We start from the raw sequence: 114,256 nt of genomic DNA on the forward strand, positions 1-114,256 counted from the left end.
GCCTTGGCCCTGATCGCCCTGCGGGTGCCAATCGGCATTGCCCTTGGCCTAGTATCGATTATCGGTATAGGCGAAATGACCAGTATGCGCGTGGCATGGGGGATGATTTCTGCCACTCCTTTCGATTTTGCAGGCACTTGGGAATTAACCGCCGCGCCTATGTTTTTATTCATGGGCTATTTGTGTACCACTACCAATATGACGCAAGGCTTATTTCAGGCCATGCGTCTTTACCTAGCGCGTCTTCCGGGAGGCTTGGCCGTTTCCAGCGTGATGGCCTCTGCCTTTTTTGCGGCTGCGTCTGGCTCTAGTGTAGCAACATCCGCGGCCATGTCGCGCATCGCTGTACCCGAAATGCTCAAACACAACTACGACAAGGGGCTTGCCACCGGCACCGTAGCTGCTTCTGGGACACTGGGTTCACTGATTCCACCAAGCGTATTGCTGGTGCTTTATGGTGTTTATGCCCAAGTGTCAGTCGGCCAGCTGTTTATGGCAGGCTTCATCCCAGGCGTAGTTTCTGCGCTGTTATATATCGGCATGATTATGGTGAGGACCAAGCTGAATCCGAAGCTCGCGGGTGATACTGATATTCACTCGACGTGGAATGAACAATGGGAGGCGTTCAAACATATTTGGCCACTGCCATTGCTCATTGGCTCCGTGCTTGGGGGGATCTTCCTGGGAGTCTTTTCACCTACCGAAGCTGGAGCGGTAGGAACTACCATTGCCGCATTAATTGCCTTGGCTCGACGTACCCTGACCCTTGAAGCTGTTCGTGAAGCCGTTACGCAAACCGCAGTCAGCACGGCGAGCATTTTCATTATCTTGATTGGGTCGCTCTTTTTTACCCGTTTCTTGGCCATGAGCGGTGTACCTGCTGCATTCGCTGAGTTGATTCTGGGTGTCAGTACTGAAACATGGTGGATCATTCTGGCGGTAGCGCTGATCTATCTTGTGCTCGGAATGTTTATCGACTCAATTGGTCTGCTGCTTCTAACGCTGCCGCTGATACTCCCTTTGGTCGAAGGTGCAGACCTTAATTTGATTTGGTTTGGCATTATCGTGGTTAAGCTCCTGGAAATCGGGTTAGTGACTCCGCCCATCGGCCTTAACGTTTATGTCATCAAGGGTGCCCTGGGCAACAGCGTTACGCTTAGCGAAGTTTTTAAGGGCGTGAGCTGGTTTATCGTCATGGACATCGTCGCACTATTACTCATCGTATTGATTCCCGCGCTTTCGCTTTATCTTCCGCAGAAAATGTTCTGACGCTTTCTCAATAAGGAACACACATGACAGCAATTCGTTTTATCAACGCCAACGTTATCGATTCACGCAACGGTAAAGTGCTCCCTAATCATCAGGTGCGTATTAAAGATGGCCGCATCGACGCGGTAAGCGCAACGCCGCTTGAAGGCGACGACGATCAGGTGATCGATGTCAAAGGTCGCTATTTGATGCCGGGCTTGGTGGACTCCCACGTACACGTAACCGCTATCACGCCCAACTTTGCGCTCCTAGGCACGCTTTCGCCGTTTTACGTGGGCGCCAAGTCTAGTGAGCTGCTTGAAGCCATGCTGATGCGCGGCTTTACCACTGTGCGTGATGCAGGTGGCGCGGATTACGGCCTTGCCAAAGCGGTAGACGAAGGGACGCTGGCCGGGCCACGCATCATGTACGCTGGGCGAGCTCTCTCGCAAACCGGTGGCCACGGGGATATGCGTGGGCCAGGCCAGCAAACCTTTGAAGGCTGCTTCTGCTGCGCAGGTCTGGGCCGTGTATGTGACGGTGTCAGTGAAGTACGACATGCCGCACGCGATGAGATTCGCAAGGGCGCTACTCAGATTAAGATCATGGCGTCAGGTGGCGTATCATCGCCAACGGATCGTATCGATAGCACGCAGTTCTCACTTGAAGAAATTGATGCCATTGTAGAAGAGGCGATTGCTGCCAATATTCATACCATGGCACATGCTTATACTGCGCGTGCTATTAATCGACTGCTGCCTCGCGGCGTTAAAACCATCGAGCACGGTAACCTTATGGACGAAGAGAGCTGCCGCCTGTTCCTCGAACATGATGCTTATTTGACGCCGACGCTGTGTACTTACGATGCGCTAGCGAAAGAAGGCGTTGAAGCAGGGATGGCCGAAGAGCTGCAGCGAAAAGTATTTGAAGTGCTTGAGGCCGGCGGCAAAGCCCTTGAAATGGCCCAGCGCTTTGGGGTGAAAATGCTCTACGGTTCTGACCTTTTGGGTCGTATGCAGCGCCATCAGCTCAATGAGTTCCACCTTCGCAAAGCGGTGGTACCTGCCGATGAGCTGATCCGTGCGGCCACCAGTCACGCGGCCGATGCCTACGGCCATACGGGCGATTTTGGTGAAATCATTCCTGGCGCCCGTGGTGACGTGATTATCCTTAAAGATAACCCCCTGGACGATATCACTGTGCTTACTGAGCCGGATGAGCAACTGATGCTTATCATGAAAGGGGGCGTGGCGTATAAAAATACGCTTTAAGCATTAGGCTTAAACATCCAGTAGTAATTTTTATCTGACTGCACCGGCGCCGGAACTCTATAGTTCCGGCGTCTGCGTCTCTGGACATGGCTAAATTAAACGCTTATATGAGTACCGGCAATCACCGAGTGGTCCTGCTCGCGTCAACCAGTGGCGCTTGGCTAAGCAAAGCATTGTAATAACCCAACGTGTAAATGCCGACCGCCATGACCAATTCTTCGTGTTATTAATAGGCATTATCGACTATTTCGAATCTTATTTTAGTAATATCGACTAATTGCTGTTTTTCGACTGCCAAATATAAGAGGCGTGTGGATAGATATGACTTACGTAAGCGCTGTCACCCTTAACGCGCACGGTGTAAAGCTTGAGCCATTAGCGCACGATCACGAAGCTGGCCTGCGCGCCGCTGCCGCCGATGGCGAGTTGTGGAATCTACGCGTCACATCGGTGCCTTCGCCCGATGAAACAAGCGCCTTTATTGAAACCGCCTTGAAAGACCGTGAGGCAGGCCACCGCTTTGCTTTTGCTGTCATGGATGAGGCCAGCGGTACTGTGCTGGGCACGACGAGCTATCACGACATCTTACCTGAGGTAAAACGGATAGAGATTGGCCACACCTGGTATGCCAAACGCGCGCAGCGTACCCATATTAATACCACCTGCAAGCTGCTGGTGTTAACACATGCTTTCGATACGTTGGGTTGTAAAGTGGTTGGCTGGCGCACCGACAACTTCAACTACGCAAGCCAACGTGCCATTGAGCGCCTGGGGGCTAAAAAGGATGGTGTCATACGCGGCCACAAGCTGCGCCGAGATGGCACTATTCGCGACACCGTGATGTATAGCCTGCACAGGGGAGAGTGGCCAGAAGTGCAGGCACATCTCAACTATTTGTTAAGCCGGCCACGTAGCTAATCAATAGGGCTCTGGCTCGACTGCTCCTACATGGAGGTAGGACGCTGATCGCAGCCCTTAATCGCATGAGCTGCAGGCAAAGCGAGAAAGCACACGAATTTTGGATAGGCAGCCAGAATTTGCTTTGCTAGCAATAGAATCAATGAGGTAGATTTGATCTAAGCGGCTAGATAACCTCAATCAACGCGACAGCACGTTCATTGAGGTTATGCAGCCGGGTATATAATCACTGTTATGCAATACGAGGTAAGAAATGAACAAAGGAGTATTGAATCGCCCCGGATATTCTAGACACCCGTTAGGCTCTTGAAGTAACGCCTTTCATACTCAACCGGTGACAAGTTATCACTTGTGCCGTGTCGGCGCTTTGGGTTGTAAAACATTTCAATGTAATTGAACACGTCACATCTAGCCGCTTCGCGTGTTGAATAAATCTGTCGCTTGATTCGCTCTCGCTTGAGAAGTTGAAAGAAGCTTTCAGCAACGGCGTTGTCATGACAGTTACCACGTCGGCTCATGCTGCCTACCAAGTGATTCGCTTTCAGAAAGCTTTGCCAGTCTCCACTGCTAAACTGGCTTCCTTGATCCGAATGCACCATCACCGTTCCTTGTGGCTTGCGTCGCCAGACTGCTGATAACAAAGCATCCAGTACCAACTCCGTGGTCATGCGAGACTTCATCGACCAGCCAACCACTTGACGAGAAAACAGGTCGATAACTACCGCTAAGTAAAGCCAGCCTTCGTAAGTGCGGATGTACGTGATGTCCGTCACCCAAGCAATATTTGGCGCTGTTACTTCAAACTGACGGGCTAAATGGTTAGGGGATACAACAGCCGCTTTTCCACCGCCATAGCCGCCAGGGCGTCGTCGATAGCCCGTCTGAGAGCGTAAACCTTCCCTACTCATAAGACGCGCCACACGGTGCTTCCCGCAAGTTTCGCCAGCTTCACGCAAGTCCTGGTAGACCTTGCGATAGCCATATACACCGCCACTTTCAAGCCAGGAGTGCTTGATCAATCCCAGTAGGCGCTCATCTTCCCGAGCTCGATTAGAGAGCGCTTTTTTACACCATGCGTAGTAACCGCTGGGATGCACGGCCATCATCTGACACAAGCGACGTACCGCGTATTGGCTCGCATAATTTTGAATAAACGCGTACCTCAGTCGGACTCCCTGGCGAAGTACGCGGTGGCCTTTTTTAATATGTCTCGCTCTTCTGATACGCGTTTGAGTTCGGCCTTCAAACGACGGTTTTCAGCTTGGAGATCATCATCTTCTTGCCGTTGTTCTACCGGCTTATCGTAGCGCTTGATCCAGTTGTACAAGCTGTGCCCTGACACGCCTAGCCGCTCAGCGACCTCGGCCACGCGATGGCCGCGCTCTACCACCTGTTTGACGGCTTCGATTTTGAATTCTTCAGTGTAGCGGGGATGGCTCATGGTTCCTCCTAGATACCTTTAGTATAAGGCCTGGAGGTGTCTACGAAACCTGGGGCGATTCATTCTTCTTATTTATCTTCTTACCACTTTCAGCTTGGGCATTCTCCTCGGAACCGCCACCCGGAAAATGCGCCCGCACCAACTCCAATAATCCTTGCGTAGAAGCATCAAAATCCGCAGCGTTAGTATCGATACGTTCGCTGATTTCACCGGCGATGCGCTTACCCAGCTGAACACCCCACTGATCGAACGAGTTGATGTTCCAGATCACGCCTTGCACGAACACTTTGTGCTCGTAAAGCGCAATCAGTGCGCCCAGGTTGCGGGGCGTGAGTTCGTCCAGCAGCAGCGTGCTGGAAGGGCGGTTGCCGGGGCAGCTGAACGGATCTTGCTGGCTGCCACCCTGGCTGCCTTCCATGAACGCGTTGGCCTGGGCGAGCATGTTGGTTAGTAGGGCGAAGTGGTGGTCTTCCATGCCCGGCTCAGGTTTGAGCGAAGCGATGAAATCAATCGGCACATAGCGCGTGCCCTGGTGCAGCAGTTGGAAGAACGCATGCTGGCCGTTTGAGCCGGTTTGACCCCAAACAATTGGGCCGGTTTTGTAGTTGACCGGGTGGCCGAATATATCCACAGACTTGCCGTTTGACTCCATATCCAGCTGCTGCAAAAAAGAGGGCAGCTGATTTAGCGCCTGGTCGTAGGGCACTATGGCTTGGGTTTCAGCACCAATAAAGTTGATGTACCAAATACCGATCAGTGCCATCAATACCGGCATATTTTCCGAGAGGGGCGCATGGATAAAGTGATTATCCATCTCGTGAGCGCCTTCCAATAGCTCGATAAAACCCTCGAAACCGATGGAAAGCGCAATCGGTAGCCCAATCGACGACCACATGGAGTAACGCCCGCCGACCCAGGCCCAGAATTCGAATACGTTCTCTTCGCGAATGCCGAATTCCATGGCCGCTTTGCGGTTGGTGGAAGCAGCCACAAAGTGGGCGCCTATATCGGCATCATCACCGGCGTTTTCCAGGAACCAGCGCCGTGCGGTTTTGGCATTGAGCAGCGTTTCCTGGGTTGAGAAGGTCTTGGTGGAAACAATGAACAGCGTTGTGGCAGGGTCAAGCCGTGAAAGCACCTTCTGTATATGAGTGCCGTCCACGTTAGAGACAAAGTGAAAGTGCATTTCGGGGTGGCGATATTTAAGCAGCGCGCGCACGGCCATATTAGGGCCAAGGTCCGAGCCGCCAATCCCGATATTAACCACGTCCTTGATCGGTTTGCCGCTGTAGCCTTTCCATTCGCCGCTACGGACCGTTTCTGAGAATTGCTTGATCTGCTCGCGAGTCCGCGTGATCTCCGGCATTACGTCTTCGCCATCGACATACACCGGGTCATCGCTGAGATTACGCAGCGCGGTATGCAGTACCGGGCGATTTTCGGTGACGTTGATAATGTCACCAGAGAACATCTGCGCGCGGCGTTGAACTAGCGCGGAGTGGTCTGCCAGTTCAATCAGCTTAGCGAGTACTTCATCAGAGACGTGATTTTTGGAGTAATCAAGAAATAGGCCGCCCACGCGTAAACTCATTTTCTCAAAACGCTGGGGGTCATGGGTGAAGTAGTCACGAATGCGGTCGTTCGTTGTTTTGTCGCGTAGGCGATCTAGCGCCTGCCAGGTAACACTGCGAGTCAGCTGAAACATTGAGCGATCCGTTTGTTATAAGAGGCTGTTAAAAGCGGAATGGCTTATATCGACGTTATGTAAAAATACTACATAAAAAAGCGCATAAAGGGGAGCGTGTTGAAGCTTTTAAAGCAATTATCTGCGTAAAAGTACGTGTTTTTAGCGATAGGCAGGTTTACTTGCCTGCCTATCGTCTATTGTTTCGGAGCGCTTAGCTGGCGACAGCGACCTGGGCGGCGCCGCGTTTGATAAACGCATAGCTTAAACCTGTCACCAGCGAGCCCGCGACAATGGCGCCAAGGTAAAGCAGTGCAGGGGTGATGGCATTGGGAATGAGCAGTACAAAGATACCGCCGTGAGGCGCCATTAACTTTGCGCCCACTAGCATCGAAAGGGCACCGGTTAACGCGCCCCCTGCAATACAGGCGGGGATGACCCGCAGCGGATCTTTCGCCGCAAACGGAATGGCCCCCTCACTGATAAAGCAAAGGCCAAGCACGAATGATGCTTTGCCCGCTTCGCGTTCCGGCGCAGAAAACTTGTTACGTGCCACAAAGCTGGCAATACCCATACCAATGGCTGGCACCATACCCGCCGCCATAATCGCCGCCATAGGGCCGTACGTTTCGGAGGCGAGCAAACCCACGCCAAAGGTGTAGGCGGCTTTGTTAACTGGGCCGCCCAGGTCGAAGCACATCATCGCGCCCAACAGAATACCCAGCAGTACTGCGTTGGTGGAGCCCATGGACTCCAGGAAACTGGTCAGGGCATTGAGCAGCGCAGCAACCGGCTCGCCAATCACGTAGATCATGGTCAGACCAGTGACCAAACTGGCCACTAGCGGAATAATCAGAATCGGCTTCAAAGATTCAACGCTAGAAGGCAGTTTGACGTAGCGAGTAACCGCCAGCGCCACATAGCCCGCCAGGAAACCTGCCAAAATACCGCCGATAAAGCCGGAGCCGATATTGGCCGCCAGCATGCCGCCAATCATACCCGGGGCGATGCCGGGGCGGTCGGCGATGGAGTAGGCGATATAGCCTGCCAGAACGGGAATCATCAGTGCAAAGGCGGTACCGCCACCGATCTGCATGAGCGCGGCAGCCAGCGTGCCTTCCTGCTCAAAGGCCTCAATGCCAAATACAAAGGAGAGCGCAATCAGCAGGCCGCCTGCCACCACCATCGGCAGCATAAAGGAAACGCCGGTGAGCAGGTGCTTGTAAACGCCTTTCTCTTTGACGCTCTTATTGGCTGTGCCCGCATTGCTGTTGTCGCTCTCTATGGCGGCCTCGCTGAGCGCGGCTTCAAGGGTGGGGCGCGGCTTTTTAAGCGCATTGCCGGTCGACGTGCGGTAGATGCGTTTGCCTGCAAACCGAGAAGGATCAACGTCAATGTCACAGGCCAGTACGACGATGTCGGCGCCAGCAATATCATCTTCAGTTAATTTATCTTGTGCACCTACCGAGCCTTGGGTTTCAACGCGAATGGCGTGGCCCATGGCTTTGCCCGCCTCTGCTAGCGCTTCAGCGGCCATAAAGGTATGGGCAACGCCGGTCGGGCAGGCGGTAACGGCAACGATTCTCTTGCCGCCGTCGCTACTTGCAGCAGCCGGTGCGCTAGACGTTACGGGGGCGCTATAAATAGGCGCTTCCCGCTTCGCTTGAGCAAGAAAGCCGCTAGGGTCGGGTAGGGCGCTCGCAATCGGTGCCTGAAATAGGCGCTTGCCCTCGAAACGCTCTGGTCCGGGTACGTGATCGGCGGCCACCACAATTAAATCAGCGTTGGCGATCTGCTCTGCGCTAGCAGCGTGCAGGGGCGCTACTTCACCGTACATTTCCACGTGAGCCGACCAGCCTTGGCGCTGGGCGGCTTGCTCCAGGCGCTTCGCGGCGAGGAAGGTCGTCGCCATGCCGCTGGGGCAGGCGGTAATCAGAATGACATTCATAGCGTGGCTCTCTCGGTAATGGCGTCGTCAAGACGCCGTATCCGGGTATGTTGTTGGAGTGAGTCGAAATCAGCAGCGTGGGGGTCGCCCACGCCTACGTGGCGCACGGCTTCAGCAGAAAGCGCGGTGGCGAAGCGCAGTGTCTGTTCCGCGTCGTGCTGGCTGAGCAGGCCATGCAGCATGCCAGCTACAAACGTATCGCCGGCACACACCGTGTTGATGGCGGTGACGTTGGGCGGTGTAGCGTGCCAGCTACCTTGAGCGCTGACCCACAGCACTCCTTCGCTGCCCGCCGAAATGAGCGCGTGGGCGATGCCACTTTCGTGCAGTCGTCGGGCGGCACCTAGGCGTGCCTGGGTACCATCGATGCTTTCACCGGCCCATTCAGCGAGTTCTGTTTCATTCGGTTTGACGCCTGCGGGAGCTGACGCAATCGCTTTATTCAGGGCGGGCCCGCTGGTGTCCACCCAGAGCGGAATGCCGCTGGCGTTTAGGTGGTCGAGCAGTTGGCTGAAATCGTCCAGTGAACACCCTGGGGGCAGGCTGCCCGCCATCACGACCGCGTGTGGCGGCGTGGTGCTGGTCAGCTCGGTATCCAGCGCTGCGATCAGCGCGTTCAATTGAGCGGTGTCAATCGGCATGCCAGGGCCGTTAATGTCGGTGACGCGGCCGCTGTGTTCGGCCAGTTTGGCATTAATGCGAGTGCTGCCGGGAACGCGCACAAAGGCATCAACCAACCCCGCCTGCTGAAAAGCGAGCGTAAAGGGGGCATCGTTTTCACTGCCTAAAAAGCCACTGACCGTTACCTGGTGGCCAAGACCGGCCAGCACTCGCGCGACGTTGACGCCTTTTCCTGCCGCTTCTAACTGCGCACTGGAGGGGCGATTCACGCTGCCCAGTACTAAGGCGTCAAGGTTAAACGCCAAATCCAGCGCCGGGTTTAGGGTGATGCACAGCACACGGGCCATTAACGCGCCCCCAGGGCGTCGCGCACCTCATCACTGGTTGCTTTGCTCAGCGCAAGTTGAGCGCTGGCCTGGGCATCGGCAAGGTCAAACTCACGCAGGCGTGCCTTCACCAAGGGGATTTGTCGCGCACTTACCGACAGCTCGTCCACGCCCAAACCGACCAAGACCGGAATAGCCGCGGCATCTGAGGCCAGCTCGCCGCAGACGCCCACCCATTTGCCCTGGGTATGTGCGGCCGCCACTGTCATTTGGATCAGGCGCAGTACCGCAGGATGCAGGCCATCGGCCTGTGCCGAGAGCTCTGGATGGCCACGGTCAATTGCCAGGGTGTACTGGGTTAAGTCGTTGGTACCTATCGAGAAGAAGTCCACCTCGGTGGCCAGACTAGGCGCCAAAAGCGCACTGGAGGGAACTTCGATCATCACCCCAAGCTGCACGTCGGTGGCGCGCTGAGCGGAGGGAATCTCTTGCAGTAGTCGGTCATAAACGATCTTAACGGCACGGAACTCGGCAATGTCTTTGACCATTGGCAGCATGATGCGCAGCGGATGATTTTTATCTTTCGAGCCTACCGCTGGCGCTGCTGCCATTAGTAACGCACGTAGCTGGGTTTCGAGCACCTCGGGCTGGGTGAGCGCTAAACGAATACCACGAAGACCCAGAAACGGGTTGTCCTCTTGAGGCACCGGCCAGTAGGGCAGGGGCTTGTCGCCTCCCACATCCAAAGTGCGCGCTACCAGCGGGCGCTCGCCCAGCGCTTCAACCGCCTGGCGATACTCGCCAATTTGCGTCGCTAAATCCGGTGCGCTGGCGTGGGCCATAAACAAAAATTCGGTACGCAGCAGGCCAACGCCTTCGGCACCGCGCTCTACTGCATCGGCGGCGTGGGCGGTATTGCCAAGGTTCGCGGCAACTTCGACACGGTGGCCATCCCGGGTTTGGCCAAGGTCAAAGCGGGTTTCCCAGGCATCGGCTTCCCGCTGCTGATGATCGAGCAGCTGTTGTTCGGCGCGCTGTAAACGCTCCTCAGATGGCTGTGAGGTTACACGGCCACGCTCGCCGTCCAGGATCATCATGCTAGCGTTGTTAAGTGCCATCACCGCTTGTCCGGCGCCGACCACCGCTGGAATGCCCAGCGCGCGTGCCAAAATAGCGCTATGCGCCGTGGCGCCGCCACGCACGGTCAGCAGGCCACGCACGCGGGAAGTATCTAAGCGAGCGACATCGGACGGGCCAATATCGTCCATCACTAGAATGTAAGGATGATTAGGGGGCTCAGGGAGTTGCACGTCGCAGAGTACGCCAAGCACCCGACGGCCAACGTCGCGCAGATCAGCAGCGCGTTCGGCAAGCAGGCGGTCAGCGAGCATTTCCTGCGCGTGGGCAGCGGTTTCAATCGCCTCCCACCAGCCTGCTTGCGCAGAGCGGCCTTCACGAATGGCATCCGTCGCCGCGTGATGAAGTTCGGGGTCGTCGAGCATCTCTTCGTGCATTGAGAGAATGTCCGCTACCTCGCCCCCCTGTGCATTACGCACCAGTGTCTGTAGCTGCGCGGTGCCTTCTTGAATGGCGCTGTTTAACCGGGTGATCTGCTGCTCTGAGTCGTCCGCATGCTGAGGGTAATCAAACTGCAGCGGGCGGATAACAAACACAGGGGCGATGGCTAAGCCGGGCGAGGCCGCCACTCCTGCATGAGGCGTATCCGCACTCAGCGGAACCACGTTTGCCGTTGCTACCTTGGGCATTTGGGCGCTATCGCGGCCACCCTCAAGGAGCGTCACTTTTTCGCCCAGACCTGCTTCAATCGTTTCGGCCAAGTGCTCAAGCGCCTGCTGCGCAGTGTCGCCTTCGGCAGACAGAACCAACCACTGGCCGCGCCGGGCCCCTAAGCCAATCACTTTGGTTAGGCTTGCTGCGGAAACCGGCGTGGCGCTGCCTTCTTCCAAGCGCACATTAATCGGCATGGACTGAGCGCGAGCCACCTGCACCAACTGCTTCGCGGGGCGGGCGTGTAAGCCGTGAGGATTAAGCACCCGCACGCGGCGGGTGTGTGTATTGGCGGTTTCCCCGGCCAGCAGTGCCAGCAACTGATCACTGGTACGTGTGAGGAGGATGTCGCTGACGCCGCTGTCGACAAGTGCCATTAATTGCTCTAGCAGTGGGCGGTGGGCATCGCCATGTGCCGCTAAACAGAACAGCGCATGCACGGGGTGACCCGCGCTTTTCAGGGTGTGCTCAGCCGGTGTGGCGATACCGAGGGCAGGCTGGTTGACGCCGTGTGAACTGCTGGACAGCCATAAACCCTTGCCTAACCAGATAGGCTGAGCGTCCGCGACGGCGGCGATAAAGGTATTATCAACACAGCCACTTTGGCGCAAGCGAGCGGCAGCAGCCAAGGCGAGTTCTTGTGGGTCGCGAGTGGGAAAATTGACACATAGCGTGTCAGCATCAAGCCGCGGTTCAAGCGCTGGCTTTGAAAGCAATTGTGCAATATCCGCGGCAGAGGTAGCGCTGGCAAGCTGCTCAGCCACGCCTTCGCGGTCGAGTACATGGGTTAGCTGTCGCAGAATATCCAGATGCTCGTCGTTGTGTGCCGAGATAGCGACCAGCACATGCACGTTCTGGCCGTCGTGCCACTCAATGCCCTGGGGAAACTGCAGTACGCGAACGCCGGTGCGTTTTACATGCTGGCGGCTTTCTGGCGTACCGTGGGGTATCGCAATCGCATTGCCCAGAAACGTTGATGACTGTGCTTCACGAGCATGCAGGCCGTCGCGGTACTCAGCCTCAACGAATCCGGCGTCTACCAGCGCTTCAGCGGCGCTGTCCAAGGCGGTTTGCCAGCTATCCGCGTGGCGGCCTAGCAAGATGTCATCGGGGCCGAGTGTCAACATAGTATTCTCCTGTAAACGTGCCCTGGCTGCCCTGAATACTGCAGGCTAGCACTGCCCATGAGCGCAGAGACGTGTACATAAACTGATCGTTATCGTGGCATGTCGCCTAGCTGGATTAACCGTGTCATGCCTGTCGTTTCATCGAAGTATAGTGCTATGCTGAATCGATTCACTTAATGACACAAGGTTTGATCTTCTAGACTTTGGTCTTGCATGCGCTAACTTACTGATAAACTGCCCGGTCACGCCAAGGGGAACCCTCATGACACTCGCCGATATTGCTCGACTAGCTGGCGTTTCACGCACTACCGCTAGCTATGTGGTGAATGGCCAGGCCGAGCAGCGACGTATCAGTGCCGCCACGATTGAAAAAGTGATGGCGGTGGTGCGTCATCATCGCTACCACATTGACCCTCAGGCGGCAGCGCTGCGCCGAGGCGCGAGCCGCTTGCTGGGGCTTATCGTTCCGGATTTGGAGAACATCAGTTATGCCCGCCTCGCCAAGCGCTTAGAGCGTGGTGCACGGGAGAAGGGCTATCAGCTGTTGATCGTCAGTTCAGATGATTGTGCCAAGAGTGAGCGAACGCTGGCACTGTCACTGCGTGCCCAGCGCTGTGAGGTATTGATAACCGCTAGCTGCTTGCCTAGTGATGACACCTTCTACACCGACCTGATGGAAGAGGGCTGGTGCGTAGTGGGCATGGACCGGGGTTTAAATCCAGCGCTGTTTGCCAGCGTCGTGAGCAATGATCAGGAAGCAGCGACGTTACTGACTCGCTCAGTGATCAGCAAAGTAACCAAGCGCGTGGCGTGGCTTGACGCGATGCCTGATTTATCCATCAGCAGTGAGCGGCGCTCAGGCTTTCAGGATGCTCTGGCGGGCACTGGCATTGAGTCGATTGTGCTGAGTGGTACGAGTTACGAGCGTAGCGAAGGCGCGCACTTAGCCACACAGCTGCTGGATCAGCATGGCAGTGTGGATGCGTTGGTGACGGCGTCCTATGCTTTACTGGAGGGAGTGTTTGATGTGTTCTTGGAGCGCGGTGGATTGCCGGAAGATATTCATTTAGCCACTTTTGGCGACCACCGGCTGCTGGATTTTCTCCCTCAGCCGGTCAACTCGGCGCTGCAGGACTATGACCGCATTGCCGAGTTGACCCTCACCTGTGCGTTATCGGCGGCTAGTGGCGACTATCTCAGCGGACGGCAAGTGGTGGCGCGTCACCTGCGTACCCGCTCTGTATAGTGTTGCGCTACGCATAGTGCTTAAACGGTTCTCGCTTGAGCCCAGGCGTTGGCATCCGGAATCGACATATCGTAGCTTTCGTTCAAGTAAGGCGAGGAAAGCAAAAAGTCTGCGGTGGCTGCGTTGCAGGCGACCGGCACATTCCATAATGCGGCCAAACGCAGCAACGCTTTGACATCCGGGTCGTGTGGTTGCGGCGAGAAGGGATCCCAAAAAAAGATCAGTATATCCAGGCGCTGTTCCGCGATACGCGCACCAATCTGCTGGTCGCCGCCCAGCGGCCCACTCATGAGTCCTTCTACGCTTAATCCTAAAGCTGTCTTTAAGCGCCCGGCAGTGGTGCCGGTGCCCAAAAGGGTGTGCTGGCTAAGCGTGTCTTTCCAGCGAGTCGCCCATTCGAGCATTTCACCTTTCTTACCATCGTGAGCAATCAGGGCAATTCGTTTACGCGCTTGTAGTGTACGAATAGTCTGGCGGGGCGGCTGCGCATCACTCATGGCATCACTCTCTTTTGAATTTTTAGTATTGGACTACAATAGTGTTTATATAGTAATTTTACTACATATCGAGTTTACATAAGCCTTTTAAGGCAATTAAGTAGCTGTTGGCAGCTTTTTTGAGGTTTAAATACGTATTTTTGGTAATTTTTTTACATCATGCCTTACTTTTCACCACCGATTTATTGAGGAGCTATCATGACAATAAGAGTTGCGATTAATGGATTTGGCCGTATCGGCCGCAATGTACTGCGCGCCCTTTACGAAAATAGCTACCGCGATCGCATTCAGGTTGTCGCCATTAATGATCTTGGCGATCCGTCGTTAAATTCACACCTGTTGCGTCACGATACCGTTCATGGTCACTTTCCTTTTAAAGTAGAGCATGATGCCGAGAGCATCACTGTCGATGGTGATCGTATCGCGATCTCCTCTGAGCGTGACCCGGCGAATCTGCCATGGGAAGCCATGAAAATTGATTTAGTCATGGAGTGTACGGGATTATTTGCCAAGCGTGAGGCGGCGGCCAAGCATATTACCGCCGGCGCCAAGCGAGTACTGATTTCCTCGCCCAGCCCCGATGCCGACGCGACCATCGTGTATGGCGTGAACGACCATGTTTTAACGGCTGATCACAAAGTGGTCTCCAACGCTTCCTGCACGACTAACTGCCTAGCGCCGGTTGCGAAAGCATTGAACGATGCCGTGGGGATTGAGAACGGTTTGATGACCACGGTTCATGCCTACACTAATGATCAGAATTTGTCGGATGTTTATCACACCGACCCCTACCGGGCTCGTAGCGCAACCCATTCAATGATCCCAACCAAAACCGGTGCAGCGGCGGCGGTAGGGTTGGTGCTGCCAGAGCTGGCAGGCAAATTGGATGGCCTAGCGGTGCGCGTGCCGGTCATTAACGTTTCGCTGGTAGATCTCACGTTCACCGCGAGCCGCGATACGACGAAGGAAGAGATCAACGCCATTGTTGAGAAAGCCGCCGCTAACTCGCCGGTATTGGCCGTGAACGCTGAGCCGCTGGTCTCTATCGATTTCAACCATGATGCCAACTCCTCGACCTTTGATGCCAATCACACTCGCGTGAATGGCCGCTTGGTCAAAGTGATGGCTTGGTATGACAACGAGTGGGGCTTTTCTAACCGGATGTTGGATACCACGCTTGCGATGCAGGCAACGGCCTAATCGTTATTGTTAGGCTTTGAATGCTTACGTATTACCCCTAAATAATGCCCTGAGAATCTGCTCAGGGTTTTTTTTTACATTTTTTTAACATCACTGCATCCAAAAGAGGGTCTCGCGGGTATTCCCTATACAGCCGCTATTTGAGGTGGTTGATAACAACCCTTTTTGGAGACTGAAATGACCATTCAAAACCTGACGCGTACTACACTGGCCGCAGCCCTGATTGCATCCTTCAGTCACGCCGCTTTGGCTGAAACGCCAGCGGACGTACAAGTACCAGACGGCAACACCGTAGCGCTTGAAACCGTTGGCGTTGGCGCTATCACTTATATGTGTGAAACCAATGACTCTGGCGACATGGCTTGGGTTTTCAAAGGCCCACACGCTGCACTTAATGACACCGACGGCACTCAAGTAGGTAGCTATTATGGTCCCCCAGCTACTTGGGAAGCGCTGGATGGTTCTAAAATCACCGGTACTCAGCTAGCCACCGCTGCCAACGGTGATGGCAACATTCCTCTTCAGTTAGTAGAAGCCAACCCAGCTGAAGGCGAAGGCGCGATGATGGACGTTAGCTACATTCAGCGCTTGAACACCGAAGGCGGCGTGGCACCTGACGTCACTTGTGATGCAGATCACGACGGCGCAACTGCAGTAGTTACTTATCAAGCCGATTACATCTTCTGGACTGCTAACTAAGTTTAGCAAAGCTAGAGTTCAGTAAGGCTAAGGGGTCGTATCGCGACCCCTTAGCCGCTATGCTGTCTGGACGTGCGACGAGTGGGATCGACGCGTCATCAGGGAGCGAAGGTGTGTCCGATATAGCTAATGAATTTGATCATGATGCCGCATTAATTAAGTGTGCTCGCGGCGATCATGACGCTTTGCATCAACTCTATGCTCATGAAGGTGCAAGACTTTTAGGAGTAGTTTTTAGAATCGTCAAAGATCGCGGCATGGCTGAAGATATTGTCCACGATGCCTGTCTTAATATTTGGCAGCGCGCCGGAAGTTATGATCCTGATAAAGGATCCGCGCGAGCATGGATATTTAGCGTAGCGCGTCACCTGGCATTAAATGCCATCCGCTATCGTGATCGTGAAATTACCTTTGATAGCAACGATCCGACCGAATTAGCCCACGATGAGCATTTCCAGCACGCCTCTGTTGCAGAAGAAGCCTTTGATTGGCAGACCGGTCAACAAATGGATCACTGTTTAAAACAACTTGAGCCGGAGCGACGTAACTGCGTACTCCATGCCTATGTTGATGGCCTCAGTCACGCTGAAATTTCCGCCCATACGGGTGCGCCGCTTGGTACCGTGAAAGCTTGGATTAAACGCAGCTTGCTGCGTCTAAGGGAGTGTATGGCATGACTCGCCCCAGCCAAAATGAATACGAAGACGACTATGCCTTGGCGGGTGAATACGTGCTGGGCACGCTGTCGTTAGCGCAACGCCAAGCATTTGAAGCGCGGCTACCCAATGAGCCTGAATTGCAAAAAGCCGTTATGGTATGGGAAGAGCGTTTCTTGCCCTATACCGCTATTACGACGCCAGTAACGCCTTCTGACTATTTGTGGCCTCGCATTGAGCGCAGCATGACGGCATCAAAAAAACCGTCAATCGCTGCTCGTCCGCTAGCTTCTTCACCACGGCGTCCTTTTTTACGCAGCCTGCCACTGTGGCGCGGCGCTGCAGGGCTTGGGTTAGCTGCTGCACTGGTTATGGGCGTGCTGCTGACAAACCAAGTCAATTCGCCAACTACCCCCGAGTACATGGTGGTGCTGCTAGCCCCGCAAACTCAGTCGGCTGGCTGGGTGGTGCAGGCGTCATCACGCCAGGAAATAGAGCTAATTCCTCTCGGTACCTTTACAGTGCCTGAAGGCAAAGCGCTTCAGTTCTGGACCAAGGCAGATGAATGGCAAGCACCGGTCTCGCTTGGTTTAGTCGAGCCCGGCAAGCCGATTCGGCTACGTCTGGATGAGCTGCCACCACTGCAAGATAATCAGCTGTTTGAGCTAACGCTTGAAGATGAGGCGGGCTCATCTACCGGACTTCCGACCGGGCCTATTGAATTTATCGGCCGCTCGGTCGAGATTTAATCTGTATCTATGCGCCTGTTAAAAGAATGTTAAGTCGATTTTTAACAGGCGCATGATAGTTATCCGGTAACCAGCAGCTAAGAGTAAATATATGTGAACGGCTAACGTCGCCAAAACATCGGGGTCATTAGTACCACTACGGTGAGTATTTCTAATCGGCCCATCAGCATGCCAATGCACAGCAGCCATTTTGCGGCGTCAGGCAGCGGGGCAAAGTTACCTGCAGGGCCAATGATGTCACCAAGCCCGGGGCCCACGTTGGTTACCGCCGTGGCGGCACCTGAAAGGGCGGTTACTAAGTCCAGCCCCAGCGCGGATAAGCAAAGTGCCAACACGGCAATGGTAATGAAAAAGAAGAATGAGAAAGCCACCACACTGCGCGAAATATCGTTCGTCACCGGCTGTTGATTATAGCGAGTGGTAAAGATCCCGTTAGCATGGATTAAGTAGCGTAGCTGATTGCGCAGCATCAAAGTGGCAATTTGAAAGCGGAAGATTTTCATCCCTCCGCTGGTCGAGCCGCTACAGCCACCGATAAACGTAAGATAGAAGAAGGCTACCACCGGTAGGGCGCCCCAAAGAGTGTAGTCATCTGAGGCGTAGCCGGTGGTGGTCACTACTGACACAATATTAAATGTCACGTGAGTGACCGCTTCAAAAGGGGCGCTGCCGTGAGTCACGCGCCATGCGCTCAAAATAACGATCGCCACCAGCAGTAGTTTAAGCAGACCACGCACCTGCTGATCTTGCCATAAGGCACTGCCTGAACCGCGTATGAAGCGTATATAGAGCACAAAGGGCAGCGCACCGCTGAGCATAAATAAACTGGCCATCCACAGCAGCCACGGCCGGTCGGCGTAGGCGCCAAAAGAAGCATCAGAATTAGCAAACCCGCCAGTCGAAAGCGATGACATGCCGTGCACGATGGCGTCCAGCGGCGTCATTCCGCCAAACCAATAGCTAACGCTAGCGATAAGGGTGAGGCTGACATAAATCGTTAGCGTCGCTTTGGCAATTCCACCCGTGCGGGGCATCACTTTATCGGACCAGTCGGATGACTCGGTATGAAAAAGGCGCATACCGCCTACCTTCAAAAACGGTAAAATCGCAATGCCCATCACAATAATGCCGATGCCCCCTATCCACTGCATCAGGCCGCGCCAAAGCTTCAAGCCATCGGAAAAATGTTCAATGCCGACCAGAATGGTCGACCCGGTGGTAGTGATTGCCGAAACTGATTCAAACACTGCATTTGTGAGCGTTAATTGAGGCGCGCCAAGCACTAGCGGTAGGCTGGCAAAGCCGCTAATACTGACCCAGCTGGCGGCAGTGAGAATAAACATCTGCCACGGCTTTAGCTCCAACGATACGCGGTACGTCAATAGCCAAATCAGCGCCGCAGCGCCTAGTATGATCAGTACCGAAATACCAAAGGCCATGGCATCGGGATCATTCTCTATGAGCAATAAGACAAGCGGCACCAGCATAAACAGCGCTAGCACCACCCACAGAATCGAAATGATTTTAAAAACAGGTGCCCAGTGCCGGTACACATCCCTGCTACGATAAAACCACGGTGTCATCGATGTCATATACCCAGCTCGCCATTTAGTACCCTTAAGCATGCGCTAAGAGATCATGGCCTTCCATAAAAAGTCTGTAAAAATGTAAGGCTATTAACAGATAACGTGGGGCTGGCAGGTGTTGATTGTCAGTCACTGTGTTTTTTGTAGTAAAATTACATGAATTATTGCGTACAATGCCTGCTTTACGGTAAATTTTAGGTAATCTAACTACAAGTAGCTGTTTAGATATTAATAGGAGCAACGATGAGCCAGTCTAGTGCTTCACAAAGTATTCCCCTCGGTGACCCCGATCACGCCATTGATCTGGCGCTGTTCGGGGCGCTGGGCGACCTTGCCATGCGCAAGCTGTTCCCTGCCTTATACCATCTAGACCGCGAAGGCTTGATGCCTGAAAGCACCCGCATTATGGGGCTGGCTCGCCAGGAGCACGATGTTGCTGAGTTTCGCGAGCTGGTTAACCTCGCGCTACAGAAGCGACTTAAAAAAGATGAGCAGGATGCAGAGAGCCTAAAGCGTTTTCTTAATCGCCTGGATTATCGGCAGCTGGATTTCACCAAGGTTGATGGTTTTGAAGCAATCCGTCAGTGGCGGGAGGGTTCGTCGCAGCCGATGGTGGTTTATCTTTCGGTAGCGGCGCGTATTTACGGCGATATCTGTCGCAATCTTCAGGCCAGTAACAGTGTGAGCGAAAACTCACGGATCATCGTTGAAAAGCCTATTGGATACGATCTGCAGTCGTCGATTGAGATTAACGACGCCATTGGCGACGTTTTTCCCGAGTCGCGGATTTACCGCATCGATCACTATTTAGGTAAAGAAACCGTACAGAATCTGATTGCACTTCGCTTTGCCAATCCTCTGTTTGGCACCCAGTGGAATCAGAATAATATCTCTCACGTCGAGATTACGGTGGCAGAAAAAGTCGGCATTGAGGGGCGCTGGGGCTACTTTGATGAGGCAGGGCAGCTGCGCGATATGGTGCAAAACCATTTGCTGCAGCTGCTGTGCTTAATCGCCATGGACCCGCCGTCCAATTTGGATGCCGATGCGATTCGGGATGAGAAGGTGAAGGTGCTGAAAGCGCTTAAACCCTTTGTTGGCGAAGCGCTTGGGCGTGACGTTGTGCGCGGCCAATATATCGCCGGTAACACCGACGGCAAGTCAGTGCCCGGATATTTGGAAGAAGAGGATGCCAATACACAAAGCCAGACAGAAACCTTTGTAGCCATGAAAACGGAAGTGGCTAATTGGCGTTGGGCTGGGGTGCCTTTCTATCTGCGTACGGGTAAGCGTATGCCGGAGAAACTCTCACAAATTGTCATTCACTTTCGCCAGCAGCCGCACTATATCTTTGATCCAGACCAGCGCGGTATCGCATCAAACAAGCTCATTATTCGTCTGCAGCCCGAAGAAGGCATCGCTCTGCAAGTGCTGACCAAAGACAGTGGCCTAGATAAGGGCATGCGCCTACGTCCCGGGCCTTTGCATCTTGATTTCAATAGCGCCTTTCCCAAATCGCGGATTCCTGACGCCTACGAGCGTCTACTATTAGAAGTCATGAAAGGGCAGCAATATCTGTTTGTGCGTCGCGATGAGATTGAACATTCGTGGCGTTGGTGTGATCAGCTCATCGACGGTTGGAAAAAACGTGAAACACCGCCTCGCCGCTACCCTGCGGGTTCGTGGGGGCCAGTCGCTTCTATTGCGATGATTACCCAAGACGGCCGCAGCTGGTACGAGGATTATTGATATGAGTCAAGCACGCCAACAGCTGGCTGAGCAGCTTGCAGAGGCCGTTTCTCAAGCCCTGCACGAAGACTTAACGCATCACGAGCGGGCCTTGCTGGTGGTGTCGGGTGGCTCCACGCCGTTGCCTTTTTTCACGGCACTGGCGGCGAAGCCACTGCCGTGGGCGCGCGTAGACATCACGCTTGCCGACGAGCGCTGGGTAGACGAACACAGCAGCGACAGCAACGCCAAGTTAGTGCGTGAGCACTTGTTGCAAGGCAACGCCGCGGCCGCCACTTTTTTACCGTTAACCTGTGATGCAGAGACCCCAGAGGAGGGCGTGGAGCATGTTGCTAAGCAGGCTGCTTTGCTTGCTTGGCCAGCTAGCGCGGTGATTTTAGGCATGGGCGGCGATGGCCATACGGCCTCGCTATTCCCCGACAGCCCTGAGCTTACGCTAGCGTTGGCTACAGGCGAGCCGCTGGTGGCGGTAAGAACGCCAAGCCAGTTACAGCCACGAATTACCTTTTCAGCGGATCGCTTACATCAAGCGCGCCGTCATTTTTTGCACATTACCGGTGAGGATAAGCGAGCCGTGCTGGCGAAGGCATTAAATGGCGATGATGTTCGCCAACTGCCTATCCGGGCCTTTTTATCTTGCCCACTAGCGATTTACTGGGCGCCTTAACGCTTCGCGCTTAGCCACCTATCGGCCGGGCAATAATAGATTTTTGGAGACTCGCACATGACCATTGAAAAACAATTACCGTCTACCCGCACCGCTGAGCTTGATAGCATCTGCCTAAAAGCCGAAGTTATTCCGGTGATTACCGTTGAGCGCTTGGAAGATGCCGTGCCGCTTGGACGTGCTTTGGTCGAAGGCGGTTTGACCGTACTTGAAGTCACTTTACGTACCGACTGCGCGCTAGAAGCGGTTAAACGCATGCGCGAAGCATTGCCTGGCGCCAGCATTGGCGTTGGCACGGTGCTAACACCGGCGCAGTATCGCCAAGCCGAGCAGGTGGGGGCTGACTTTATCGTGACGCCGGGCGCGACAGAAGCGCTGTATCGTTATGGCATTGAAAGCGCAGTGCCAATGTTGCCGGGTGTGTCGACAGTGTCTGAACTAATGACCGGCTGGCAGTACGGCTATCGCCGGTTTAAATTCTTCCCGGCAGAATCTAGCGGTGGAGCGAAAGCGATCAAAGCGTTTGGCGCCCCTATTCCCGAAGCACGTTTTTGTCCCACCGGTGGTATCACGGTAGATAACGCCGATGACTACCTGTCGCTGCCCAACGTAATGTGTGTCGGTGGCTCCTGGCTAACGCCGAAAGCCATGGTAGAGGCGGAAGACTGGGATGGTATTCGTGAGCTGGCCCGTCAAGCGGCCGAGCGTTTTCACCACTAATCAGGCTGCCTCGGCGGGTAGCCGCTAGCGAAGCAACACGCGCCCTAACTGTTTTAAATAACTGTTAGGGTTTTTTTATGGCTTCGTGACGCCTGTTGATCGCTTTGACGCGGATTTAAGACCAAAGACTTATTACTAAGTTATATTTAGCTCGTCTAAAATGATAGCCGATATGTCTGACATTTTGAGTGCGCATCGATTGTGACGTGCGCATCACTGATAACGATGATGAGGTGAGCCCTATGCACGCGTTGACCCTGGCGTCTTTTCTGTTCTTTACAGGATTTGTCGCCTTTATCACTTGGCGAATCACCCGCCGAGATGACCACTCGAGTACCAACGGCTACTTTCTAGCGGGGCGTACCCTAACGTTTCCACTGATCGCCGGTTCATTGCTGATGACCAACCTCTCTACCGAGCAAATGGTAGGGCTCAACGGTGCGGCCTTCACCGATGGCTTGAGCGTCATGGCTTGGGAAGTCGTGGCGGTTATCGCGCTGGTGGCATTAGCACTGTTTTTCCTGCCACGCTTTTTGAAAAGCGGTATAGCAACGCTGCCGCAGCTGCTTGAAATTCGTTTTGATAAAGATACACAGCTGATTACCAACATTATTTTCCTGCTTGCTTATGCTGTTATTCTACTGCCAATCATCCTTTATTCGGGGGCGATAGGGCTGCAGGGCATGCTTGATCTGCAGGGGTTAACCGGCATTGAGTCTTCCACGACGCTGCTTTGGTTAACGGTCTGGATCGTCGGCATCATCGGGGCCGTGTATGCACTGTTTGGCGGGCTGCGCACAGTCGCAGTCTCTGACACTCTTAACGGGGTCGGTCTATTAATTGGTGGTTTTGTCATCGTCTATTACGGTCTGCAGGCCGTGAGCGGTGGCACAGGCATTATGGAAGGCTGGAGCATTCTTAAACAGAGTGACCCTGACAAGCTTAATTCGATTGGCGGCGGTGATCAGCAGGTGCCGTTCTTCACGCTGTTTACCGGCGTATTCCTGATTAACTTGTTCTATTGGAGCACCAACCAGCAGATTATTCAGCGTACCTTTGCCGCGAAAAACCTGGCTGAAGGCCAGAAAGGCGTTTTGCTCACCGGCTTATTTAAGCTTCTAGGTCCGCTTTATCTGGTACTTCCAGGGATTATTGCTTATCACCTTTATGCCGATCAGGGCGTGCGTGCTGATGAAGCCTATGGGCACTTGGTGTTTAACGTATTGCCGCCTTACTTAACCGGCTTTTTCGCCGCGGTAATGGTAGGGGCGATTTTGTCATCGTTTAACTCGGCACTTAACAGCACGACGACTATTTTCAGCTTAGGCATCTATAAAGGTGTGTTTAACAAAGAGGCCACTGAAGCGCAGATCGTAAAATCGGGCAAGGTGTTTGGTTGGATCATGGCGGTTCTTACCATGATCATTGCACCGCTGCTTGCAGGTCAAGAGAGTCTGTTTGGCTATCTGCAGAAGATGAATGCGATCTATTTTATTCCCATTCTGGCCGTCGTGCTGGTGGGGCTACTGACGAAACGCGTTCCTCCCATGGCGGCTAAAATCGCGCTGGTGGGTGGCTGCTTGCTGATTGCTGCCGGCTACTTTGTACCGCCCTTTAACTTGCTGCCACAGGTCATGAACGAGTTCCACTTTGTGGCGTTGGTGTTTGTGCTATTGGTGGTGACGATGCTAATTATTGGTAAGCTGCGTCCCCGTGAGACTGACTGGGTACAGGAGCATACCGGTGATGTTGACCTAACGCCGTGGAAAGGCGCGGTACCCGCTGGTATCGTTTTGGTGGTGTTAGTGATCGTGATGTATATAAGCTTTGCGGGTTAATGGTGGTATCGAGTAACTAGAAAATCAGATACTTCAGCCGCAACATCAAGGCCCCGCTAGCATATGCTGGCGGGGCCTTCGCGTTATATCAGGCGTAGCGGCAGCTCAGCCAAACCGGCAATGCCGGTGTCTACCGCGTAAAGTGAACCAGCGGTCGGTTCCTGGGCAAGCTGTGCGGCACTAAAGCCTTCCTGGGCCGTGGTGATGTATAGCGTTGTAAGGTTAGGACCTGCAAACGCGGGGCAGGAGGGCTGGCTGACGGGAAGCTCAACGCGACTAATGATCTGACCCTCATGATCAAGGCGAACCACCTGGCCTGCCCCCCAAAGCGCGAGCCACAGGCAGCCTTCGCTGTCCATTACGGCGCCGTCTGGGTTGCCCAGTACAGATGAGAAATCAGCCCAGGGCACTGGCTCACCCGTTGGCCATCCATCGCGATCTAGCGCCCAGCGCATCACTATGCCGGCAGCGGTGTCGGTAAACCAGGCGAACTCGCCGTTTTCAGAGAAGCAAATGGCGTTGGGAACTGTCAGGTTCGAGCGTAAAAGTGTGAGCTGGCCGCGATGCAGGCGATAAAGACTGCCTGCGCCTTTTTCGGCAGCCTTACCCATGCTGGAAAGCCACAGGCTGCCATGTCGATCAACCCGGGCATCGTTGCTGCGGGTAAGTGGGTTATCGGCTTCGAAGTCACAAAATGTTTCTACGCTGCCGCTGCTAGGGTCGAAGCGGCTTAAGCGATTTTCACCCACTAACAGCAGTCCGCCTTCTTCAAGGGGAGTGGCTAGCGATACCCTATGATCAAGCGGATAATAGCCGCTTTCTCCGCTGCTAGGGGATAGCCAGTGCAGCTGTTTTCCAAGAATATCGCACCAATAAAGGCGCTTATTTTTAGCGTCCCACTGCGGACCTTCACCTAATGTGCAGCGGCAATCAACCGCTAACTCTGCCTGCCACGTTGCAACATGCATGCCTGCGTCCATTGTTGTTAGCTCCCCTTATTGTTCTCCTGCCAACCACGCATCAACAAGGGCTTGCGCCTGTTGCCCCACCTGGGAAGCGCTTTGGCCAGGTTTGTATAGCGCGCTGCCCAGGCCTGCACCGTCAACGCCAGCGGCGCGCCATTGGGCAAAATTATCGATGCCTACTCCGCCCACCGCATATAGCAGAGTGCCTGCCGGTAGCACGGCGCGAACGGCTTTCATGCCCTCTAAACCTACCTGAACGGCGGGGAATAGCTTAAGCCCCGTGGCGCCTGCTTCTAACGCATCGAAGGCTTCGGAGGGCGTGACAATGCCCGGCCAGCTTGCCATGCCAAGCCTATGGGTTTCTTCGATGACCGCTGGCTGGCAGTTAGGCGATACAATCAAGCGCCCCCCAGCGGCGTGGACGTCGCGCACTTGTGCCGGCATCAGCACCGTGCCTGCGCCAATCACCGCGCGATCGCCAAATGCATCGACCAATCGGCGGATGCTTTCCAGCGGGCTGGGGGAGTTGAGCGGCACTTCGATTTGCGTAATGCCCGCCGCCAGCACCGCTGCCGCGATATCAACGACTTCATCGGGCGCTACACCGCGTAAAATACCAATCAGAGGCAGCGTCATAGCCAATCTCTCCTTACGTTAATTGTTGCAACCTTAAGTATGCCGATAGTGGTCCAAGCGATTCGCGCGCGCATCAAGTCTTCAGCGCTTGATGCGCAAGGCGTAAACCTGCGAGTACGGCCGTATCGCCATCCACATACTGTGTTTGGTAGCCGATAGCATTCAGGGCCAGCGTATAGCGCTGACAAAGCACCTGATTGCCAATCAGAGTAATGGGCTCAGACGCCGGACATGCGTGACAAGCGCCTGAAAGCTCCAGTCCGATAGTCAGTCCTGAAAGCCTTGCCGCGAGTATTGCCGAGCGCGCCTTGCCTGGTGGTAAGGTGCCGTCGAGTAAGTCTTGCGCGCGTAGGCCAAAAAGGCGGCTGCTAAAGGTGGCTGGCGCTTTATGGATCTCGCTGACTGCCGCTATAAACGCGTCGCGGCAAGCCGAATCGTTTAAATCGTCGCTACCAATAGAGTGCTGTAGAACCGATTGGCGTGCCAGCAGCTGATACGTTTCGCCGGTTAAATAGGTAGTAAATTGCGTGACGGCACCGGATGCCAGCATCGCCCATTTGGCGTGAGTACCGGGCAGGCATGCAAGGCCCGAAAAGCTGGCGTTATCGGCCACCAGGCCCGCCAGTTGGGTTTCTTCGCCGCGCATGACATCAAAATGAGCGGATGCGCTGCGAGTTTGACTCAAGCCAGGCAGCAGATGCACGCGCAGCCGGTCGTTAGACAGCGTAGGGATCACAGCGCCCTGGCTAAGCTGATCAAGGCGCGTGGGCACCGGCAAATAAGCGGCTTCCCGCCACCCTTGTCGAGCCCCGGCCATACCGCACACCATTACGTTGATCTGGCCGCTGTCGGGCAGCCAGTCAGCTACCAGTCGGTGCAGCTCTGCTTCGTACTCATCGGCCTTTAACGACAGCATGCCTTTTTCACTACTGGCATGGGCAATCACGTGGTCGTGCTTATCCAGCCCCCAGGCGCGCAGGTTACTGGAGCCCCAGTCCACGGCAATCCAAGCTAACTGAGGCGCTATTTCTGCAGCGGTTGTTTTCATTTAATTAACCTCATGCTCACCACTCTGCAATAGAGCCGTCTTCGTGCGTCCACACCGGGTTGCGCCAGCGATGGCCAACCTTGGAGCGCTCCTCAACGAACTCTTCGTTGATTTCCACGCCAAGCCCTGGACCTTGGGGAATCGCGCAGAAACCGTCTTCAATGGCGAGAGCTGATTTATCAACCAGGTAGTCGAGTACATCGTTGCCCTGGTTGTAATGAATGCCCATGCTTTGTTCTTGAATAAAAGCGTTGTGGCTCACCGCGTCCAGCTGGAGCGAGGCGGCTAATGTCAGCGGGCCAAGCGGGCAGTGCGGCGCTAGCGCCACATCGTAGGCGGATGCCAGGGCGGCAATTTTAAGACCTTCGCTGATGCCACCACAGTGCGAGATATCGGGCTGAATGATATCAATCATGCCATCAGCGAGCAGGTCGCGAAACTGAAAACGGGTGTGCAGGCGCTCACCCGTCGCCAGCGGATAACCCAAGCCTCCTGCAATATCTTTCAAGCAGGGCAGGTGTTCCGGGGCAACCGGTTCTTCCACAAACATCGGGTGGAAGGGCTCTAATTCGCGTAGCAGCGCTTTGGCCATTGGCCGATGTACGCGGCCGTGAAAGTCGATACCAATGCCGACATCAGGGCCCACGGCATTGCGGGCTTCTGCGACCCGGGCCACGGCTTCGTCGACCTTGCGGTGCGAGTCAACAATCTGCATCTCTGGTGTGCCGTTCATTTTGAACGCGGTAAAGCCTTTTTCGACCAGCGCTTTAGCACCCGCACCTACATCGCTTGGGCGATCGCCACCTGTCCAGGCGTACATGCGCATCTTGTCGCGCACGGCACCGCCGAGTAGCTGGTGAACCGGCACACCCAGATCACGACCTTTAAGATCCCATAGTGCCTGATCGATCCCCGCGATCGCGCTCATTAAAATCGGGCCGCCGCGATAAAAACCAGCGCGATACATCATGTTCCAGAGATGTTCGATGCGGTGCGGGTCTTGGCCAATCAGATAGTCAGAAAGCTCATGCACGGCGGCTTCAACCGTGGCGGCGCGACCTTCTACGACGGGTTCGCCCCACCCGTAGCAGCCTTCGTCAGTCTCGATTTTCAGAAATAACCAGCGCGGCGGAACCTGCCAGGTCTTGAGACGGGTGATTTTCATATTCAATCTTCCTCTTAATGATTAACTGACGATGCCAAGATCGATAGCCGTACGGCGAAGGACTTCGTGCGCTGCGGACTCTGCGGCGCTGATGTCTCGGTTGCGTATCGCTTCAAGCACCTGGCGATGGCGTGAAAGGCTGTCGTCTAAGGTGCCAGTGCGGTCTTGCGATCCCCAAACAAGGGCCATGATAGAAGGTCGCAGCAGATGCCCCATTTGCCGCCAGACGAGATTGTGAGTAGCCCGGTAGGTCGCATCGTGAAAAGCGACGTCGTACTCGGCGTGTTCGCCACGTAAATCAGTGCTGGCAGCGGTTTTTTCCATGCCGGCAAAGGCGGTTTCTAGGCGCTCAAGATCTTCAGGTAGGGCTGCCTGAGCCGCTAGCCCAGCCACCATGGGTTCGGCTGAGTAGCGAAAGGCATAGATGGCACGTACTAACTGGGGGTCAATATTGACCAGGCCTGTCATCCACTTGCTCATTAGCGGGTCGAGCAGGTGCCAGTCACCCATCTCGCGAACCAGCGTGCCACGGCCTGCCGTGCGCTCTAATAGCCCCGCCGAGGTGAGAGTGGCTAGCGCGTTGCGAACCTGGTTACGGCTAACCGCAAAGTGTCTAGCGATATCCAGTTCGCGGGGAAAGGCGTCGCCCGGCTGCCAACGGCCTGCTAGCAATGCCTGCGCCAGTAGGCGTGCTAAATGTTCGGCACCACCTGTGTGGGGCGGCAGGGTGTCCAGCGTCATGGCGCGTCTCGTTAATAACCGTATTTAGCTCAGTTTATTAAATGTCTGACATTTCTACAACCAAACGGCTTTAGACATAAGTCCTAGTTGATTGGGCGCTAAGCACCACGGGGAAGAGCGCGTAAGAGCATGGGTGTTAACAACAGCAAAACGGCGCGCCTGATGCAGGTGCGCCGATAGGTTAATGCCTGGATAGGGATGCTAGATAATATCTGCCCGGGTGGGTAGCGCTGCATAGGAGCCTGGCCGGGTCACGGCAAAGGCACCACAGCGGCATGCGGTATCGACTGCTTGGGCAAGAAAGTTGCTATCGCGCTGCCAGTTTTCGTTAATGCCGTGAGCCGAGAGTTCGGCGAGCAGACCACCGATAAAGGCGTCGCCCCCGGCGGTAGTGTCAATGGCGACAACGTTGGGTGGCGCAATGCGCTGATCAATATCGATGCCCTTGAGTACGACGTCGTTGGGGCCATCGGTGATCAAAATAATCTTCACTCCCGCCGCTAGCCGTTGGGCTAGCCACGCTTCAGCGTCATGATCGGCACGCAGGTAGTCAAGCTCTTCCTGGGAGAGCTTGAGTAGCTCGGCGCTGTCGAGCAGCTGTGTGACAAGGCTGATATCCGCCGACCCCTCAGGCCACAGGTTGTGGCGTAAGTTGGCGTCTACGCTGACCAAACAGCCTGCACGCTTGGCCATAGTGGCTATCGCCAGGGTCACGGCGGCGATGTCGGGGTCGGTAAGGCTGTTACTGCAGAGATGCAAAATGGCGGGGTTCTCGAAAACGCCCGCGGGTAGGTGCTCAAGGCGGTAAAGCAAGTCCGCGGCAGGTGGGCGATAAAAATCAAACGTGCGCTCGCCAGCCTCATCACGGGAAACAAAAGCCAGCGCCGTGCGTGCTTGCTTTGTGAATACTACGCCGCCCGTGTCTACGCCGTGGCTATTAAGCTCTCTCACCAGAAAATGGCCAAACGTATCATCGCCCAGCATGCCTAAAAACTGGCTGGGCACACCTAAACGTGCGCAGGCGACGGCGACATTAGCGGGGGCACCACCGGCATAGGGTGTGAAGGTTTCCTGGGAAGCCGTTGAAACCCCTAAGCGATTGGAGAGCATGTCAACGAGCGCTTCTCCAAATGCGATGACTGGCGTCATAAGCTGCCTCTTATTGAATTTGTTAGAAAACTTCTTCGTTATATAGCGCTTCTGCGGCGCCCAGCAGACCTGTCCAGGGGGCGGTAACCACCCATATGGGGATATCCGCATTATAAGCACCTATGCGGCCTTTGTTCGCAAAGGCTGTACGTAGCTCGCTTTTCGGCAGCCATTCCAGCAGCCGTGGAAGAATGCCGCCACACAGATAAACCCCGCCGCGCGCGCCCATGGTTAACGCGGCATCGCCACTAACATCGCCTAAAATCTTAAGAAAACGCAGCAGGGCAGCGGTGGAAAGGCTATCACCTTCATTGGCAGCTGCTGTGACGTCGGCAGGGGTCGTCAGGCGCGGCTCGACACCTTCAATAACGCAGTAGGCTTGATAAAGCTCTAATAAGCCCTGACCGCAAAGTAGGCGCTCAACGCTAATACGCGAACGGCGTTGCTTAAAAATATCTAAAATCGCGCGTTCTGTATCGTCAGTGGGGGCGAAGGTAATGTGACCGCCCTCTGTTGGCAGAGGAATCCAGGCATGTTGACCGGGAAACACGCCAGCAACGCCTAACCCTGTGCCTGGCCCGATGACTAAGCGGGTTGAATGCGCTTGGGGGTTCCCAGGCTGGATCTCTACCAAATCACCTGCCGCCACGTGGGGCACGCCCAGCGCCTGAGCAGTGAAGTCGTTAATGACTTTAAATAGCGATAAGTTCAGCGCTTGCTGAACGTCACCTTTCATAAAGTCCCAGTGGTTGTTCGTCATTTTGACCCGCTCAGCGTGAACCGGGCAGGCGAAGGCTAAGCATGCTTCTTGAGGTGCGCCTGCAGCGCTAACGCCTACGCGATTCAGGTAGTCTTGAATCGCGTCTACTACGCCGGGGTAATCGGCGCAGGGCAGGTTTAAAATATCGCGTGGGGCCATTTCACCCGGCGGCACCAGCGCAAAGCGTGCGTTGGTGCCGCCGATGTCGCCGATTAATGCCGGTCGCATCAAGCATCCTCTTGTGAAATGTGCTCCTGCTGGCGAGCGAGATCATCGGCTTCAAACCCACCAAATACCCCGGCGCCTTCTTCGCCGCGCATGGCCAAGTGGCGGAAGCCGCCAAACAACTCACGACCCATGCCTACGTGGTAATGATCTAAATTGGCGACCACCAGCTCACGTTTCGCCCAGATAGCGGGATCAACCTTTGCTTCTAGCGTGCCTGCATTCGCATCTAAGCGCACGATGTCGCCATCGCGCAGCTTGGCCAGCGGGCCGCCATCCAAGGCTTCAGGGCTAATGTGAATAGCGGCAGGTACTTTGCCCGATGCGCCTGACATTCGTCCGTCAGTCACCAGCGCTACTTTGTGGCCGCGGTCTTGCAGCACGCCTAAGAACGGCGTCAGTTTATGAAGTTCTGGCATGCCGTTGGCTTTGGGGCCTTGGAAACGTACTACGGCAATAACGTCACGATCCAGTTCGCCTGACTCAAATGCACCTTTCAAATCGTTTTGGTCTTCAAATATTTTGACCGGTGCTTCTACAATGCGATGCTCTTCTGCCACCGCCGACACTTTGATCACTCCGCGGCCCAGGTTGCCTTTCATTACCGTTAGGCCACCAGTGGGTGCGAAAGGCGTTGCGACAGGGCGAAGAACGTCTTCGTCAAGGCTCTTCTCAGGGCCTTCGCGCCAGACAATTTTGCCGTTCTCAATGAAAGGCTCTTGGGTGTAGGCGGTTAAATCGGTGCCGAAGACAGTAGGGATATCGCCATGAATAAGGCCTGCCGCTAACAGTTCGCGGAACAGGTAGCTCATGCCGCCCGCGGCCTGGAAGTGGTTGATATCCGCTTGGCCGTTGGGATAAACCTGCATCAGGCTGGGCGTCACTGCGGAAAGCGCCGTGAAGTCGTCCCAGTTAAGGGTGATTCCAGCAGCGGCGGCCATCGCGATCAGGTGCAGTGTATGGTTGGTCGAGCCGCCCGAGACCAGCAATCCCACAAGGGCGTTAACGATAGCGCGTTCATCAATCTGTTTATAGAACGGACGATAGTTGCCGCCGGGCTCAGTATTGCGAATGGCTTGCTCGGTGGCGTAGCGGGTCAATGCTTCGCGCATGTCGCTGCCAGGATTAACGAACGACGTGCCCGGCAGGTGTAGCCCCATTATTTCCATCATTAGCTGATTGGAGTTTGCGGTGCCGTAAAAGGTGCAGGTGCCGGGGCTATGGTAAGAGTCGGACTCGGCTTCAAGCAGCTCCGCTCGGCCCACTTTACCTTCTGCGTAAAGCTGGCGGATACGCGCCTTCTCTTTGTTGGGCAAGCCGCTGGGCATTGGGCCTGCGGGCACAAACATGGCCGGCAGATGCCCAAAGCGCGCCGCGCTAATAAATAATCCAGGGACAATTTTGTCGCACACGCCTAAATAAAGAGCGGCATCAAACATATTGTGTGACAGGCCAATGGCTGCAGACATCGCAATCACGTCGCGGGAGAACAGCGACAGCTCCATACCTGGCTGGCCCTGGGTAACGCCGTCACACATCGCCGGCACGCCGCCGGCAAATTGAGCGGTCGAGCCCATGTCACGCGCGGCGGCTTTAATAGTTTCAGGAAAAGTTTCAAACGGCTGGTGCGCTGAGAGCATGTCGTTGTAAGACGAAATAATGCCCAGGTTCGCGCTGTTCATCAGCTTAAGCTCGCCCTTATCACGCGGGTTGCAGGCGGCGAAACCGTGAGCCAGATTACCGCAGCTAAGCTCGCCTCGATGCACACCACGCTTGTGCTGGTCAGCCATGCGCTGCTCATAGAGAGCACGACGTTCGGCAGAACGCTCACGAATGCGCTGGGTGACTTCGGCAACAATGGGGTTTAATGGGGCAGGTGTTGAACTCGGCATAGTGACCTCTGCATGATAGAGACGGTGTGTGAGACTTGTAGTTATTTTACATTCTTTGGTGTCGATATAAGAGACTTTACGGCAATAAAAACACTGTTTGTAGTTTTATTACCTCAAATTAGGCCGGAGTACATCGCCAACAATGGCCTCCATGACGTTATAAAATCCAGACGGAGTGTGAGCGCCGCCCGTGAAATAGCAAGTATAGCACTCGGGCTTTTGCTACCCTTTTATACCTCGCATTTGATTATTGAATGAGCCATCCCTGAGCTGGAGCCCGCATGCATGCCACTGTTAACCGCATTCAACCCGTTAATTTCTTAGCGGGTGAGGAAGCGCGTCGCTATTTAGATACGCTGACTAAGCCTGCCGGCAGCCTGGGTGCGCTGGAAGCGCTGGCGATTCAGCTTAGCGCCATGACGGGCGAGCTAAGGCCCAACGTTGCAGCACCAGCAGTGATTGTCTTTGCGGCAGACCACGGCGTTGCCGCGGAAGGCGTCTCGGCTTTTTCTCAAGCGGTAACCGCGCAGATGGTAGCCAACTTTGTACACGGCGGCGCGGCGATTAATGTCTTCGCCCGGCAGATTGGCGCCCGTGTTGAGATAGTCGATGTTGGTGTGGCAAGCCATCTAACGGAACCCAGCGTGGTCAATGCCAAGGTACGCCATGGCACCGGGAATATGCTGGTGGAAGACGCGATGCAAGCGTATGAGGCCTTGGCCGCGATTGATGCGGGCATTGCGGCCGTTGAGCGAGCCCAAAACGCCGGCACCCATTGCCTGATTGTTGGCGAAATGGGTATTGCGAATACCACCGCCAGTAGCGCGATGTTAGCGGCCTTGACCGGCGAGTCAGTAGCAGACCTAGTAGGCGCGGGTACGGGGATTAACAGCGTCCAGCAAGCGCATAAAATCACAGTGATTGAGCGTGCTATTGCCGCACGGCGCGCTGACCCTAAGGCACCTTTTGACGTGTTGGCTAAACTGGGTGGGCTGGAAATTGCCGCCATGACGGGGGCTTACTTGGCGGCGGCTGCCCAGCGGCTACCGGCGATTGTCGATGGCTTTATTGCAACCGTTGCCGCGCTGACCGCTTGCCGACTCTGCCCCGCAGTGCGTGGCTATCTCATTTTTGGTCATCGTTCCCAAGAGCCGGGGCACGATATTGCGTTAGCGGCCTTAGCAGCAAAGCCCTTACTGGATATGAACATGCGGCTAGGCGAAGGCAGCGGTGCGGCGCTGGCGTATCCGCTACTACAGGCGGCAACCGCCATGATGCGCGAAATGGCCACGTTTGACGCGGCGGGCGTTAGTGACAAGGCGAAGCCATGATCGCTGGCGCCACGCTCGGTGGGGCAGGTTTGATCATGCTGGCCATTATGATTGATTTAATCGTCGGCGATCCGCGCTCGTGGCCGCATCCGGTGGTGTTGATCGGGCGCTTCATTAGCGTATTTGAGCGGCGCTGGAACCGTGGCTCTGCTGCTGCGCGAAGATTTAGCGGATTGCTACTAACGGTCAGCGTGGTGGGCGGCGTATTGGGTGTCAGCTGGCTGTTGCTTTGGGCATTAGCACAGCTGCACCCAGGCTTGGCGCTTATCGCTGAGCTTTTGCTGCTTTCCACCACGCTCGCTATTAAGGGCTTGGGTGATGCGGCGCGCGCCGTTGTCGTGCCGTTGACTAACGGTGATTTACCCGCAGCGCGTCAAGCGCTGAGTATGATTGTGGGGCGCGATACCCACCCGCTAAATGAAGCCGATATTACTCGCGCCACGGTGGAAACCGTGGCAGAAAATACCGTAGACGGCATTGTTGCACCGTTATTTTTTGCTTTCATTGGCGGCGCACCGTTAGCGCTGGCTTACAAGGCGGTGAACACCTTGGATTCGATGGTCGGCTATCGAAACCAGCGCTACAGCGATTTTGGATTTTTTTCTGCCAAGCTAGACGATATCGCCAACTGGCTACCGGCGCGCTTAACGGCGCTGTGTCTGTGGCTTGCAGGCCTGCTATTAAGCACTGCAGGTGTGTTATCTGTGCGCTGGAAAGGTGCGCTGCGCAGTACCTGCCACGATGCGCCGCGCCACCTAAGCCCAAACGCTGGCTGGCCGGAGGCAATGGTTGCCCACTTGCTGGGTGTGCAGTTGGGCGGCACGAGCTTCTACCAAGGCCTAGCATCGCACCGCGCGACGCTAGGCGAACCCATTAACGTGCTGCGGGTTGCACACATCAGCGCCACGGTGCGTTTAATGCACGGTGCGTGGCTGTTGTTTACGCTACTCTTTGTTCTTCTAATGATCGTACCGATAGCGATGAAGATGGCTATCTTCTCGGGGGTAATATGAATGAGCTTGAATGGCCCAGCCACGGCGGCCAAGCCGAGGCACTGTTAGCACATTTCAATTTGCCCGCAGATCATCGCCTGGAAGATTTTAGTGCCAACCTTAACCCCATGGGCCCGCCCGCGTGGGTTCGCGATTGGTTGATGGAGCAACTGGCCGGTGTTGAATGCTACCCAGCACCCGATTACCACGCTGCCCGTCAGGCGATTGCCACACATCATCAGCTTCAGCCCGAACAAGTGCTGCTGACCAACGGCGGAGCCGAGGCGATTTTTCTCGCTGCCGCGCTGCATGCCGGTCAGCGAGCCGCTATCATTACGCCCACCTTTGGTGAGTATGACCGCGCTTGTCGCGCTCACCGGCTTTCTGTCACGGCGTTCCCACTGGCCGTGCCGCACTTTTCGCTGAGATATGATGCGCTTTTAGAGGCGCTAGCCGACCACGATGTGCTGTTCCTTTGTCGACCTAATAATCCGACCGCGACGCTTATAGATACCCCGGCCATGCTGAGTTTGTTGGAGCGCACCGCGGCGCTTGGTTGTCGCGTGGTGGTTGATGAAGCGTTTATCGATATGGTTGATGACACCCAGCAAACGGCCTCGCTGGCACCTTTGTTAGCGCGCTTTCCGCATCTGATATTGCTGCACTCAATGACCAAGTTTTATACCTTGCCAGGACTTCGTATGGGCTATCTGCTGGCGGATGAAGCCACCATTAGCGCGGCAGAGGCTCATCAGCCACCCTGGAGTGTTAATCATTTGGCAGCCGAGCTGGTGGCGCCGCTGCTCGCAGACGATGCCTTTGCACGACGCACTCAGCGATGGCTTGCCAGTGAGCATCCGCGCATGGCTCAAGCGCTGGCTCAACTAGGGCTGGACGTCGCGCCTAGCCATGCCTGCTTCTTTTTAATTAGGCCCGGCGCCCAGCATGACGTTACCTGTGATGCATTGTTTGAAAAGCTGCTGCGCCGCGGTGTGCTGGTGCGCCATACGCATAACTTTGCCGGGCTAGACGGTGGCTGGCTGCGCGTGGCGCTGCGCGATGCGCCTGCCAATCAACGGCTGATGAAGGTCTTGCATGATTGTCTTTGTTAGCGGCGGGGCGCGCTCAGGTAAAAGCGCCATCGCTGAGCAGCAAGTACTAAAGGCGGCGGCTGGCAGCCGTTGCTATTACCTGGCCACCGCCAGCGTGTATGACGAGGAGATGGCCGAGCGGGTGGCCCGCCATCGGGAGTCCAGACGCGCGCTGTCACAATCCGTGCAGTGGCAAACCATCGAAGCGCCGCTCGGTATCGATCAAGCGATTGCCGCGCTGCCCGCTAACAGTGTCGTGCTGCTTGATTGCTTAACGCTATGGGCCAGCCAAGTGCTGTATGCCAGTGAGCTGAGTGACGAGGAGGGCTTGACGCTGTTGGGCAATAGTCTTTGTGATGCCCGAGCACGCAGCATGCATTTAGTGATTGTCTCTAACGACATCAATGAATCGCTGCCGCCCACCGATGCCGAGACCTGGCGCTACCTCGCGTTTCTGCAGCGCGCTCACCGCTGGGTGGCGGCAGAGTCGGACTCAGTGATAGAGGTGGTGGCAGGCTGCGCGGTGGAGTGGAAACCAGTCAGCGGATGCTATTTATGAACGGGCGGTCATTATGAAAGATGCCCTATGGGGGCTGGTGTTAGCACTGCAGTTTCTTACCCGCATTCCACTGCCTGTTGCCTGCCCATGGACGCCAGAAACACGTCGCTGGGCAGTGCGCTCCTACCCGCTGGTGGGATTGTTGATTGGCGGCGTACTGGTGCTCGTCGCACTGCTTTTGCAAAACGCTCCGGTACCGATCACCGCGCTGGCCGTGCTAAGCGTGTGGGTGGCGTTATCGGGTGGCCTGCATTTAGACGGAGTGATGGATATCGCTGATGCGCTGGGCAGTAATCAGCCGCTGGCGCGCCGCTGGGAAATCATGAAGGACTCTCAGGTTGGTAGCTTCGGCATATTGGTGCTGGTGTTTTTACTCGCCTGGAAAGGCATTTTACTATGGGCGCTGCTTCACTATCAGGCGCCACTCTGGTGGCTAGTGGCGATGCCCGCGTTAGGCCGCTGGGCCGGCGTTGCCTTGTTGGTGCTGACGCCCTGCGCCCAATCGCAAGGCTTGGCATGGAGCTGGCAGCAGTCGCTTAGTGGTCAGGACGTTGCGCTAGCGCTATTGCCGATGGCGCTGTTAGCCCTGCTAGTGCCTTCCACAGTGTTAATGCTGCTAGCGGTCGCGGTCTTTGTGATGCTCATGCGCGGGGCCATGATGCGATTATTCAACGGCATTAACGGCGATATGGTCGGTGCCACTATTGAAGGAGGAGAGCTTTGGCTACTGATCTTACTGTGGAGCTGGTGGCAGTTCGTCACGGTATCACCGCTTGGAATTTAGAGCGCCGCTATCAAGGCCAGCGCGACATTCCGCTGCTTTTCCCCGATGCGCAGGCGGGGTTGATAACCCTGCGTGAAGCGCTGGCGCTTGAGTCGTTTGATTTGATCTACTCAAGCGATCTACACCGCTGTCAGCAAACGCTGGAATGGTCGCAGGCGGCAGATACGGGCGCGCCGGTGCACCTTGAAGCGCGCCTTCGCGAGCTAGATTTTGGCGACTACGAAGGTAAGGTTTACGACGAGCTGAAAGACTTGCCGCACTATCGTGCCTGGATTGACAGCGTGGGTGAGCTGCAAATCCCCGGCGGCGAGTCTGCCGCCCAGCTGCGTGAGCGTTTGGATGCCTGGCTATCTGACTTGGCGGCTGATGCCAGGGCCAATGGCCCTCGAAAAATTCTGGCCATGACCCACGGCGGCGTTATTCGCGAACTGCGCAGACGCTTTGAAATTATCCACTTTTGGGATGCCACGGTACTTCAAGCTCAAGGCAGGCGCTGGCAGCTCTCGTATCACGTTGATGAAAAGGGACAAGGAGAATGGCAATGCAGCTCTTCATCGGCGGTGCCTGCGCTGGCAAGCGCGACGCCGTAGCCGCTCGCTTTCCCGCCGCCACTAGCTGGCGACTCAAAGCCCATAAGCCGCTGAGTGATTGCCGGTCAGCGCTTTCTAGCCACTCGCCGCTTGTAATTAATGGTGTGCTTGATTGGCTCAGCGCAGATTTAGAAACAACCGATAGCGACACGCTGCGCCAGCGCTGGCAGGGCGATATAGAACAGCTCTGCCTGCGCGCTGAAACACTCAGCGCAGCGTTAATTATCATCGCTACTGACGTTGGGCGTGGCATTGTGCCCATGCAGTCTACGCAGCGTCGCCTGCGCGATGTAAATGGTTGGTTCACTCAAGATATGACCGCCCACGCTGAGCGGGTGTGGTATGTCCGCCACGGGCTGGTGATGGCGATTAAATAAGTGCTTAACCCTTAGTTAAAGGCCTGCTCACGGCACTTTAATTGACCTTCTCTTTCAATTGACCTCCTCATAGCAAGTTGCTAGCTTACGCGCACTCTCAGGTGCTGGCGGTATAAAAGCCGCTAGTGAAACGGGAAGTTGGTGAACGCCTTGCGTGATTCCAGCGCTGCCCCCGCAACGGTGATCGAGATAAGAACGGCTAAAACGCCACTGTGCCTTGGCATGGGAAGGTGGTCGTTCAGAAATGAGTGGGCCTTTTTAGGCGCGCCTTTCGCTCGTCAGCCCGGAGACCGGCCCGAGAGTAGCGGTTCAACAGAACCAAACTATACCGAGACGCGGTGGGCGCTCTCAGGGTGGTTGACGGCGGCATGATGTGATCATGCAGTGCGACCGTTATTGCCTTGCTATGCCTAGTTATGCCCTGCGCTCGGCCAAAAAAAATACGTTGTGCGGGTGAGCACGACGCGCAAGGGATCTCACATGAACCATCGCTCTAATACCACCGCAACGCTTGCGGCGTTAGCTATGTCTGCGCTACCGCTGGCTGTTCAGGCCCAATCCACGGCGCAAAATACGCCGACAGCGGCTGAGTCACTTAACCCTGTTGTGGTCACCGCAGCACTGGCCCCGCGTACGGCTAATGAAAGCCTTTCGTCGGTAACCGTGATAGACGAAGCGACTTTTCGCCGCCAGGACCCTACCAGCATTACCGATCTTCTCCGCGGCCAGCCGGGCGTTGATGTATCTTCCAATGGCAGCTTCGGCAAAAACAGCAGCGTCTTTATTCGTGGCACCGGTAGCGGCCAAAACGTGCTGTTAATTGATGGTATCCGTTTACGTTCTGCCACTAGCGGCGGTGCAGCGTGGTCGTATCTTGACCCGCGCATGTTTGATCGTGCGGAAATTGTACGTGGCCCGCGCGGCAGCCTTTACGGTGCCGATGCGATTGGTGGCGTCATTCAGCTCTTTACGCCGCAAGGCGATGAAGAGGGGCCGCAGCCGCGTATATCGGTAGGCGGGGGCTCTTTCAATACCCAGCGGCTAAGTGCTGGCGTGAGCGGTCGCGAAGGCGGCACTCGCTATAGCTTTGCCGGCAGTCATTTCAACACCGATGGCCAGCCTGTGCGCAGGAGTGGCGACGACAAAGGTTACGACAATACGTCCGCGCTGGCGCGCGTTTCGCATACGTTTGAAAGCGGCGCTGAAATGGGAGTACTGGCGCTTCGTGCGCGCGGTAATAATGAATATGACGGCGGTGAGAACGATTTTGTCCAGCAGGTAGCGGGTGTCTATGGCGAGCTACCGCTGATGGACAACTGGCGGAGTCGACTGACGCTCAGCGAGTCCCGGGATGAAAGCGATAACGTCGCTGATTCAGGGGAGTCCGTCTTTAATACCAAAGTGCGTACCGCGCGCTGGGAAAACACCTTCACGGCAGGCGTGCACGAGTTAATCGCCGGCGCTGAGTACAGCGAAGACAGAGTCAGCGGCACGACGGATTATGATGAAAATAGCCGCAGCAATGCCGCCGTGTTTTCTCAAGCGCTGCTGGATTTCTCGCCGTTTATGCTTCAGGCCAGCCTTCGCTTTGACGATAACGAAGCCTATGGCAATGAAGTAACGGGTAGCCTGGGGTTGGGTTACGACTTAGATGGCCATCATACGTTACGCACGAGCTACGGGACGGCATTTAATGCGCCTACCTATAACCAGCTATATTTCTCCGGCTTTGGCAATCCTGATTTAGAGTCGGAAACGTCTGAATCAATTGAAGTCGGCGTGCGCGGCCAGTACGCAAACTGGTTCTGGGATGCGGCCATCTATCAAACGGATATCGATAACCTGATCGCAGGGCAGGGTGTTCAGTTCAACGTGCCCACATCACGCATTCGCGGTGCTGAGCTTGCAAGTGGCGTTGAGATTAATGATTGGACGCTGGCCGCCGCATTGACCTATACCGATCCGGAAAATCGCCTGACAGATAATCGTCTACAAAATCGCGCCACGCAAAGTGTGCGCTTAGATGCTGATCGCGAGCTGGGCGAGTGGTCGTTGGGAGGCTCGTGGGTAGTGCAAAATCATCGCTATCGTGATGCGCAAAATAACGATCGCCTTAGTGGCTATGGGCTTGTTAACCTTCGTGCAGGCTGGCAGTTCGCTCCGCTTTGGAGCGCCCGTGTGACGGTTGAAAATGCGCTGGATCAAGACTATATCACCACGCGTTCCTTTGACGGCGCGGACTACATTAACGCAGGCCGAGCAGGATTTTTGAGTGTGCACTTTGGCCAATAGGAAAAATCACCGACTGTGCGGGGCCTTAGGCCTCGCGCTGTTGGTCGCATCGGTAGCGTCGTACGCCGATAACCCTGCGCGCTGCGCAATCGATGACCGTGACCGTGAGGTGTGCCTTCACTCGGCTGCTAAGCGTATTGCTACCCTTTCGCCGGGGGCGACTGAGCTGACGTACGCAGCCGGTGCCGGCGACCAAGTGGTGGCAGTGGTGTCTTACAGCGACTACCCGCCTGACGCTAAAAATGTGGTCTCGGTAGGTAGCCATACCCGCATTGATTTAGAAGCGCTGGTAGGTCTGGCGCCCGATCTAGTGATCGGCTGGGTAACAGGCAACCCGGCAGAGCAGCTTGAAACGCTGAAAGCACTGGGGATGCCGGTGTTTTACATTGAGCCACGCAGTATGGAAGGTGTGGCCAGCGCCATAGAACGCTTGGCACGCTTGGCCGGTACTGAAGCTGCCGGGCAGGCCGTTGCCGATAATTTCCGCACGACCATGACCGAGCTTGCCGAACGCTACAGCGAGCGCGACCCGGTGCCGACGTTCTACCAGGTGTGGGATGAACCATTGATGAGCGTTAATGATCAGCACCTTATTGGCCAAGTGATCACAATGTGTGGCGGTGTTAACGTCTTCGGCGGGCAGTCGAGGCTTGTCCCACGCATCGACGATGAAGCCGTGCTTGCCGCTAACCCTGAAGTCATTGTTGCCGGCGGTATGGGAGAGGAAAATCGTCACTGGCTCACGCACTGGGAGCAGTATTCTAGTCTGATGGCCGTGGCTGAAGATAACCTGTTTTTCGTACCGCCATCGCTCATACAGCGCCCCACGCCACGCCTCATGGAGGGCACTCAGCTGCTCTGTGAGAAGCTTGATATCGCCCGTCAAAAGCGCAGGAATACTTAATGCTAACGCGCCTGGGCCTGCCACTGGGCCTATTGCTGCTAGCGGCGCTGGGTGCGCTGCTGGTAGCACTGGGTGTCGGCAGTGCGCAGATTTCCCCCGCACAAATTTGGGCTGTGGTGACGGGCGATGGCGAGCAGGGCGATGCCTTGGCGCGGATCATGGTGCTAGAGCTGCGCTTGCCTCGCGCGCTTTCAGCCTTTGCGGTGGGTGGTTTGCTAGCGGTAGCTGGGGCGTTAATGCAGGTGCTACTGCGAAACCCTCTGGCCGATCCTTATGTGCTTGGGCTTTCTGGTGGTGCCTCGATTGGCGCGCTGGCGGCCATGCTGGCAGGGCTAGGGGGGTTGGCCATCTCAAGCTCAGCGTTTGGCGGCGCGCTGTTTTCTACCTTTCTGGTGTTTGGGCTGGCGCATGGCAGCGGCAGTTGGACACCTTCTCGACTGCTGCTCACGGGGGTAGTCGTCGCGGCGGGGTGGGGCGCAGTGATTACGCTGATGTTGGCCTTAAGCCCGGCCGAACGCCTGCCGGGAATGCTCTATTGGCTGATGGGCGATCTTTCCTACGCCCGAACGCCGTGGCCGCCGCTACTGCTGCTATTAGCCACCTGCGTGGTGCTAATTCCGCTTGGGCGCAGCTTAAACGTGCTGGCGCGTGGCCCGCAGCAGGCCGCCGCGCTGGGCGTTGCGGTCAAGCCGCTTGAGTGGTGTATCTACGTTGCCGCCAGCTTACTGACGGCGGCGGCAGTGACAACCGCCGGTAGTATTGGTTTTGTGGGTTTGGTGGTGCCGCATATGCTGCGCTTGCTGTTGGGTAATGATCAGCGGCTGATACTGCCTGCCTGCGCGTTAGCCGGTGGCACGCTGCTAGTGCTGGCCGACACGCTGGCGCGTACCATGATCGCGCCAGAACAGCTGCCGGTCGGGGTGATCACCGCGCTACTGGGCGTTCCTACCTTTTTGTTTCTGCTCTATCGGAGCCGCTGATGAGCGTACTTTCTACCCATGACCTCATCATCGATGTGCCCGGTAGAGAAAGCGGTACGCCGCTTAATATAACCATTCAGCCCGGTCAGCGTTGGGGCGTATTGGGCCCCAATGGCGCGGGTAAAACGACGCTGCTGCATACGTTGGCGGGGCTGCATGCGCCCCGGTCCGGCGAGGTTAGATTGGATGGGCAGCCCATGCATCAACAACACCGCCGCTATATTGCTCAGCGCTTAGGGCTGATATTTCAGGATCGCCAGGATGGCTTTCCTGCGTCGGTATTAGAGACCGCGCTGATTGGGCGTCATCCGTACCTATCGGCTTGGCAAATGGAAGGCGCCGCGGACTACCAGCGTGCGGAAGAAGCGCTGCAGCGCTTAGACGTGGCGCACTTACGTGACCGCTTGGTCAGCACGCTTTCGGGCGGCGAGCGCCAGCGCGTGGCGATTGCCACCGTGCTAACGCAGGCGCCTAGCGTGTGGCTGGCCGATGAGCCCACCAATCATCTTGATCTTCATCATCAAAGCTCAGTGATGACGCTTATGGCCGAGCAGGCCGCTTCCGGCCATGCGGTAATGATGTGTCTGCACGATCTCAACTTAGCGGCCCGTTGGTGCGACCATGTGCTGCTGCTTTATCCTAATGGCGAGGCCTGTTGGGGCACGCGGGATAGCATGCTGGTGCCTAGCGCATTGGAAAAGCTGTATCGCCAGCGGTTAACGGTGGTTGAGGTGGATGGCGCACCGGTGTTTGTGCCCATCAACGGATAATCTATTTCTAAAACCCTCCGTGATAAACCCCTTCACACCTGATTCTTGGCCTACACTGAATATTGATGCGGACCACTGCTGGCCCGGTCGGTTAATGAATGATCCTATCGATATTGCATCTGCAAAAACGGGAGGTCGTTATGATCCATCATGTTTGGGGGCTCCTCCATCATCCTGAACGAGAATGGCATAAGATAAGTGGCGAGCATGAAACGGTCACCCATCTTTATGCTCACCACGTTCTTTTGCTTGCCGCTATCCCCGTCATCTGCGCACTGATTGGTACCACTCAGGTTGGCTGGACCTATGGCGGCAGTGACACCTATAAAGTGTCTCTCTCAAACGGCATTGCGCTAGGCGTGGCTTTTTATGCGCTGATACTGCTGGCCGTTGGCATTGTAGGTAGCGTGATCTATTGGATGGCTCGCGATATAGAGCAGCGCCCCAGTCGCCGCGACTGCCTTATCTTTGCGGGCTACATTGCGACCCCCATGTTTATATGCGGGGTTTTTGCGCTATATCCGGTTTTCTGGCTCTGTATGCTGGGGATGGTGATTGGGCTGGTGTATTCCGGCTACCTGCTCTACAGAGGGACGCCCAGTTTTCTAGGCATTAGCCATCAGCGTGGATTCATTCTTTCAATCAAGACATTGGGGATCGGTGTCTTGGTGCTAGAAGCACTCCTCGTCGTTACGGTGCTGCTGTGGAGCATGGGCACTGAGCACAGCGTCGTCTGGGAGTTTTTTAGGTAAGTGTTTAAGTCGCAGGCTGTTATTAAACGGCGCTACGAAAACGCATCACCTGGCTGCCGTCGATGGGGTCGGCGAAGATATCAGCATAAACGCCAAACGTCTGACGTAAGCGATAAGGTGTCAGCACGTCTCGAGGTGGGCCGGTGTCAACCAAACGGCCACCCTCCATGACGCCTATTCGGTCGCACTCCATGGCGTGGTTAAGATCGTGAAGAGAAATAATCACCGTGATCGGTAGTTGCCTGACCAGCTCAAGAATCGAAAGCTGATGGCGAATGTCTAAATGGTTGGTCGGCTCATCAAGCAGCAGAATTTTAGGCTGCTGAGCTAGGGCGCGGCCAATATGCACACGCTGGCGTTCGCCGCCTGACAGCGTGTGCCAAAAACGGTCAGCCATATGCTGCATATCCACATCCTTTAGCGCCTGCGCCACAATCAGCTCATCCTGGTGGGACCAGGGGCGCAGCGCTGACAGAAACGGCGTACGGCCAAGCGCCACGACATCGCGCACCTTGATGCGATCAGTGGTTTCCGCCTGCTGTTCTACTAACGTAACCGATTGGGCGATATCTCGCTGACGCATGGTATTCATCGGCCGATCATCCAGCAGCACTCGGCCTTGCTTCGGTTTGCGCAGCCCCGCGAGAAGCCGAAGTAGGGTGGTTTTGCCTGAACCGTTGGGGCCAATCAGGCCAAAGGTTTGGCGAGGCGATACCGACAGCGAAACGTCCGTCAGGAGCTGGCTGCCGTGAACGCGCCAGGTGAGTTGTTCGGCGGTGATTTTCATCGTGTCCTTGTCCCGCGTATCAGGATAAGAGCAAAGGCCGGCGCGCCAATAAGCGATGTGATGACGCCAATCGGTAGCACCTGTCCTGTGACCAAAATGCGTGACAGGATATCTGAAAAAATCAAAAATACAGCGCCCGCCAGCGCCGCGGCAGGCACCAGCCGCGTATGGCGGCTGCCGACAATAAAGCGCATGGCATGCGGAATCACCAGGCCCACAAAGCCGATGGCCCCTACCATAGACACCATGATCGCTGTCACCAGCGCCATCGTGGTAATCAGTAGGCCGCGCACCGGCCGCACGGCAATGCCCATGGAGGCCGCGCTATCGGTGCCGAAGGTAAAGGCATCCAGGGCTCGCCGGTGCCATAGGCAAATAATAAGGCCAAACAGCGCGGCGGGGACTGCCATCCAAACATTGTCCCAGCGCACGCCGGAAAGGTTGCCCAGTAGCCAAAACATGATTCCACGGGCCTGCTCAGCGCTAGCCGATTTAGTAATAATGAAAGCGGTCAGCGCATTAAATAGCTGCGAGCCCGCAATGCCCGCTAAGATAATAGCCCCCGCCGCCTGAATGCCACGCCCGCCGCCGGTGCCGCTGCTCGCCGCATGGGCAAGCAGTATCACTAAGCCGAACGCCAATCCCGCGCCCGCGAAAGCGCCAATCGAAAGCGTTATAACGCCTGCGCCAACGCCCGCCACCGCTACGGCGACCGCGCCGGTGGAAGCCCCGGCCGATATGCCCATGAGATAAGGGTCGGCGAGAGGGTTGCGCAACAGGGCTTGTAGCACCACCCCCGCTAAGGCCAAACCCGTGCCGCAGCAGGCGGCGACAATGGCGCGGCTAAGCCGATAGTTCCAAATAATGCCGGCATCAATGCGATCAACGGCATAGTCAGCCCCGAACAGCTGATTAGCCAGCACTTTGAAAATCGTCTCAATAGGAATAGATGTCTCACCAATCGCGGTGCCCGCCATTAGCGCTATGAACAGCACAAGCGGCGTTAACCATAGCCAGCGCCACCAAAAGCCCTCTGTGGATGATCGCTTTAGTGCGATAGGCATTAGTTAAACGACATGGTCGATAACGCTTGGGCAAGAGACTCAAGGCCATAAATGCTGCGCATGGTGGCACTCATCGCATGGGCATCCATTTCCACAATGCGGCCGTTTTTCACGGCGTTCATTTCGCGAGTAACTGGGTCGCTTTGTAGAAGCTCAAGTTTGGTGGCCAGATCATCGCCTGGGTAGCGGCGCCGGTCCATGCGTGCCACAACGATCACGTCAGGATTAGCACGAGCAATCGACTCCCAGCCTACGGTCGGCCATTCTTCATTAGAGGTGACCACGTTTTGGATACCGAGTTGCTCCATCATATAGCCAGGCGCCCCCAACTGACCGGCAACGATAGGGTCGGCCGCTAAATCGTAGGAGGAAAACCAAAATACGGCCGACAGATCGTCGGGTAGTGCAAGGCTAGTCGCCTGTTCGATAGCGCGCTCTTCGCGGGTCTGCAAATCGGCCACTAGCGTATCGCCCGCGCTCTGCACGTCGAAAATAGCCGCCAGCTCGTGAACGCCTTTATAAATTGAGTCGGTTGAGAATGCCGCCACCCGGGTACCGTCACCGCCGGTCGCATTGTCTTTGGTATCGCAATCGGCAGGCATGATGTAAGAGGCGATGCCCAGCTCATGAAACTGCTCGCGGGTGGCTACGCTGCCGGTAGGGCCTACGTGCCACTCGTATTGAGCCGCGACGAGATCAGGCCGCTTGTTCACCACAGACTCAAAGCTTGGGTCGTTATCGGCAATACGCTCAATGCGGCTGTTTATATCGCTGAATTCGGGCAGCACGGGATTAAACCAGACTGACGTGCCGCTCACTTTATCGGCAAGCCCCAGGCGATATAGCACCTCGGTCGCAGACTGGCCGACCGTTACCGTACTCGCGGGTGGCGCATCAAACGTGATTTCTACGCCGCAATTAGTCAGCGTAAGCGGATAGACCGTGCTATCAGCAAAGGCTGCGTGGGCGGGTAAGAAAGCTAACGAAATGCATAAAGGGCGGGCGAGCTTCATGGGACGGTGTTCCAAATGCCGATTGAGGAAAGACTCGACGGACTGCCGAAGACGAGAGAATAAAGCACGCAAGGCCTTTGCGGTTGGTGACGTGCTGGCGTGATAGGCTGGCCTCTATCTAACGCCTTCCACTATACTGGACGGTCATTGTAGTCACTTTCTTAACGCTTGGCTCTATCGTTATGTTCTTGTCAGGTATGAATAATTTTCACGCGTGAGGCGGTGTCCCTACGCCGTTTAATGTATTAACTTGGCTCCTTTTGCCCATGGTGATGCCTGTGGTTGAGTTTCCCTTTACCGCCGTGGTCGGTCAGACGTCGCTTAAAACAGCGCTGCTGCTGAACGTGATTAATCCGCGTATTGGCGGGGTGCTGATTAGCGGGCCACGCGGTAGCGCGAAATCGACCCTTGCGCGGGCGCTAGCGGCCATTTTGCCTGAGGGCGAGAAGCGAAAACCACCGTTTGTCACCTTGCCGCTTGGCGCCAGCGAAGACCGCCTAACCGGCAGCCTTGATCTGCAAAAGATACTCACTGAGCGTGAAGCCACGTTCCATGAAGGGCTATTGGCCAAAGCCGATGGCGGGATTTTATACGTCGATGAAGTGAATTTACTGGCCGATACGCTGGTCGATTTACTGCTCGATGTCGCGGCCAGCGGTATCAACATCGTCGAACGCGACGGCATTAGCCATTCGCATCCAGCGCGCTTTAGCCTAATCGGCACCATGAACCCCGATGAGGGCGAGCTTCGCCCCCAGTTACTTGACCGCTTTGGACTGTGCCTTGAGCAGCCGCCTAACGTCAGTATTGAAGCGCGCATCGCCATTGTGCAGCAGCGCGATGCCTTTGATCGCGATCCCGCTAGTTTTATAGCAGGCTTTGCCGACGAACAAGCTGCGCTCGTCAGCCGTGTAGAGCATGCGCGCCGAGGGCTGGCGACGGTAACGGCATCTGCCTGGGTTTACGAGCACATCGCTAAGCGCTGCGAAGCAGCAGGGGTTGAAGGTATGCGCGCCGATGTCACCTGGCACCGCGCTGCGCAGGCCCACGCTGCCTGGCGTGGTGATACGACGATCAGCCAGGAAGATGTCGATAGCGTTGAGCCGTGGGTGCTGGCCCATCGGCGTACGCGCTCTGACGATAAGTCTGCTGAGCCGCCATCTTCACCGCCACCATCTTCACCGTCATCGCCTCAAGAATCGGGCCAAGACCCCGGCAGCTCAGTGTCGTCAAGTAATACTGACGAGCACTCAGCTTCACACGGGCAATGGGGCGCTATGCCGCCCATGGCGCAGAACATGCTAGAAAGTCAGCCGCTTACGCTGCCTGCATTATTAGCTCGGCCCTTTGGGAAACACTCGCTGTTTAACGGCGGCACGCGTAAGGGCCTTGCGTTGGGGCAGGGGCGAGCCAGTAAGCCGCCAGCTGCAGCGTTTCGCCCCGATTGGTTTGGCACTTTGATCGCAAATCGCGGTCAGTGGCCCTGGCGTCAGCTGCGCTATCGCAAGGCGCGAACCGGTCAGCCGCGGGTGCATTTGGTATTGCTTGATACCTCCGGCTCGACGCTCGGTAAGCGGCTTTTGGGCCAGACCAAAGGATGGGTCGATAGCCTTACTCGTCAAGCTTATTCAGCTCGTGAGCAAGTGGCGATAGTCGGGTTTGGTAACGACACGCTGGCGTGCCTACTGCCACGACAGCGTGCTCCCAAAAGTGTGCAGGCCTTATTGAATGCCACCGATGGCGGCGGCGGCACACCGCTACGTAAAGCGGTTGCTCACGCAGGCCAGTTGATTCGTCAGTGGCAGCGCCGCGACCCCGGCTTACTTATCCGTACTTACCTAATGACCGATGGGCGTACCCGAGAGTCCGTCGCTGGCCTGCCGCCGCTTGGCGACTGCGTGGTCATGGATGCCGAACAGTCCTTCGTTAAACGTGGCCAGGCAGCGCGTCTTGCTCAGCAGCTTGGCGCACTCTATTGGACACCGCCCACCCAGGAGCCAGCATGAGCGATAGCAGCCACCTAGACCGTATGCAGCGTAAGAAAGAAGTTATCGACGAGCGAATAGCGCGTGCATCTGAAGAGCGCGGTGTATTGATTTTGCTAAAAGGAAACGGCAAAGGAAAGAGCAGTTCTGCTTTCGGCACGCTGGCGCGTTCGTTAGGCCATGGCCAAAAAGGCGCGGTCATTCAGTTTATTAAAGGCCGCCGTGAGACCGGTGAATATCTGTTTTTTCGCGATCACCCTCAGCTTGACTGGCACATTATGGGCCAGGGCTTTACCTGGGAAACCCAGGATCGACAGCGCGATATCGAAGCCGCCGAAGCCGCCTGGGAAATCGCCCGGGGGCTGTTAGAAGACCCTGCCTACAACGTTATCGTATTGGACGAAATGAGCTACATGTTCAAATACGACTATTTAGACACGGCGCCTATTGTCGAGGCGCTTTTACGCCGACCCGCCCACCAAAATGTGATTATCACCGGCCGAACCATGGCGCTGCCGCTGCAGGAAATCGCCGATACCATCAGCACCGTACAGGATGACCGTCACGCGTTTCGTAACGGCGTTAAAGCTCAGGCGGGGATCGAGTACTGATGACGACATCTTTGCCAAGCGCTAGCTGCCCGGCGCTATTTATCGCCGCACCTTCTTCAGGGCAGGGCAAAACAACCGTCACGGCGGGGCTGGCACGCCTGCTGCGCAACCAGGGCAAAGTAGTCAGAGTATTTAAAACTGGCCCTGATTATCTGGACCCGCAAATATTGGCGCAAGCATCGGGCCAGCCCGTAGACCAGCTAGATCTGTGGATGGCCGGCGAGGCCTACTGCCGGCAGCGTTTTTATCAAGCGGCGGTGAGTGCCGATATTATTTTGGTGGAAGGCGCCATGGGCCTTTTCGATGGCGAGCCTTCCAGCGCCGATTTGGCTGCGCTGTTCGAGTTGCCGCTGGTGATCGTGATGGACGTTAAAGGCATGGCACAAACGGCGGCCGCCTTGATGTCGGGCCTTGCAGGCTTTCGTGATGACCTTCTCATCGCAGGCATGATCGCCAACGCCTGCGGCACGCAGCGACATCGCGAGCTGATTGAGTCAGCGCTACCGCCCTCGATTCCGCTACTTGCCGCATTGCCGCGCGACCCCGCCTTAACGCTTCCCGAACGTCACCTGGGGTTGGTTCAGGCAGACGAGATTCGTGATGATTTGGAAGCGCGCTTTGAAGCGGCCGCCAGCGCATTAGACGCCGCCGGGCTGGCGACGGCGCTGATGAAAATAGCACCCGTAACGTTCACCGCTGCGCAAGGCCATGTGCCGTCAGTGCCATCATCGCTGGCGGGCCAGACCATTGGTGTAGCTAAAGATGCGGCGTTTAGCTTTATCTATCAGGCCAATTTGGACCTGCTTGAGCAGATGGGCGCGAAGCTATGCTTTTTCTCACCGCTGAGCGAGCGCCGTTTACCCTTGTGCGATGCGCTTTGGCTGCCCGGTGGTTATCCTGAGCTGCATGCCTCAACGTTGGCTGAGAATGCCAGTATGCGCGAGGATATTCAGCGCTTTTATAGCGCAGGCAAGCCCATTCTCGCTGAGTGTGGCGGCATGCTCTACTGTTTGGACACGCTGACCGACTACGACGAGAACACCCATACGATGCTGGGCCTACTGCCAGGGCAAGGCGCCATGCGCGGACGAAGAGGCTGCCAGGGAATGCAAACCGCCGACTTGGCGGAAGGTGCTCTTCGCGGGCATGCGCATCATCGCTCAATGGCAGAAGGCACGCCTGAGCCCATTGCCCACGGCCGCCGTCAGCGCCACCCCGCACCGGGCGAGCCGATTTATCGCCAGCGCCAGTTAACCGCATCGTATCTTCACTTTTTCTTTCCTAATAATCCTGCCGCGGTCGCGAGCCTGTTCAGCGGCTCAGCAGCATCAGCGCAGCCTAGCGCCACAGAGGAATTTAACGCATGCAGCTAAATAAAATCCCCGCCACGGTCGTCACCGGTTTTCTCGGCAGCGGTAAAACGACGCTGCTGGCCAATATTCTGCGTCAAGTGACCGGCAAGCGCATTGCGGTGATCGTCAACGAATTTGGCGAGCAGGACATAGATTCGAGCCTGCTGCGTAGCTGCGCGCTCGGTTGCGAAGGCGAACAGCCGATGGACGGCGAGGACGGCAGTATTTACGAGCTGGCCAATGGCTGTATCTGTTGCACTGTGGAAGAAGAATTTTTGCCAGTGATGAAAAAGCTGGTCGCACGGCGTAATGATATCGACCACATTTTAATTGAAACCAGCGGGCTGGCGCTGCCCAAGCCGCTGGTGCAGGCATTTAACTGGCCGGAAGTGCGCAGCCACTGCACCGTAGATGCAATTATTACCGTCATCGATGGGCCTGCCGTGGCCGCCGGCCGTTTTGCCAGCGACGAAGGTAAAGTGGCTGCGCAGCGTTTAGCTGACGAAAGCCTTGATCACGACCCGAGCCTGCGTGAACTGCTTGACGATCAGCTCAGCGCCGCGGATTTAGTCTTGGTCACCAAGACCGACCTGCTAAGCGCAGAGGAAAAGGCCCGCGTGGAGACGCTAGTAAAAGCGCGGGTGCCAGCGTCGGTCAAAATCCTGTTTATCGACCAAACGCTGGCGACCGACACCGCGCAGCTAGAGGCATTAATGGGCATTGGCGCGGCTAGCGAAGAGAACATCGACCGTATCGCCAACCACCACGACAAACATCACGCTGAAGGCGCGCACCACGACCACGCCCACGATCATTTTGATTCTTGCGTGATAACGCTCGGCGAAGTCGATGCCGACGTTCTGGCAGCCCAGCTTCAGCAGCTGCTAGAAACACAGGAAATCTATCGGGCTAAAGGCTTTGCGGCGGTTCCCGGCAAGCCGATGCGCCGCGTAATTCAAGCGGTAGGCGAACGGCTAGACGGCTACTTCGACAGGCTTTGGGGGCAGGATGAGCGTCGCCAAACCCAACTGGTCATTATTGGTAAAGCGCTTAACCGCGACGATATTCAGGCGGCGCTATCCAGCGCTGAGCGCACGGTTAGCGCTTAATGCATCTTTTCGCTGCCAAGCCTGGGGGCTTTGTTGACGATGAAGGTATCGTCGACCTGCAACAAAGCCCCGCCGAGGTCGTCATTATGTCAGCGGCTGACAGCAACCTGTCGGCGCTGGCTCAGGCGGTTGACCGCCTGGGCGATGATTACCCGTCGGTGAGGCTGGCGAACTGGATGAATCTGGTAAAGCCGGCGGCCTTTGATCTCTATGAAGATCGCGTGCTTGAAAAAGCCAGGCTGGTGATCGTTTCGCTGTTAGGCGGCAAGGGCTATTGGCCTTACGGTCATGAGCGCTTGTTGGCCTGGGCTGCGGCGAAACCTGAGCGCCAGCTGATTATGGTCCCCGGCTGTGATGCACCGGACGATGCGCTACTGAACGATTCGAGCGTGAGCTTTGACGCTGCCTACCGCGTGTGGCGCTACCTGCGCGAAGGCGGCGTTGACAATGCCGAGCAACTGCTGCGCTTTGTGGGTAGCGAGTGTTTAGCCCACGCTCAGCCGTGGCAAGAGCCGAAGGTGATCCCCGCGGCGGTTATCTATGTGCCGCAGGTAAGCGGGCGCCAGGCGGTGAGCCTAAGTGAATGGCGTGATCAGCGTGTTGCTGAGCGACCTGTTTGCTTACTGCTGTTTTATCGCAGCCATCTGCAGGGCGGCAATACCGCCGTGCCCGACGGCATGATTGATGCGCTTAAAGCCCAAGGGCTTGAGCCGTTAGCCGTGGCCGTAGCATCGCTAAAAGAGGGGCCCTGTATCGCGTTTGCCAATCATCTTATTGAGCAAACCGGTGCCATGCTGGTGATCAATACCACCAGCTTTTCGGTCAACCGTAATACCGACGAGGTCGATGCCCTCAGTAGCGAGCAGGGCAGTGATGTTTCGGGCAGCCTGTTTGTCGGCAGCCCCGTGGTGCTCCAGGCCATGATGGCCAGCAGCACAGCTGAGGACTGGCAGGCAATGGCCGCGGGGCTACATAGCCGCGACGTGGCGATGCAGATAGTGCTACCTGAAATGGACGGGCGCATCATCACTCGCGCCGTCGGGTTTAAGGCCGAAGCACACTACAATGCCCGCAGCCAGCTGTCGGTCACGCATCACACGCTGCATCCTGAACGCGCAGCGTTTGTCGCCACGCTGGCACGTCGGTTTTGCGACCTGCGGCAAACGCCCAACGCTGAAAAACGTGTCGCACTGATCATGGCGAACTACCCCAACCGCGATGGGCGTATTGGCAATGGCGTGGGGTTGGATACACCCGCTTCAACGCTAAAACTCATAAACGCGCTGGCTTCATCGGGCTACCCGGTCAACGATATCCCTAGTGATGGCGATGCGCTGATTCGCCTGCTGCAGGGTGCAGTCACCAATGATCACGAAAGCCTCGACCAGCGCGTTTGCTGGCAAAGTATTGGCGTTGATGAGTATTTAAGCTGGTTTCAAACGCTGCCCGCCACGCTCCAAGAAGCCGTGTGGGCACGATGGGGCGCACCCGCAGATGACCCCAAATGCCGGCAGGGGCGGCTGATGATTTCCGGTGTTCGCCTGGGGGAAACGTTCGTCGGTATTCAGCCTGAACGTGAGTTTTGTGACGACCCGAACATTGACTTAACGCAGTCGTACCACGATATGCAGTTGGTACCGCCGCATAGCTACTTGGCGTTTTATCTTTGGCTACGCGAGCACTATCACGTTGATGCCGTGGTGCACGTGGGCAAGCACGGCAATTTAGAATGGCTACCGGGCAAAAGCACGGCGCTAAGTGCCGACTGCTGGCCGGATATCGCGCTGGGGCCGCTGCCGCATTTCTACCCGTTTATCGTCAACGACCCCGGTGAAGGTGCCCAGGCTAAGCGTAGAAGCCAAGCGGTGATCATTGATCACCTAATGCCGCCTCTGGCGCGGGCTGAACTGTACGGGCCGATGGCCGAGCTTGAAGCGCTGTGTGATGAGTATTATCAGGCGCTGGATATGGACCCCCGGCGCGAAGCGCTGATTCGTGAGCAGATTTTGAGCCACCTGCGCGCAACCGGCATCGACCAGGAACTTGCCCGCGCTGTTGATAGCAGCTGTGACAGCGAGATTCTCAATGAGCTGGATACCTTCCTTTGCGATATTAAAGAGTCGCAGATACGCCACGGCCTGCACATTCTCGGCACGCTGCCACCGCAGGAGAAGCTAGCGGGTACGCTGGTAGCGCTACTGAGGCTGCCGCGTGGCGAGGCGGCTGCTCAGCGCGGCCTGCTGCATAATCTAGCCGATGACCTGGGGCTATTGAACGACGCTTCCCCCTTTGACCCGCTGGCGGCCAGCAGTGAACCCTGGAACGGCCCGCGCCCGGCACTATTGGCCAGCCAGCTCAGCGATGCTTGGCGAACCGGTGCGGATACCCGTGAGCGGCTGGAACTATTGGCCGAGCAGCTTATTACCGAGTACGTTCTCGCCCAGGGCTGCCTCGTTGAACTCGCCCATGCCTATCCTGCCACCGCGGCGCAGCTGCGCTATGCCCGCGAACATCTGTGGGTCGCTATGCAGCGCGGCGTGAAAATGGAGATTCAGTCGCTATTGGATGGGCTGGACGGTCTGTTCGTGCCCGCTGGGCCAAGCGGCACGCCTAGCCGAGGGCGGCTAGACACGCTGCCTACCGGGCGTAACTTCTTTAGCGTGGATAACCGCTCGATTCCCTCACCGGCGGCCTGGACGCTGGGGCAGAAATCAGCGCAGGCATTCGTAGAGCGCTACCTGCAGGATAACGGCGACTACCCGCGCCGTCTGGGTCTGTCGATTTGGGGCACCGCCACCATGCGTACCGGCGGTGATGACATCGCCCAGGCCTTCGCGCTGATGGGCGTGCGGCCTAAATGGTCGCTGGGCTCGCAGCGGGTGTTCGATTTTGAAGTGATCCCATCGATGCTGCTGAACCGCCCGCGCGTCGACGTCACCTTGCGCGTTTCCGGCTTTTTCCGCGACGCGTTTCCTAACGTCATTCGGCTATTCGATGCCGCGGTGCAAGCCGTTGCCGAGTATCAAGAGCCGGGCGACAGCAATACCATTCGAACGGCTGTGCTCAGCCAGCAGCGCACGCTTGAAGCTCAAGGAATGTCTTCTGAAAGCGCCGCTCAGCAGGCCCGCTACCGTATTTTTGGCAGCAAGCCCGGTGAGTACGGCGCCGGTCTTAATCGGCTGATCGAAAGCCGCGCTTGGAACAGTGCTGACGACTTGGCCGAGGCGTATTTAGACGCAGGCGCCTACGCCTATGGGCAGTTTAAAGAGTCGGGCGTTGGCGCACGCAAGGCGTTTGAACAGCAGCTCAAAGAGCTGGACGCGGTGATGCAAAACCAGGATAACCGCGAGCACGATATTCTTGATTCCAACAGCTATTACGCTTTTCAAGGCGGCATGGCCAATGCCACTCGTGCGCTAAGCGGCCATGCGCCGACCATTTATCACGCGGATCACGCTAACCCGGCCGCCCCCAAGATTCGCACGCTGAAAGAAGAGCTTGCCCGCGTTATTCGCTCGCGTGTGCTGAATCCGAAGTGGATAAATGCGATGCGCGAGCACGGTTACAAAGGCGCGTTTGAAATGGCCGCCACCGTGGACTATCTGTTTGCCTACGACGCCACCACTGATTTAGTCGCGGACTATCAGTACGCCCAGATCAGCGAGGCCTTCGTGCTTGACCCGGCCAGCCAGCAGTTTTTGCGTGAGCATAATCCTGCCGCGCTTGAGGAAATGGCCGAACGGCTGCTTGAAGCGGCCCAGCGCGGCATGTGGCAAGATCCGGGCGAGCAGGGGCAGGCGCTGCAAGACCTGCTGCTGGCAATAGATGAAGCCAAAGAGACCGGCCGCTATGGCCATTAATACGCGCGAAGAGGCGCTCAGCCCTGGTATCAAAGGTTGGTGCCCCGGCGCGTGGCAGCCTATGCAAACCGGCGATGGCCTGCTGGTAAGAGTTCGCCCGCCCATGGGCGAGCTTTCGCGTGCCCAGGTGCTGGCCCTGTGTGAGGCGGCAGATACGTTTGGTAACGGCTTAATAGAGCTCACCAGCCGAGCCAATATCCAGCTGCGCGGAGTAACCGACGCTAGCTGGCCTGCGCTCATGAGCTTTCTGGTTGAAAACGGCCTGGTGGATGCCAACCCAGGGGCCGAGCGCCTGCCGCCCATCATGCTGGCCCCCGGCTGGCAAATAGGCGATGACACGCACACCGGTGCACGTTTGTTGCAAGCAAGGCGCAATGCGCTGGCCATCATGCCAGGCAAGGTCGGCATTGCGATTGATGCAGGAGACGCCCCGGTACTGAGCGACGCTGCGGCAGATTTTCGTATTGAACGTTCAGAATCGGGTGGCTTGATGGTGCGCGCAGAGGGGTATCAGCGTGGCACGCCAGTGGACTCGATTGAGGCCGCCGTTGAGCACTTGATTCGCTTGACACATTGGTTTGTGGAAAGCGGCGGAAGCCAGGCAGGGCGCATGCGCCGACACCAGGTAGCGTTGCCCCCGTGGGCACCCGCCAGCGTGCGCCCGGCGCAGCCAGCGGCAAGCCGCGCACTTGGTAAACAGGCCTGCGGGATGGTCTATGGGCTGCCGTTTGGCCGTGCGCCGGCCACCGCCTGGCGCAAAGCCGTGACCCCGGCGTCTGTGACTCACCTACGCGTCACACCCTGGCGGCGTTTGGTGGTCAAGCAAGCGCTGACTGAAGGCACAGCCTTGCCCGCGGTAGAAGGCTTGATCAGCGATAGCAGTGACTCGCGACTATTGATAGATGCTTGCCCCGGCGCGCCTTACTGCGCACAGGCAAGTGTCGCCACGCAGCCATTGGCTGAGCGATTGAGTGGCCTGGTAGAAACGTCTCTTCACGTGTCGGGCTGCGCCAAGGGCTGTGCCCGGCAACAGGCTGCAGCGGTCTGTTTAGTGGGCCATGCTGGAAAATTTAATCTTATCGTCAACGGCCGTGCCGACAGCACGCCGGTTCAGACAGGCCTCAGTGATGCTGAGGTAATTGCATATCTGGAGAATTTGGGTGCCCTATAAGTACGAAACAAGCGGACCGGCGATTTACCGGGAATCTTTTGCGATTATCCGACGCGAAGCAGAACTGAGCCGCTTTTCGCCAGAAGAAGAGCCGGTAGCGGTTCGTATGATTCACGCCGCCGGGCTGGTCGAGCTTGCCGCGCATATTCATTTTCAAAACGATGCGGTTAACCGCGCACGCTCAGCATTAGAGCAGGGCGCGCCGATCCTCTGCGATGCGCATATGGTCTCTGAAGGCATTACCCGCAAGCGCTTGCCGGCCAACAACGAGGTGATCTGTACCTTGCGCGATGAACGCGTGCCGGGCATGGCTCAACAGATGGCTAATACCCGCTCGGCGGCGGCGCTTGAACTTTGGCGCCCGCATCTTGAAGGTGCCGTGGTGGCGATTGGCAATGCGCCGACCGCGCTGTTTCATCTTTTAAATATGCTCGAAGACCCTAGCTGCCCGCGCCCAGCGGCGGTGATCGGCTGCCCGGTTGGGTTTGTGGGGGCGGCGGAATCAAAGCAGGCGCTGTGGGAGAATTTTGCCATCCCCAGCTGTATCGTGCGCGGCCGCTTAGGCGGCAGCGCGGTGACGGTCGCAGCCCTCAATGCGCTGGCGGATCGTAGCGAATGACCCAGGGAACCCGAACGACCCAGGGAAGCGTTGTGGGCGTTGGCCTGGGGCCGGGGAGTCAGGACCTAATGAGCGTGCGGGCCGACCGGTTGATTCGCCAGGCCACGCACATTGCCTATTTTCGTAAGAAGGGCCGTAAAGGCCATGCGCGCAGCATCGTTGAAGGCCTGCTGGCACCGGATGTTATTGAGCTGCCCATGGAATATCCGGTGACCACGGAAATTCCGGTGGATGACCCGCGCTATAACGCCTTGCTGTCGTCTTTTTATGAGCAGAGCGTTGCCCAGCTGATTGAGATGGCCAACGCCGGCTGCGACGTGGTGGTGCTCTGCGAAGGCGATCCGTTCTTCTACGGCTCGTTTATGCATCTCTATACGCGGCTACTTAACCAGGTATCGGTTTCAGTAGTGCCGGGAATTACCGGTATGTCGGCGGCCTGGACCGCTACCGGGCAGCCGATCACCTGGGGCGATGACATTCTGACCGTCCTCATGGCAACGCTCCCTGAGCAAGCACTGGCGGAGCGGATCGCCCAGACCGACGCGCTGGTCGTCATGAAAATCGGCCGCAACCTTAACAAGCTGCGACGGGCGCTGGTAACGGCTGGCCGTGAGCATCAGGCGTGGCTAATCGAGTACGCGGCGATGGCGCAGCAGCGCGTGCTGCCGCTAAGCGATCTTGATCCGCTAGCTGAAGGAACTGAGAACGTGCCTTATTTCTCGATTGTGCTGATCCACGGCAACGGCAGGCGCCCATGAGCGGATGGCTAAAAATTGTTGGCTTAGGTCCGGGGGCGGCGAGCATGATCACGCCCGAGGTCTCGGCCGCGCTGTTAGAGGCGTCTGATGTGGTGGGCTATGTGCCCTACGTTAATCGGGTCGCGCCACGTGAAGGGCTTATTCGCCATGGTTCAGATAATCGCGAAGAGATTAATCGTGCTGAACAGGCGCTGCAGCTCGCGTTTGAGGGGCATCGCGTTGCAGTAGTTTCTTCCGGCGACCCGGGTGTTTTTGCCATGGCATCCGCCGTGTTTGAGGCACTAGAGGCAGGCGACTCGCGTTGGCGATCAATAGATATTCAGGTGTTGCCGGGTATTTCCGCCATGCTGGCAGCCAGCGCACGGGCAGGCGCACCGCTCGGCCATGATTTTTGCTGTATTAATTTATCCGACAACCTTAAGCCCTGGTCGCTGATTGAAAAGCGCCTGCGCCTCTCGGCAGAGGCCGATTTCGCCATGGCGTTTTACAACCCGCGTTCCAAGGCAAGGCCGGTAGGGTTTGAGCGCACGTTGAAGGTATTGCGTGAGGTGTGTGAGCCCGAGCGTTTGATCATCTTTGCCCGAGCGGTTTCCACGCCCGATGAGGCGATTGGCGTGACGACCCTAGCCAAAGCAACGCCAGAAATGGCCGATATGCGCACGCTGGTGATTGTCGGCTCTAGCCAAACGCGCCGAATTGAGCGAATGAAAAGCCCAGGCGCGGATGAAGACCAGGCTCCGCTGGTGTATACCCCAAGGTCAGTATGCTGAGTTAATCCACGCAAGCACGTCATCGACACAATGAACTTCACGACGCGCTGGCAGCATCGGCCGTTCGATCATCATCACGGGTATCTTCAGTTGACGCGCAGCCGCAAGCTTAGCCGCGGCGCCTTCGCCGCCAGCGTTTTTGCAAACAATACGCTCGATACGCTGCGTTTTTAGTAGCGCTAAATCGCCATCGAGAGTGAACGGGCCTCTGTCTAGCGTGGTGGTAAAATGAGCCAGCGGCGGCGTTTCAGTTGGCGGGTCAATCAGCCGCAGCACGTAGTGATGCTGGGGCTGCGCGCTGAATGCTTTCAGATGTAGGCGACCAATCGCTAGCAGCACGCGCTGGGGTGGGCCGGCCAACGCGGCCACGGCGCCATCAATACTCGCCACTGGCTGCCATTGGTCGCCTTGCTTAGGCTGCCAAGCGGGGCGAGTTAAGGCCAGCATAGCCACACCGCTTTGCGCCGCGGCACTCAGCGCGTTGCGGCTCATTTGCGCAGCGAAAGGGTGGGTGGCATCGACGATATGGGTAATACCCGCGTGCTTAATAAACGCGATAAGGCCATCCACGCCGCCAAAGCCCCCCACGCGGGTAGGAAGCGGTTGGGGCTTTGGCGCACTGACGCGGCCTGCGTAGCTAAAGATGGCCGGAAGCCCACGTTCAGCAACGGCGCAGGCCAGGGCGCTGGCTTCACTCGTTCCGCCAAGAATCAGGACGTTTATCATGGCTGAGATTAACAACACTCCCTGGCTGACAGTTTTAGGCTGGGGGGAGAGTGGCACAGAGGGATTGACGGCGGCAAGCCGTCAGCAGCTGGCGGATGCCGAGGTAGTATTCGGTGCGCGCCGCCACTTGCGCCTTTTGCCGCCACTCAATGCGGCGGTTCGCGAGTGGCCGGTGCCGTTTGCCGAGGGTATTGCCGAGTTGCTGAACGAGCGGGGCCGCCGAGTCGTGATGCTGGTGTCCGGTGACCCGTTCTGGTTTGGTGCCGGCACAAGCCTGACGCCTCACCTGCTTGCCAGCGAATGGACGGCTATCCCTTCGCCCTCAACGTTTAGCCTAGCGGCCTCGCATTTGGCTTGGCCGTTAGAGCGCTGCACCTGCCTGGGCCTGCATGCCAAGCCGCTGACCCGCATTCGGCCGTATCTGCATGCCGGCAGGCGCTTACTGGTGCTGGTAAGAGACGCCGATGCGGTGGCCGAGCTGGCCTCGCTTGTTGTGCAGTTTGGCTTTGCGGAGTCTCAGCTAACCCTGCTTGAATCGTTAGGCGGTGAAAACCAGCGAATCCGCACGCTGAGTATGAGCGAGACGCTGCCGTCGGATATCACTCATCCGGTAGCGCTGGGCATTCTTGTGGCCGGTGACGGCCCGTCTATTCCACTCACGCCCGGCCTTGCCGACAGCTTTTTTGACCACGATGGGCAAATCACCAAGCAGCCTGTGCGCGCTATGACGCTGGCAGCGCTGGCCCCTAAACCCGGTGAGCGGCTGTGGGATATCGGCACCGGCTCAGGCTCCATCGCCATTGAGTGGCTGCTAGCTCACCCTGACAATCAGGCCATTGGTTTTGAGCATCACGCTGAGCGGGCCGCGCGGGCGCGCAGCAATGCCCAGCATCTTGGCGTTGACTGGCTAGACGTCAAAGAAGGCGATGCGCTGGAAGCGCTGGCAAATGCGCCGCTGCCGCAGGCAGTATTTATCGGCGGCGGGCTTTCTCAAGCGCTTTTAGAACAGTTATGGCAGCGCCTGCCAGCGGGCGTGCGGGTTGTTGTCAATGCCGTTACGTTGGAATCAGAAGCGCTGCTGGCGCACTGGCATCAGGCGATAGGCGGCGATCTTTATCGCCTTGAGCTGGCCATTGCCGCGCCTATCGGCCAACGCCGGGGCTGGAAAGCCAGCTACCCGATTGTGCAGTGGCGGGTGGTGCGTTGAAAGGGCGGGTAATGCAGAAGGTACGCCGATGAGCACTACGCCGATACTCATAGCCGGGTTTGGTTTTCGCCGCGAGGCAACGCTGGCATCGCTAGAACAAGCGCTTGAGCAGCTTTGCCACCAATATGGCGATATCGACCGATTGGCCGTTACTCACGCGATGCGCCCGCTGGTGGAAAGCCTCGGCCGCCAGCATTGCCTTGAGGTTGTCGTGGTGGCAGATGACGACTTAGCCAGCATGGCGACGCTTACCCGCTCAGCTTACAGCCAGCAGGCAAAGGGCACCGGCAGCGTGGCGGAAGCCGTTGCGCTTTTGGCTGCTGGCAGCGGTGCCCAGCTACTGGGGCCGCGAATTATTTCAGCCGACAGAAAAGCCACGGCCGCAGTGGCAAAGGCACGGGCAACAGGAGTTATTTGATGACGGTTCATTTTATTGGCGCAGGCCCCGGCGCACCGGATCTGCTCACGCTGCGCGGGCGCGATTTAATCGCGGCCTGCCCTGTATGCCTTTACGCAGGGTCACTCGTGCCCGAGCAGATTCTTGAGCACTGCCCTGAAGGCGCGCGCATCGTTAATACGGCGACGCTTTCTCTGGATGAAATTCTTGATGAAATTCAAGCCGCCCACGCTGCGGGCCAGGATATCGCCCGGCTGCACTCCGGCGATGTGTCGGTGTGGTCCGCCATGGGGGAGCAGCTGCGCCGCCTGCGTGCGCTGGATATTCCCTACAGCGTCACCCCCGGCGTGCCTTCATTTGCGGCGGCGGCGGCAACGCTGGGCCAAGAGCTAACATTGCCAGGAGTGGCGCAATCATTAGTGCTAACACGCACGCCGGGCCGTGCCAGCGCAATGCCCAGCAGTGAAAGCCTCGCTAACTTCGCTAATACCGGCGCTACGCTGGCTATTCATCTTTCCGTGCATAATCTGGCGCAGGTAGTGAGTGATTTGACGCCGTTTTACGGCCCGCAGTGCCCGGTCGCTATCGTTTGGCGGGCGAGCTGGCCCGATGAGCGGGTGGTTCGAGGCCGTCTTTCCAGCATTGAAGCATTAGCCGCAGGTGCCCTGCAGCGCACGGCGCTGATTCTGGTAGGGCCGGTGCTGGAAAACGACGATTTTCATGAAAGCAGCCTTTACGCGGTAGGTTACGACCGCCGCTTTCGGCCTCAGTCTGCGGATTCACCGTTTGCGGGCAGCGTGGATGATGAAGAGGACCGCGCATGATCACGCTTTCGCTGATTGGTATCGGCACTGGCAACCCCGATCACGTTACCTTAGCCGCCGTGCGGGCGCTCAACAGCGCCGATGTGATTTTGCTGCCGCGCAAGGGCGAGGCGAAATCAGACCTGCTCGACCTGCGCCGACTGCTGTGCGAACAGCTGCTTGATAGCGCTACTCAGGCCAACATCGTAGAGTTCGATTTACCCACCCGCGATGCCAAGTGTGCGTACCTAAGCGCGGTAGACGATTGGCATAGTGCCATTGCGCGGGTGTGGGCACAGCTTATGGATAAGCATCTACCCAACGGCGGCCGGGTTGGCATGTTGGTGTGGGGCGATCCTTCGCTTTATGACAGCAGCCTGCGTATTGCCAAGCGCTTGACCGATAGTGGCCGCGCCGTTGAGGTCAAGGTAGTGCCCGGCATCACCAGCCTGCAAGTGCTCACCGCCGAGCACAAAATTCCCCTCAATGCGCTTGCCGAGCCAGTTCAAATAACCACCGGCCGCCGCCTACGCGAACGCGGCTGGCCAAGCGATGCCGCCACCGTTGCCGTCATGCTCGACAGCGGCGGGGCGTTCACCACGCTGCCACAAGAAGATACTTACATCTGGTGGGGCGCTTACCTGGGGATGGACAAGCAATGCTTGATCAAAGGCCCGCTAAGCGAAGTAAACGATGAGATTATTGAGCGACGCGCCGCGCTGCGTGAAGCACATGGCTGGATTATGGATATCTATATGCTCGCCAAACACCCGCTACTGTAACGCTGGTATTAAGTTGGAATGTTTTTCCATAAAATGGCTCTACTTAGTTATCTGATATTCAATATTTAAGGAGTAAGCCATGAGCTTTTACGTTTACCTATCCGGCGAGATCCACACCGACTGGCGCGATGAAATCCAGCGTGGTGCAGAAGCCGCAGGTTTGGATATCGTCTTCACCGCCCCGGTCACCGACCACGACGCCAGTGATGCCGCAGGCGACCACCTAGGTAAGCCAGAAAACGGCTTCTGGCGCGACCACCAGTCGTCTAAGGTCAACGCTATACGTACTCGCACTTTGATTGAGCAAAGCGATTTAGTCGTGGTGCGTTTTGGTGACAAGTATAAGCAGTGGAATGCCGCCTTTGATGCAGGCTACTGCGCCGCACTCGCTAAGCCCTACATAACCCTGCACAGCGACGACATCGTTCACCCGCTGAAAGAGGTGGATGCCGGTGCGCAGGCTTGGTGCACCACCACTGAACAAGTCGTTGAAACCCTCAAGTACGTGCTGAAAGCATAAGCCTGCAAAATATTCTGCAGGCCCAAAGTGGCCTGTAGAATTTCCGACTTTGAATCGTTGATTTAATGAGCGCACGCTTTGGCGCGTCAAAGATCTTGCCCCAAGAATCATCATTTCCAATAGCTTGATAATACTTATAATATAACTACAACGTAATTATGAGTTGTCTTACCTTTGACTGGGATCCACGTAAGAATGCCGCTAATCGTAAAAAGCATGACGTCTTTCAAGAGGTCAGAACTGCTTTTACAGATGAGTTCGGCCGTCTGATATCAGATCCCGACCATTCTGAGGAGGAGGATCGCTTCATACTTCTCGGGACGAGCATTCATTCGCGCTTGTTGGTGGTGTGCCACTGCATTAGAGACGGTGAGACCATTCGCATTATTTCAGCGCGCAAGGCAGATAAACGAGAGAGAAAAGCCTACGAAGGATATAGATATGCGTGATCATTATGATTTTTCAGAGTCTGTTAAAAACCCATACGCCAAAAAGCTTAAAAAGCAGGTCACGATCCGGCTGGATGAAGACACCATCGCGTATTTCAAAAATCTCGCTGAAGAAAAAGACCTACCTTATCAAAGCTTGATTAATCTCTATCTGCGCGACTGCGCGCAGTCACATAAAGACCTTAAGCTGGAATGGCAATAAACGTTGCAGCGCTGGCCTAGCCTTATATTACTATACTCAGCGAAGAAGCTCGCTTAAAGCAGATGATGCCAAGGCCCAGGCCATGCGTACGACTACCGATCCAGTCGTCGAAACTCTGCGCTATGTCCTCAAAGCATAAATCCAAAGCTCCTCCCACAAACATAGCCACTGCATTAGTGGTGTTGAACAAGTGTTGCGGGAGGGCGCTTTAGCGCGCGATATATTCCGCCACAATAAAGCCCCCTGTAATGCGGGTACCGCCTTGGGAAGGCACGAGCTAAAAAGGGACCCGCGAAGGGCAGCACCCGCAGCCCCGCTCAGCCACATGCCCACATCGTCAACTCCCCACCGCGCAGGCGTTGCGGCTCAGGGCGCAACGGTAACGTCACCCAAACCAACACCCACCTAAGACCTATGGCTACCCCTCGCGATCAAGTTTTCAGGTGACCGAAGCAAAATTTATCAATAAAGTATGATTGAATAGAGCAAAACGAGCGGACACGCGAGTTTTTGATATATAGCCGAATGTCGCGCCTGTGCTATATAAAACAGATGTTTAGAGTTATTTTTGAATGCTGGATAATGTTAATAAATACGCGTGCATATTTAAGAATGTTATGTGGCGGGCTATATAATCACTGTTAGACGCAAAGGGAGGGATTAATGGCCAAACGGGACCCAAACAAGACTGCCCGAAACAAGCGAGTTGCAGAAATAAAATCTCAGCGGCGAATCCTGCAGCCACTCGTGTTTGAAGAAATGAAGGCAGCTTGCGGCGGAAAGTACACCGCAGAGGCTTCTCTGAACGCGTTTATAGGCAGTAAGACAGATGACTACATAAAACTGCACGATGACGTGATTCATACCCCGCTTGAATACAAAAGCAAGTGGCTCTCTGGTCTGAAGCGTTGTCGTTCCAAGGCTCTAAAAGCTGGAACGAACCATCGGCATGTTGTGATGTATGATCTTATCACCGGCGACCACCCAAACTTCAAAAAGTACGTTTCCCTATTTCTTGAAAGCTCCTTTTTGAAGCACTATGAGGAGCATTACAAGCAGAAGCCCAAGCTGGACGAAAGCGAATACTGGTTTGGGAACAACGATGATGAGTTTGGGCTTCTTGTTACGCCCCGCTTCGCCGCAGATCAGTGGGAAAACGACAACTCCGAGATTCGCCATTTCAAGAACCCGTATTGGACAATCGCTCATGTGATGGAGACGGGGTTCTGCTACATGGGTGAAAAACGTGTTCGAACGTTCACTACCATCGAAGACTATCTTCAGTTCTTCCGAGACATGGTACGCCGGACTAAATCGCAGTACCAGTTGGACGTCGCAAATCGATACATTGATTTCGTTAGTACGAGCGATGATCCGCTTTCGGTTCCACTTCTCATACCTGAGCTGAGATACGATCCTCACAAGAAAAAGCACCAGCACCGCCTCGACTACCTGATCGTTAATCCTTGGACCCATGAAAAATACGGGTTCGAATTTTCTCCTTGGTCGGCCCACGGTAAGCTAAAGGGTGCTGGTCGCAAAATGGCGGAATATGACAAGGATGCAAAGGAGAACTTTGAAAAGGAGATGAAGAAGCACAAGCGGTACTGGAGGAAATATGGTGTCTCCTACATCATCTATACAGACGAAGATCTTGCCAATATGGATGAGGTTTGGTCGGAAATGAAGGGGCATCTTGAGTCATCGAAGGAACCCGAGCAGTTGGAATTTGCTTTGCTGGGAGAGATTGATGGGGATGGGTGAGTTTGCGTCTAACAAATCGTTGCAGGTGACCTTTGACCCGCTGCCCATTTTTGCTGCTACAAAAACGGCCGGCGGATCAAACGCACCTGAACTCAGGCGTTATGCATCGTCAAACTGATCGCGGTGCGTCTTGCATTAAAAGGTAGGAAGAATTTCTGTGAAAATTTCGTTTCATTTTGATGCTGATGACGAATCATTAGGGTCTTACTATGGAGGCCCGATTCGGGAAGCGCTGATGAAAGCCATTCTCGAATCGCGTGTAATGGATCTACATTCAAAGATATTCTGAATCGCCCCAGGTTTCGTAGACACCTCCAGGCCTTATACTAAAGGTATCTAGGAGGAACCATGAGCCATCCCCGCTACACTGAAGAATTCAAAATCGAAGCCGTCAAACAGGTGGTAGAGCGCGGCCATCGCGTGGCCGAGGTCGCTGAGCGGCTAGGCGTGTCAGGGCACAGCTTGTACAACTGGATCAAGCGCTACGATAAGCCGGTAGAACAACGGCAAGAAGATGATGATCTCCAAGCTGAAAACCGTCGTTTGAAGGCCGAACTCAAACGCGTATCAGAAGAGCGAGACATATTAAAAAAGGCCACCGCGTACTTCGCCAGGGAGTCCGACTGAGGTACGCGTTTATTCAAAATTATGCGAGCCAATACGCGGTACGTCGCTTGTGTCAGATGATGGCCGTGCATCCCAGCGGTTACTACGCATGGTGTAAAAAAGCGCTCTCTAATCGAGCTCGGGAAGATGAGCGCCTACTGGGATTGATCAAGCACTCCTGGCTTGAAAGTGGCGGTGTATATGGCTATCGCAAGGTCTACCAGGACTTGCGTGAAGCTGGCGAAACTTGCGGGAAGCACCGTGTGGCGCGTCTTATGAGTAGGGAAGGTTTACGCTCTCAGACGGGCTATCGACGACGCCCTGGCGGCTATGGCGGTGGAAAAGCGGCTGTTGTATCCCCTAACCATTTAGCCCGTCAGTTTGAAGTAACAGCGCCAAATATTGCTTGGGTGACGGACATCACGTACATCCGCACTTACGAAGGCTGGCTTTACTTAGCGGTAGTTATCGACCTGTTTTCTCGTCAAGTGGTTGGCTGGTCGATGAAGTCTCGCATGACCACGGAGTTGGTACTGGATGCTTTGTTATCAGCAGTCTGGCGACGCAAGCCACAAGGAACGGTGATGGTGCATTCGGATCAAGGAAGCCAGTTTAGCAGTGGAGACTGGCAAAGCTTTCTGAAAGCGAATCACTTGGTAGGCAGCATGAGCCGACGTGGTAACTGTCATGACAACGCCGTTGCTGAAAGCTTCTTTCAACTTCTCAAGCGAGAGCGAATCAAGCGACAGATTTATTCAACACGCGAAGCGGCTAGATGTGACGTGTTCAATTACATTGAAATGTTTTACAACCCAAAGCGCCGACACGGCACAAGTGATAACTTGTCACCGGTTGAGTATGAAAGGCGTTACTTCAAGAGCCTAACGGGTGTCTAGAATATCCGGGGCGATTCACTAACAAGTTGCTCAAGCGGACGTAAAATAGTTGGCTGTCGTTCGTTCCTCACTATTTTAGCCAACTATTTTACGCCGCTTAGCAAAGCGTTAGCTATCACGAATAATTGTTGAAGGAAATAGAGATGCTTGAAAGCTCGCCAGATAACACCGAACAGCTCAGGTCGATCAATAAAAAGATCGTGGCCGACGGAGAAGAGCTTCCCGCCGTCACTCTCAAGGACGGGAGTAGGGTGCAAACAGGTACGGTCGCGACGATGCTTCGCAATGTCGCTTTGTACAACGCAGGCGAACGCGGAGAAGTAGAAGAACACTTGGAAGTGGCCGTTCCGACGTTGATTAAAGTCGGACTGTTTGAATTGTTTTCAGTTGATGAATGGATTAACGGGTCAAATGCTGGGCGTAGTTTCGTTGGCCAGCGCGCTAAAGAATACCTTGCCAAACAAAGCTAACAGATCGCTGCAGTTGACCACCCAAAGCGCTGCCGCGCTTCGGGTTCCCTCCGCGGCCTTCGGCCGCTCCGGCGGCAACTGAGCTAAGGCGTTAGAAGGCAACCCAACTTGAAGCCGTTACCGAACAGCGTTACTCCATACAAGAAAACCCCAGACTTTGATGAGCATACAATGCCTAAAGGGCTGCTGAACGAGCACCAAATCAAGGAGTTCTTATGAGGAAAAATTGTGGTGCTGGAGGGCAAGCTACAGTACACAATCAACGAGCCAGTAAAAGAAGTTATTATTCTTGATCCGGAAAATAGTGGTGTCGTAGAACTGACCATACGGCATGAGGTTAAGCCTTTAGGCAAGGTGCGGTTCTATGTTGAAGTTTATCAGTAGGTCGCCTTCTAACAAGTCGCTCAAGGTTCGCGCACTGGACAGCCTCAATCGTGCCCTGTTCACGGATACGCTCGCTGTCATAGCCTTTGTCAGCCACCAGCGCATCACCTGACGGCAAATCGTCAATTAATGCCTGGGCTTCTGTGCTGTCGTGTACCTCACCGCCCGTTATCCTGAAAGCATTGGGAAGTCCGTAAGCGTCGACGGCCAGATGAGGTTTGCTGGTGTTGCCTGCACGGCTTTTACCAATGACTTCTGTTTGCTCTGTGGCGGCCCTGTACTGTCCTGGTGTGCTTTAACATAAGAGCCATCAATGAACAGCCACTCAACATCAGGGTAATCCACCCATGTGCTGAAAACCGTCATCAGTGTTCCAGCCGCTGGCCAGGCGTTAAAGCGCTTATAGGCAGTATTCCAAGACCCAAACGCTTCGGGCAGGTTCCGCCACTGACAACCCGTGCGCATCCGGTAAAGAATACCTTCCACAGTGGGTCGCAGACTGGCCTTGTCATAGACACCGTGTTGAAGCAGGATAGGTTTTAGCTTCGACCAGTGTTCATCCGTGAGCATTTTCGGGACATCGCAGGCTCACAGTTTGTTGGTGTGGGAACCAACATTGTGCGATTTTGCCTTTATCCTGCCAAATTTTCTTCGCTCAAACGTCAACAGGTCCTAGACTTAATTAATTAGCCCGAGCTAACTATAAAAAACCGTGACTGAAAAAAGCATAAAGGAGCAGACCGTTGAGCCTAAACAATGAATCGCGTCGACGATTTATGAAGGGTGCGTTAACCAGCATTCCTGCCGTCACCCTGGGGAGTGGCATCTCACTCACCGTCTCCGCCAGCGAACCACCAGAACAGCTAAGTGACTATCAGCCAGTTTTTTTCGACGCAGACGAATGGGTTTTTCTGCTTGCGGCCTGTGACCGGTTGATTCCCAGCGACGGGCCTGGGCCCGGTGCCCTGGAAACCAATGTGCCCATCTTTATTGATAGGCAGATGGAAGGCAGCTTTGGTTATGCGGCTGATTGGTACATGAAAGGTCCCTTTCCTGACGATGTATTACCGCTGATGGGATATCAGTCGTCAATGCTCCCACGGGAGGTTTATCGGGCGGGGATTGCCGCAACGCTTGACTACTGCGTGCGCCAGTATGGCCAAAGGTTCTCAGCCCTGGATAACGCCACTCAGGAAGAGGTGTTACAGCAGCTTGAGCAGGAAGACATAACCTTCGACAACGTTAGTGCTCGCCAGTTTTTTGCCTTTTTGTTGCAAAATACCAAAGAGGGCTATTTTGCCGACCCAATCCATGGCGGCAACAAGCATATGGCCGCCTGGAAATTTATCGGCTTCCCAGGCGCCAGGGGCGCGTATCTGGAGTGGGTCGACCAACATAACGTCAAATATCCGTTAGGGCCGGTCAGCCTTACCGGCGAAAGGGGATAAGCATGGCAAAAATAAATCCACCGGTTGATGTTGTACTGGTTGGTCTTGGCTGGACCAATTCGATTATGGGCATGGAATTAACCGAGGAAGGCTTAAGCGTTTTGGCGCTTGAGCGCGGTGAAGACCGCGATACCGTACCGGACTTTTCCTATCCGAAAATGGCCGATGAGCTTACCTACGGCGTGCGCCTTAAACTGATGCAACAGCCGGCCAAAAGCACGCTGACGGTTCGTCATGGTCTTGGTGATATGGCTGTCCCTTACCGTACCCTGGGTTCATTCCTACCCGGTGATGGTGTTGGCGGCGCGGGCGTGCACTGGAACGGACATACTTGGCGGCCACAGCCTCAGGAATTGCGCCTTAAAAGCTACGTCGAGGAGAACTTCGGCGCCGATATCATTCCTGATGAAATGACCATTCAGGATTACGGCGTAAGCTACGAAGAGCTGGAGCCCTTTTTTGACTATTTCGAAAAAGTGGCGGGTATTTCTGGCAAGGCGGGTAACCTTAACGGCGAGCTTCAGGAAGGGGGCAACCCATTCGAGGGATGGCGCTCAAATGAATATCCCATGCCGCCGCTCGCGCGTACCCATAACGATACGCTGTTTGCTGACATGGCGCGTGATCAGGGACTGCATCCTTTTCCCTTGCCTGCCGGTAACGCTTCAGAAGCGTATACCAACCCCTATGGTATGCAGCTTGGGCCGTGTAATTTTTGTGGTTTCTGTGAACGTTATGGCTGCATGAACTACTCCAAGTCCTCGCCCCAGACCTGTATTCTGGGCGCACTGAAGCGGCGCGAAAATTTCTCTTACCAGGCCAATAGCGAAGTGCTACGGGTCGAGCTAGATAGCGATGGCAAAAAGGCCACCGGCGTGACCTATATCGATAGCGAGGGCGATGAGATATTTCAGCCGGCTGATCTGGTGGTGCTGGGTACGTTCTCGCTGAACAATGTACACCTGATGTTGATATCGGGTATTGGTACCCCTTATGACCCGGTAAGCGGCGAGGGTGTGGTCGGCAAGAACTACGCCTACCAGATGAACGGTGGCTCAACGCTCTACTTCAAGGATAAAGAGTTCAATCCCTTCATTGGTGCAGGTGCCAATGGCGAAATCATCAACGACTTCGGCGTTGAGCAGATCGACTTTGCCCAGGAAGGCTTCATTGGTGGCTCCTATATCAATGCCGCGATGACCAATGGGCAGCCGATTCGCAATATGCCGCTGCGCTCAGGTGCGCCAAGCTGGGGCGCTGGCTGGAAACAGGCCGTGCAGGAAACCTATGGTCACACCATGACGATTGGTTCTCACGGCAGCAACATGGCCTACCGCGACTGCTATCTGGATCTTGACCCCAACTATACCGATGACCATGGGCGACCGCTCATGCGCATGACGTTTGACTGGAAGGCAAACGATGTGCGCATGACCCAGTTCATGAAACAGAAGATCGACACGCTCTCCAAGGCGCTGGGGCCGGACGACTACAAGCTCTCGTTCAAGGATTTCGATTCGCATTATGATGTCCGGCCTTACCAGACGACCCATAACGTCGGTGGTGCGATCATGGGGTCCGACCCTTCCAGCAGTGCGCTGAATAGGTATCTGCAGAGCTGGGATGTCCACAACGTGTTTGTGATGGGGGCCAATGCTTTTCCCCAGAATCTTCAGTACAACCCCACGGGGCTTGTGGGCGCGCTGACCTATTGGGCTGCGAAAGCGATCCGCGAGCAGTACTTACCCAACCCCGGCCCGCTGGTTCAAGCATAAGGAGAGCGACCATGATGATACATCGACAATGGCGTCAGGGGTTGGCGGGCATTGGTCTTTTAAGCGCGGCGGCGCAAGGCATGGCATTTGATCAGACTGAGATAGAGCGCGGTGAGTACCTTTCCAGAGCGGGCGATTGTGTTGCCTGTCACACCGCTCCAGGTGGCGAGCCTTTTGCTGGCGGTCAGGCGATTGAAAGCCCTTTTGGGGAGATTTTCTCGACCAATATTACCCCTGACCCAGATACCGGAATTGGCAACTATACGCGCGATGAGTTTGCCGCTGCGCTGCGCGATGGCGTGCGTAATGATGGCAAAAAGCTTTATCCGGCCATGCCGTATCCTTCCTACTCGTTAATTATCGATGACGATATTGACGCCCTCTATGCCTACTTCATGGAAGGCGTTGCGCCGGTGTCGAATCAGCCGGAGAGTACGGATCTGAGCTTTCCGTTCAACCAGCGCTGGGGTATTGGGATTTGGAACTGGTTTTTCACATCCTCTGAACCGTTCACGCCCTCTAATGATCGAAGCGATGAGCTGAACCGGGGCGCTTACCTGGTGCAAGGGCTGGGGCACTGCGGCAGTTGTCATACACCGCGTGGGTTGTTCTTCCAGGAAAAGGCCATGAACGGCGAGGGCCGTGACTTCCTGAGAGGGGAAACGCTGGAAGGCTGGTACGCACCTAATCTGCGCGGTCGTGGTAATCAGCGCCATCCGCTTCAGCGCTGGAGCGAAGAGGATATCGTTGCCTATCTGGAGACAGGCCGAAATGATTATAGCGCCGTTGCCGGTGAGATGGCCCCGGTGGTTGCGTACAGTACATCGCATCTGGATGAGGCCGACCTCTATGCTATCGCGAGCTATCTCAAATCATTGCCCGCAGGAAAAGGCGACGAGGCGCCCTACGATGAACAGGCCGACGAACAGACCCAAGCGATGCTGACCCACGCCGATGTGGACGGTAATACCGGTGCTCGGCTCTATCTGGATAACTGCAACGCCTGCCACTTTGCCAATGGTAAAGGGGCATCGCAGGTGTTTCCGTCACTGGAGGGCAGTTCGCTGGTCAATGCCGAGGATCCCACCGGGATCATTCGCGTGATTCTATCCGGCGCTCGTATGCCTTCGACCGAGAAGCGTCCAGAAGCGCTGGCCATGCCCGATTTCGCCTGGCGGCTTTCTGATGATGAGGTAGCTGATGTGGCCAATTTCGTGCGTAATGCCTGGGGCAATGAAGGTGGTGAGGTAAGTGCTGGCCAAGTAGCCGGCGTGCGAGACAAACTGCCGGAAGACCGTCTCTCCAGCGAGCCTACCTATATTGATTAGCTGAATTAGCTAGGGCCTGTTGACGTTTGGGCGAAGAAGATTTGGTAGAGTAGAAGCAAGCTCGCAGAATAGAGGTTCCCGCACCAACAAACTGCGAGCCTGCGATGCCCTGACAAATGCTCACGGATGAACACTGGTCGAAGCGTTTGGGTCTTGGAATATTGTCTATAAGCGCTTTAACGCCTGGTCAGCGGCTGGAACACTGATGACGGTTTTCAGCACATTGGTGGATTACCCTGATGTTGAGTGGCTGTTCATTGATGGCTCTTATGTTAAAGCACACCAGGACAGTACAGGGCCGCCACAGAGCAAACAGAAGTCATTGGTAAAAGCCGTGCAGGCAACACCAGCAAACCTCATCTGGCCGTCGACGCTTACGGACTTCCCAATGCTTTCAGGATAACGGGCGGTGAGGTACACGACAGCACAGAAGCCCAGGCATTAATTGACGATTTGCCGTCAGGTGATGCGCTGGTGGCTGACAAAGGCTATGACAGCGAGCGTATCCGTGAACAGGTTGAGGCAAAGGGCATGGAGGCCGTGATTCCACGCAGGCGAAACTATGAAAGCATGGTGGCCTTTACCTTCTGCTAGTTCCTGAATTGCAGCCGCAGTTGTTTCATTTGGTTGGCGCGTTTTAAGCTCAAAGGGTATACCGCCATGATTGATGACGGCACGTGCAAAAAGCTTGAGTGCCTAAGATGGGCTTAATCCGAGATCATCACAGATGCTGGTAAATGCGACTTTTGTGTCATGATCTATGCGTGCGCTTAAGTATTTCGCTTTTCATGATAACTACTTCAGAATGTGTTGCAATGTCATAAATTGTAGCACTTGGTTGGATTGCCACATAACGGATCGTGTTATTCACGGATTTCGGCTGCTGCGACGCTCGCACGTTCGCGCTCATACGCTGGGCGTTATATATCGGCAAGAGGCCAATGTCATTTTCAAAGTGCTGCAGTTATTCTATAAATTCAGATTATTTAAGGCAATCCATCGATATTATGGCTAGAAAAACATTAGCTTTGAAGGCAAAAAAACAGATAGACGACAACCCCGCCGACGAAGTGGAAGATCAATTCCCTGATGATCCCGAACAACGTTTTTTAAATGGCGTCGCTATTCATCCTTCCCCACGCATTTATTTAGCGCCTGGCTCTCAAGAGCGCACTGTGCGGGCGATGGATTTAATTACGCCCATTGGGATGGGGCAACGAGGATTAATCGTGGCGCCGCCAGGCTCTGGCAAAACGACGATGTTAAAACATATCTGTCAGGCCGTTGCAGTGGCTCATCCTGACATAAAGCTGTATGCCTTGCTGATTGATGAGCGCCCTGAAGAAGTGACCGATTTTAAGCGCAGTGTGTCGGCAGAGGTTCATGCATCGTCTTCAGACGAAACCTATACACACCATGTGCGTATGGCAGATAAGCTCCTTGAGACGGCACGTAAGCAAGCGGGCGAGGGGCATGATGTGATGATTGTGATTGATTCTCTTACCAGACTCTCGCGCGTTCATAATGCCGAGCAGCGGGGCAATGGCCGTACGATGTCGGGTGGGCTGGATTCCCGCGCGATGGAAATACCCCGAAAGCTGTTTGGCGCCGCGCGAAAGATCGAAAACGGCGGGTCGCTCACGATTCTGGCCACCGTGCTGGTAGATACGGGAAGCCGTATGGATCAGGTGATTTTCGAGGAGTTCAAGGGCACGGGCAATATGGAACTCGTGTTATCTCGCGACGTGGCCAATCAACGGATTTTCCCGGCGATAGATATCGCCAAAAGCAGTACCCGTCGTGAAGAGCTTTTGATTGATGAAAAAGATATTGAAAAAGTACGCACATTGCGTAGAGGTTTGACAGCACTTAAGCCAATAGAAGGCGCGCAGAAGTTGCTTGCGCTATTGGAGAAATATCCGACTAATGCGGAGCTACTAGATGCGTTTACATCCGACTAACGAAGCTCACCTGTTGATCGCTTGAGAGGTGAGCTTCTTGGTTACGTATTAGCGATTACTTCTTTTTATAATTCAAGTTTGAAGCGGGCACGGCCTTTTTAACCGGGAAGCCTTCGACTTCCTTGCGCTCGATGATTGCGTTTAATCGCCTTTCAATGGCACACAAATTCTTGAAGTCACTGATATCGACCAACGATATAGCTTCACCCGAGGCGCCCGCACGACCGGTTCGGCCAATGCGGTGGATGTAATCTTCTGGCTGGAACGGTAAATCGTAATTCACCACACGGCTCAGTTCGTCAATATCCAGACCACGAGCGGCCACCCCGGTGGCAATCAAGTACTTGAGTTCGCCGGATTTGAACTGAGCCAAGACCTGCTCGCGCATGGCCTGGCTTCTGCCGCCGTGAATGGAGTCCGCGGTGATGCCGCGTTTTTCCAGTTGCGCCACCAGCTTGGCGGCATTGTGTTTTTTCTCGACAAAGATGAGCGCCTGATCCCACTTGTTCTCGTTGATCAAGTGACTCAACAGTGCGGACTTGGTGTCCTTATCTACCGTGATGAGCCATTGCTTGATGCTGGCGGCGGCGCGAACGTTGGGCGTAATGGAGATGTCCGCCGCCAGGTCGGTCATTTTGCTATCTGAAAAGCCGTAGGCCAGCGCCCGAACGTCGCCAGTCATGGTGGCTGAAAACAGCAGGTTCTGACGGTTTTCAGGCAGGCGGTCGATGATTTTTTTGATGTCATCGACAAAACCCATGTCGACCATTCTGTCCGCTTCGTCCAACACCAGGACTTTTAGCTCATCAAAGTGCAGCGCCCGCTGATGAGCCAAATCCAGCAATCGGCCCGGCGTGGCGACCAGAATATCCACCCCTGCGATTAGGCGCTCTTTTTGAGCTTCGGTGTCTACACCGCCATACATCGCCATGGACGTTAAGTGCGTGTGTTTAGCGTATTGAGCCACATTGGCTTCGACCTGAACTGCTAACTCACGCGTCGGTACTAGAATTAGCGCACGTATGCGTTTGCCGCGTAACGTTCCCGCGTTGCTGAATCGTTCTAGCAGCGGCAGAACAAAGGCCGCGGTTTTGCCTGTTCCCGTTTGTGCGGTGGCGATTAAGTCTTGACCCGAGAGAATGACAGGAATCGCTTGTTCCTGGATGGGCGTTGGCGTTGTGTAGCCTAGTTCGGTAATCGCTTGAACAAGCGGACTGGATAAGCCTAGTTTTGCAAATGACATAAGGAGCTCTGACAGATTGTCGTAAGGTGTGTCGAAAATAAAAGATGATGCAGTATAGCGTAAAAGGGTAATACGCCATTATTCATGAGCTATTCAGCATGCGCTTGATCTCTTTCAGGCTAACGCCGCTGTATTCAGCTACCGCCATCGACAATCAAAGGGCGCTATACGCATGTGCCGGATAGCCTGAGATCTACTCCCGCAGTGAGTTCTTATTCAATAAATCGGTTCCATCAACATTCTCAGCAATTTCCTGATCTACCTTTTCCATAAGCTTCTCGTCAGGCCGTGCATCCAGCACTTCATCGGCATCCTGGCCGCGCAGTACCTCCTTGGCGCGTGCTTTGGCTTGTCGTTTCTCTCTTTCGTCAAGCGCATTGGGCCCCATGGCTATTTGGGAATCATGCGTGGGAGAGGTCAGCGTCATATCAGAGGTGAGCGAATCTGCGCTTTGGATCTGAAAGCGTTCCAATGCTTGCTCAAGCTTGGAATTAAAACGTAAGCGATAGATCGGTTCTGGTAGGCTGAACCCTTGATCTTCTAGGGCGTGTTTGGTTTCACGAATGGCAATACTGCGGGCTTTACCAAAGTCCGTTTTTGACTGATCTACCCACATTTGAAATTCCAATATGATGTTGGAGTCGCCCACGTGAGTGATGATGGCAATGGCCTTGGGTTCGGCTAAAACAAAGTCTAATGTCTGAACGGCATCAAGGCCTACCTTGATGGCCGCTAGCGGGTCGTCATTGGCATCAACCCCTAGCTCAAACGTGAAGCGGCGCTCTGGATTCTGGGTGTAATTGAGAATAATGCCTTTGAATACATCCGCGTTAGGTATACGTAGCTGGTTACCATCCAGGGTCATGAGAATCGTGGCGCGGGAGGTCAGGCGCACCACAATGCCTTCTTTATCATTGATGACCACGTGGTCCCGCGCTTGAAAAGGTTGGCGAATGCTGAGCATCAAGGATGCAATGTAATTTTCAATGGTATCTTTCACGGCGAAACCAATGGCGATACCGATCACCCCCGCACCGCCCAGCAGCGTACCTATAATTGTCTCAGCCCCTATCAGGCTTAACGCCAGTATCAGCCCCAAGATAATAAAAATAACTTTGATAGTTTGTGCCAACAACTCTGCCACGAATGGGTTAGGCGTTAATCGTTGCCAGAGTTTTTGGCGTCTAGACAGCCAGGCGCCAAACCACGCGACTAACCCAAACAGTAAGAAAGCGACCACTAATAAGGGCAGGGCCTTGAACAGATTTCGGCCTTTGGTCCTTAAACCTTGATAGGCGGTCGAGACATTATCCTGCACGTCCAAGGTACGGTTGATCTGATCATCTACCGTTACTACATCAGTCAGCCGATTGGCTAAATTGATGGCTTGCTGGGCTTTTCTTTCATTGGCCGTTTCACCTGCCAGGATGACCACGCCTTGGGCGACGCTAACCTCAATCGCTCCCAGTCCCTCAATTTCAGAAAAAATTCCGCTTATGCGCTGGCGAATCTCATTGTCTTTGAGCGGTGAAGGTGTGGTTTCGATCTGCGCATTGTTAGTGCCCTCACTGCTGATAGTAGCAGGCGCTGGGAGGGCTGCGGGGGCAGCGGCACCAGTATCGCCTTGTTCTACATTATTGGACGCCCGAGCCGTTGTTGCATCCCCGGCTGCCGCGTCAGCAGAGAATCCATAGGCAATGCTTAACAGAAGCAATAATAGACAACAGACGCGCAAAGACCGACGTGCACTTGAAGAGGTAAAAAAAGCGGCCATAACCATCCTTGTCATTGTATGGTGAGAAAACTGAGCAACCACTCATTATCCAAGATTAGCACCATCTGCATTCGCACACTGATTGATCAACGTGGTTTTATCGAGGCGCACGTTAGCGGCAAGTGCTGGCCTATGAGCTGGCGTTGGTTTGTTGATGAGCGTTGCCTCCGGCCCGCTCTTCCGCCTGATCCAAAAGTACCGGCCCGCTACCCACTTTCGCCAATTGATCATCCGGGTTATACAGCGGGCAGTTGGTCATGCTCAGGCAACCGCAGCCGATACAGCCGCTCAGGTTATTACGCAGTGTTTGTAGATACGCAATACGGCCATCCAGCATGCGCTGCCAGCGTTTTGAAAGCTGTTGCCAGTCTTCCATCGTGGGCGTGCGGTTATTCGGCAGCGATTCAAAGGCCTGTTTAATCTCTTCAAGGCTCACGCCGACTTTCTGCGCGGCTTTGATCACAGAAATGCGTCTAAGCACCTCGGATTTATAGCGGCGCTGGTTTCCTGCATTGCGAGAACTGTGGATCAACCCTTGCTGCTCGTAAAAATGCAGGGCACTGACGTTGATTCCGCAGCGCTTGGCCACTTTGCCAACACTCCAATTTGCCTCCGCCATGCTCGCTCCCGCTTTTGTTCATGTTCAAAAAAAGCTTTACCTCAATATGGGTTGAGGTTTTAACCTCTTATTGTAAATCAAACAAGGAGAACGCTTATGTACTTAGAGCACGTTAACCTGGTCGTTGCGAATATGGATGCCATGCTGGACTTTTACCGCGCCGCTTTCCCACACTGGCAGATACGCGATGAGGGCCAAGGCGAGTGGTACGGCAAGCCGCGTAAATGGGTGCACTTCGGTGACGATAGACATTACCTAGCATTAAGCGACCATGGCGAAGGAACGAATCGCGATTTGACGGGGCATAGCGTCGGCTTAGCGCATTTTGCCTACGTGACCGATAACCTGGATGCTGCGGTTGCCCGGTTAAATAACGCGGGTTTTGCCATTGCCAAACCCGGCGCGACAGAGCCGTTTCGCAAAAACGTTTATTTTGTCGACCCGGCGGGTTTTGAAGTCGAGTTTGTGGAGTACCAGAGTGACATCCCGGCGGAGCGCAATTTAAATCGTGATGCGTTGTAGGCAATTGCGCGGAGTGACGGTGACGCTTGAGTCCGTGACGAAACTTTTGGCTCGGCATTGTTAAAGCCTAGCGCCGTAATACTTATTGAATTATCTAGATCGCTTTGGAGTTTTCGATGGCAAAAGATATTGGCTTTACCCACATTGCATTATCAGCGAGTAACTTGGATAGCAGCATTGCGTTTTATCAGCGCTACGCCAACATGTCAGTCATGCACGAGCGAATCGATGAGGAAGCCGGCAAACGCGTTGTCTGGTTGTCAGATAAAACGCGTCCATTTGTCCTCGTTCTCGTCCAAAATAGCCAGCCGGTTCCTATTTTAGGGCCTTTTGCTCATTTGGGTGTGGGGTGTGAAAGTCGACGCGCAGTGGATGACCTATGCGACCGTGCTAGGCATGAAGGTATTTTATCCAAAGAAGCGACTGATTCAGGCGATCCGGTTGGCTATTGGGCATTTATCAATGACCCTGATGGTCATATTCTAGAGATCTCCTATGGACAAGAAATTGGTTTAGCAGTGGAAGCCTCGGAAGCTTAACTTTTAGCCATGTGTTTACTAATAGCCGGCTGGACAGGAAGCGCCCATGACCCAGTACCTCACAGAGAGTGGCATGGGTGAACGGTATGACCACTATCGCCCCAAAATCCATCAGGCTGTCGTTCAAAAAATGCACCAGCACGTGCAGGACAGGCACTTTGAGCGCGTGGTTGATGTGGCGTGTGGCACTGGTGATTCTACTATACTATTACTTGAACTTGGTCAGGACGTCATGGGAATTGATTCATCTGACGAGATGCTGGCCATAGCACGAAAGCGCGGGCTATGTGTAAGAAGGGCCGACTATACCGAGCTTTCGAAGCAGGGTCGTTTTGACCTTATCTCGACGTGTATGGCCTTTCACTGGCTTGATGGCGCTCAGGCGATTGCCGCTTATAGAGCCGCCTCTAATCGTGGGGCTATCTGGCTTATCTATAATTTTGCCTTCGCGGGCCATACTAGTTCTGATGAGTTTATTGACTGGCTTCATAACGAGTATTGGAAGCGCTACCTATCACCGCCGCGTAATCGGTTTTAAGACATTACCCTGAACCGATTATCGAGCAGGGCATACAGCATCAGTATGCGTTGCGGCTGTACATCGCGTTTTAGCGGTAGCACCGCCTAAACGATCTCCCGTACACTCCAGGGCTTTTATCTACTGGCTTATACGATGAATAAACTAGCATGGCTGCTGCTGTTTCTAGTGACTCCGGTTCTGGCGGATGTCGATCTGGTAAAAGTAGATAAATCAGAAAACCGTATGTATCTCCTGGATGGGGAGAACGTAGTTAGAGAGTTTCGCGTTGCGTTTGGCGGCAACCCGCAGGGCCATAAGGTGCAGGAGGGCGACCAGCGAACGCCTGAAGGTCACTACACGCTGGACTACAAGAAAGAGGACTCCGCGGCTTATCGTTCCATGCATGTGAGTTACCCCAATGAAGCAGATATAGCGCATGCCGAAAGCCTCGGCGTATCGCCAGGTGGTTTTATCATGGTGCACGGCCAGTTTAACTGGTTGGGGTGGCTGGCGCCCATTGCTCAACGCTTCAACTGGACCAATGGCTGCATTGCCTTGAGCAACTCGGAAATGGATGAGTTCATGGAGCTGGTTAAGGTGGGTACGCCCATTCACATTGAATGGTAACGCTGTATAAAGGGAAGACCTCAGTGCCAAAAGTAACCTTGAAAGGTTTTATAGCCGTCCCTGACAGCGATCTGGAAGCCGTGAAAACCGGGCTTGTCGATCACCGCGCGCTCACCCTTGAAGAACCAGGCTGCATGACGTTCGAGGTTGCTCAGAATAGCGCCGACCCTTGCCGTTTTGATGTCTATGAAGAGTTTGTCGACCGTGCCGCCTTTGAGCGACATCAGCAGCGTGTAGCAAACTCCGATTGGGGACAGCTAACCCGAAACGTGACGCGTCATTACGAGGTGTTTGAATAGGCTTTATCGTAAGGTTTGTGCTTTTTAGGGATTCGTTTAAAAAGTTGTCGTCGTCATCGGCAGAGCGTGGCATGGGCATCACTCTGGAAAAAGACTTCAATGCGTTGCTTCATGGGTATAATGCGAGCCATCGCCAATGGCCGTAGTGTTGGCGCGCAATGGATCGTATCGGCGAGTTAATCAGTCGATTCACATTTTACTGTTGAAGGTAGCTGACGTGATTAATACTAAAATTTACAAGTCTGTCTATGAGTTGGCTGAGAAGCTAATGAAGGCGGCTGACAAAGAAGATCGAGAGGCTTTTGAGTCACTCTATGCAGAGTTGAAGGCTATTTGCACTGATAACGAAAATACCGATAAAGATCACCCTGAACAGTGGGAAACGCTGGCTGACTTTACCGAGGAGTTAGACGATGCGCTGTGTGTCTATGACAAAGCGCTAGAGAAAGCGGTCGCTATTAATTCGAAAGACCACATGTCATCCATCGGTTTTTCAATGGCGACATTGCAAGTTGAGCTAGGTCAAAAAGACGCGGCTATCAAGAATCTTCAAGCGGCAAAATTGAATGCGAATAAGATTGAAGATAATGATTTGAAAGAAGAAATAGATAAACTGCTGGCAACGCTAACGGCTGCATAAACGTTACGTTGTCATCTGTAGGTTGCTGATGTTAAGCACAGCCTTATACGATAAAGGGCTGGGCTGATTTCCCTAAGACTAGGAGCTGTAATTTTGACCAATAATGATATTTTGCGCCGTATACGGTACGCCTTTGATTTTAAAGATAGCACTATGATTAAAATCTTCGCCCTGGCAGATTTTGAGGCCAGCGAAGAGCAAGTGTCTTCTTGGTTGAAAAAGGAAGAAGATGAGGCCTTTCTCAATATGAGAGCCAAAGAGTTAGCCGCATTTCTCAATGGTTTTATTAGCTTTAAACGTGGTAAGCGTGATGGTCCGCAACCCAAATTAGAAGATCATTTGAATAATAATATGGTGTTTCAGAAGCTGAGAATTGCGTTGAATTTACAAGCAGATGATATTGCTGCTATTTTTGAGCTGGCAGATTTCAGTTTAAGTAATCACGAGCTAAGCGCATTTTTCCGCAAGCCCAGTCATAAGAACTATCGCGAGTGCAAGGATCAAGTGCTACGCAATTTTTTACTCGGCATTCAGCGTCAGCAGCGGCCTAATCAGAGTGACGTCGAGGCCTGAGTTTATAAAAGTCAGCTTGCTGTATTACACAAAGAGGCAGGGCGACGTGTGCCTGCCTCTCTGCCACTTAAGTTTGAACGTTAAACTTTGACGCAGACGAAAATCACATTTCCTGCGTTTTCGTCCCAAGGGGTAATAGTCTCGTAGTTATGTTCAAAGACGTGAACGTCAAAGTATGGCTTCAACAGCGCTAATAATGTTGCAAAGTTGAACGCCACCATCGGATGCTCATCGTTCCATTGCTGAGACTCTGCCCCGCTGATTTTTTCAATGCTGAGCCGAAGCGATTGTTGCTCCCCTTGGCCTGCGTAGTGCCACCCAGAACGAAACGTGAACACATCGCCTTCATGTTTGGCAGTGTGCTTAACAAATAAATCGTTATTAATTTTGTCTTTATCAACCGCATTAAAATAAAAAACGCCGCCCGTTTTTAAGGCGCGGTGGGCGTGAGCAATACACGCTGTTAGCTTTTCAATCCCATCGTTGTAATGAATCGAATATAAAAAACACGTTATTAAGTCCTGAGATTCATCAACCGTGAAATCGCTCATATCCTGCAGCGTGAAATCTGCTTCTGGGCAGCGCTTGGCGGCGATATCCAGCATGGGTTGATTGATATCAAGGCCGCTGCTGGTGTAGCCCGCATCAATAAAATGGCGTACATGTGGGCCGGTGCCACAGGCTAAATCCAGATGGCACGTACCGCCGTTGCCGAAAATCTGATGAAGTCTACGAATGGCGTTGCTTTGTGCTTGGTAGTCGATATCCACGCACATCAAGTCGTAGTAGCCAGAAAGGTCGGTATAGAGCGCGTTGACAGACATGGTCGCCTAGTGGTGGTCGATGGGGTGGATGGCGCATAGTAAACGAGCGCGTGGAGTTTGAGAAGGAAGTACCGCTTCATGCCAGCGGTGGCTCATTCTGAGGTGATAGTATGCACCGATAGAAACGTAATATTTCGTGCTTCTAGAGGATCAGCGATGAACATTAAAGACCTACCTTTTGGGATTACTGACTGGGCTGAGATTGAGAAGACCGAGCATTCAGGTGAGCAAGGAGTGGCTTACTGGCGCACCCAGCACTTTGGCGATATGCGGGTACGTATGGTCGAGTATAGCCCCGGCTATTTGGCCGACCACTGGTGTGTAAAGGGCCACATATTGCTTTGCTTGGAAGGCGAGCTCCACACCGAATTAGCAGATGGCCGCCAGTTCGTACTCAGCCCCGGCATGAGCTACCAGGTCGCTGACAATGCGGAGCCTCATCGCTCCTCTACCCAGCAGGGCGCCAAGCTATTCATTGTAGATTAAGCTATCTGTACCTAGACGGCACTCACCATTAGGCCTGCGCGGATAGCTAACCCTTTGGCGTCGTTGCCATGGTGATCGGCGTTTTTAAGCGCTTGAATGGTTCGCCACATAGCATAGCCGAGCAAACCCTATGCAATAATGAGAGCAGAACATGAGTACACTTTCGTCATCGACACTTACACCCAATACGATGTTCTCCAGTACTGGCTCGTCACCTAGATTCTGGCGCGATGCTCGCATGCCTTATGTGGAACTACGTCATATTAGTGATGCGCGGCAAATTTGCTATGCCCCTCACAGCCATTCGCATTGGTCGCTCGGGGCCGTTACCGCAGGGCGTAGCACGTTTTGCTATCGTGACGCATCTTACCGGATTCAAGCGGGCGACATGGTTATGATGAACCCCCACTGGGTGCACGCCTGTAATCCTATTGAGAGCCAGCCATGGGCCTATTTGATGCTCTATATCGACGCCGAATGGTTGAGCCAGCTGCGTTATCAACTAGGTTTACTCGACGCGCCTGAATGGCAAGACATATCGACGGCCGTGGTGACTCAGCCAAATCTCTATGCAGAGTATTGCGATATGGCAGCATGCTTACTGGATGATCAGCGAGCTATTGGCGATAAGCAAATGGTGCTGAGGGAGTGCCTATCTCTGATGATGCAGGCGCTTGCCCAAGATCCCCCTGTGATATTGCCTCAAGTGTCTTGTGAACTGGAAAAAATCGCTGCCTACTTGCGTGTAAATTTCGCCACTGACATCTCGCTTGAACGCTTATGCCAGCAGTCTGGCTATAACGCTGGTATAGGCGGCAATGCCAGCGGCAGATGCTAGCCATGCTTTGGGGTTGAGCCACTGCATCACGGCGCCCGTAATAAAGCCCGGAGCATTATCGGCGCTTCTTTCCTGCAAGCGGCCATCGTGCTGTAACAGTTGATAGCTGAGATAAAGTAAAAACAGCAAGCCTGCCCAACGTAAAAATGCTTCCAGCAGTGGCAGCACATTCAAAAGTGAATAAAGCCCTGCACCGATACATAAAAACAGTGCAATAAACCCCAGCGTAGCGCCTGTCACAAAATTCAGCCCTTGAGCGATGGGGTAGTGCGTGCCGCTGCTCAGGCAAACGATATTCACCGGCCCTGGTGAAATAGAAGCAGCAAGTGCAAAGGCCGACATGGGTAGCATTATAGGTAGCAGTAGTGACGTGCTCATTGTCATCCTCCTTAAGGAAAGCAAGGAGTTTGCAATGGCAGCCACGACTTCGTATTGAACAAAATTGAGGTGGCTTATTAAACGGTGTTAGTGCCCAAACACCGACCAGCCGGTACGTTGCACAAACATCTCCAACGCTTGGCTACCTAGCAGACTATTGCCGAAGGAATCTAATCCCGGTGACCAAACCGCAATAGAGCCATGCCCTGGGGCGATAGCCAGTATCCCGCCGCCCACGCCACTTTTACCGGGGAGCCCAACACGAAAAGCGAACTCGCCAGAGGCATCGTAGTGCCCGCACATCATCATTAGCGAGTTAATACGCCGTGCTCTTTGGGGGGCTACCACACGAATGCCGCTGGGCTTATTTATGCCATCTGATGCCAAAAATAGGCCAGCATGAGCGAGCTGTTCACAGCTCATGGCGATAGCACACTGGTGAAAGTAAGTACCCAGCACCTTATCAACATCGTGGCGCAGGTGGCCAAACGCTTTCATAAAGTGTGCCAGTGATGCATTGCGATCGCGGTGCGCCATCTCGGAAGCAGCCACTGCGTGGTCAAAGCAGATGCTGTCGTCATCGGCGATATAGCGCACGAAATTGAGAATTTCGGCCAATGTTTCTTTGGGTTCATGGCCCATCATGATGGCATCGACAACTGCGATAGCGCCGGCATTGATAAACGGATTACGCGGTTTACCGCTCTCGTGCTCAAGCTGAACAATCGAGTTGAAAGGGTCGCCTGACGGTTCGCGGCCGACTTTTTTCCATAACGCATCGCCCATCTGCCCAAGGGCAATGGTCAGCGTAAATACTTTCGAGATACTCTGAATAGAGAACGGTGTGGTTGCGCAACCTGCCGAGTACACGTTGCCGTCCACGGTGGCGAGTGAGATGGCAAACTTCTTCGGGTCAACGTGGCCAAGCTCGGGAATATAGTCTGCCACTTTGCCACGCTCTTCTGCGTTCGCCATGGCTGTCGCAATATCATTGATCAAGTCTTGCATGGGCGTATTGTGTACCGTCATTTGAGGCGGGGCCACACCCTAGCGGAAAAGTGTGAGGATGTCTTTAGCTTCACTATAACGCTAATGACAGCTTCATCCGAGTGTAGGTACTGAGCAAGATTCGGGTCGGCAAACGCAGTCAGGTCGCTTAGGCTGCCAGCAGGGCACCACAACGAATAAACTGACCGCTAGAGAGAACAGATGAACGATTATGAGCGTATCGAAAAAGCCATGGCTTACATGGTGGCCCATGCAGCGGCGCAGCCTCATTTAGAGATGGTGGCTGATCACGTTCATTTAAGTGCCTTTCACTTTCAGCGCCTATTTAGTCATTACGTGGGGGTTAGCCCCAAGCGCTTTTTGCAGGCGCTGACGTTAGAACGCGGCAAGCAGCTGATTCAATCCTCATCTTCGCTACTGGATGTTGCCCATAGCCTGGGCTTGAGCGGCGGCTCACGGCTTTATGATCATTTCGTGCAGCTAGAAGCAGCGACTCCCGGTGAATATAAGCGCCTAGGTGAGGGCGTTGAGATTGCTTATGGCGTTCATGAAACGCCGTTTGGCCGCATCTTTGTTGCCGTGACCCCTCGCGGTATCTGCCGAATGGGGTTTGTTGATGCCACCAGCGCAGAGTCGCTGTTGGCACGGCTTGCCAAGGAGTGGCCGCTTAGTACGTTGCAGCACAATACTGAGGCCACGCGTTACGCGGTAGAAGGGTTATTTGCTAAATCTAGGTTTTCTAAACCTAAACTTTCTAAACCCCAAGAGGGCGCGGCCGCTTTGTCGCTGCACGTGACCGGTACCAATTTCCAAATGGCGGTATGGCGAGCGCTGTTGACCATTCCTGAAGGCCAGTTAGCCAGCTATTCCCACCTAGCCCAGGCGTTGGGCGCGCCTAAATCCTCCCGTGCGGTGGGTAACGCCGTGGGCGCTAATCCCATCGCGCTGTGGATTCCCTGCCACCGAGTGATTCAACAAAGCGGCGCACTAGGCGGCTACCGCTGGGGGGTGGAGAAAAAGCAGATGGTGCAAGCCTGGGAGCTAGCAATGAACGATACAGCGCGTGCTCCCATGGCCACGTCTTAATCAATGAGCCCGTTGGCATCATAAAATGGGAAAGGGCCCGGGTAGCACGCTATAAAACCTTGGTGAGTAATCATGCCATGCGCCGCTGACCACTGGTGCAGCAGGTAGCCGGGGGGCTCAAGCTGAAAGCGAGAAGGGCCGTCTGGAGTCAGGTCAAGGCTAACTTGGTGGGAAACACCCGGGCAGCTAATGGCTAAGGTATTTCCAAAGCGAGCCTGTATGCTCCGATGAAGGTGGCCGCAAAGCACGCGTTCTACTTGTGCATGTTTGCCAATGACGTTTTCTAACGCGCTCGCGTGCTTAAGCGGCTGTTGGTCCATATGATCAATGCCACTGACAAACGGATGGTGATGCACCATGACCAGGGTAGGTTTTTCGGGTTGCTCCGTTAGAATTTTATCAAGCCACTCTAAGCTGGCATTGCTTAACTCCCCGTACGGTTTTCCGGGTACCGATGAATCTAGCCCCACGAGGCGTACCGGGTAATCGTCAATGACCCAATGAAGAAAGTCGCGGTGCTGAAACAGATAGCGATGTTCTGGGAAGGCTGCGCGCAAGCTTTGGCGATCATCGTGATTGCCGGGAATCAAATACACCGGCAGCGTTAAGTCAGACAGAATGTGCTTAAACGTGGCGTACTCTTCTGGGTGGCCAAAATCGACCAAGTCACCGCTGATCAGTACCAAGTTAGGCCGAGGCACTAGCTGATTGAGCGTAGTAATCGCCTCGCGCAGTGCATTGGCAGTATCGACTTGACGATAAGAGAGCTTACCGCCTGCCTTGATATGTGGATCACTAATTTGCGCGATAAGACATTGCTGAGAAGAGGGGCATTGCTCAACACTAAAAGCTTGATCAGCCATTCGCCATTTCCTTGGTGTTAATCGTCGTAGTCGGCTTATCGGGATGAAATAGCACGTTAAAAGGCAACGCTAGGCCAATCGCTGTGCCGTTTGGCCAACGCTGGCGCGAAGGTGCCTCTATTTGAAGCGGCACTGTTCCCCCGGCATCCACGAGCAGGCGCTGTGTCTGGCCTAAAAAAACGCTTTGTACCACCTGCCCCTTAATGTCGGCTTGATTAAGCGGTACCACTTGAATATCTTCTGGTCGGCAGTAAATCTCTGTAGCCCCCAGTAAATGAGGCGCGGACAGCTCGCCACCATGTACCGCTAATTGGCCATCCGGTTTTGTTGCAATGACGCTTAAACAGTTAACCGCGCCGATAAAGTCGGCCACAAAAGCATTGGCCGGCTGGTGATAGATTTCTTGTGGCGTGCCCAGCTGGGCGATGCGTCCTGCTTGCATCACCGCAATACGATCACCTAACGCCATCGCTTCATCTTGATCGTGGGTAACGTATACCGCCGTGGTACCTAATTCACGCAGTAACTGACCAATTTCAATGCGTAAGCGATCACGTAGTTTTGCATCCAATGCGGCCAAAGGTTCATCAAATAGCAGCACCTTGGGACGCACCGCAATGGCGCGGGCGAGAGCAACACGCTGTTTCTGGCCACCGGATAACGCATCGATTCTTCGCTCGCCAAAGCCTTGTAAGTCGACCATGCGCATAGCTTCGTCGCGCCGTTGGGTGATCTCGAAACGCGACAGGCGTTGTAATTTCAGGCCGTAAGCAATGTTGTCGGCAACGCTCATGTTGGGAAATAGCGCATAGTTTTGAAAGACCATCCCGACGTCGCGCTTTTCAATTGGCAAAGTAGTGACATCACGCTGGCCAAACTGCACTTGTCCGCCTTTATCTGGGCTTTCAAGGCCGCTAATAATGCGCAGCGTGGTTGTTTTTCCGCAGCCAGAAGGCCCTAGCAGCACCAGTGTTTCACCCGCATTCACCTTTAGGTCAAGTGGCTGTAAGGCCATGTGGCCGCCAGCGAACGTGCGGCTACAGTGGGTTAGGGTAATACTGACAGATGAACTCATAGCGAACTCTCATATAAAGCAATCAGGTGTCTTTGAATGTGGAGCTGAATCTCAGAGGTCTTAACGGCGTGAGTCTTAGCGGCGTTGCTCGGTTAATCGCCCAGCCCATTGGATAGCCACCAGCAACGGCACCACCATCACCAAAAATATCAGCGTGTAGGCTGAGCCGATTTCCAGGCGCATAGACGCGTAGCTATCGGCTAAGCCAACCGGCAGTGTTTTAGTCAGCGGAGTGTGGAGCATCCAGGTAATGTTGAATTCGCCAATGGACAGTGTGATCACCATTAGCGCGCCTGCCAAAATGCCGCTCATACAGTTAGGGATGACCACTGAGAAAAAGCGTTGCCTGAAGCTTGCACCTAAGCTTGCGGCCGCCTCTTCAAGCTGGGGAAGCTTTGCCGTCTGCATCACGGAAAGTACTGCGCGCACCATAAAAGGCAGTGTGAAAAGGACATGACCAATCAGAATAAATAGCCAGCTGCCTCTAAATTCACGATAGCTACCATAGGCGAGCAGCAGCGCTAGGGCAGTCGCCAACCCGGGGACGGCAACGGGGAGTAGGAGCAATTCTTCAATCGCATTGGCCCACCGGCGCCGGCTACGTAGCAGGCCATAAGCAGCGGGTACGCCAATAAGGGTAGTGATCAGCAAACAGGCGAGTGCCAGTTTAATGGACAGCCAAATCGTATCTGAATAAAGCTCCCAAACCTCATTTACCCAGCGCAGGGTCAAGCCGCTCTGTAAGCCAACAAAATAATTCTCGGTCAGCCCTGCCAGCACCGACATCGCTACAGGCACAATCATGAATAAACATACGATCAGCGTGAAGCTCAGCTGCAGTGTGAAACGTAGGCGCGATTTCATGCGGAAGCTCCTAGATTTCCGCCTGCTAATCGGCGGGCAATGCTTAACGCTATCCAGGTGATAGCGCCCAGCACAACGGAAAGGGCGGCCGCCATCGCAAAGTTGGCGTAGTTGGTGAATTCGCCGTAAATATTGAGGGGCAAAATGTTAAGCCGCGTACCCAACGTAAAAGCGGTACCAAAGGCGCCCATGCTGGTAGCAAAGCAGATCGCGCCGGTTGAGAGCAGCGCTGGCGCAATGCCTGGCACAATCACATCTTTTGTTACCTGCCAGGTATTGGCTCCTAACGAGCGGGCAGCTTCTTCAAGGCTTTTATCCAAGTTGTCACAAGCAGCCATCACCGTGGTAATGACGCGAGGAATGGAGAAGTAGAGATAGCCAATGAATAGCCCGGCTAATGAGTAGGCGAACATCCAACGTTCGCCGAAAAGCCATAGGCTTGACTGTGCCAGCGCCCCCTGGCGCCCCCCTAGCATGATGACTAAAAAGCCGACCACGACGCCTGGAAAGGCAAGGGGGAAGGTCAAAATAGCGACCAGCACGGCCTTACCCCAAAAATGCTGACGGGCTAGAAAAAAGCCCACAAAGCCAGCAATAGCGACTGCCGTTAGTGAGACAACGAGTGAGATACCAACGGTTGTCACTATGCTGATTAAGTACTGGCGATGGGTGAGAATAGTGAGATAAGCGCTCACGCCGCTACTTCGGTCTGCTTCGGCGCCCATCAATATTAAGCGTGAAAAAGGTAGTAGCCAAAAAGCGCAGAACACAATGAGCGCAGGCATTAAGGCGAGTACGGCCACGAGGCTTTTATGCCGCACGGGTACTGTTAAAACCATCCATCGAGTTGAAAAAGAAGCAGCCCCCAAGGGCTGCTTGGATGCTGCTTTCATGGTTAACGAACCTCCGACAAATACCGCTCAGAGAAGCTTCGCTGAGCAGCCGCCATTGCAGAGTAGTCAACGGTTGCGGCGCGGGCGTAGTCGCTATCAGGCAGAAAAACCTCACGTGCTTTTGCTGAGATAGCGCTCTCACGCACCGGGCGTAGATACGCATCGGCCCAGACAGCCTGCCCTTGGTCAGAAAGCACGAAATCAAGCACTTGCTGACCATTGTCGGGGTTAGGGCCATCCTTCACTAGGCTCATGACATAAGGCACAACCACGCTGCCTTCTTGGGGAATGACAAACTCTACGTTGGCACCGTCATTGTGGCGAGCGCGATAAGCGTTGAAGTCATAATCAAGCAGAATAGGGATCTCACCGGAAAGGACGCGTGCATAGCTAGTTTGCTTGGGCACAATGGGGGCGTTATCGGCCAGCTCATTGAAGTAGTTGATGGCGGGTGTGAAATCATTAAGGTCGCCACCCATCGCTAAGTTGACCGCCACAGCGCCCACGTAGCCTACAAAGGCGCTTGCAGGATCAAGATAGCCCACCATGCCACGGTATTCGGGTTTAAGCAGATCTTCCCAAGAGGTGGGCACTGGCGCGCCATCTAGCGCATCAACGTTGACCATAAAACCGAGGGTGCCGGAATGAATGGCAAACCAGTTGCCCTCGGGATCTTTAAGCCCTTCAGGGATCTCTTCCCAGTGTTCGGGCTGGTAGGGCGTGACCACGCCCTCCGCCATGGCTTGGATACCAAAGGTGACGCCATAGTAGACAACATCGGCCACTGGACTACCTGCTTCGGCGACCAGCTGGGCTAAGGACTGGCCTGAGTTTTTATTGTCTTGCGGTACGTGAATGCCGGTTTCCTGTTCGATCAAGCGCAGCTGTGTGCCCCAGTCAGCCCATTCAGGTGGGCAGTTGTAGCAAATCGCGTTATCGCCAGGTTCAGCCATCGCTGCCGCTGATGTAGCGATAGCCGCGGTGGTCAGTAATGCTTGATAGATACGCTTCATATGCCTGCGCTTAAGGTTCATAACGTGCTCCTCTGAGTGGTGCCTGTGTTGGACTTGCGTGATGCCGGTATTCCGGTACTTTCGCCCTTACGCAATGCGTGGGGCAGGGGAGCCGTCGTGCAGCTTTCTCCCCGAATCATGGCTAATAAGGTGTGAACCGCCGTGCGTCCTATATCGGCACGCGGTTGTTCGATAGTGCATAGCGATGGATAGAGGTACTGACCTAAAGCGATGCCATCAAACCCCATCACCGAAAGGTCGCCGGGCACGGCAAAGCCTGCACGTTGCAGCTCTCCGATTAGGCTGATAGCAAGCAGATCATTGGTACAAATAACAGCGCTAAAAGATTGAAAACCTTGTAGCGCTGGCTTGAGGCTGGCGAGGTCGGCTTGGGTATGACGAGCCATTTCGACAAGCTGATGAGGCAAGAAACCGGCACTCTTCATTGCTTGGCAATAACCTTCGTAACGCTGTTGAGCACGGTCTGATTGCAGCAATGGGCCGGCGATCATGCCGATGCGCTCATGCCCCAGGGCGATTAAGTGGCGAGTAGCATCAGCACCAGCGGCAAGGTTATCGACGCCAATTGAGGTAAAGCCGCTAGTCCCAGGTGGGTTGTAGACCAGCAGGCAAGGAATGTTTTCCATACGCAGCTTATCCAGTACGTCACTGTTACTAGCATCGGCGACGGTGAGCACTAAGCCGTCTACGCGTTGGCGCAGCATCTCTTCAACAATGTTGCCTTCACGGCTGGGCGAGTACTCGCTGGTGGTAACGATTAAGGAGTACCCTGAGTCGCGGGCCGCCACTTCCATGGCTTGCAGCTGCTCAGCAAAGACGGGGTTGTCGAGGCTGGGCACCATCACGCCAATCATTTGTGTGGCTTGTGAGCGCAGCTGCTGCGCAACTTTGTTGGGCCTGAATGCCAACTCTTGGGCTGCATTGAATATTTTTTCGCGGGTTGCGGGGCGCACTAAGTCGGGGCTTGAAAAGGCCCGCGCAGCGGTAGCGCGAGAAACCCCCGCTCGCTTTGCCACACTGAGTAAATCTGCCATGCCAACACCTTTCGCTTGCGTAATGAGATCGATCTCATTTGTTGGGTGTCAGCCTAACTAGCGCATGTGACGAACTGATGGCGGTAAAAAGTATTTTTGGCGTTATTCATGTGACAGCGTGGTTTTGTTGCACTGATAACGCGGTCTGTTTTATTTGGCTACGTTGCGAAGCGGTGCACCTCCCGCTAAAGTCTCGCGTTAGTTAACCTGGGCAAGGCTTTCTTATGGCCACACTAATGATTCAAGGCACGACCTCTGATGCCGGTAAAAGCACGGTGGTGGCTGCGCTATGTCGCGCTCTGGCACGGCGTGGCATCTCGGTCGCGCCGTTTAAGCCTCAGAACATGGCACTTAACAGTGCCGTGACTGAAGATGGTGGTGAGATAGGTCGCTCTACAGCCCTACAGGCGCAGGCATGCTATTTGGCGCCGCACAGCGATATGAACCCCGTGCTGCTAAAGCCTGAAACAGACCGCGGCGCTCAGGTGATTTTGCGCGGCAAGGTGCATGGCCATATGGATGCATTGGATTACCACGCCTATAAGCGCACCGCGAAAGAGAGCGTGATGGCCGCTTGGCAGGCGCTGGAAAACCGCTTTGATGTGATTATTGCCGAGGGCGCCGGTAGCCCGGCAGAAATCAATTTACGCGAGGGTGATATCGCCAATATGGGCTTTGCCGAAGCGGCAAATTGCCCCGTACTGCTGGTGGGCGATATTGATCGTGGCGGCGTATTTGCTCAGTTAGTAGGCACGCTGGCGCTGCTTAGTGAGAGTGAGCAGATGCGCACAAAAGGCTTTATTATTAATCGATTCCGTGGCGATATCGCGTTATTAAATCCCGGCCTTGAGTGGTTGGAAAAACGCACACAAAAGCCGGTACTGGGAACACTCCCTTATCTTCAGGGGCTGGTGCTGGACTCCGAAGACAGCATTGGTGTCGTTCAAGCAGAAAAGCGCAGCGCTGTGATCAATATTATTGTCCCCGCGCTTCCACGTATCAGCAATCATACCGACTTTGATCCGCTGCGCTTACACCCCCAGGTTTCGCTGCGTTTTATTGGGCCTGATCAGCCAATTCCCGCTGCCGATGCGATCATTTTGCCCGGTAGTAAAAGCACTGCCAGCGATCTTGCGTGGTTAAAACGTCAAGGGTGGGATAAGGCGCTTCAGCGCCATCTTCGTTACGGTGGGGCAGTGTTGGGTATTTGCGGTGGCTTTCAAATGCTGGGCGAGTGGGTGGACGACCCTGATGGCTTGGAGGGGCAACCAGGAAAAGTGGCCGGGCTAGGGCTGTTGCCCCTCACAACGCAAATGGTAGCGGGCAAGCAGCTGCGCAACGTTAGTGGCTTGCTGTCAGATCAACCTGCCCTTGTCGAGGGGTATGAAATTCATAACGGCGTCAGCCAGGGCTTAGCGCTTAACTCGCCGCTTTTTCATATACAGGGTAAGCCTGAAGGGGCCGTTAGTGACGATGGCCAAATAATGGGCACTTACCTGCATGGGTTATTTGATCACCCCGATGCTTGCCAAGCGTTGCTAACAAAACTGGGCCTTACCCATGTTGAACCAAGTGATTATCAAGCTCACCGTGAGCATGAGCTTAATCGCTTGGCTGACATGCTAGAGGCGAGCATTGATATAGAGCAAGTTATTGCGCTGATTGATGCTGGCGTTTCGCCATCACGGTGATCTCAACACTGCACCCACCACAGATGTTTGCCGATTCAGTGCAAGTGCGGGCTGGATAGCGGCCGGGATCGAAGTGCTCGGCATACACACCGTCTAGTTCTTGAAGCGTGTGCAGGTCAGTGAGGTGGATATCTACGCGCACTACATCAGCAAAACTGCCGCCTTCCATTTCAAGCATGCGAGAGATGGCCCGCATCACTAGGCGTGTTTCTTCTTTTACGTCGCCCCGCGCCGCGTGGCCATTAGATAAATCTGCGACGGTTAGCCCTGAAATGAACACATAGTGGTCGTCGATTACCATGTGGCTACCGGGAAAGCTCGGTGTGGGCAGTGTCGGATCGTTGGTATAGGTCGGCATGCTAATTCCTTCTAAGTTGCTGATCGCACATACATCCTCTACGACAGGGCAATAGTGCTAGTGTTCAGTATCAGTCATTATGAATAGAACAAGGGGAGGCATTATGCACTGTCAAAATAGCGGTGTTTACTCTAGGCTTGCGGCTTTTCTGTCGGCATTGGGGGATAAATGAAGGTCATACACGTTAAAGAAGAGGCCCAGCGCGATGCCTGTTTAGCGCGGCTATGCGCTGAAGTTTACGGCCAAGAAGCTGGTTTAACGCCGCTCGTCGTGTTTGCCGGCACTCGCACCGTTTTATTTGCTCAGCAGGCCGCACGCTTATTTGCTGCCGTTGATGCAAAAGGAAAACCGCAGGCGCTGGCGCTGCTGGTATTAGATGAAGAGGGTGAGGGGATGACGATTACCCACGCCTGCACGCTGGGCCAATTAGATGCCAAGCAGCGCTTGATTAGTGAACTTAGCTTAAAAGCGCCGCTGCGTGTTGAGGTAGATACTGGCGAACAAGAAGCGTTTTACCGCGAGAGTGGTATCAAGCGCTGGTTCGGCGGAGTGGATGGCAAACGTATTGGCTTGGGGGCGCGTCACCCGGCGCAAAATGTTCGCGAGTTGGCACCCACTTTAGGGTTAGACGAAGCGCTTATTTTGCGTCGTTTTAAACATGACCCAAAGGCTTTCGAGGCAGCCAAACAGGCGTTCTTGAGCGGCTTGAATGACTTTCCCGCGGCGCTTTAATGACGACTCGTCACGTTGGGCAGATTTACTTCTTCGCCAGTTCGCGCATGGCCGTTTCCAAGCCTTCCATGGTCATCGGGTACATTCGGTCGTTGATAAGCTCGCGAATAAGCTGAGTGGAGTAGGTGCTTTCCCAGGCGCGTGGCGGCATTGGATTGAGCCACGCCAAGCGTGGAAAGGTGGCGCATAAACGTTGAAGCCAAACGCCGCCCGGTTCATCGTTAAAATGCTCAACGCTGCCGCCGCGATGAGTGATCTCATAAGGTGACATGGCAGCGTCGCCCACTACAACGACCTGATAATCAGCGCCGTAAGTGTGCAGCACGTCCATCGTCGGAATTCGTTCATTGTTGCGGCGAGACGAGTGCTGGGCGTTACGCCGCCACACCCCTTCGTACAAGCAGTTATGAAAGTAGTAGTGCTCCAGATGCTTGAACTCGGAGCGCGCCGCTGAAAACAGTTCTTCGCAAACGCGAATGTGGTCGTCCATTGAACCGCCAACGTCTAAAAACAGCAGCACTTTTACCGTGTTGTGGCGCTCTGGGCGCATCTGCACGTTAAGTAGCCCGGCATCGCGTGCGGTGGCGCGTATAGTGTTGTCAACGTCGAACTCTTCAAGAGCGCCTTGACGGGCAAACTTGCGCAGACGGCGTAGTGCCATCTTGATATTACGTGTGCCGAGTTCAAGGGAGTCATCGTAGTCACGAAAGCGGCGCTCATCCCATACTTTAATGGCGCGGCGATGGCGCGAGCCTTCCTGGCCAATCCGGATACCTTCCGGATTATAGCCATAGGCACCAAACGGGCTGGTGCCACCGGTGCCTATCCATTTATTCCCCCCTGCATGACGCTCTTTTTGCTCCTCCAGGCGCTTTTTGAACGTTTCAATAAGCGCTTCAAGGCCGCCGAGGGATTCGATATTGGCTTTCTCTTCGTCGGTTAATTGCTTCTCAAATTCGCGCCTTAGCCAATCATCAGGAATCAATGCCTCAATGGCGGCATCCATATCTTCCAGGCCTTTAAACCATGCACCGAACGCGCGATCAAAGCGGTCAAAGTGGCGCTCGTCTTTAACCATAACGGTGCGCGCTACTTGATAGAATACGTTGATATCAGCAAATACAATGCCGCGTTCTACTACCGTGTTAAGGTCCAGCAGCTCACGTAGCGACACTGGAACGCCCGCACGTTTGAGGGTTTCAAAGAGACCAATAAACATGGCTTAGCGGCCCGCGCCTTTTTGGCGACGCATCATAAAGGCTAAGCGCTCAAGCAGATGAGTGTCCTGTTCATTTTTAACCAGCGCACCGGCCATGGGCGGCAGTGCTTTGGCCGGGTCGCGGTTATACAGCGCTTCCTGAGCAAGCTCATCCGCCATGAGCAGTTTTAGCCAATCCACCAGCTCAGAGGTTGACGGTTTTTTCTTCAAGCCAGGGGCATTGCGCAAATCGAAGAATACTTCTAACGCCTCACTGACCATTCGAGGAGCGATGTCTGGAAAGTGAACATCGACAATCGCCTGCATGGTCTCTCGGTCGGGGAAGTCAATGTAGTGGAAAAAGCAGCGGCGTAAGAAAGCATCTGGCAGCTCTTTTTCGTTATTTGACGTAATGATGATAATCGGGCGCTGCTCGGCGCGGATAGTTTCACCGGTTTCATAAACGTGAAACTCCATACGATCCAGCTCTTGAAGCAGGTCGTTGGGGAATTCGATATCCGCCTTGTCGATTTCGTCGATCAGCAGCACAACGCGCTCATTCGCCGTGAAGGCATCCCATAGTTTGCCGGGCTTGATGTAGTTGGCAACGTTCTCTACGCCTTCCACACCTAACTGGGAATCGCGCAAGCGGCTCACCGCATCGTACTCATACAAACCCTGGGCTGCTTTGGTGCTGGACTTAATGTGCCAAGTGATCAGCTTGGTGCCCAGCGACTCGGCCAGCTCTTCGGCCAGCAGCGTTTTACCGGTACCCGGCTCGCCTTTGATTAAAAGCGGGCGTTCCAACACAACAGCAGCATTGACCGCCTGCTTAAGCGCGTCGGTTGCGATATAGGTCGAAGTGGATTCAAACGCCATGAGCAGGGCCTCGGCTTGTCGAAAACGTGTTGGGAAATATTCAAACAAGTGTACGTGAGGGCAAACCCCAAGGCCATTCAGAGTGAGGTGTCTTTTATGTTCTCCTGGCTTTTATCAATGCAGCCAGTTTGGCGGCACAATCCCTTGGCGCTGCATTTGCCGATATATCGTTGGCCGTGAAACGCCTAGCGCGCGAGCCACGGCGCTAATGTTCCAGTGGTGCTTTTTAAGTAGATCTAGTAGCGGCTGCCCTGGATCTGAGCAACTGTCGGAAGATAAGTCATTAGCCTTGCGCGTAATGCGTTCGCTAAGGCATTGCTCCGGTAAATCAGCGACGGTGATTTCATCGTTTTCCGAGGTGGCCAGTGCGAAGGCCAGCGCATTTTTTAGCTGCCGAATATTACCTGGCCATGCGTAAGCCAGCAGAGCGCTAATAGCATCTGCTCTTAGGCGTGGTGACTCGCTGGCGGCCCGTTCTTTGATTACGTCTGCAAACACGCGACGAATCACGTACAGCTTGTCGGCGCGCTCGTTTAGTGAGGGCAGGCGCAGCTGCGCACCGTTCAGGCGGTAGTAGAGATCTTCACGGAATTCTCCGCGTTGAATCATCTCTTCTATATTGCGATGGGTCGCGGTAATTACCCTAATATCAACCTTCACCGGCGTGTTCGCACCTAGCGGCATGACTTCCCGTTCTGCGAGTACGCGCAGCAGACGCGTTTGCAGTGCCAGTGGCATATCGCCTATTTCGTCAAGAAACAGGGTGCCTCCGTCAGCTTGGGGAATGAGCCCGCGCATGCCTTGCGAGCGTCCTCCGGTAAATGCTCCTGGCTGATAGCCAAATAGCTCACTTTCGATCAGTGCTTCAGGAATAGCGGCGCAGTTGACCGCTACAAAGGGCTTGCTGGAGCGGTGGCCGCTGTCGTGCAGCGCGCGAGCAACAACTTCTTTACCTGTCCCAGTGTCGCCACTAATAAGGACATTAACACTGACTTCATTGCGCAGCCTCTCAGCCAGTTTTTGTATTTTCCGCATGGCGGGGTCATCGGCACCCAGGCGAGCCAGTGGCTCCGGTAGCGATGATGCGGGCGGTTGCTGTGCATGCGTCGATCGAGTGCGGCGAGGTTCCAGCAGGCTAATAAAGTAAATCGTGTTGTCGGCCCTGGCGCGAAAGGCACGCAGCTGATCATCTGAGCCGCTATTGATGCTCAGCACGTCGGCGATTTCGCATTCAAATAGTTCATCCAATATAGGCGTGTGGCGCGCTGACCAAGGTGGCCACCGGTGCTGATGGCAGGCGATGAGTTCACGGCCGACGGCGTTGGCCGCTATTACCTGGCCATTTTCTTCAATGGCGATCAGGCCACGCCCGTTCACATGCACAAACTCCCGGGAGGTATCCAGGCGTACCATTAGGCAGTCGCGGTAGCGCCGGAGAAAGTAGGCATCTTCAATCATGCGGGCGTAGAGAGTTACTAACGAAAGGCTGAAATTTTGGCTTTCATGTTGGCTAGGTGATTGCAGAGCAGAGATATCCAGCACGGCCATGACGTTACCTTGTGGGTCGGTGATAGGCGCAGCGGTGCAGGTCAGCGAAATATGCGAGGCATCAAAGTGTTCCTGGCGGTGGCAGATAATCGCTTGGCGGTCGTGAAGGCAGGTGCCCACGGCGCAGGTGCCAGCAAATCGCTCGTCCCAATCGGCGCCCAAGTAAAGACCCGCTTGCCGCAGTAGCCTATCTTTATGGGGGTCGCCGCGAAACTCGACGGTAATACCACGATGGTCGGTGAGTAGCAGGACGTAGCCCAACTGGGAGATTTGCTGATAAAGCTGATCCACGCCAGCCCTGGCAACGTGTAGGAGTTCATCAACGGGTTCCCGGTGCTCGATAAGCGTTTGCTGAGTCACAACTCTTGCGGGGCGCGGCTGGGTAGGGTCAAGCTGGTATTCATTCAAACAGCGCAGCCAGGAGCGTCGAATTGTTGGCTGAGCCGGTAGCTGAGGCACGTCCACCCCTTCGCCGAGCAAGAATATATGCTCGATATGCTGGCGCTGTACAGAGTGTAATCGTGCAGGCAATAGCGATTGAGTTGGCATGGCGTTTTGCACCGTAAGACGCGTTATTGTCTTTCCAGCCTATGCGCTCTAGCGCAGGTGTCAACGCAGCCATCTTACGCCGTTAGTCGTGTGTTACACCTGTAACGGATGTTACGCCGAGCTGTAAACAGTGTGACAGGTGTACGCCGCCGTAAATGCTCTTTAATTTTTCAATAGCCGATTATTAATCTTTACTATTCAATTGTTTATATTTTATTTGTTCGGTTTGGCACGACGGGTGCTTAGAGTTGTGTAGGTAAAAGGCCTTTCAACAATAACAAGCGTATATGGAGTACCCGCTATGTCACAGATCCCGTCACATAAAATTGCCACAACAGCCGTCGATGCGTGGCTGAGAGATTTTGATAACGCGCTACAGGCTAACGATATACAGCACGCGCTTTCACTGTTCGGTGAAGAGTGCTATTGGCGTGACTTTCTAGCCTTCACATGGAATTTAAAAACCTGCGAGGGCAAAAGCGATATTCAGGCTATGCTTTCTGCAACGTTGGCTAGCGTATGTCCTTCTGATTGGCAGCTAGAAGGCGAGGCGACCGACAGTGGTGACACTTTTGATGCGTGGTTTACCTTTAAAACAGCAGTGTCTAGCGGCAAAGGCTACCTGCGTCTTAAGCAGGGGAAGTGTTGGACGCTGCTGACCACGATGCAGGCGCTTAATGACTATCCTGAGCGTCGTAACCACCATCGCCCCAAAGGGGCTGAGCACGGCGCCAATAAAAACCGCGAAACGTGGTTAGAAGCTCGGGAGCGCGAGGAAGCTGAATTAGGCTACACCCAGCAGCCGTACTGCGTGATTATTGGCGGTGGCCAGGGGGGCATTGGCTTAGGCGCACGGCTCAAACAGATGGGTGTCCCAACTATTATTATCGAGCGTAACGAGCGCGCGGGCGATTCCTGGCGTAAACGTTATAAGTCGCTATGTCTGCACGACCCTGTCTGGTATGACCATCTTCCTTATATTCCCTTTCCCGATAGCTGGCCGATCTTTGCCCCTAAAGACAAAGTAGGTGATTGGCTGGAAATGTATACCAACGTGATGGAACTCAACTATTGGAGTTCTACCGAGTGCCAGAATGCACACTTTGACGAAGTGGCAGGTGAGTGGGTCGTGAATGTGACTCGCAACGGTGAAAAAGTGACGCTACGGCCGAAGCAGCTCGTGATGGCGACCGGAATGTCGGGCATGCCTAATGTGCCGACATTCCCCGGTGCTGAAAGCTTTGAAGGTGAGCAGCAGCACTCTAGCCAGCACTCGGGGCCGGATGCCTATAAGGGTAAAAAGTGCGTCATTATTGGGGCTAATAACTCGGCCCACGATATTGCGGCCGCGCTATGGGAACACGACGCTGATGTGACGATGTTGCAGCGATCGTCTACCCATATCGTAAAGTCGGACTCATTAATGGAAGAGGTGCTAGGGCCGCTTTATTCAGAAGAGGCCGTCGCTAACGGCATTACTCACGATAAAGCGGATCTTATTTTCGCGTCTATCCCTTATAAGGTGCTGCCGGATTTTCATCGCCCGGCCTTTGCTGCCGTTAAAAAGCGTGACGCCACGTTTTACCAAAAACTGGAAGATGCCGGCTTTATGCTCGATTTCGGTGACGATGAGTCGGGGCTCTTTTTGAAATATTTGCGCCGCGGCTCTGGCTACTACATTGATGTGGGCGCCTGTGACCTAGTGGCCAATGGTGATATCAAACTACGTAGCGGCGTGGGCATTGAACGCATTAATCCACGCTCTATCACATTGACCGATGGTAGCGAGATTACGGCTGATTTGATCGTTTATGCCACTGGGTATGGTTCGATGAACGGCTGGGCGGCCCGGCTTATCTCTCAAGAAGTGGCCGACAAGGTGGGCAAATGTTGGGGCTTAGGCTCCGATACCACGAAAGACCCCGGGCCTTGGGAAGGCGAGCTGCGCAATATGTGGAAGCCCACCCAGCAAGAAGCGCTTTGGTTTCATGGCGGCAACCTGCACCAGTCTCGACACTACTCGCATTATTTGGCGCTGCAGTTGAAAGCACGTATGGAGGGGTTGGAAACGCCTGTTTACGGGCTCCAGCCGATTCATCATAAGTCTTAATGGGAAGCCAGAAATGACGCAATCAACCATGCAGGCAGCGGTTTGGTACGCAGCAAAAGATCTACGCGTTGAGCACGTGTCGATACCCGCTATCAGTGATTCTCACGAGGTAAAGGTTAAAGTTTCTGCGTGCGGTATCTGCGGCAGCGATTTGCACGAGTATGCGGCAGGGCCGATTTTTATTCCCGTGGGCGAGCCGCATCCTATTAGCGGTGAGCAGGCGCCGATTATTATGGGCCATGAGTTTTCCGGTGAAGTCGTCGAAATCGGTGAAAAGGTATCGCGGGTGAGTGTCGGCGATCGCGTGGCCATTGAGCCGATTCTTTCCCCCCATAAAGACGGGGCTTACTTGATGGAGCGCTACAATTTGACGCCGGAGCTGGGCTTTCACGGCCTATCCGGCGGCGGTGGCGGTTTCTCTGAGTTCACCGTAGTCGGCGAGCACATGGTGCATAAGCTGCCGGATGGCCTAAGTTTCGAGCAAGGCGCGCTGATAGAGCCCGCGGCGGTTGCGCTGCATGCGGTGCGCCAGAGCTGCCTAAAAGCGGGCGACAGTGCGGCGGTATTTGGCGCAGGTCCGATTGGGCTCATGACCATAGAAGCGCTAAAGGCTGCCGGTGCTGCTCGTGTTTATGCTGTTGAGGTGGCCCCCTCACGCAAGGCAAAAGCTGAGTCGTTAGGTGCAACGGTCATTGATCCCCAGCAGGGAGATGCCGTGGCCAAACTTCAGGCATTAAGTGGCGGCGGTGTTGACGTCGCGTTTGAGGTGACGGGAATTCCTGCCGTTTTGAATCAGGCTTTGCATAGCACTCATGAAGGCGGTGAGACGGTCGTGGTGAGTATTTGGGAAGGGGAGGCTAGCTTTCATCCCAACGACTTGGTCATCAAAGAGCGCACCATGAAGGGTATTATTGCCTATCGGCATGTTTACCCCGCCGTTATTGCGCTGATGGAGCGCGGCTATTTCCGCGCAGAAGATATGGTGACTCAGCGCATTGCGCTGGTGAATATCATCGAGGAGGGTTTTGAGGCACTGCTTAGCGATAAGTCGCAGGTGAAGATTATCGTGACCCCTTAGCGCCTGCGCTACGATGATGCATCGCACCCGACTAATGCTTTGGTCTGGTGCGGTTTTTTTGCTTCAAACATCAGCCAATGTCTTTTTATTATTTAAGATTTTGAAATATATGTTTTTTATTTTTTTTGGCATGCGAATCGCTATATATATGGCAAAGGATGATTGAACAGAGTGATGTGGCGATTAATGTGTTGCTCACCCTTCATCATCTACATCGCTAGACAATCTAGCGATACACAGAGTGAGCTGGCGTGCTCCACCTAGTCCCCTTCGGGGGACTTTTTTTATGCGTGGAAAAAACTATCAGACTTGGAATTCTTATAACAAAATTTTACATGCAATTTGGAAACACTGTTCGTATACTATATACTATACAGGAAAGCCGGATAACCGGCACCGTAATACCAAGGCGCAAGGGAACTAGCGCTGCATAGAGAGGATAAATCTAATGAGCAATATGAAACTGATTTCCGCCGCTGTAATCACTGCTAGCTTCGCACTGGCAAGCCAAGCGGCTCTCGCTTATAACGCTGGCGACGTATTTGTTCGTGGCGGCGTTGCCAAGACCAATACAGGCTCAGGTAATGGTAACGTAGCGGGTGATTCACTTAATGTGCAGAGCGAAAGCGGCTTTACTTTCGGTGCTGGTTATCTCCTTACCGATAAAGTAGGCCTGGAGCTAAACAGCTCTGAGAAATTTGAGCACGAGCTTAATACAGCATCTGCCGGTGGCGTTGGTAGCATTGACCGTCTTCCTATTAACCTGCTGGTGAATTACTACCCGATGGGTGGCTTAGATTCACGCGTTCAGCCTTATGTAGGTGCTGGTCTTAACTACACGCGCTTCTCTGGCGAGCCGAGCGGCTTCAACGTTGATGAAAGCTATGGTGTGATTGGCCAAGCAGGCGTTGATCTTGCGATCACTCAGAATATCCTGCTTAACGGCTATGTTAGCTATGCTGACGTACGTTCTGATATCAACGCAAATGGTGCTGGTCAAGTTGGCGAAATTGATATCGAGCCTGTCACTATTGGCGGCGGTGTGACTTACCGCTTCTAAGTTCTATATAGCCTGAGTTTATATAGACATAAGCTTTATGTGACTTAGGCTCTATGTGGCACCACGTGTCATATAAAGTGTTAGTAAATCATCGCCCGGCCTTGTGCCGGGCGATGTGCATTCTACACATTGATAAGACCTGCTAAACAGTAACAAGACGTTCTTAAGGGTGGCAACACGCTTTCAGGGCGTTAGATTGTCAAAACCGCTTTCCGTCACCGCCACATTATCCTCAATGCGAATACCGCCACAGGGCGAGAGTTGGTCTATCAGCGGCCAGTTAATGGGCAGTGAAGAGTTACGCAGCGGTTCAAGCAGCATGTCGATAAAATACAGGCCTGGCTCGATGGTAACTACCATGCCAGGGCGGAGCGTGCGGGTTAAGCGCAGAGCCGGGTGATTTTCCGGCGCTGGCGCGGGGGTGCCGTCGGGGTGGCGCAACCCGGCTACATCGTGCACCTGTAGACCCAGCGAATGACCTAGCCCGTGAGGGCAGAATGCTCGCGTGACGCCTTCAGCAACGGCTTGCTCGACCGTGCCTTGGAATAGCTCGTGAGCAATGAGTATTTCAGCTAAGTGATGATGCATTTGCTCGTGAAGCGCCACAAAGCTAACGCCGGGCGCTACGCCTTTGACCAACTCATCTTTTAAGCCGTGCATTGCCGCGACTAGCTCGCCAAAGGCCGCGGGTGCATCGGGGCCGGCGTATGCACGGGTAATATCCGCGCAGTAGCCACGAAAGCGTCTGCCTGCATCCACTAATAAGCTATAGCGTTGTTTAGGTGCTTTGAGATCGTAATGCTGGTAGTGCAGAACACCGGCATGTTGATTTAGACCAATAATGTTCTGGTAAGGGACGCTTGATTCACGCTGACGACTTGCCGCTAAGTAGGCGAGCTGAATATCCAGCTCACCTGAGGCGCCAATAAAGGCGGCCTGCGCAGCTTGATGGCCCGCTATCGCTAAGCGATTTGCTTCGCGCAGACAGGCAATTTCATACGGCGTTTTGAGTAGTCGCAGTTCATCCAGTGCATGGACGATAGTTGCTGGCTGGCATTCGGCGTTTAACGATTGCAGGGTGCTAGCGGGGAGGCGTTCAATATCACCAATAATGGCAGCTTTGCCAGCCAGTGACGGGGCAACTTTATCGCTACATAAATGAATGTCGAATTCGGCAACCCAGGGCTCTTCAGGCAGGCGCGTGGGCAGGTGCCAAAAGTCAGCCGGGGCATAAAGATAAAGCTGGGGTCGTTTTTCGGGTTGAATCATCAGCCAGCTATGCTGAACGTCAGCTAGGCCCACCCAGTGCATAAAATGGCCGTAGGTTTGAAACGAGGCAGCGTGGTCATCTGCAAAATGGTCGCTAGCGTGACCGCTGTAAATGGCCAGGCTATCCAATTGATGGTCGGCTAGTAGTGTCGCGTAAGCACTTTGTAGATGTACTAAGTGTTCGCGCTGCAGTTTAAATAGAGTCGTTGACATAACAGCAGTGCCTTTTCTCAAGTAAGTTTTCTCACAGACATCATCATCAGGCGCGGGGCGGTGCGAGCTCGCTCCAGAACCCGTCAAGTTCAGCGTGGTGATGGCTTTGATGTCGATATAGGCGTAGTTCCATAGGGACATCCCAGCGGCTGTCGCCTGCTCGTACTAGGGTCCCTTGAGCAAGCTCAGACGCTACGTTGCGCTCCGGTAGCCAGCTCATGCCGTAGCCCAGCAGCACCAACTCTTTTATGCCGGCTGCGTAAAGGTTTTCACTCTGCACGGTTAAATGGGTGCTTTGTGGCATCCTGGCCAAATGTGCTTTAACCGCAGACCCAAGCAGCCCGCGCTTAGGGTAAGCAAGCCAGGACACCGGCTGGTCGCGAGAGCCTGGCAGCAGCGCACAGGGGGCACCATCGGCATTTAACCCCGTCACTGGAATGAGTCTTTCGTGGCCAATGACTCGGTAGTTACAGGCGCTAGTATCAATATCAAGGTCGCAGCGCCCAGCCGGCCAGTAGCAAATAGCAAGGTCACACTCGGCACGTGCTAGGGCTTGAAAGTAGTCGCTGGCCACCCAGCCAGTTGCCCGCAGGTAGGGCTGCACGCGATCGTGCCATCCCGTAGACGTTAGCCATTCAGGTAGAAAATGAGGCAGCAGGCTCTGCGGTGCCGCGACCATAATACGCCGCTGCTGGCCGGCATTAATTTCGCGCACACGCGCACGGGTTAGCCGCACGCGCTCGGTTACCTGCTCACACAGGGTTAAAAACTCGTCCCCAGCGGGAGTGAGCGAAAGCGGCAGCGTTTGACGGTTAATCAGCGTTACGCCCATCTCCTCCTCAAGTAATTTAATACGACGGGAAAAGGTAGGCTGCGTAACGTGCTGATCATCTGCTGCGCGTGAGAAGTGCCGAGTTCTGGCCAGGGCAATAAAATCTTCTAGCCAGCGAATTTCCATGTTTTACCTCTCCATGCCTTTCTTCGCTGGATGTATGCCGCCGATTTCATAGGCGGCCCTCTTCAACAGCGTGGCACGCTACGCGCGTTCCGTCATCCTGGGTTTGCAATAGGGGGATTTCTTGCTTACAACGCGCGTTAACATACGGGCAGCGGCCATGAAATACGCATCCGCTGGGTAGGTTCACCGGGGTGGGCACTTCACCTGTTAGGCGAATATGCTGTGGGCGATCATCTTTCAGGCGTGGAATCGCTGAAAGTAGCGCCTGGGTGTAGGGGTGACGTGGCTTTTCAAACAGCGTCGCTGTAGTGGCAATCTCGCAGACCGTGCCTAGGTACATCACCGCCACACGGGTGCCAAAGTGCTCGACGACCGCAAGGTCGTGGGTAATGAAGAGATAGGTGAGATTGCGCTCTTGCTGAGCTTCCATCAGCAGGTTAAGTACCTGGGCCTGAATGGAAACGTCGAGTGCGGAAATAGGCTCATCGGCAACGATAAACTCAGGGTCAACGGCCAAGGCGCGCGCAATCGCGATACGCTGGCGCTGACCTCCGGAGAACTCGTGCCCAAAGCGTTTGCCCCAGTCAGGATCAATGCCCACTGAACGCATCACCTGCTCGACCTTATCGAGAATCTGCTGACGCTTCCAGTCAGGATGATGCAGGCGCAGCGGCTCTTCCAACGTTTGCTGAATCGTCATGCGCGGATTCAGCGACGCGTAGGGGTTCTGGAAAATCATCTGCATGCGCTTGCGATATGGCAATAGCTGACGCGAACTTAGATTGTCGATACGCTGGCCGTCGTAGAAAATTTCACCTTCTGACGGTGTTAATAGCCCCATGACCGTCCGAGCGACGGTGGATTTTCCGCAGCCTGACTCGCCCACGACACAGAGCGCTTCGCCGCGCTTGATATCCAGATTAACGCCGTTGATGGCATGCACATATTCTTGGTGGCGAACCAGCTTGCCGCCTTTAAAGCGCAGCTGTTCTAGAAAATCGCCGGAGAGCGAAAAACGCTTTTTGAGATCGCGGATCTGGAGCAGCGAATCAGCGCTCTGTTCGTTCTGACGCGGGGTAGGCATCGTGGTCGGATTATCCGCTATAGCCTCAGGCTGTGAACTCATGAGGTTTCCTCCTTCAAGCGGCGGTCTTCAAGCATTTCAGCCACCATATGACACGCAACACGACAGTTGCCTGATTCGACAAATTCAGGCACTTGCTGCGTACAGGCCGGGCGAGGTTGGCCATCGGCGCGATTGATAAAATCGCAACGCGGATGAAACGCGCAGCCGCTGGGAAGGTTAGAAAGCGACGGCATGCTGCCACGAATCTGATTGAGCCTTTCGCCGGGCGTGGCCATCTGCGGTAGGGCGTTGATTAAGCCTTGCGTATACGGGTGCTGCGGATCATTGATAATTTCCCGCGTTGGCCCTTGCTCGATCACTCGACCAGCGTACATAACCAGCATGCGCTGGGTGACCTGGCTGACCACGCCAAGGTCGTGGGTGATCAGGATAAGCCCCACGTTATGCTGTTCGCAGAGTTCCAGCAGCAGGGCCATGATCTCAGCTTGTATCGTCACATCAAGGGCCGTGGTCGGCTCATCGGCGATGATAATGTCTGGATCAAGCAGCAGCGCAATCGCAATAATAATACGCTGGCGCATGCCACCTGAAAGCTCATGGGGGTACTGATCTAAACGCGTTTCCGGCGAGGGGATTTGCACCTGACGCAGTTTGTCGAGGGCAATCGCACGGGCATCTTTGGACGAAATGCGGCGGTGGGCTTTCAAGCACTCGATCATCTGCTCGCCAATAGCCAGCACGGGATTGAGCGTCATCATTGGGTCTTGAAAAATCATCGAAATGCGGTTGCCGCGGACCTTGCGCAGGCCGCGTTCAGACATGCGATTAAGCACTTGGCCGTCAAAGTTAATAGTACCGCCCGCAATAAAGCCCGGCTTAGCAATCAAGTTGAGCAGCGAAAACGCAGCGACCGACTTGCCCGCGCCAGATTCACCGACAATGCCCAAGCGCTCGCCGCGCTCAAGGCTAAAATTAATGTCTCGTAAGGCGTGTACTTCACCTTGGCGAAGTGCGAAGCGGACATCGAGGTTGTTGACTTCAAGTAGTGCCATGGTGTCCTCAGCCTTTGTAGAGTCGTGGGTTCATGACATCGCGCAGCCAATCGCCGAGTAGATTGATCGACAGCACCAGTACAACGAGTACCAGGCCCGGAATCAGGGTGATCCACCAGGAGCCCGATTGAATATAGTCAAAGCCAGATTTGATTAGTGATCCTAGCGATGGATGCGTTTCCGGCATTCCCAGCCCCAAAAACGACAGTGCCGCTTCAGAGATAATCGCGTTGGCAATCTGCACTGTTGAGATAACAAAGATAGGCGACATGGTATTGGGCAGCACATGGCGAAACATAATCCGCTTGCTGCGCAGACCCATGACGCGGGCGGCGTCAACATACTCTTTGTTTTTCTCAGCCAGTACAGAGGCGCGCACGGTGCGGGCATACTGTGGCCACTCAGCTAGGCCGATAATTAAAATCAGCATCATCACTGCATATTGGCTATAGAAAGCGCTTCCCATCGTCGCTTTGACTACGGCACCTACCACGATGGCGACCATTAGGGTTGAAAACGATAGCTGAATGTCGGCAAGGCGCATCAGAAGAGTATCAACTCGCCCGCCAAGGTAGCCCGCCATCAAGCCAAAGGTGATACCAATCAGGGCTTGCAGAATCACAGCGCCAAAGCCGATCAGTAGAGAGACGCGTGTGCCGTAAAGCACAATCGACCATAGATCACGCCCTTGGGCATCGGAGCCCAGTGCAAAACGGTCGTCTGCGCCGTCAATCCAGAAGGGCGGCATTTCTGAAGCCATGATGTCGATCTGAGCCAGGTTATAAGGATCAGTCGGCGCCAATAGGGGCGCAGCAAAGGCGGCAACCACCATGCAGATAAACACTGCTAGGCATAGCTGGGCAGTGCGGTCGCGTTTAAAGCTGTACCATAAATAAGAATCGCGTAGACGTTCCCAACGGCCGGGGGGGGAGGACTTAGTCGGTGAAGACTTAGTCGGTGATGATTTAGCCGGTGATGATTTAGTGGTCATTGTCATGCGGGCTTCCCTGTCAGTTTAACAGTGGGATTCACGAAGCCGTAAATCAAGTCCACGATGGTGTTGGTGATCACGAATATGACGCCGACAATCATCAGGTAGGTCACAATCAGCGGAATATCGGCACGATTAATAGCGTCTAAAAACATCAGACCCATGCCCGGCCATTGGAAAACGGTCTCTGTCAGAATGGTATAAGCCACCATGGTGCCGATTTGCACGCCGCCGACGGTAATAACGGGCAGCATGGTGTTCTTCAGCGCATGGACGAAGTAGACGCGGCGCATAGAAATGCCTTTAGCTCGCGCATACTTGACGTACTCTGACTGGAGTACTTCCATCATTTCAGCGCGGATCAAACGAATGAACAACGGCAGCATGATGGAGGCCAGTGAAACGGCGGGTAATACCAAATGCTGCAGGCCATTCCAGGTGGCTAAGTTGGTATCCCAGTTGCCTACGACATTGACAAGATCATAGCCGCGGCCAAAGGAGGGCATGTTGCCTTCAGTAGAAAAGAAGCTGTTGAGCCATGCGCCCCAGCCCGTGCTTTCTGGAAACACGGTGACGGTCACGCCAATGGCAAAAATCTGAATAAGGACGATCGCGGTTAGGAACACCGGTATCGAAATGCCGATAATAGAGACGCCCATGAATAGGCGTGAAATCGGTGAGCGGGGCTTAATCGCGCTGTACACGCCAATGGGCACTGAGAACAGCATGATAATCAGCGTGGCTGCAAACACCAGCTCTAACGTGGCCGGTAAGTGGCGGCCAATGACCTGCAGCGCAGGTTCACGATAAAAGTACGAGTCGCCAAAATCGCCTTGTACCGCGTTTTTGGCGAACCGCACATACTGCACTACGAAGGAATCGTTGAGGCCTAAGCGCTCGCGAAGAGCCTCTCGCTCGCTTTCAGGTACCGACTGGCCCACCATTTGCTGTACGGGGTCACCCAGGTTGTCCTGGATGGCGAAGGCCAGCACGCTGATGACGAACATCACCAAAATCGCGTGCATCAGCCGCTTGATTAGAAAGGCAATCATGGCGTACGCCACCTATATAATGGGTTCAACAAAGGGAGTTGGGACACGTTATGCAGAATTATTGACCGCCAATTAAAAGGCTTCGCCCCTTAAACGCTTAAGGAACGAAGCATGCTTGCGGCTAACTCTTTTGCAATTAACGCTGCAGTGACTTGCTTAACGCTGTGTCACTAACTCGCGATGGATTGATTAATCATCGCTGCGATTAATGACCAGGTCACCTAGGTAAGGGAAGTCAATGGCGTTGACCACTGGCTCAATGTCGATACCCTCTGCGGCGGCGTAGGCCAGATTCTGCCAATGCAGCATGATGAAGCCGGCATCTTCATACAGCATAGCTTCAGCTTCGCGGAGCATTTCGTTGCGTTTTTCTAGGTCGACTTCGCTATCAGCTGCGGTGACCAATGCATCGATTTCTTCGTTGCAATAGTTGCCGTAGTTATATTGGCCAGCGCCAGATTCATCATCAATGCAGAAGGAGAGGTACTGGAAGAAGTTAGCGGTGTCTTCGGTATCCGAGTGCCAGCCAAGCAGCGCCATATCAGATTCGCGCGTATCGTACTCCGGCCAATACTGGGCAAGCGGCATGGTGCGCAGGTTAACATTAATATTAATTTGCGCCAGCATGTTGGATACCGCTTGAGCGATTTGAGCATCGTTCACATAGCGGTTGTTGGGCGCGATCATCTCAACGCTGAAGCCATCTTCATAGCCTGCTTCGGCCATTAGCTCTTTGGCACGCTCAATGTCATAGCGCGGCACTAAATCCGAGTTGTGACCTGAGTAGCCCATCGGTGAGAACTGGCCAGCCGGTGTCGCGAAGCCGCGCATCAAACGATCGGCAATACCTTCCTGATTGATGGCTAAATCAACGGCTTGACGAACGCGAGCGTCCTGGAAGGCTTCCACACGCTCTTCGTTCATTTGGAGGCCAATAATGCGTGTACCGTCAATCTCAACTAAATCAACGCCGTTGGCTTCCCGCACGCGATCTAAGTCATTGGGCGGTACGGCATCAATGAAGTCGACACCGCCTGAAAGCAGGGCAGCAACGCGTGAGGCATTTTCAGCAATAGGGGTTAACACGATGCTTGAAACGTTGCCTTCGCTTTCGGTGTCCCAATAGTCGTCAAAGCGCTCGAAATCAACCCGTACGCCCTGGCGGCGGTCGGTGACAACGAAGGGGCCAGTGCCTGAAACGTTGCGTGAAGCGAAGGAGTTACCGGCTTTAACTATTTCAGCTTTGTCTTTGCCATCGTCAGTTTCACCGCTGTAGTACTCGCTATCCATTGGGAATATATAGGTGGCGAGGTTAAGCAGCAGCGGGTAAGGCTCAGTAGTCACGATTTCAACGGTATAGTCGTCAATGGCTTCGACGCTCGCTACCGGCTCAAAAATGGCGCGGTAGTCAGGGCTTTCTTTTAAACGCTCAATGGTCCAAACCACGTCTTTGGCAGTGAAGGGGTTACCCGAGTGGAAAGTGACGCCTTCACGCAGTGTCATGCGCATGGTGGTTTCGTCGACCTGTTCCCACTCACTGGCTAGGCGAGGCTCGAATTGAAAGTCTTTTGTCCAGCGTACTAGCGGGTCAAACGTTAAATGCGATAGGCGCAGCATGCCGCCGGATAGCTGCTCGTGTGGATCAAGCGTTTCAGGATCAGCGGAGTAACCAATGCGCAACGTTTCAGCGCTAGCCGTCATCGGCAGCAGCGTCGTACCGGCAACCACTGCACCAATAACAGTCGCTAGCAGAGTCTTCTTGAACGTCATATTCGTTCCCTTTATTCATTGTTTATTATTAATTTTACGGATGTTTTCTTGTATCGAGCGATACGTTAAATTGAGAAAACGCCAGTAAAACAGACACGGTCAGCTCGTAAGCTATGCTAACAACATAGTGAATACCCATAGCCTCATACAATCGAAATAATGACAGGCATCATTCGTCTACTAAATGACAGCGCTAAGGACGGCGTACAATCGCCTACTGACTCGGCAAAAGCATTGCAGGTAAAATAGCGCAAACATCAGAGAGGGACTCACCATGTGGAAACAAATTGGCATCGCCGTAATAGCAGGGTGGCTGCCCGTCGGTAGCGTGGCCTCTGATCAATCGCTGCAGCAATCGCCGGACATTACAGGAATGCTTGAGGGCGATTCACAAGAGTGGTTTGTATTAAGCCAAGGTGATGACTCCAATGCCTCGTTCGTCGAATTTGGTGACGACATTAACATCGATATCACCGGTTTTATCGACCCTGAGCGCTGGGATGCGCAAGAGGCGCTGTCTATTAGCCTAACTGTGCGTGACGGTCAGTTGTTGAGTGCCGCCGTTCTTCAGCTTATTGGCACATCGACGTCCCCGCCTTTATATACTTCTGACGGCGGTGACGTGACGGTTTCACTGACGCACTACGAGCGTGATGGCCAAACGGTGCATGTAGCGGGCACCATCCAAGGGATGCTGGCGCTTCAAGTTCAGCTAGGTGATGCGCCGGATCCCAATGAAAGCATTGATATTGACGTGACGTTCGATATCGAGGCGCAGAAGATAGAGTTTTAAATCTAAGGCCCAACTGCGCCGGGCCTTCTTGTGTCGCTCAACCGAACTGCTGATGCAGCCAGCTATTAATAGTATCTGACTCGTACATCCATTCCTCACGCCCATCGTCATGAGCGATCTTTAAACACGGCACTTTACTTTTGCCGCCGCCTTCTAAGAGCGCCTGCTTGTGGGCGGGGTCAAGCTGAGTATCGCGTAACTCAATATTCAATCCCAGGCGTGCAATCTCTTTACGTACCTTTATGCAAAAAGGGCAGGTGCGAAATTGATACAGTGTAAGGCCCTGGCACGCTTGATCAACGCGAGCCTGATCTTCAGGCGTGCGCTCAATTGACGTCGGTGTAGTGAGCTTTTCCGAGACAATCATAACGGGGGCGAGTACGGCGCGAAGACCACGGAAAAAGTAGCGAATAAGAATGCGCATATAGGGCTCCTTGGCTGATAACAGCATGACAAGTGGGTCGACGAATTGGCGATAAAACGCATAAAGAGTGGCCGCATCCTGCAACAACTGAAGGGATTTGTCACTTGAAGAGCTTTGACGGGCGTTAATCGCGGTTTATAACGATGAGGTGATGAGCAAATTGCACCAGCATGCTAGGCTATTTAGCTATTTTTGCGCCTATTTTGTAATGCATTTATGGGCAGTTAACTAGTTGAAATCATTTATTGGCGATTAACGGGGCGAGAGGCATGCACCTTCATATTATTGGTATCTGCGGCACCTTTATGGGCAGCCTAGCGTTACTGGCGCGCGAGCTGGGGCATGAAGTTAGCGGCTCTGATAAGAATGTTTATCCGCCCATGAGTACTCAGTTGACTGATGCTGGGATTACCTTGATGGAGGGTTATACAGCAGAGCATTTATCGCCAGCTCCCGATCTTGTCATCGTAGGTAATGCGTTATCACGCGGTAATGCAGAGGTCGAAGCGCTACTTAATAGCGGCGTGCCGTATACCTCGGGTGCGCAATGGTTGGCTGAGCACGTGCTGCCAGGGCGGCGCGTTATTGCCGTTGCCGGCACCCATGGCAAAACCACGACGGCTAGCGTTGTCGCGTGGCTATTAGAAAGCGCCGGTTTAGCACCGGGCTTCTTGATTGGCGGCGTGCCGCGCAACTTTGGCGTATCGGCACGGCTAGGCGATCCACAGGCGCCGTTTATAGTCGAGGCCGATGAATATGACACGGCCTTCTTCGATAAGCGCTCCAAGTTTGTTCACTATCGCCCTCGTATCGCGATTCTCAATAATCTTGAATTTGACCATGCTGATATCTTTCCCGACCTGGCCGCCATTGAGCGCCAGTTCCATCACTTGATTCGCACCGTGC

General features: G+C 54.6%; 106 protein-coding genes, 3 pseudogenes and 1 riboswitch (2 of these 110 cut by a window edge). Of the genes and pseudogenes, 65 read left to right on the forward strand and 44 right to left on the reverse strand.

The window, feature by feature from the left end; genetic code table 11:
• From CIK78_RS09315 to CIK78_RS09325, 3 genes are all read left to right on the forward strand, one after another.
• On the forward strand, positions 1–1,269 hold the 3' portion of the coding sequence (locus CIK78_RS09315; RefSeq protein ID WP_096279357.1) for a TRAP transporter large permease subunit. 39 nt of this gene lie to the left of the window's left edge; 1,269 of the gene's 1,308 nt are visible here — the last part of the coding sequence; the start codon falls outside the window, past its left edge; the stop codon is at positions 1,267–1,269.
• Positions 1,270–1,292: 23 nt separating this feature from the next.
• The gene (locus CIK78_RS09320; RefSeq protein ID WP_096279359.1) at positions 1,293–2,519 is read left to right on the forward strand and encodes an amidohydrolase family protein; all 1,227 of its coding nucleotides are present in this window, start codon (positions 1,293–1,295) and stop codon (positions 2,517–2,519) included.
• A 321-nt stretch (positions 2,520–2,840) separates the two neighbouring features.
• Positions 2,841–3,437: a GNAT family protein gene (locus CIK78_RS09325; protein WP_096279362.1), complete on the forward strand. Its 597-nt coding sequence runs from the start codon at positions 2,841–2,843 to the stop codon at positions 3,435–3,437.
• 287 nt (positions 3,438–3,724) lie between these two features.
• Here the strand turns inward: CIK78_RS09325 and CIK78_RS09330 are convergent.
• The 5 genes from CIK78_RS09330 to ptsP all read right to left on the reverse strand — a co-directional run bounded on the left by CIK78_RS09330 (position 3,725) and on the right by ptsP (position 12,372).
• A protein-coding gene (locus CIK78_RS09330) for an IS3 family transposase (protein WP_096277116.1) occupies positions 3,725–4,878 on the reverse strand; the annotation gives its coding sequence in 2 pieces (ribosomal slippage) (positions 3,725–4,641 and positions 4,641–4,878; 1,155 coding nt in all).
• A gap of 40 nt (positions 4,879–4,918) precedes the next feature.
• Complete coding sequence (pgi, locus tag CIK78_RS09335) at positions 4,919–6,583, reverse strand: glucose-6-phosphate isomerase (protein ID WP_096279364.1); 1,665 nt, start codon at positions 6,581–6,583, stop codon at positions 4,919–4,921.
• A gap of 193 nt (positions 6,584–6,776) precedes the next feature.
• Positions 6,777–8,510, reverse strand: coding sequence for a PTS fructose-like transporter subunit IIB (locus tag CIK78_RS09340; protein ID WP_096279366.1), 1,734 nt, complete (start codon positions 8,508–8,510; stop codon positions 6,777–6,779).
• Positions 8,507–9,478: a 1-phosphofructokinase gene (gene pfkB / locus CIK78_RS09345; protein WP_096279369.1), complete on the reverse strand. Its 972-nt coding sequence runs from the start codon at positions 9,476–9,478 to the stop codon at positions 8,507–8,509. The genes CIK78_RS09340 and pfkB overlap by 4 nt, the downstream gene beginning before the upstream one ends.
• On the reverse strand, positions 9,478–12,372 hold the full coding sequence (gene ptsP, locus CIK78_RS09350) for a phosphoenolpyruvate--protein phosphotransferase (RefSeq protein ID WP_096279371.1): 2,895 nt from the start codon (positions 12,370–12,372) through the stop codon (positions 9,478–9,480). Before ptsP ends, pfkB begins: the two co-directional genes overlap by 1 nt.
• A gap of 262 nt (positions 12,373–12,634) precedes the next feature.
• Here ptsP and cra point away from each other — a divergent pair, with 262 nt between their 5' ends.
• Positions 12,635–13,618 (forward strand): catabolite repressor/activator, encoded by a 984-nt coding sequence (gene cra / locus CIK78_RS09355; RefSeq protein WP_096279373.1) that lies wholly within the window; start codon positions 12,635–12,637, stop codon positions 13,616–13,618.
• 20 nt (positions 13,619–13,638) lie between these two features.
• On the opposite strand, the gene CIK78_RS09360 is transcribed toward cra, so the two are convergent.
• A complete protein-coding gene (locus CIK78_RS09360; RefSeq protein ID WP_096279375.1) occupies positions 13,639–14,115 on the reverse strand; it encodes a methylglyoxal synthase in 477 nt (158 codons plus the stop codon).
• 198 nt (positions 14,116–14,313) lie between these two features.
• Between CIK78_RS09360 and gap the strand changes: the two genes are divergently transcribed.
• The 4 genes from gap to CIK78_RS09380 all read left to right on the forward strand — a co-directional run bounded on the left by gap (position 14,314) and on the right by CIK78_RS09380 (position 17,419).
• On the forward strand, positions 14,314–15,315 hold the full coding sequence (gene gap, locus CIK78_RS09365) for a type I glyceraldehyde-3-phosphate dehydrogenase (protein ID WP_096279377.1): 1,002 nt from the start codon (positions 14,314–14,316) through the stop codon (positions 15,313–15,315).
• Positions 15,316–15,492: 177 nt separating this feature from the next.
• The gene (locus CIK78_RS09370) at positions 15,493–16,014 is read left to right on the forward strand and encodes a DUF3455 domain-containing protein (RefSeq protein ID WP_096279379.1); all 522 of its coding nucleotides are present in this window, start codon (positions 15,493–15,495) and stop codon (positions 16,012–16,014) included.
• 113 nt (positions 16,015–16,127) lie between these two features.
• Positions 16,128–16,691: a sigma-70 family RNA polymerase sigma factor gene (locus CIK78_RS09375; protein ID WP_096279381.1), complete on the forward strand. Its 564-nt coding sequence runs from the start codon at positions 16,128–16,130 to the stop codon at positions 16,689–16,691.
• Complete coding sequence (locus tag CIK78_RS09380; protein ID WP_096279383.1) at positions 16,688–17,419, forward strand: anti-sigma factor; 732 nt, start codon at positions 16,688–16,690, stop codon at positions 17,417–17,419. Before CIK78_RS09375 ends, CIK78_RS09380 begins: the two co-directional genes overlap by 4 nt.
• Before the next feature lie 101 nt (positions 17,420–17,520).
• Here CIK78_RS09380 and CIK78_RS09385 read toward each other — a convergent pair whose 3' ends face one another.
• Positions 17,521–19,011 (reverse strand): TrkH family potassium uptake protein, encoded by a 1,491-nt coding sequence (locus CIK78_RS09385; RefSeq protein WP_096279385.1) that lies wholly within the window; start codon positions 19,009–19,011, stop codon positions 17,521–17,523.
• A 237-nt stretch (positions 19,012–19,248) separates the two neighbouring features.
• On the opposite strand from CIK78_RS09385, the gene zwf reads away from it, so the two are divergent.
• The 4 genes from zwf (at position 19,249) to CIK78_RS09405 (ending at position 23,979) form a co-directional block, all read left to right on the forward strand.
• A complete protein-coding gene (zwf, locus tag CIK78_RS09390; RefSeq protein ID WP_096279387.1) occupies positions 19,249–20,754 on the forward strand; it encodes a glucose-6-phosphate dehydrogenase in 1,506 nt (501 codons plus the stop codon).
• Position 20,755: 1 nt separating this feature from the next.
• The gene (gene pgl / locus CIK78_RS09395) at positions 20,756–21,421 is read left to right on the forward strand and encodes a 6-phosphogluconolactonase (RefSeq protein WP_096279389.1); all 666 of its coding nucleotides are present in this window, start codon (positions 20,756–20,758) and stop codon (positions 21,419–21,421) included.
• 57 nt (positions 21,422–21,478) lie between these two features.
• Complete coding sequence (locus CIK78_RS09400; protein WP_096279391.1) at positions 21,479–22,141, forward strand: bifunctional 4-hydroxy-2-oxoglutarate aldolase/2-dehydro-3-deoxy-phosphogluconate aldolase; 663 nt, start codon at positions 21,479–21,481, stop codon at positions 22,139–22,141.
• A gap of 242 nt (positions 22,142–22,383) precedes the next feature.
• Positions 22,384–23,979, forward strand: a complete 1,596-nt coding sequence (locus CIK78_RS09405) for a solute:sodium symporter family transporter (protein WP_096282337.1) — start codon at positions 22,384–22,386, stop codon at positions 23,977–23,979.
• A gap of 83 nt (positions 23,980–24,062) precedes the next feature.
• Here the strand turns inward: CIK78_RS09405 and CIK78_RS09410 are convergent, their stop codons facing one another.
• The 8 genes from CIK78_RS09410 to edd all read right to left on the reverse strand — a co-directional run bounded on the left by CIK78_RS09410 (position 24,063) and on the right by edd (position 32,560).
• On the reverse strand, positions 24,063–24,947 hold the full coding sequence (locus CIK78_RS09410) for an SMP-30/gluconolactonase/LRE family protein (RefSeq protein ID WP_225734501.1): 885 nt from the start codon (positions 24,945–24,947) through the stop codon (positions 24,063–24,065).
• Positions 24,948–24,974: 27 nt separating this feature from the next.
• Positions 24,975–25,580 carry a 2-dehydro-3-deoxy-6-phosphogalactonate aldolase gene (locus CIK78_RS09415; RefSeq protein ID WP_096279395.1) on the reverse strand — a complete coding sequence of 202 codons (606 nt, stop codon included), beginning with the start codon at positions 25,578–25,580 and terminating at the stop codon, positions 24,975–24,977.
• Positions 25,581–25,653: 73 nt separating this feature from the next.
• A complete protein-coding gene (locus CIK78_RS09420) occupies positions 25,654–26,628 on the reverse strand; it encodes a 2-dehydro-3-deoxygalactonokinase (protein WP_096279397.1) in 975 nt (324 codons plus the stop codon).
• A 16-nt stretch (positions 26,629–26,644) separates the two neighbouring features.
• A complete protein-coding gene (dgoD, locus tag CIK78_RS09425) occupies positions 26,645–27,793 on the reverse strand; it encodes a galactonate dehydratase (protein WP_096279399.1) in 1,149 nt (382 codons plus the stop codon).
• 21 nt (positions 27,794–27,814) lie between these two features.
• Positions 27,815–28,534 (reverse strand): FCD domain-containing protein, encoded by a 720-nt coding sequence (locus CIK78_RS09430; protein ID WP_096279401.1) that lies wholly within the window; start codon positions 28,532–28,534, stop codon positions 27,815–27,817.
• A gap of 201 nt (positions 28,535–28,735) precedes the next feature.
• Positions 28,736–29,683, reverse strand: a complete 948-nt coding sequence (locus CIK78_RS09435; protein ID WP_096279403.1) for a carbohydrate kinase — start codon at positions 29,681–29,683, stop codon at positions 28,736–28,738.
• A 22-nt stretch (positions 29,684–29,705) separates the two neighbouring features.
• On the reverse strand, positions 29,706–30,671 hold the full coding sequence (glk, locus tag CIK78_RS09440) for a glucokinase (RefSeq protein ID WP_096279405.1): 966 nt from the start codon (positions 30,669–30,671) through the stop codon (positions 29,706–29,708).
• Positions 30,671–32,560 (reverse strand): phosphogluconate dehydratase, encoded by a 1,890-nt coding sequence (gene edd / locus CIK78_RS09445; protein ID WP_096279407.1) that lies wholly within the window; start codon positions 32,558–32,560, stop codon positions 30,671–30,673. The genes glk and edd overlap by 1 nt, the downstream gene beginning before the upstream one ends.
• A 281-nt stretch (positions 32,561–32,841) precedes the next feature.
• On the opposite strand from edd, the gene cobT reads away from it, so the two are divergent.
• The 12 genes from cobT to CIK78_RS09505 all read left to right on the forward strand — a co-directional run bounded on the left by cobT (position 32,842) and on the right by CIK78_RS09505 (position 43,982).
• The gene (gene cobT, locus CIK78_RS09450; RefSeq protein ID WP_096279409.1) at positions 32,842–33,891 is read left to right on the forward strand and encodes a nicotinate-nucleotide--dimethylbenzimidazole phosphoribosyltransferase; all 1,050 of its coding nucleotides are present in this window, start codon (positions 32,842–32,844) and stop codon (positions 33,889–33,891) included.
• Entirely contained in the window at positions 33,888–34,904 is a 1,017-nt protein-coding gene (gene cbiB / locus CIK78_RS09455) for an adenosylcobinamide-phosphate synthase CbiB (protein WP_096279412.1), read from the forward strand. The genes cobT and cbiB overlap by 4 nt, the downstream gene beginning before the upstream one ends.
• Positions 34,901–35,995, forward strand: coding sequence for a threonine-phosphate decarboxylase CobD (cobD, locus tag CIK78_RS09460; RefSeq protein ID WP_096279414.1), 1,095 nt, complete (start codon positions 34,901–34,903; stop codon positions 35,993–35,995). Before cbiB ends, cobD begins: the two co-directional genes overlap by 4 nt.
• Positions 35,979–36,533: a bifunctional adenosylcobinamide kinase/adenosylcobinamide-phosphate guanylyltransferase gene (locus CIK78_RS09465; protein ID WP_096279416.1), complete on the forward strand. Its 555-nt coding sequence runs from the start codon at positions 35,979–35,981 to the stop codon at positions 36,531–36,533. The genes cobD and CIK78_RS09465 overlap by 17 nt, the downstream gene beginning before the upstream one ends.
• 13 nt (positions 36,534–36,546) lie before the next feature.
• Positions 36,547–37,317, forward strand: coding sequence for an adenosylcobinamide-GDP ribazoletransferase (gene cobS / locus CIK78_RS09470; protein WP_096279418.1), 771 nt, complete (start codon positions 36,547–36,549; stop codon positions 37,315–37,317).
• Entirely contained in the window at positions 37,254–37,907 is a 654-nt protein-coding gene (locus CIK78_RS09475) for a histidine phosphatase family protein (RefSeq protein ID WP_096279420.1), read from the forward strand. Before cobS ends, CIK78_RS09475 begins: the two co-directional genes overlap by 64 nt.
• Positions 37,859–38,284, forward strand: a complete 426-nt coding sequence (locus tag CIK78_RS09480) for a bifunctional adenosylcobinamide kinase/adenosylcobinamide-phosphate guanylyltransferase (RefSeq protein WP_096279422.1) — start codon at positions 37,859–37,861, stop codon at positions 38,282–38,284. The genes CIK78_RS09475 and CIK78_RS09480 overlap by 49 nt, the downstream gene beginning before the upstream one ends.
• A gap of 82 nt (positions 38,285–38,366) precedes the next feature.
• Positions 38,367–38,598: riboswitch (cobalamin riboswitch) on the forward strand.
• 166 nt (positions 38,599–38,764) lie between these two features.
• Entirely contained in the window at positions 38,765–40,576 is a 1,812-nt protein-coding gene (locus CIK78_RS09485) for a TonB-dependent receptor (RefSeq protein WP_096279425.1), read from the forward strand.
• The gene (locus CIK78_RS09490; RefSeq protein WP_225734500.1) at positions 40,566–41,480 is read left to right on the forward strand and encodes a cobalamin-binding protein; all 915 of its coding nucleotides are present in this window, start codon (positions 40,566–40,568) and stop codon (positions 41,478–41,480) included. The genes CIK78_RS09485 and CIK78_RS09490 overlap by 11 nt, the downstream gene beginning before the upstream one ends.
• Positions 41,480–42,460 (forward strand): iron ABC transporter permease, encoded by a 981-nt coding sequence (locus CIK78_RS09495; RefSeq protein ID WP_096279427.1) that lies wholly within the window; start codon positions 41,480–41,482, stop codon positions 42,458–42,460. The genes CIK78_RS09490 and CIK78_RS09495 overlap by 1 nt, the downstream gene beginning before the upstream one ends.
• Complete coding sequence (locus CIK78_RS09500; protein ID WP_096279429.1) at positions 42,460–43,230, forward strand: ABC transporter ATP-binding protein; 771 nt, start codon at positions 42,460–42,462, stop codon at positions 43,228–43,230. The genes CIK78_RS09495 and CIK78_RS09500 overlap by 1 nt, the downstream gene beginning before the upstream one ends.
• Before the next feature lie 140 nt (positions 43,231–43,370).
• Positions 43,371–43,982 (forward strand): Yip1 family protein, encoded by a 612-nt coding sequence (locus CIK78_RS09505; RefSeq protein WP_096279431.1) that lies wholly within the window; start codon positions 43,371–43,373, stop codon positions 43,980–43,982.
• Between the two features lie 22 nt (positions 43,983–44,004).
• Here CIK78_RS09505 and CIK78_RS09510 read toward each other — a convergent pair whose 3' ends face one another.
• From CIK78_RS09510 to CIK78_RS09520, 3 genes are read right to left on the reverse strand one after another with little or no spacing between them, the layout of a single operon-like run.
• Positions 44,005–44,769, reverse strand: coding sequence for an ABC transporter ATP-binding protein (locus tag CIK78_RS09510; RefSeq protein ID WP_096279433.1), 765 nt, complete (start codon positions 44,767–44,769; stop codon positions 44,005–44,007).
• The gene (locus tag CIK78_RS09515; protein ID WP_096279435.1) at positions 44,766–45,833 is read right to left on the reverse strand and encodes an iron chelate uptake ABC transporter family permease subunit; all 1,068 of its coding nucleotides are present in this window, start codon (positions 45,831–45,833) and stop codon (positions 44,766–44,768) included. The genes CIK78_RS09510 and CIK78_RS09515 overlap by 4 nt, the downstream gene beginning before the upstream one ends.
• A complete protein-coding gene (locus CIK78_RS09520) occupies positions 45,833–46,846 on the reverse strand; it encodes an ABC transporter substrate-binding protein (RefSeq protein ID WP_096279438.1) in 1,014 nt (337 codons plus the stop codon). Before CIK78_RS09520 ends, CIK78_RS09515 begins: the two co-directional genes overlap by 1 nt.
• Before the next feature lie 272 nt (positions 46,847–47,118).
• On the opposite strand from CIK78_RS09520, the gene CIK78_RS09525 reads away from it, so the two are divergent.
• Genes CIK78_RS09525 through cobJ form a run of 9 tightly spaced genes read left to right on the forward strand, consistent with a single transcriptional unit; the run spans position 47,119 to position 59,081 of the window.
• On the forward strand, positions 47,119–48,852 hold the full coding sequence (locus CIK78_RS09525; RefSeq protein ID WP_225734503.1) for an AAA family ATPase: 1,734 nt from the start codon (positions 47,119–47,121) through the stop codon (positions 48,850–48,852).
• Positions 48,849–49,442 carry a cob(I)yrinic acid a,c-diamide adenosyltransferase gene (gene cobO, locus CIK78_RS09530; RefSeq protein ID WP_096279443.1) on the forward strand — a complete coding sequence of 198 codons (594 nt, stop codon included), beginning with the start codon at positions 48,849–48,851 and terminating at the stop codon, positions 49,440–49,442. Before CIK78_RS09525 ends, cobO begins: the two co-directional genes overlap by 4 nt.
• Entirely contained in the window at positions 49,442–50,815 is a 1,374-nt protein-coding gene (locus CIK78_RS09535; RefSeq protein WP_096279445.1) for a cobyrinate a,c-diamide synthase, read from the forward strand. The genes cobO and CIK78_RS09535 overlap by 1 nt, the downstream gene beginning before the upstream one ends.
• Entirely contained in the window at positions 50,806–51,903 is a 1,098-nt protein-coding gene (gene cobW / locus CIK78_RS09540; protein WP_096279447.1) for a cobalamin biosynthesis protein CobW, read from the forward strand. Before CIK78_RS09535 ends, cobW begins: the two co-directional genes overlap by 10 nt.
• Positions 51,903–55,763: a cobaltochelatase subunit CobN gene (cobN, locus tag CIK78_RS09545; RefSeq protein ID WP_096279449.1), complete on the forward strand. Its 3,861-nt coding sequence runs from the start codon at positions 51,903–51,905 to the stop codon at positions 55,761–55,763. The genes cobW and cobN overlap by 1 nt, the downstream gene beginning before the upstream one ends.
• On the forward strand, positions 55,753–56,934 hold the full coding sequence (locus CIK78_RS09550; RefSeq protein ID WP_096279451.1) for a cobalamin biosynthesis protein CobG: 1,182 nt from the start codon (positions 55,753–55,755) through the stop codon (positions 56,932–56,934). The genes cobN and CIK78_RS09550 overlap by 11 nt, the downstream gene beginning before the upstream one ends.
• A complete protein-coding gene (locus CIK78_RS09555; RefSeq protein WP_096279453.1) occupies positions 56,924–57,553 on the forward strand; it encodes a precorrin-8X methylmutase in 630 nt (209 codons plus the stop codon). The genes CIK78_RS09550 and CIK78_RS09555 overlap by 11 nt, the downstream gene beginning before the upstream one ends.
• On the forward strand, positions 57,550–58,311 hold the full coding sequence (locus tag CIK78_RS09560; protein WP_096279455.1) for a precorrin-2 C(20)-methyltransferase: 762 nt from the start codon (positions 57,550–57,552) through the stop codon (positions 58,309–58,311). Before CIK78_RS09555 ends, CIK78_RS09560 begins: the two co-directional genes overlap by 4 nt.
• Positions 58,308–59,081: a precorrin-3B C(17)-methyltransferase gene (gene cobJ, locus CIK78_RS09565; RefSeq protein ID WP_096279457.1), complete on the forward strand. Its 774-nt coding sequence runs from the start codon at positions 58,308–58,310 to the stop codon at positions 59,079–59,081. The genes CIK78_RS09560 and cobJ overlap by 4 nt, the downstream gene beginning before the upstream one ends.
• On the opposite strand, the gene CIK78_RS09570 is transcribed toward cobJ, so the two are convergent.
• Positions 59,070–59,807, reverse strand: coding sequence for a cobalt-precorrin-6A reductase (locus tag CIK78_RS09570; protein ID WP_096279459.1), 738 nt, complete (start codon positions 59,805–59,807; stop codon positions 59,070–59,072). The genes cobJ and CIK78_RS09570 overlap by 12 nt on opposite strands.
• Here CIK78_RS09570 and cbiE point away from each other — a divergent pair.
• The 10 genes from cbiE to CIK78_RS09620 all read left to right on the forward strand — a co-directional run bounded on the left by cbiE (position 59,806) and on the right by CIK78_RS09620 (position 67,903).
• A complete protein-coding gene (gene cbiE / locus CIK78_RS09575) occupies positions 59,806–61,014 on the forward strand; it encodes a precorrin-6y C5,15-methyltransferase (decarboxylating) subunit CbiE (RefSeq protein WP_096279461.1) in 1,209 nt (402 codons plus the stop codon). The two genes, CIK78_RS09570 and cbiE, sit on opposite strands and share 2 nt — an antisense overlap.
• A gap of 28 nt (positions 61,015–61,042) precedes the next feature.
• Positions 61,043–61,432 carry a cobalamin biosynthesis protein gene (locus CIK78_RS09580; RefSeq protein WP_096279463.1) on the forward strand — a complete coding sequence of 130 codons (390 nt, stop codon included), beginning with the start codon at positions 61,043–61,045 and terminating at the stop codon, positions 61,430–61,432.
• The gene (gene cobM, locus CIK78_RS09585) at positions 61,432–62,235 is read left to right on the forward strand and encodes a precorrin-4 C(11)-methyltransferase (RefSeq protein WP_096279465.1); all 804 of its coding nucleotides are present in this window, start codon (positions 61,432–61,434) and stop codon (positions 62,233–62,235) included. The genes CIK78_RS09580 and cobM overlap by 1 nt, the downstream gene beginning before the upstream one ends.
• Entirely contained in the window at positions 62,232–62,996 is a 765-nt protein-coding gene (gene cobF / locus CIK78_RS09590; protein WP_096279468.1) for a precorrin-6A synthase (deacetylating), read from the forward strand. Before cobM ends, cobF begins: the two co-directional genes overlap by 4 nt.
• 79 nt (positions 62,997–63,075) lie before the next feature.
• Positions 63,076–63,516 carry a YtoQ family protein gene (locus CIK78_RS09595; RefSeq protein ID WP_096279470.1) on the forward strand — a complete coding sequence of 147 codons (441 nt, stop codon included), beginning with the start codon at positions 63,076–63,078 and terminating at the stop codon, positions 63,514–63,516.
• Between the two features lie 158 nt (positions 63,517–63,674).
• Positions 63,675–63,965, forward strand: a complete 291-nt coding sequence (locus CIK78_RS09600; RefSeq protein WP_096279472.1) for a BrnT family toxin — start codon at positions 63,675–63,677, stop codon at positions 63,963–63,965.
• Positions 63,958–64,167: a BrnA antitoxin family protein gene (locus tag CIK78_RS09605; RefSeq protein WP_030069104.1), complete on the forward strand. Its 210-nt coding sequence runs from the start codon at positions 63,958–63,960 to the stop codon at positions 64,165–64,167. Before CIK78_RS09600 ends, CIK78_RS09605 begins: the two co-directional genes overlap by 8 nt.
• Before the next feature lie 663 nt (positions 64,168–64,830).
• Positions 64,831–65,931: a topoisomerase gene (locus CIK78_RS09610; protein WP_096279474.1), complete on the forward strand. Its 1,101-nt coding sequence runs from the start codon at positions 64,831–64,833 to the stop codon at positions 65,929–65,931.
• Between the two features lie 348 nt (positions 65,932–66,279).
• Positions 66,280–67,433 (forward strand): IS3 family transposase gene (locus CIK78_RS09615; RefSeq protein WP_096277116.1). Its coding sequence is split into 2 segments (ribosomal slippage): positions 66,280–66,517 and positions 66,517–67,433, totalling 1,155 coding nucleotides; the frame shifts between segments, so codons are not numbered across the junction.
• A 143-nt stretch (positions 67,434–67,576) separates the two neighbouring features.
• Positions 67,577–67,903, forward strand: coding sequence for a hypothetical protein (locus CIK78_RS09620; protein ID WP_096279477.1), 327 nt, complete (start codon positions 67,577–67,579; stop codon positions 67,901–67,903).
• Between the two features lie 439 nt (positions 67,904–68,342).
• Here CIK78_RS09620 and CIK78_RS09635 read toward each other — a convergent pair.
• A pseudogene (locus CIK78_RS09635) lies at positions 68,343–68,857 on the reverse strand (IS5 family transposase); the annotation flags it as partial.
• Between the two features lie 173 nt (positions 68,858–69,030).
• Here CIK78_RS09635 and CIK78_RS09640 point away from each other — a divergent pair.
• The 5 genes and pseudogenes from CIK78_RS09640 (at position 69,031) to rho (ending at position 74,799) form a co-directional block, all read left to right on the forward strand.
• The gene (locus CIK78_RS09640; protein ID WP_096279483.1) at positions 69,031–69,735 is read left to right on the forward strand and encodes a gluconate 2-dehydrogenase subunit 3 family protein; all 705 of its coding nucleotides are present in this window, start codon (positions 69,031–69,033) and stop codon (positions 69,733–69,735) included.
• Between the two features lie 2 nt (positions 69,736–69,737).
• Entirely contained in the window at positions 69,738–71,510 is a 1,773-nt protein-coding gene (locus tag CIK78_RS09645) for a GMC family oxidoreductase (RefSeq protein ID WP_096279486.1), read from the forward strand.
• An 11-nt stretch (positions 71,511–71,521) separates the two neighbouring features.
• Entirely contained in the window at positions 71,522–72,838 is a 1,317-nt protein-coding gene (locus CIK78_RS09650; protein ID WP_096279488.1) for a cytochrome c, read from the forward strand.
• A 142-nt stretch (positions 72,839–72,980) separates the two neighbouring features.
• Positions 72,981–73,399: pseudogene (locus CIK78_RS18080) on the forward strand (IS5 family transposase); the annotation flags it as partial.
• Positions 73,400–73,845: 446 nt separating this feature from the next.
• Positions 73,846–74,799: a transcription termination factor Rho gene (gene rho / locus CIK78_RS09670; RefSeq protein ID WP_096279494.1), complete on the forward strand. Its 954-nt coding sequence runs from the start codon at positions 73,846–73,848 to the stop codon at positions 74,797–74,799.
• A 55-nt stretch (positions 74,800–74,854) separates the two neighbouring features.
• Here the strand turns inward: rho and CIK78_RS09675 are convergent, their stop codons facing one another.
• From CIK78_RS09675 to soxR, 3 genes are all read right to left on the reverse strand, one after another.
• Positions 74,855–76,042, reverse strand: coding sequence for a DEAD/DEAH box helicase (locus CIK78_RS09675; protein ID WP_096279496.1), 1,188 nt, complete (start codon positions 76,040–76,042; stop codon positions 74,855–74,857).
• 193 nt (positions 76,043–76,235) lie between these two features.
• Entirely contained in the window at positions 76,236–77,816 is a 1,581-nt protein-coding gene (locus CIK78_RS09680) for a mechanosensitive ion channel family protein (protein WP_096279498.1), read from the reverse strand.
• Positions 77,817–77,946: 130 nt separating this feature from the next.
• Complete coding sequence (gene soxR, locus CIK78_RS09685; RefSeq protein WP_096279500.1) at positions 77,947–78,435, reverse strand: redox-sensitive transcriptional activator SoxR; 489 nt, start codon at positions 78,433–78,435, stop codon at positions 77,947–77,949.
• A 96-nt stretch (positions 78,436–78,531) separates the two neighbouring features.
• Here soxR and CIK78_RS09690 point away from each other — a divergent pair, with 96 nt between their 5' ends.
• The 7 genes from CIK78_RS09690 (at position 78,532) to CIK78_RS09720 (ending at position 82,155) form a co-directional block, all read left to right on the forward strand.
• Positions 78,532–78,957, forward strand: a complete 426-nt coding sequence (locus CIK78_RS09690) for a VOC family protein (protein ID WP_096279502.1) — start codon at positions 78,532–78,534, stop codon at positions 78,955–78,957.
• A gap of 116 nt (positions 78,958–79,073) precedes the next feature.
• Positions 79,074–79,496 (forward strand): VOC family protein, encoded by a 423-nt coding sequence (locus CIK78_RS09695; RefSeq protein ID WP_096279504.1) that lies wholly within the window; start codon positions 79,074–79,076, stop codon positions 79,494–79,496.
• Positions 79,497–79,542: 46 nt separating this feature from the next.
• A complete protein-coding gene (locus CIK78_RS09700; RefSeq protein ID WP_096279506.1) occupies positions 79,543–80,034 on the forward strand; it encodes a class I SAM-dependent methyltransferase in 492 nt (163 codons plus the stop codon).
• 135 nt (positions 80,035–80,169) lie between these two features.
• Positions 80,170–80,643 (forward strand): L,D-transpeptidase family protein, encoded by a 474-nt coding sequence (locus tag CIK78_RS09705; RefSeq protein ID WP_096279508.1) that lies wholly within the window; start codon positions 80,170–80,172, stop codon positions 80,641–80,643.
• Between the two features lie 23 nt (positions 80,644–80,666).
• On the forward strand, positions 80,667–80,942 hold the full coding sequence (locus tag CIK78_RS09710; protein WP_096282339.1) for an antibiotic biosynthesis monooxygenase: 276 nt from the start codon (positions 80,667–80,669) through the stop codon (positions 80,940–80,942).
• A 217-nt stretch (positions 80,943–81,159) separates the two neighbouring features.
• On the forward strand, positions 81,160–81,582 hold the full coding sequence (locus CIK78_RS09715) for a Replicative DNA helicase (protein WP_096282340.1): 423 nt from the start codon (positions 81,160–81,162) through the stop codon (positions 81,580–81,582).
• Positions 81,583–81,675: 93 nt separating this feature from the next.
• Positions 81,676–82,155, forward strand: coding sequence for a DUF1456 family protein (locus CIK78_RS09720; RefSeq protein WP_096279510.1), 480 nt, complete (start codon positions 81,676–81,678; stop codon positions 82,153–82,155).
• 80 nt (positions 82,156–82,235) lie between these two features.
• Here the strand turns inward: CIK78_RS09720 and CIK78_RS09725 are convergent, their stop codons facing one another.
• The gene (locus CIK78_RS09725; protein ID WP_096279512.1) at positions 82,236–82,979 is read right to left on the reverse strand and encodes a class I SAM-dependent methyltransferase; all 744 of its coding nucleotides are present in this window, start codon (positions 82,977–82,979) and stop codon (positions 82,236–82,238) included.
• Between the two features lie 156 nt (positions 82,980–83,135).
• Here CIK78_RS09725 and CIK78_RS09730 point away from each other — a divergent pair, with 156 nt between their 5' ends.
• On the forward strand, positions 83,136–83,465 hold the full coding sequence (locus CIK78_RS09730; RefSeq protein WP_096279514.1) for a DHCW motif cupin fold protein: 330 nt from the start codon (positions 83,136–83,138) through the stop codon (positions 83,463–83,465).
• A gap of 238 nt (positions 83,466–83,703) precedes the next feature.
• Entirely contained in the window at positions 83,704–84,303 is a 600-nt protein-coding gene (locus CIK78_RS09735; RefSeq protein ID WP_096279516.1) for an AraC family ligand binding domain-containing protein, read from the forward strand.
• On the opposite strand, the pseudogene CIK78_RS09740 reads toward CIK78_RS09735, so the two are convergent.
• Positions 84,268–84,681, reverse strand: a pseudogene (locus tag CIK78_RS09740) (LysE family transporter); the annotation flags it as partial. The gene CIK78_RS09735 and the pseudogene CIK78_RS09740 sit on opposite strands and share 36 nt — an antisense overlap.
• Before the next feature lie 87 nt (positions 84,682–84,768).
• Positions 84,769–85,689 carry a glutaminase gene (locus CIK78_RS09745; RefSeq protein ID WP_096282341.1) on the reverse strand — a complete coding sequence of 307 codons (921 nt, stop codon included), beginning with the start codon at positions 85,687–85,689 and terminating at the stop codon, positions 84,769–84,771.
• 201 nt (positions 85,690–85,890) lie between these two features.
• Between CIK78_RS09745 and CIK78_RS09750 the strand changes: the two genes are divergently transcribed.
• Positions 85,891–86,775 (forward strand): methylated-DNA--[protein]-cysteine S-methyltransferase, encoded by an 885-nt coding sequence (locus tag CIK78_RS09750; RefSeq protein ID WP_096279520.1) that lies wholly within the window; start codon positions 85,891–85,893, stop codon positions 86,773–86,775.
• Here CIK78_RS09750 and CIK78_RS09755 read toward each other — a convergent pair.
• The 6 genes from CIK78_RS09755 to CIK78_RS09780 all read right to left on the reverse strand — a co-directional run bounded on the left by CIK78_RS09755 (position 86,772) and on the right by CIK78_RS09780 (position 92,538).
• The gene (locus CIK78_RS09755; RefSeq protein ID WP_096279522.1) at positions 86,772–87,638 is read right to left on the reverse strand and encodes a phosphodiesterase; all 867 of its coding nucleotides are present in this window, start codon (positions 87,636–87,638) and stop codon (positions 86,772–86,774) included. The genes CIK78_RS09750 and CIK78_RS09755 overlap by 4 nt on opposite strands.
• Positions 87,631–88,713 carry an ABC transporter ATP-binding protein gene (locus tag CIK78_RS09760; RefSeq protein ID WP_096279524.1) on the reverse strand — a complete coding sequence of 361 codons (1,083 nt, stop codon included), beginning with the start codon at positions 88,711–88,713 and terminating at the stop codon, positions 87,631–87,633. The genes CIK78_RS09755 and CIK78_RS09760 overlap by 8 nt, the downstream gene beginning before the upstream one ends.
• A 75-nt stretch (positions 88,714–88,788) precedes the next feature.
• Positions 88,789–89,577, reverse strand: a complete 789-nt coding sequence (locus tag CIK78_RS09765; RefSeq protein WP_096279526.1) for an ABC transporter permease subunit — start codon at positions 89,575–89,577, stop codon at positions 88,789–88,791.
• Positions 89,574–90,470, reverse strand: a complete 897-nt coding sequence (locus CIK78_RS09770) for an ABC transporter permease (RefSeq protein WP_096279528.1) — start codon at positions 90,468–90,470, stop codon at positions 89,574–89,576. Before CIK78_RS09770 ends, CIK78_RS09765 begins: the two co-directional genes overlap by 4 nt.
• A 2-nt stretch (positions 90,471–90,472) precedes the next feature.
• Positions 90,473–91,504, reverse strand: coding sequence for an ABC transporter substrate-binding protein (locus tag CIK78_RS09775; protein WP_096279530.1), 1,032 nt, complete (start codon positions 91,502–91,504; stop codon positions 90,473–90,475).
• Positions 91,501–92,538 (reverse strand): LacI family DNA-binding transcriptional regulator, encoded by a 1,038-nt coding sequence (locus CIK78_RS09780; RefSeq protein ID WP_096279532.1) that lies wholly within the window; start codon positions 92,536–92,538, stop codon positions 91,501–91,503. The genes CIK78_RS09775 and CIK78_RS09780 overlap by 4 nt, the downstream gene beginning before the upstream one ends.
• A 224-nt stretch (positions 92,539–92,762) precedes the next feature.
• Here CIK78_RS09780 and CIK78_RS09785 point away from each other — a divergent pair, with 224 nt between their 5' ends.
• Entirely contained in the window at positions 92,763–94,229 is a 1,467-nt protein-coding gene (locus CIK78_RS09785) for a cobyric acid synthase (RefSeq protein ID WP_096279534.1), read from the forward strand.
• Here CIK78_RS09785 and CIK78_RS09790 read toward each other — a convergent pair.
• Entirely contained in the window at positions 94,189–94,587 is a 399-nt protein-coding gene (locus tag CIK78_RS09790; protein ID WP_096279536.1) for a RidA family protein, read from the reverse strand. The two genes, CIK78_RS09785 and CIK78_RS09790, sit on opposite strands and share 41 nt — an antisense overlap.
• Before the next feature lie 168 nt (positions 94,588–94,755).
• Between CIK78_RS09790 and CIK78_RS09795 the strand changes: the two genes are divergently transcribed.
• Complete coding sequence (locus CIK78_RS09795) at positions 94,756–95,319, forward strand: hypothetical protein (protein WP_096279538.1); 564 nt, start codon at positions 94,756–94,758, stop codon at positions 95,317–95,319.
• Positions 95,320–95,344: 25 nt separating this feature from the next.
• Here CIK78_RS09795 and CIK78_RS09800 read toward each other — a convergent pair whose 3' ends face one another.
• The 3 genes from CIK78_RS09800 to CIK78_RS09810 all read right to left on the reverse strand — a co-directional run bounded on the left by CIK78_RS09800 (position 95,345) and on the right by CIK78_RS09810 (position 99,493).
• The gene (locus CIK78_RS09800) at positions 95,345–96,538 is read right to left on the reverse strand and encodes a VWA domain-containing protein (protein WP_096279540.1); all 1,194 of its coding nucleotides are present in this window, start codon (positions 96,536–96,538) and stop codon (positions 95,345–95,347) included.
• Between the two features lie 3 nt (positions 96,539–96,541).
• The gene (locus CIK78_RS09805) at positions 96,542–97,396 is read right to left on the reverse strand and encodes a MoxR family ATPase (RefSeq protein WP_096279542.1); all 855 of its coding nucleotides are present in this window, start codon (positions 97,394–97,396) and stop codon (positions 96,542–96,544) included.
• Between the two features lie 114 nt (positions 97,397–97,510).
• The gene (locus tag CIK78_RS09810) at positions 97,511–99,493 is read right to left on the reverse strand and encodes a sigma-54-dependent Fis family transcriptional regulator (protein WP_096279544.1); all 1,983 of its coding nucleotides are present in this window, start codon (positions 99,491–99,493) and stop codon (positions 97,511–97,513) included.
• A gap of 301 nt (positions 99,494–99,794) precedes the next feature.
• Here CIK78_RS09810 and CIK78_RS09815 point away from each other — a divergent pair, with 301 nt between their 5' ends.
• The 3 genes from CIK78_RS09815 to CIK78_RS09825 all read left to right on the forward strand — a co-directional run bounded on the left by CIK78_RS09815 (position 99,795) and on the right by CIK78_RS09825 (position 103,741).
• Positions 99,795–101,603 carry an NAD(P)/FAD-dependent oxidoreductase gene (locus tag CIK78_RS09815; protein WP_096279546.1) on the forward strand — a complete coding sequence of 603 codons (1,809 nt, stop codon included), beginning with the start codon at positions 99,795–99,797 and terminating at the stop codon, positions 101,601–101,603.
• A gap of 13 nt (positions 101,604–101,616) precedes the next feature.
• The gene (locus CIK78_RS09820) at positions 101,617–102,681 is read left to right on the forward strand and encodes a 2,3-butanediol dehydrogenase (protein WP_275542731.1); all 1,065 of its coding nucleotides are present in this window, start codon (positions 101,617–101,619) and stop codon (positions 102,679–102,681) included.
• A gap of 448 nt (positions 102,682–103,129) precedes the next feature.
• Positions 103,130–103,741, forward strand: coding sequence for an OmpW family outer membrane protein (locus tag CIK78_RS09825; RefSeq protein WP_176483388.1), 612 nt, complete (start codon positions 103,130–103,132; stop codon positions 103,739–103,741).
• A gap of 183 nt (positions 103,742–103,924) precedes the next feature.
• On the opposite strand, the gene pepQ is transcribed toward CIK78_RS09825, so the two are convergent.
• The 7 genes from pepQ to CIK78_RS09860 form a co-directional block, all read right to left on the reverse strand.
• Entirely contained in the window at positions 103,925–105,223 is a 1,299-nt protein-coding gene (pepQ, locus tag CIK78_RS09830; protein ID WP_096279549.1) for a Xaa-Pro dipeptidase, read from the reverse strand.
• 46 nt (positions 105,224–105,269) lie between these two features.
• Complete coding sequence (locus CIK78_RS09835) at positions 105,270–106,181, reverse strand: LysR family transcriptional regulator (protein ID WP_096279550.1); 912 nt, start codon at positions 106,179–106,181, stop codon at positions 105,270–105,272.
• Positions 106,182–106,227: 46 nt separating this feature from the next.
• Complete coding sequence (locus CIK78_RS09840) at positions 106,228–107,265, reverse strand: oligopeptide/dipeptide ABC transporter ATP-binding protein (protein WP_096282343.1); 1,038 nt, start codon at positions 107,263–107,265, stop codon at positions 106,228–106,230.
• Between the two features lie 38 nt (positions 107,266–107,303).
• On the reverse strand, positions 107,304–108,320 hold the full coding sequence (locus tag CIK78_RS09845; protein WP_096279552.1) for an ABC transporter ATP-binding protein: 1,017 nt from the start codon (positions 108,318–108,320) through the stop codon (positions 107,304–107,306).
• Between the two features lie 7 nt (positions 108,321–108,327).
• Positions 108,328–109,317 (reverse strand): ABC transporter permease, encoded by a 990-nt coding sequence (locus tag CIK78_RS09850; protein ID WP_096279554.1) that lies wholly within the window; start codon positions 109,315–109,317, stop codon positions 108,328–108,330.
• Entirely contained in the window at positions 109,314–110,363 is a 1,050-nt protein-coding gene (locus CIK78_RS09855) for an ABC transporter permease (protein WP_096279556.1), read from the reverse strand. Before CIK78_RS09855 ends, CIK78_RS09850 begins: the two co-directional genes overlap by 4 nt.
• Before the next feature lie 189 nt (positions 110,364–110,552).
• Positions 110,553–112,133 (reverse strand): ABC transporter substrate-binding protein, encoded by a 1,581-nt coding sequence (locus CIK78_RS09860; RefSeq protein ID WP_096279557.1) that lies wholly within the window; start codon positions 112,131–112,133, stop codon positions 110,553–110,555.
• 274 nt (positions 112,134–112,407) lie between these two features.
• On the opposite strand from CIK78_RS09860, the gene CIK78_RS09865 reads away from it, so the two are divergent.
• Positions 112,408–112,926, forward strand: a complete 519-nt coding sequence (locus CIK78_RS09865) for a hypothetical protein (RefSeq protein WP_096279558.1) — start codon at positions 112,408–112,410, stop codon at positions 112,924–112,926.
• Between the two features lie 37 nt (positions 112,927–112,963).
• Here the strand turns inward: CIK78_RS09865 and CIK78_RS09870 are convergent, their stop codons facing one another.
• On the reverse strand, positions 112,964–113,350 hold the full coding sequence (locus CIK78_RS09870) for a glutaredoxin (protein ID WP_096279559.1): 387 nt from the start codon (positions 113,348–113,350) through the stop codon (positions 112,964–112,966).
• A gap of 269 nt (positions 113,351–113,619) precedes the next feature.
• On the opposite strand from CIK78_RS09870, the gene mpl reads away from it, so the two are divergent.
• Positions 113,620–114,256: the start of a UDP-N-acetylmuramate:L-alanyl-gamma-D-glutamyl-meso-diaminopimelate ligase gene (mpl, locus tag CIK78_RS09875; RefSeq protein ID WP_096279561.1), read on the forward strand. It continues 758 nt past the right edge of the window; only the first 637 of its 1,395 coding nucleotides appear in the window; the start codon lies at positions 113,620–113,622; its stop codon lies off the right edge, out of view.

Origin of the sequence: Halomonas sp. JB37 (genome assembly GCF_002332255.1) — a bacterium.
Classification (GTDB): Bacteria; Pseudomonadota; Gammaproteobacteria; order Pseudomonadales; family Halomonadaceae; genus Vreelandella; species Vreelandella casei.

What these genes read in the sequence shown, in the direction of transcription:
- CIK78_RS09380 (WP_096279383.1), top strand. Translation starts at nt 16,688, where the DNA reads ATGACTCGCCCCAGCCAAAATGAATACGAAGACGACTATGCCTTGGCG.
- zwf (WP_096279387.1), top strand. Translation starts at nt 19,249, where the DNA reads ATGAGCCAGTCTAGTGCTTCACAAAGTATTCCCCTCGGTGACCCCGAT.
- CIK78_RS09430 (WP_096279401.1), bottom strand. Translation starts at nt 28,534, where the DNA reads ATGACGCTGGACACCCTGCCGCCCCACACAGGTGGTGCCGAACATTTA.
- dgoD (WP_096279399.1), bottom strand. Translation starts at nt 27,793, where the DNA reads ATGAAAATCACCCGTCTCAAGACCTGGCAGGTTCCGCCGCGCTGGTTA.
- CIK78_RS09700 (WP_096279506.1), top strand. Translation starts at nt 79,543, where the DNA reads ATGACCCAGTACCTCACAGAGAGTGGCATGGGTGAACGGTATGACCAC.
- soxR (WP_096279500.1), bottom strand. Translation starts at nt 78,435, where the DNA reads ATGGCGGAGGCAAATTGGAGTGTTGGCAAAGTGGCCAAGCGCTGCGGA.
- CIK78_RS09755 (WP_096279522.1), bottom strand. Translation starts at nt 87,638, where the DNA reads ATGGCTGATCAAGCTTTTAGTGTTGAGCAATGCCCCTCTTCTCAGCAA.
- CIK78_RS09520 (WP_096279438.1), bottom strand. Translation starts at nt 46,846, where the DNA reads ATGAAGCTCGCCCGCCCTTTATGCATTTCGTTAGCTTTCTTACCCGCC.
- CIK78_RS09725 (WP_096279512.1), bottom strand. Translation starts at nt 82,979, where the DNA reads ATGTCTGTCAACGCGCTCTATACCGACCTTTCTGGCTACTACGACTTG.
- CIK78_RS09570 (WP_096279459.1), bottom strand. Translation starts at nt 59,807, where the DNA reads ATGATAAACGTCCTGATTCTTGGCGGAACGAGTGAAGCCAGCGCCCTG.
- CIK78_RS09840 (WP_096282343.1), bottom strand. Translation starts at nt 107,265, where the DNA reads ATGCCTACCCCGCGTCAGAACGAACAGAGCGCTGATTCGCTGCTCCAG.
- CIK78_RS09400 (WP_096279391.1), top strand. Translation starts at nt 21,479, where the DNA reads ATGACCATTGAAAAACAATTACCGTCTACCCGCACCGCTGAGCTTGAT.
- CIK78_RS09595 (WP_096279470.1), top strand. Translation starts at nt 63,076, where the DNA reads ATGAGCTTTTACGTTTACCTATCCGGCGAGATCCACACCGACTGGCGC.
- CIK78_RS09420 (WP_096279397.1), bottom strand. Translation starts at nt 26,628, where the DNA reads ATGAAAACAACCGCTGCAGAAATAGCGCCTCAGTTAGCTTGGATTGCC.
- cobF (WP_096279468.1), top strand. Translation starts at nt 62,232, where the DNA reads ATGATCACGCTTTCGCTGATTGGTATCGGCACTGGCAACCCCGATCAC.
- CIK78_RS09795 (WP_096279538.1), top strand. Translation starts at nt 94,756, where the DNA reads ATGAAGGTCATACACGTTAAAGAAGAGGCCCAGCGCGATGCCTGTTTA.
- cobD (WP_096279414.1), top strand. Translation starts at nt 34,901, where the DNA reads ATGAATGAGCTTGAATGGCCCAGCCACGGCGGCCAAGCCGAGGCACTG.
- CIK78_RS09610 (WP_096279474.1), top strand. Translation starts at nt 64,831, where the DNA reads ATGGCCAAACGGGACCCAAACAAGACTGCCCGAAACAAGCGAGTTGCA.
- CIK78_RS09810 (WP_096279544.1), bottom strand. Translation starts at nt 99,493, where the DNA reads ATGCCAACTCAATCGCTATTGCCTGCACGATTACACTCTGTACAGCGC.
- CIK78_RS09805 (WP_096279542.1), bottom strand. Translation starts at nt 97,396, where the DNA reads ATGGCGTTTGAATCCACTTCGACCTATATCGCAACCGACGCGCTTAAG.
- pgl (WP_096279389.1), top strand. Translation starts at nt 20,756, where the DNA reads ATGAGTCAAGCACGCCAACAGCTGGCTGAGCAGCTTGCAGAGGCCGTT.
- cra (WP_096279373.1), top strand. Translation starts at nt 12,635, where the DNA reads ATGACACTCGCCGATATTGCTCGACTAGCTGGCGTTTCACGCACTACC.
- CIK78_RS09405 (WP_096282337.1), top strand. Translation starts at nt 22,384, where the DNA reads ATGCACGCGTTGACCCTGGCGTCTTTTCTGTTCTTTACAGGATTTGTC.
- CIK78_RS09550 (WP_096279451.1), top strand. Translation starts at nt 55,753, where the DNA reads ATGGCCATTAATACGCGCGAAGAGGCGCTCAGCCCTGGTATCAAAGGT.
- glk (WP_096279405.1), bottom strand. Translation starts at nt 30,671, where the DNA reads ATGCGACCGGCATTAATCGGCGACATCGGCGGCACCAACGCACGCTTT.
- CIK78_RS09790 (WP_096279536.1), bottom strand. Translation starts at nt 94,587, where the DNA reads ATGCCGACCTATACCAACGATCCGACACTGCCCACACCGAGCTTTCCC.
- CIK78_RS09560 (WP_096279455.1), top strand. Translation starts at nt 57,550, where the DNA reads ATGACCCAGGGAACCCGAACGACCCAGGGAAGCGTTGTGGGCGTTGGC.
- CIK78_RS09745 (WP_096282341.1), bottom strand. Translation starts at nt 85,689, where the DNA reads ATGCAAGACTTGATCAATGATATTGCGACAGCCATGGCGAACGCAGAA.
- CIK78_RS09410 (WP_225734501.1), bottom strand. Translation starts at nt 24,947, where the DNA reads ATGCATGTTGCAACGTGGCAGGCAGAGTTAGCGGTTGATTGCCGCTGC.
- CIK78_RS09785 (WP_096279534.1), top strand. Translation starts at nt 92,763, where the DNA reads ATGGCCACACTAATGATTCAAGGCACGACCTCTGATGCCGGTAAAAGC.
- CIK78_RS09435 (WP_096279403.1), bottom strand. Translation starts at nt 29,683, where the DNA reads ATGACGCCAGTCATCGCATTTGGAGAAGCGCTCGTTGACATGCTCTCC.
- ptsP (WP_096279371.1), bottom strand. Translation starts at nt 12,372, where the DNA reads ATGTTGACACTCGGCCCCGATGACATCTTGCTAGGCCGCCACGCGGAT.
- cbiE (WP_096279461.1), top strand. Translation starts at nt 59,806, where the DNA reads ATGGCTGAGATTAACAACACTCCCTGGCTGACAGTTTTAGGCTGGGGG.
- CIK78_RS09815 (WP_096279546.1), top strand. Translation starts at nt 99,795, where the DNA reads ATGTCACAGATCCCGTCACATAAAATTGCCACAACAGCCGTCGATGCG.
- CIK78_RS09820 (WP_275542731.1), top strand. Translation starts at nt 101,617, where the DNA reads ATGACGCAATCAACCATGCAGGCAGCGGTTTGGTACGCAGCAAAAGAT.
- CIK78_RS09320 (WP_096279359.1), top strand. Translation starts at nt 1,293, where the DNA reads ATGACAGCAATTCGTTTTATCAACGCCAACGTTATCGATTCACGCAAC.
- cobT (WP_096279409.1), top strand. Translation starts at nt 32,842, where the DNA reads ATGCATGCCACTGTTAACCGCATTCAACCCGTTAATTTCTTAGCGGGT.
- CIK78_RS09505 (WP_096279431.1), top strand. Translation starts at nt 43,371, where the DNA reads ATGATCCATCATGTTTGGGGGCTCCTCCATCATCCTGAACGAGAATGG.
- CIK78_RS09385 (WP_096279385.1), bottom strand. Translation starts at nt 19,011, where the DNA reads ATGACATCGATGACACCGTGGTTTTATCGTAGCAGGGATGTGTACCGG.
- gap (WP_096279377.1), top strand. Translation starts at nt 14,314, where the DNA reads ATGACAATAAGAGTTGCGATTAATGGATTTGGCCGTATCGGCCGCAAT.
- CIK78_RS09370 (WP_096279379.1), top strand. Translation starts at nt 15,493, where the DNA reads ATGACCATTCAAAACCTGACGCGTACTACACTGGCCGCAGCCCTGATT.
- CIK78_RS09620 (WP_096279477.1), top strand. Translation starts at nt 67,577, where the DNA reads ATGCTTGAAAGCTCGCCAGATAACACCGAACAGCTCAGGTCGATCAAT.
- CIK78_RS09480 (WP_096279422.1), top strand. Translation starts at nt 37,859, where the DNA reads ATGCAGCTCTTCATCGGCGGTGCCTGCGCTGGCAAGCGCGACGCCGTA.
- CIK78_RS09525 (WP_225734503.1), top strand. Translation starts at nt 47,119, where the DNA reads ATGCCTGTGGTTGAGTTTCCCTTTACCGCCGTGGTCGGTCAGACGTCG.
- CIK78_RS09770 (WP_096279528.1), bottom strand. Translation starts at nt 90,470, where the DNA reads ATGAAAGCAGCATCCAAGCAGCCCTTGGGGGCTGCTTCTTTTTCAACT.
- CIK78_RS09325 (WP_096279362.1), top strand. Translation starts at nt 2,841, where the DNA reads ATGACTTACGTAAGCGCTGTCACCCTTAACGCGCACGGTGTAAAGCTT.
- CIK78_RS09850 (WP_096279554.1), bottom strand. Translation starts at nt 109,317, where the DNA reads ATGACAATGACCACTAAATCATCACCGGCTAAATCATCACCGACTAAG.
- CIK78_RS09465 (WP_096279416.1), top strand. Translation starts at nt 35,979, where the DNA reads ATGATTGTCTTTGTTAGCGGCGGGGCGCGCTCAGGTAAAAGCGCCATC.
- CIK78_RS09775 (WP_096279530.1), bottom strand. Translation starts at nt 91,504, where the DNA reads ATGAACCTTAAGCGCAGGCATATGAAGCGTATCTATCAAGCATTACTG.
- CIK78_RS09730 (WP_096279514.1), top strand. Translation starts at nt 83,136, where the DNA reads ATGAACATTAAAGACCTACCTTTTGGGATTACTGACTGGGCTGAGATT.
- CIK78_RS09510 (WP_096279433.1), bottom strand. Translation starts at nt 44,769, where the DNA reads ATGAAAATCACCGCCGAACAACTCACCTGGCGCGTTCACGGCAGCCAG.
- pgi (WP_096279364.1), bottom strand. Translation starts at nt 6,583, where the DNA reads ATGTTTCAGCTGACTCGCAGTGTTACCTGGCAGGCGCTAGATCGCCTA.
- edd (WP_096279407.1), bottom strand. Translation starts at nt 32,560, where the DNA reads ATGCCGAGTTCAACACCTGCCCCATTAAACCCCATTGTTGCCGAAGTC.
- CIK78_RS09705 (WP_096279508.1), top strand. Translation starts at nt 80,170, where the DNA reads ATGAATAAACTAGCATGGCTGCTGCTGTTTCTAGTGACTCCGGTTCTG.
- CIK78_RS09855 (WP_096279556.1), bottom strand. Translation starts at nt 110,363, where the DNA reads ATGATTGCCTTTCTAATCAAGCGGCTGATGCACGCGATTTTGGTGATG.
- CIK78_RS09360 (WP_096279375.1), bottom strand. Translation starts at nt 14,115, where the DNA reads ATGAGTGATGCGCAGCCGCCCCGCCAGACTATTCGTACACTACAAGCG.
- cobW (WP_096279447.1), top strand. Translation starts at nt 50,806, where the DNA reads ATGCAGCTAAATAAAATCCCCGCCACGGTCGTCACCGGTTTTCTCGGC.
- rho (WP_096279494.1), top strand. Translation starts at nt 73,846, where the DNA reads ATGGCTAGAAAAACATTAGCTTTGAAGGCAAAAAAACAGATAGACGAC.
- CIK78_RS09485 (WP_096279425.1), top strand. Translation starts at nt 38,765, where the DNA reads ATGAACCATCGCTCTAATACCACCGCAACGCTTGCGGCGTTAGCTATG.
- CIK78_RS09415 (WP_096279395.1), bottom strand. Translation starts at nt 25,580, where the DNA reads ATGACGCTGCCTCTGATTGGTATTTTACGCGGTGTAGCGCCCGATGAA.
- cobM (WP_096279465.1), top strand. Translation starts at nt 61,432, where the DNA reads ATGACGGTTCATTTTATTGGCGCAGGCCCCGGCGCACCGGATCTGCTC.
- CIK78_RS09870 (WP_096279559.1), bottom strand. Translation starts at nt 113,350, where the DNA reads ATGCGCATTCTTATTCGCTACTTTTTCCGTGGTCTTCGCGCCGTACTC.
- CIK78_RS09515 (WP_096279435.1), bottom strand. Translation starts at nt 45,833, where the DNA reads ATGCCTATCGCACTAAAGCGATCATCCACAGAGGGCTTTTGGTGGCGC.
- CIK78_RS09605 (WP_030069104.1), top strand. Translation starts at nt 63,958, where the DNA reads ATGCGTGATCATTATGATTTTTCAGAGTCTGTTAAAAACCCATACGCC.
- CIK78_RS09680 (WP_096279498.1), bottom strand. Translation starts at nt 77,816, where the DNA reads ATGGCCGCTTTTTTTACCTCTTCAAGTGCACGTCGGTCTTTGCGCGTC.
- CIK78_RS09845 (WP_096279552.1), bottom strand. Translation starts at nt 108,320, where the DNA reads ATGGCACTACTTGAAGTCAACAACCTCGATGTCCGCTTCGCACTTCGC.
- CIK78_RS09800 (WP_096279540.1), bottom strand. Translation starts at nt 96,538, where the DNA reads ATGTTTATTGGTCTCTTTGAAACCCTCAAACGTGCGGGCGTTCCAGTG.
- cobJ (WP_096279457.1), top strand. Translation starts at nt 58,308, where the DNA reads ATGAGCGGATGGCTAAAAATTGTTGGCTTAGGTCCGGGGGCGGCGAGC.
- CIK78_RS09825 (WP_176483388.1), top strand. Translation starts at nt 103,130, where the DNA reads ATGAGCAATATGAAACTGATTTCCGCCGCTGTAATCACTGCTAGCTTC.
- CIK78_RS09535 (WP_096279445.1), top strand. Translation starts at nt 49,442, where the DNA reads ATGACGACATCTTTGCCAAGCGCTAGCTGCCCGGCGCTATTTATCGCC.
- CIK78_RS09650 (WP_096279488.1), top strand. Translation starts at nt 71,522, where the DNA reads ATGATGATACATCGACAATGGCGTCAGGGGTTGGCGGGCATTGGTCTT.
- CIK78_RS09780 (WP_096279532.1), bottom strand. Translation starts at nt 92,538, where the DNA reads ATGGCAGATTTACTCAGTGTGGCAAAGCGAGCGGGGGTTTCTCGCGCT.
- CIK78_RS09580 (WP_096279463.1), top strand. Translation starts at nt 61,043, where the DNA reads ATGAGCACTACGCCGATACTCATAGCCGGGTTTGGTTTTCGCCGCGAG.
- pepQ (WP_096279549.1), bottom strand. Translation starts at nt 105,223, where the DNA reads ATGTCAACGACTCTATTTAAACTGCAGCGCGAACACTTAGTACATCTA.
- CIK78_RS09860 (WP_096279557.1), bottom strand. Translation starts at nt 112,133, where the DNA reads ATGACGTTCAAGAAGACTCTGCTAGCGACTGTTATTGGTGCAGTGGTT.
- cbiB (WP_096279412.1), top strand. Translation starts at nt 33,888, where the DNA reads ATGATCGCTGGCGCCACGCTCGGTGGGGCAGGTTTGATCATGCTGGCC.
- pfkB (WP_096279369.1), bottom strand. Translation starts at nt 9,478, where the DNA reads ATGGCCCGTGTGCTGTGCATCACCCTAAACCCGGCGCTGGATTTGGCG.
- CIK78_RS09600 (WP_096279472.1), top strand. Translation starts at nt 63,675, where the DNA reads ATGAGTTGTCTTACCTTTGACTGGGATCCACGTAAGAATGCCGCTAAT.
- CIK78_RS09695 (WP_096279504.1), top strand. Translation starts at nt 79,074, where the DNA reads ATGGCAAAAGATATTGGCTTTACCCACATTGCATTATCAGCGAGTAAC.
- CIK78_RS09500 (WP_096279429.1), top strand. Translation starts at nt 42,460, where the DNA reads ATGAGCGTACTTTCTACCCATGACCTCATCATCGATGTGCCCGGTAGA.
- CIK78_RS09865 (WP_096279558.1), top strand. Translation starts at nt 112,408, where the DNA reads ATGTGGAAACAAATTGGCATCGCCGTAATAGCAGGGTGGCTGCCCGTC.
- CIK78_RS09675 (WP_096279496.1), bottom strand. Translation starts at nt 76,042, where the DNA reads ATGTCATTTGCAAAACTAGGCTTATCCAGTCCGCTTGTTCAAGCGATT.
- cobS (WP_096279418.1), top strand. Translation starts at nt 36,547, where the DNA reads ATGAAAGATGCCCTATGGGGGCTGGTGTTAGCACTGCAGTTTCTTACC.
- CIK78_RS09495 (WP_096279427.1), top strand. Translation starts at nt 41,480, where the DNA reads ATGCTAACGCGCCTGGGCCTGCCACTGGGCCTATTGCTGCTAGCGGCG.
- CIK78_RS09340 (WP_096279366.1), bottom strand. Translation starts at nt 8,510, where the DNA reads ATGAATGTCATTCTGATTACCGCCTGCCCCAGCGGCATGGCGACGACC.
- CIK78_RS09645 (WP_096279486.1), top strand. Translation starts at nt 69,738, where the DNA reads ATGGCAAAAATAAATCCACCGGTTGATGTTGTACTGGTTGGTCTTGGC.
- CIK78_RS09765 (WP_096279526.1), bottom strand. Translation starts at nt 89,577, where the DNA reads ATGAAATCGCGCCTACGTTTCACACTGCAGCTGAGCTTCACGCTGATC.
- cobN (WP_096279449.1), top strand. Translation starts at nt 51,903, where the DNA reads ATGCATCTTTTCGCTGCCAAGCCTGGGGGCTTTGTTGACGATGAAGGT.
- cobO (WP_096279443.1), top strand. Translation starts at nt 48,849, where the DNA reads ATGAGCGATAGCAGCCACCTAGACCGTATGCAGCGTAAGAAAGAAGTT.
- CIK78_RS09735 (WP_096279516.1), top strand. Translation starts at nt 83,704, where the DNA reads ATGCCTTATGTGGAACTACGTCATATTAGTGATGCGCGGCAAATTTGC.
- CIK78_RS09750 (WP_096279520.1), top strand. Translation starts at nt 85,891, where the DNA reads ATGAACGATTATGAGCGTATCGAAAAAGCCATGGCTTACATGGTGGCC.
- CIK78_RS09835 (WP_096279550.1), bottom strand. Translation starts at nt 106,181, where the DNA reads ATGGAAATTCGCTGGCTAGAAGATTTTATTGCCCTGGCCAGAACTCGG.
- CIK78_RS09690 (WP_096279502.1), top strand. Translation starts at nt 78,532, where the DNA reads ATGTACTTAGAGCACGTTAACCTGGTCGTTGCGAATATGGATGCCATG.
- CIK78_RS09760 (WP_096279524.1), bottom strand. Translation starts at nt 88,713, where the DNA reads ATGAGTTCATCTGTCAGTATTACCCTAACCCACTGTAGCCGCACGTTC.